The sequence below is a fragment of the Dictyobacter formicarum genome, from assembly GCF_016587435.1.
The window spans coordinates 1-115,343 of record NZ_BNJJ01000011.1 but is presented as its reverse complement, the minus strand read 5'-3'; the positions used below and the strand labels follow the sequence as shown (position 1 = coordinate 115,343).

94 protein-coding genes and 2 tRNA genes (1 of these 96 running past the window's edge) are annotated in these 115,343 nt (G+C 50.3%); 45 read left to right on the top strand and 51 right to left on the bottom strand.

Going from position 1 to position 115,343, the window contains the following annotated elements; translation table 11 throughout:
* Positions 1–773, top strand: partial view of an ArnT family glycosyltransferase gene (locus JMI88_RS20015; RefSeq protein WP_201363714.1) — the 3' end only. Its footprint begins 1,411 nt before the window's first position; 773 of the gene's 2,184 nt are visible here — the last part of the coding sequence; the start codon falls outside the window, past its left edge; its stop codon occupies positions 771–773.
* Positions 774–837: 64 nt separating this feature from the next.
* On the opposite strand, the gene JMI88_RS20010 is transcribed toward JMI88_RS20015, so the two are convergent.
* Complete coding sequence (locus tag JMI88_RS20010) at positions 838–1,188, bottom strand: hypothetical protein (RefSeq protein WP_201363713.1); 351 nt, start codon at positions 1,186–1,188, stop codon at positions 838–840.
* Between the two features lie 14 nt (positions 1,189–1,202).
* Positions 1,203–1,685, bottom strand: coding sequence for a hypothetical protein (locus JMI88_RS20005; RefSeq protein WP_201363712.1), 483 nt, complete (start codon positions 1,683–1,685; stop codon positions 1,203–1,205).
* Positions 1,686–2,040: 355 nt separating this feature from the next.
* On the opposite strand from JMI88_RS20005, the gene JMI88_RS20000 reads away from it, so the two are divergent.
* The 11 genes from JMI88_RS20000 (at position 2,041) to JMI88_RS19950 (ending at position 12,521) form a co-directional block, all read left to right on the top strand.
* Positions 2,041–3,126 (top strand): cobalamin-independent methionine synthase II family protein, encoded by a 1,086-nt coding sequence (locus tag JMI88_RS20000; protein WP_201363711.1) that lies wholly within the window; start codon positions 2,041–2,043, stop codon positions 3,124–3,126.
* 35 nt (positions 3,127–3,161) lie between these two features.
* Positions 3,162–3,557, top strand: a complete 396-nt coding sequence (gene pcaC / locus JMI88_RS19995; protein WP_201363710.1) for a 4-carboxymuconolactone decarboxylase — start codon at positions 3,162–3,164, stop codon at positions 3,555–3,557.
* Positions 3,554–4,294, top strand: coding sequence for a protocatechuate 3,4-dioxygenase subunit beta (pcaH, locus tag JMI88_RS19990; RefSeq protein ID WP_201363709.1), 741 nt, complete (start codon positions 3,554–3,556; stop codon positions 4,292–4,294). The genes pcaC and pcaH overlap by 4 nt, the downstream gene beginning before the upstream one ends.
* 2 nt (positions 4,295–4,296) lie before the next feature.
* Positions 4,297–4,872 (top strand): protocatechuate 3,4-dioxygenase subunit alpha, encoded by a 576-nt coding sequence (gene pcaG, locus JMI88_RS19985; protein ID WP_373323916.1) that lies wholly within the window; start codon positions 4,297–4,299, stop codon positions 4,870–4,872.
* 13 nt (positions 4,873–4,885) lie between these two features.
* A complete protein-coding gene (locus JMI88_RS19980) occupies positions 4,886–5,716 on the top strand; it encodes a CoA transferase subunit A (protein ID WP_201363707.1) in 831 nt (276 codons plus the stop codon).
* 17 nt (positions 5,717–5,733) lie between these two features.
* Positions 5,734–6,525 carry a CoA-transferase subunit beta gene (locus tag JMI88_RS19975; protein ID WP_201363706.1) on the top strand — a complete coding sequence of 264 codons (792 nt, stop codon included), beginning with the start codon at positions 5,734–5,736 and terminating at the stop codon, positions 6,523–6,525.
* Positions 6,509–7,867, top strand: coding sequence for a 3-carboxy-cis,cis-muconate cycloisomerase (gene pcaB / locus JMI88_RS19970; RefSeq protein ID WP_201363705.1), 1,359 nt, complete (start codon positions 6,509–6,511; stop codon positions 7,865–7,867). Before JMI88_RS19975 ends, pcaB begins: the two co-directional genes overlap by 17 nt.
* Before the next feature lie 74 nt (positions 7,868–7,941).
* Positions 7,942–9,126, top strand: coding sequence for a 4-hydroxybenzoate 3-monooxygenase (locus JMI88_RS19965; protein ID WP_373323915.1), 1,185 nt, complete (start codon positions 7,942–7,944; stop codon positions 9,124–9,126).
* 611 nt (positions 9,127–9,737) lie between these two features.
* Positions 9,738–10,256 (top strand): FMN-binding protein, encoded by a 519-nt coding sequence (locus JMI88_RS19960; protein WP_201363703.1) that lies wholly within the window; start codon positions 9,738–9,740, stop codon positions 10,254–10,256.
* A 4-nt stretch (positions 10,257–10,260) separates the two neighbouring features.
* Positions 10,261–11,004 (top strand): FAD:protein FMN transferase, encoded by a 744-nt coding sequence (locus JMI88_RS19955; protein WP_201363702.1) that lies wholly within the window; start codon positions 10,261–10,263, stop codon positions 11,002–11,004.
* Positions 11,001–12,521 (top strand): RnfABCDGE type electron transport complex subunit D, encoded by a 1,521-nt coding sequence (locus JMI88_RS19950; RefSeq protein ID WP_201363701.1) that lies wholly within the window; start codon positions 11,001–11,003, stop codon positions 12,519–12,521. The genes JMI88_RS19955 and JMI88_RS19950 overlap by 4 nt, the downstream gene beginning before the upstream one ends.
* An 837-nt stretch (positions 12,522–13,358) precedes the next feature.
* On the opposite strand, the gene JMI88_RS19945 is transcribed toward JMI88_RS19950, so the two are convergent.
* On the bottom strand, positions 13,359–14,426 hold the full coding sequence (locus JMI88_RS19945) for an ABC transporter substrate-binding protein (RefSeq protein ID WP_201363700.1): 1,068 nt from the start codon (positions 14,424–14,426) through the stop codon (positions 13,359–13,361).
* Positions 14,427–14,563: 137 nt separating this feature from the next.
* Positions 14,564–14,959, bottom strand: a complete 396-nt coding sequence (locus JMI88_RS19940; protein WP_201363699.1) for a PPOX class F420-dependent oxidoreductase — start codon at positions 14,957–14,959, stop codon at positions 14,564–14,566.
* Positions 14,960–15,283: 324 nt separating this feature from the next.
* Here JMI88_RS19940 and JMI88_RS19935 point away from each other — a divergent pair, with 324 nt between their 5' ends.
* From JMI88_RS19935 to JMI88_RS19925, 3 genes are all read left to right on the top strand, one after another.
* The gene (locus JMI88_RS19935) at positions 15,284–15,562 is read left to right on the top strand and encodes a zeta toxin family protein (RefSeq protein WP_201363698.1); all 279 of its coding nucleotides are present in this window, start codon (positions 15,284–15,286) and stop codon (positions 15,560–15,562) included.
* Positions 15,563–16,114: 552 nt separating this feature from the next.
* Complete coding sequence (gene nadE / locus JMI88_RS19930; RefSeq protein WP_201363697.1) at positions 16,115–16,957, top strand: NAD(+) synthase; 843 nt, start codon at positions 16,115–16,117, stop codon at positions 16,955–16,957.
* Positions 16,958–17,127: 170 nt separating this feature from the next.
* Entirely contained in the window at positions 17,128–17,565 is a 438-nt protein-coding gene (locus JMI88_RS19925) for a hypothetical protein (protein ID WP_201363696.1), read from the top strand.
* Positions 17,566–17,859: 294 nt separating this feature from the next.
* Here the strand turns inward: JMI88_RS19925 and JMI88_RS19920 are convergent, their stop codons facing one another.
* Positions 17,860–19,464 (bottom strand): beta-N-acetylhexosaminidase, encoded by a 1,605-nt coding sequence (locus JMI88_RS19920; protein ID WP_201363695.1) that lies wholly within the window; start codon positions 19,462–19,464, stop codon positions 17,860–17,862.
* A gap of 694 nt (positions 19,465–20,158) precedes the next feature.
* Between JMI88_RS19920 and JMI88_RS19915 the strand changes: the two genes are divergently transcribed.
* From JMI88_RS19915 to JMI88_RS19890, 6 genes are all read left to right on the top strand, one after another.
* A complete protein-coding gene (locus JMI88_RS19915) occupies positions 20,159–21,508 on the top strand; it encodes an extracellular solute-binding protein (protein WP_201363694.1) in 1,350 nt (449 codons plus the stop codon).
* Between the two features lie 79 nt (positions 21,509–21,587).
* Positions 21,588–22,568, top strand: coding sequence for a carbohydrate ABC transporter permease (locus JMI88_RS19910; protein WP_201363693.1), 981 nt, complete (start codon positions 21,588–21,590; stop codon positions 22,566–22,568).
* A complete protein-coding gene (locus JMI88_RS19905) occupies positions 22,568–23,437 on the top strand; it encodes a carbohydrate ABC transporter permease (protein WP_201363692.1) in 870 nt (289 codons plus the stop codon). Before JMI88_RS19910 ends, JMI88_RS19905 begins: the two co-directional genes overlap by 1 nt.
* A 334-nt stretch (positions 23,438–23,771) precedes the next feature.
* Positions 23,772–24,986, top strand: a complete 1,215-nt coding sequence (locus JMI88_RS19900; protein ID WP_201363691.1) for a tyrosine-type recombinase/integrase — start codon at positions 23,772–23,774, stop codon at positions 24,984–24,986.
* Positions 24,973–26,721: a tyrosine-type recombinase/integrase gene (locus tag JMI88_RS19895; protein WP_201363690.1), complete on the top strand. Its 1,749-nt coding sequence runs from the start codon at positions 24,973–24,975 to the stop codon at positions 26,719–26,721. The genes JMI88_RS19900 and JMI88_RS19895 overlap by 14 nt, the downstream gene beginning before the upstream one ends.
* Positions 26,684–27,187 (top strand): hypothetical protein, encoded by a 504-nt coding sequence (locus tag JMI88_RS19890; RefSeq protein WP_201363689.1) that lies wholly within the window; start codon positions 26,684–26,686, stop codon positions 27,185–27,187. The genes JMI88_RS19895 and JMI88_RS19890 overlap by 38 nt, the downstream gene beginning before the upstream one ends.
* Positions 27,188–27,393: 206 nt before the next feature.
* On the opposite strand, the gene JMI88_RS19885 is transcribed toward JMI88_RS19890, so the two are convergent.
* From JMI88_RS19885 to JMI88_RS19860, 6 genes are all read right to left on the bottom strand, one after another.
* Positions 27,394–27,552, bottom strand: coding sequence for a hypothetical protein (locus tag JMI88_RS19885; RefSeq protein WP_201363688.1), 159 nt, complete (start codon positions 27,550–27,552; stop codon positions 27,394–27,396).
* A 51-nt stretch (positions 27,553–27,603) separates the two neighbouring features.
* Complete coding sequence (locus tag JMI88_RS19880) at positions 27,604–28,374, bottom strand: 2-phosphosulfolactate phosphatase (protein WP_201363687.1); 771 nt, start codon at positions 28,372–28,374, stop codon at positions 27,604–27,606.
* Positions 28,375–28,479: 105 nt separating this feature from the next.
* Entirely contained in the window at positions 28,480–28,752 is a 273-nt protein-coding gene (locus JMI88_RS19875) for a hypothetical protein (RefSeq protein ID WP_201363686.1), read from the bottom strand.
* A gap of 285 nt (positions 28,753–29,037) precedes the next feature.
* Positions 29,038–29,139: transfer RNA gene (locus JMI88_RS19870), tRNA-Sec, on the bottom strand.
* Positions 29,140–29,192: 53 nt separating this feature from the next.
* Positions 29,193–29,564, bottom strand: coding sequence for an HAD family hydrolase (locus JMI88_RS40730; protein WP_373323914.1), 372 nt, complete (start codon positions 29,562–29,564; stop codon positions 29,193–29,195).
* A complete protein-coding gene (locus tag JMI88_RS19860; RefSeq protein WP_201363685.1) occupies positions 29,558–29,845 on the bottom strand; it encodes an HAD family hydrolase in 288 nt (95 codons plus the stop codon). The genes JMI88_RS40730 and JMI88_RS19860 overlap by 7 nt, the downstream gene beginning before the upstream one ends.
* Before the next feature lie 273 nt (positions 29,846–30,118).
* Here JMI88_RS19860 and JMI88_RS19855 point away from each other — a divergent pair, with 273 nt between their 5' ends.
* From JMI88_RS19855 to JMI88_RS19840, 4 genes are all read left to right on the top strand, one after another.
* Positions 30,119–31,468, top strand: a complete 1,350-nt coding sequence (locus JMI88_RS19855) for a phenylacetate--CoA ligase family protein (RefSeq protein ID WP_201363684.1) — start codon at positions 30,119–30,121, stop codon at positions 31,466–31,468.
* Between the two features lie 183 nt (positions 31,469–31,651).
* Positions 31,652–33,157 carry a MiaB/RimO family radical SAM methylthiotransferase gene (locus tag JMI88_RS19850; RefSeq protein ID WP_201363683.1) on the top strand — a complete coding sequence of 502 codons (1,506 nt, stop codon included), beginning with the start codon at positions 31,652–31,654 and terminating at the stop codon, positions 33,155–33,157.
* Positions 33,158–33,233: 76 nt separating this feature from the next.
* A complete protein-coding gene (locus tag JMI88_RS19845; protein ID WP_201363682.1) occupies positions 33,234–34,049 on the top strand; it encodes a tetratricopeptide repeat protein in 816 nt (271 codons plus the stop codon).
* A 254-nt stretch (positions 34,050–34,303) separates the two neighbouring features.
* Complete coding sequence (locus tag JMI88_RS19840; protein ID WP_268906004.1) at positions 34,304–35,851, top strand: PucR family transcriptional regulator; 1,548 nt, start codon at positions 34,304–34,306, stop codon at positions 35,849–35,851.
* Between the two features lie 4 nt (positions 35,852–35,855).
* Here the strand turns inward: JMI88_RS19840 and JMI88_RS19835 are convergent, their stop codons facing one another.
* Positions 35,856–36,932 carry an L-threonylcarbamoyladenylate synthase gene (locus JMI88_RS19835; protein ID WP_201363680.1) on the bottom strand — a complete coding sequence of 359 codons (1,077 nt, stop codon included), beginning with the start codon at positions 36,930–36,932 and terminating at the stop codon, positions 35,856–35,858.
* A 154-nt stretch (positions 36,933–37,086) separates the two neighbouring features.
* Positions 37,087–37,539: a GNAT family N-acetyltransferase gene (locus JMI88_RS19830; protein WP_201363679.1), complete on the bottom strand. Its 453-nt coding sequence runs from the start codon at positions 37,537–37,539 to the stop codon at positions 37,087–37,089.
* Between the two features lie 261 nt (positions 37,540–37,800).
* On the opposite strand from JMI88_RS19830, the gene JMI88_RS19825 reads away from it, so the two are divergent.
* A complete protein-coding gene (locus JMI88_RS19825) occupies positions 37,801–39,003 on the top strand; it encodes a cytochrome P450 (RefSeq protein WP_201363678.1) in 1,203 nt (400 codons plus the stop codon).
* 104 nt (positions 39,004–39,107) lie between these two features.
* Here the strand turns inward: JMI88_RS19825 and JMI88_RS19820 are convergent, their stop codons facing one another.
* Both JMI88_RS19820 and JMI88_RS19815 read right to left on the bottom strand, forming a co-directional pair.
* Positions 39,108–39,623 carry an NUDIX hydrolase gene (locus JMI88_RS19820; RefSeq protein WP_201363677.1) on the bottom strand — a complete coding sequence of 172 codons (516 nt, stop codon included), beginning with the start codon at positions 39,621–39,623 and terminating at the stop codon, positions 39,108–39,110.
* Positions 39,624–39,755: 132 nt separating this feature from the next.
* The gene (locus JMI88_RS19815) at positions 39,756–40,946 is read right to left on the bottom strand and encodes a general stress protein (RefSeq protein WP_201363676.1); all 1,191 of its coding nucleotides are present in this window, start codon (positions 40,944–40,946) and stop codon (positions 39,756–39,758) included.
* A 366-nt stretch (positions 40,947–41,312) separates the two neighbouring features.
* Here JMI88_RS19815 and JMI88_RS19810 point away from each other — a divergent pair, with 366 nt between their 5' ends.
* Entirely contained in the window at positions 41,313–42,674 is a 1,362-nt protein-coding gene (locus JMI88_RS19810; protein ID WP_201363675.1) for a glutamine synthetase family protein, read from the top strand.
* A 161-nt stretch (positions 42,675–42,835) separates the two neighbouring features.
* On the opposite strand, the gene JMI88_RS19805 is transcribed toward JMI88_RS19810, so the two are convergent.
* Positions 42,836–43,192: a YtxH domain-containing protein gene (locus JMI88_RS19805; protein ID WP_201363674.1), complete on the bottom strand. Its 357-nt coding sequence runs from the start codon at positions 43,190–43,192 to the stop codon at positions 42,836–42,838.
* Between the two features lie 170 nt (positions 43,193–43,362).
* Positions 43,363–44,487: a competence protein CoiA gene (locus JMI88_RS19800; RefSeq protein WP_201363673.1), complete on the bottom strand. Its 1,125-nt coding sequence runs from the start codon at positions 44,485–44,487 to the stop codon at positions 43,363–43,365.
* A gap of 252 nt (positions 44,488–44,739) precedes the next feature.
* On the opposite strand from JMI88_RS19800, the gene JMI88_RS19795 reads away from it, so the two are divergent.
* From JMI88_RS19795 to JMI88_RS19785, 3 genes are all read left to right on the top strand, one after another.
* Positions 44,740–45,873: an amidohydrolase family protein gene (locus JMI88_RS19795; protein ID WP_201363672.1), complete on the top strand. Its 1,134-nt coding sequence runs from the start codon at positions 44,740–44,742 to the stop codon at positions 45,871–45,873.
* Between the two features lie 57 nt (positions 45,874–45,930).
* Positions 45,931–46,383 (top strand): NUDIX domain-containing protein, encoded by a 453-nt coding sequence (locus JMI88_RS19790; RefSeq protein ID WP_201363671.1) that lies wholly within the window; start codon positions 45,931–45,933, stop codon positions 46,381–46,383.
* Positions 46,384–46,495: 112 nt separating this feature from the next.
* Positions 46,496–47,893: a mercuric reductase gene (locus JMI88_RS19785; RefSeq protein ID WP_201363670.1), complete on the top strand. Its 1,398-nt coding sequence runs from the start codon at positions 46,496–46,498 to the stop codon at positions 47,891–47,893.
* An 84-nt stretch (positions 47,894–47,977) separates the two neighbouring features.
* On the opposite strand, the gene JMI88_RS19780 is transcribed toward JMI88_RS19785, so the two are convergent.
* The 3 genes from JMI88_RS19780 to JMI88_RS19770 form a co-directional block, all read right to left on the bottom strand.
* On the bottom strand, positions 47,978–49,993 hold the full coding sequence (locus JMI88_RS19780) for a beta-galactosidase (protein WP_201363669.1): 2,016 nt from the start codon (positions 49,991–49,993) through the stop codon (positions 47,978–47,980).
* Between the two features lie 462 nt (positions 49,994–50,455).
* Entirely contained in the window at positions 50,456–51,124 is a 669-nt protein-coding gene (locus tag JMI88_RS19775; RefSeq protein WP_201363668.1) for a hypothetical protein, read from the bottom strand.
* An 18-nt stretch (positions 51,125–51,142) separates the two neighbouring features.
* Complete coding sequence (locus JMI88_RS19770; RefSeq protein WP_201363667.1) at positions 51,143–52,123, bottom strand: thiamine pyrophosphate-dependent dehydrogenase E1 component subunit alpha; 981 nt, start codon at positions 52,121–52,123, stop codon at positions 51,143–51,145.
* A 288-nt stretch (positions 52,124–52,411) separates the two neighbouring features.
* On the opposite strand from JMI88_RS19770, the gene JMI88_RS19765 reads away from it, so the two are divergent.
* The 7 genes from JMI88_RS19765 to JMI88_RS19735 all read left to right on the top strand — a co-directional run bounded on the left by JMI88_RS19765 (position 52,412) and on the right by JMI88_RS19735 (position 63,403).
* Positions 52,412–54,508, top strand: a complete 2,097-nt coding sequence (locus JMI88_RS19765) for an alpha-ketoacid dehydrogenase subunit alpha/beta (protein ID WP_201363666.1) — start codon at positions 52,412–52,414, stop codon at positions 54,506–54,508.
* A 393-nt stretch (positions 54,509–54,901) separates the two neighbouring features.
* The gene (locus tag JMI88_RS19760; RefSeq protein ID WP_201363665.1) at positions 54,902–55,777 is read left to right on the top strand and encodes a zinc ribbon domain-containing protein; all 876 of its coding nucleotides are present in this window, start codon (positions 54,902–54,904) and stop codon (positions 55,775–55,777) included.
* A gap of 318 nt (positions 55,778–56,095) precedes the next feature.
* Complete coding sequence (locus tag JMI88_RS19755; protein ID WP_201363664.1) at positions 56,096–57,364, top strand: M16 family metallopeptidase; 1,269 nt, start codon at positions 56,096–56,098, stop codon at positions 57,362–57,364.
* A gap of 23 nt (positions 57,365–57,387) precedes the next feature.
* Positions 57,388–60,990 carry a tetratricopeptide repeat protein gene (locus JMI88_RS19750; RefSeq protein WP_201363663.1) on the top strand — a complete coding sequence of 1,201 codons (3,603 nt, stop codon included), beginning with the start codon at positions 57,388–57,390 and terminating at the stop codon, positions 60,988–60,990.
* A gap of 48 nt (positions 60,991–61,038) precedes the next feature.
* A complete protein-coding gene (locus JMI88_RS19745) occupies positions 61,039–61,386 on the top strand; it encodes a roadblock/LC7 domain-containing protein (protein WP_201363662.1) in 348 nt (115 codons plus the stop codon).
* 26 nt (positions 61,387–61,412) lie between these two features.
* Entirely contained in the window at positions 61,413–61,874 is a 462-nt protein-coding gene (gene ndk / locus JMI88_RS19740; RefSeq protein WP_201363661.1) for a nucleoside-diphosphate kinase, read from the top strand.
* 758 nt (positions 61,875–62,632) lie between these two features.
* The gene (locus JMI88_RS19735) at positions 62,633–63,403 is read left to right on the top strand and encodes a CPBP family intramembrane glutamic endopeptidase (RefSeq protein WP_201363660.1); all 771 of its coding nucleotides are present in this window, start codon (positions 62,633–62,635) and stop codon (positions 63,401–63,403) included.
* Between the two features lie 25 nt (positions 63,404–63,428).
* Here the strand turns inward: JMI88_RS19735 and JMI88_RS19730 are convergent, their stop codons facing one another.
* Both JMI88_RS19730 and JMI88_RS19725 read right to left on the bottom strand, forming a co-directional pair.
* Positions 63,429–64,280, bottom strand: coding sequence for a hypothetical protein (locus tag JMI88_RS19730; RefSeq protein ID WP_201363659.1), 852 nt, complete (start codon positions 64,278–64,280; stop codon positions 63,429–63,431).
* Positions 64,281–64,460: 180 nt separating this feature from the next.
* Positions 64,461–65,876 carry a nicotinate phosphoribosyltransferase gene (locus tag JMI88_RS19725; protein ID WP_201363658.1) on the bottom strand — a complete coding sequence of 472 codons (1,416 nt, stop codon included), beginning with the start codon at positions 65,874–65,876 and terminating at the stop codon, positions 64,461–64,463.
* A 392-nt stretch (positions 65,877–66,268) separates the two neighbouring features.
* On the opposite strand from JMI88_RS19725, the gene JMI88_RS19720 reads away from it, so the two are divergent.
* From JMI88_RS19720 to JMI88_RS19710, 3 genes are all read left to right on the top strand, one after another.
* Positions 66,269–67,786: a phytoene desaturase gene (locus tag JMI88_RS19720; RefSeq protein WP_201363657.1), complete on the top strand. Its 1,518-nt coding sequence runs from the start codon at positions 66,269–66,271 to the stop codon at positions 67,784–67,786.
* Positions 67,787–67,978: 192 nt separating this feature from the next.
* Entirely contained in the window at positions 67,979–69,034 is a 1,056-nt protein-coding gene (locus tag JMI88_RS19715; RefSeq protein ID WP_201363656.1) for an alpha/beta hydrolase, read from the top strand.
* 315 nt (positions 69,035–69,349) lie between these two features.
* Positions 69,350–70,399 carry a coiled-coil domain-containing protein gene (locus JMI88_RS19710; RefSeq protein ID WP_201363655.1) on the top strand — a complete coding sequence of 350 codons (1,050 nt, stop codon included), beginning with the start codon at positions 69,350–69,352 and terminating at the stop codon, positions 70,397–70,399.
* A gap of 49 nt (positions 70,400–70,448) precedes the next feature.
* Here JMI88_RS19710 and JMI88_RS19705 read toward each other — a convergent pair whose 3' ends face one another.
* Positions 70,449–71,864, bottom strand: coding sequence for a dihydrolipoyl dehydrogenase family protein (locus JMI88_RS19705; RefSeq protein WP_201363654.1), 1,416 nt, complete (start codon positions 71,862–71,864; stop codon positions 70,449–70,451).
* 331 nt (positions 71,865–72,195) lie between these two features.
* Between JMI88_RS19705 and zwf the strand changes: the two genes are divergently transcribed.
* Positions 72,196–73,785 carry a glucose-6-phosphate dehydrogenase gene (zwf, locus tag JMI88_RS19700; RefSeq protein ID WP_201363653.1) on the top strand — a complete coding sequence of 530 codons (1,590 nt, stop codon included), beginning with the start codon at positions 72,196–72,198 and terminating at the stop codon, positions 73,783–73,785.
* Positions 73,786–73,894: 109 nt separating this feature from the next.
* On the opposite strand, the gene JMI88_RS19695 is transcribed toward zwf, so the two are convergent.
* The 5 genes from JMI88_RS19695 to JMI88_RS19675 form a co-directional block, all read right to left on the bottom strand.
* Entirely contained in the window at positions 73,895–74,125 is a 231-nt protein-coding gene (locus JMI88_RS19695; protein WP_201363652.1) for a CsbD family protein, read from the bottom strand.
* Between the two features lie 320 nt (positions 74,126–74,445).
* A complete protein-coding gene (pepF, locus tag JMI88_RS19690) occupies positions 74,446–76,242 on the bottom strand; it encodes an oligoendopeptidase F (RefSeq protein WP_201363651.1) in 1,797 nt (598 codons plus the stop codon).
* A gap of 420 nt (positions 76,243–76,662) precedes the next feature.
* A complete protein-coding gene (locus tag JMI88_RS19685; protein WP_201363650.1) occupies positions 76,663–77,649 on the bottom strand; it encodes a glycosyltransferase family 2 protein in 987 nt (328 codons plus the stop codon).
* Between the two features lie 818 nt (positions 77,650–78,467).
* Positions 78,468–79,532, bottom strand: coding sequence for a mannose-1-phosphate guanylyltransferase (locus tag JMI88_RS19680; RefSeq protein ID WP_201363649.1), 1,065 nt, complete (start codon positions 79,530–79,532; stop codon positions 78,468–78,470).
* Positions 79,533–79,835: 303 nt separating this feature from the next.
* The gene (locus JMI88_RS19675; protein WP_236022977.1) at positions 79,836–80,597 is read right to left on the bottom strand and encodes an acyl-CoA desaturase; all 762 of its coding nucleotides are present in this window, start codon (positions 80,595–80,597) and stop codon (positions 79,836–79,838) included.
* 458 nt (positions 80,598–81,055) lie between these two features.
* Here JMI88_RS19675 and murJ point away from each other — a divergent pair, with 458 nt between their 5' ends.
* A complete protein-coding gene (gene murJ / locus JMI88_RS19670; RefSeq protein ID WP_201363647.1) occupies positions 81,056–83,416 on the top strand; it encodes a murein biosynthesis integral membrane protein MurJ in 2,361 nt (786 codons plus the stop codon).
* A gap of 18 nt (positions 83,417–83,434) precedes the next feature.
* Positions 83,435–84,466, top strand: a complete 1,032-nt coding sequence (locus tag JMI88_RS19665; protein WP_236022983.1) for a homoserine dehydrogenase — start codon at positions 83,435–83,437, stop codon at positions 84,464–84,466.
* Positions 84,467–84,546: 80 nt separating this feature from the next.
* Here the strand turns inward: JMI88_RS19665 and JMI88_RS19660 are convergent, their stop codons facing one another.
* Positions 84,547–84,870 carry a ferritin family protein gene (locus JMI88_RS19660; protein ID WP_201363645.1) on the bottom strand — a complete coding sequence of 108 codons (324 nt, stop codon included), beginning with the start codon at positions 84,868–84,870 and terminating at the stop codon, positions 84,547–84,549.
* Between the two features lie 278 nt (positions 84,871–85,148).
* Here JMI88_RS19660 and JMI88_RS19655 point away from each other — a divergent pair, with 278 nt between their 5' ends.
* Positions 85,149–86,828: an isovaleryl-CoA dehydrogenase gene (locus JMI88_RS19655; RefSeq protein ID WP_201363644.1), complete on the top strand. Its 1,680-nt coding sequence runs from the start codon at positions 85,149–85,151 to the stop codon at positions 86,826–86,828.
* Positions 86,829–86,831: 3 nt separating this feature from the next.
* Here JMI88_RS19655 and JMI88_RS19650 read toward each other — a convergent pair whose 3' ends face one another.
* The 15 genes from JMI88_RS19650 to pgmB form a co-directional block, all read right to left on the bottom strand.
* The gene (locus tag JMI88_RS19650; protein ID WP_201363643.1) at positions 86,832–88,247 is read right to left on the bottom strand and encodes an FHA domain-containing serine/threonine-protein kinase; all 1,416 of its coding nucleotides are present in this window, start codon (positions 88,245–88,247) and stop codon (positions 86,832–86,834) included.
* A 222-nt stretch (positions 88,248–88,469) separates the two neighbouring features.
* The gene (locus JMI88_RS19645; RefSeq protein WP_201363642.1) at positions 88,470–89,825 is read right to left on the bottom strand and encodes an LCP family protein; all 1,356 of its coding nucleotides are present in this window, start codon (positions 89,823–89,825) and stop codon (positions 88,470–88,472) included.
* Between the two features lie 309 nt (positions 89,826–90,134).
* Positions 90,135–90,875, bottom strand: coding sequence for an XdhC family protein (locus JMI88_RS19640; protein ID WP_201363641.1), 741 nt, complete (start codon positions 90,873–90,875; stop codon positions 90,135–90,137).
* 83 nt (positions 90,876–90,958) lie between these two features.
* Positions 90,959–91,276 (bottom strand): XdhC family protein, encoded by a 318-nt coding sequence (locus JMI88_RS19635; RefSeq protein ID WP_201363640.1) that lies wholly within the window; start codon positions 91,274–91,276, stop codon positions 90,959–90,961.
* A gap of 58 nt (positions 91,277–91,334) precedes the next feature.
* Positions 91,335–92,690, bottom strand: a complete 1,356-nt coding sequence (locus JMI88_RS19630) for a vWA domain-containing protein (protein WP_201363639.1) — start codon at positions 92,688–92,690, stop codon at positions 91,335–91,337.
* Complete coding sequence (locus JMI88_RS19625) at positions 92,690–93,547, bottom strand: AAA family ATPase (RefSeq protein ID WP_373323913.1); 858 nt, start codon at positions 93,545–93,547, stop codon at positions 92,690–92,692. The genes JMI88_RS19630 and JMI88_RS19625 overlap by 1 nt, the downstream gene beginning before the upstream one ends.
* A 174-nt stretch (positions 93,548–93,721) precedes the next feature.
* On the bottom strand, positions 93,722–94,825 hold the full coding sequence (locus JMI88_RS19620; RefSeq protein WP_201363637.1) for an aminopeptidase: 1,104 nt from the start codon (positions 94,823–94,825) through the stop codon (positions 93,722–93,724).
* Positions 94,826–95,054: 229 nt separating this feature from the next.
* Positions 95,055–95,921 carry an FAD binding domain-containing protein gene (locus tag JMI88_RS19615; protein ID WP_201363636.1) on the bottom strand — a complete coding sequence of 289 codons (867 nt, stop codon included), beginning with the start codon at positions 95,919–95,921 and terminating at the stop codon, positions 95,055–95,057.
* 13 nt (positions 95,922–95,934) lie between these two features.
* Positions 95,935–98,271: a xanthine dehydrogenase family protein molybdopterin-binding subunit gene (locus JMI88_RS19610; RefSeq protein WP_201363635.1), complete on the bottom strand. Its 2,337-nt coding sequence runs from the start codon at positions 98,269–98,271 to the stop codon at positions 95,935–95,937.
* A gap of 92 nt (positions 98,272–98,363) precedes the next feature.
* Positions 98,364–98,870: a (2Fe-2S)-binding protein gene (locus tag JMI88_RS19605; protein ID WP_201363634.1), complete on the bottom strand. Its 507-nt coding sequence runs from the start codon at positions 98,868–98,870 to the stop codon at positions 98,364–98,366.
* Positions 98,871–99,331: 461 nt separating this feature from the next.
* Entirely contained in the window at positions 99,332–100,024 is a 693-nt protein-coding gene (locus JMI88_RS19600) for a hypothetical protein (RefSeq protein ID WP_201363633.1), read from the bottom strand.
* Between the two features lie 256 nt (positions 100,025–100,280).
* Positions 100,281–100,664, bottom strand: a complete 384-nt coding sequence (locus JMI88_RS19595) for a cupredoxin domain-containing protein (protein WP_201363632.1) — start codon at positions 100,662–100,664, stop codon at positions 100,281–100,283.
* Positions 100,665–101,096: 432 nt separating this feature from the next.
* A tRNA-Glu gene (locus JMI88_RS19590) sits at positions 101,097–101,173 on the bottom strand.
* 188 nt (positions 101,174–101,361) lie between these two features.
* Positions 101,362–103,578, bottom strand: coding sequence for a glycoside hydrolase family 65 protein (locus JMI88_RS19585; protein WP_201363631.1), 2,217 nt, complete (start codon positions 103,576–103,578; stop codon positions 101,362–101,364).
* Between the two features lie 66 nt (positions 103,579–103,644).
* Complete coding sequence (gene pgmB / locus JMI88_RS19580) at positions 103,645–104,295, bottom strand: beta-phosphoglucomutase (RefSeq protein ID WP_201363630.1); 651 nt, start codon at positions 104,293–104,295, stop codon at positions 103,645–103,647.
* Positions 104,296–104,843: 548 nt separating this feature from the next.
* On the opposite strand from pgmB, the gene JMI88_RS19575 reads away from it, so the two are divergent.
* Positions 104,844–105,563, top strand: a complete 720-nt coding sequence (locus tag JMI88_RS19575) for a hypothetical protein (RefSeq protein WP_201363629.1) — start codon at positions 104,844–104,846, stop codon at positions 105,561–105,563.
* 119 nt (positions 105,564–105,682) lie between these two features.
* On the opposite strand, the gene JMI88_RS19570 is transcribed toward JMI88_RS19575, so the two are convergent.
* From JMI88_RS19570 to JMI88_RS19540, 7 genes are all read right to left on the bottom strand, one after another.
* A complete protein-coding gene (locus JMI88_RS19570) occupies positions 105,683–106,993 on the bottom strand; it encodes a hypothetical protein (RefSeq protein ID WP_201363628.1) in 1,311 nt (436 codons plus the stop codon).
* Positions 106,994–107,191: 198 nt separating this feature from the next.
* The gene (locus JMI88_RS19565; protein WP_201363627.1) at positions 107,192–110,542 is read right to left on the bottom strand and encodes an ArnT family glycosyltransferase; all 3,351 of its coding nucleotides are present in this window, start codon (positions 110,540–110,542) and stop codon (positions 107,192–107,194) included.
* Positions 110,543–110,579: 37 nt separating this feature from the next.
* Positions 110,580–111,998 (bottom strand): tetratricopeptide repeat protein, encoded by a 1,419-nt coding sequence (locus tag JMI88_RS19560; RefSeq protein WP_201363626.1) that lies wholly within the window; start codon positions 111,996–111,998, stop codon positions 110,580–110,582.
* Positions 111,999–112,030: 32 nt separating this feature from the next.
* Positions 112,031–113,326, bottom strand: a complete 1,296-nt coding sequence (locus JMI88_RS19555) for an efflux RND transporter periplasmic adaptor subunit (protein ID WP_201363625.1) — start codon at positions 113,324–113,326, stop codon at positions 112,031–112,033.
* An 87-nt stretch (positions 113,327–113,413) separates the two neighbouring features.
* Positions 113,414–113,893, bottom strand: a complete 480-nt coding sequence (locus tag JMI88_RS40150; RefSeq protein ID WP_201363624.1) for a lysylphosphatidylglycerol synthase domain-containing protein — start codon at positions 113,891–113,893, stop codon at positions 113,414–113,416.
* Positions 113,874–114,518 (bottom strand): lysylphosphatidylglycerol synthase transmembrane domain-containing protein, encoded by a 645-nt coding sequence (locus tag JMI88_RS40145; RefSeq protein ID WP_201363623.1) that lies wholly within the window; start codon positions 114,516–114,518, stop codon positions 113,874–113,876. The genes JMI88_RS40150 and JMI88_RS40145 overlap by 20 nt, the downstream gene beginning before the upstream one ends.
* An 81-nt stretch (positions 114,519–114,599) precedes the next feature.
* Positions 114,600–115,343 (bottom strand): NAD-dependent epimerase/dehydratase family protein (locus JMI88_RS19540; RefSeq protein WP_201363622.1); only part of this gene is annotated, 744 nt, incomplete at its 5' end.

Below are 115,343 nucleotides of genomic sequence, written 5' to 3'. Positions count from 1 at the left end.
TCTATATTATTGCTACCGATCCCTCGTGGGGTAGCTGGCTAATGCCGATTATCGCTATTGCCTGTGCGCTAGCTGCAATTATTCTCTTTCTGGGACGTCTGCTGCCGCGCCAGACGATCAGCACGCGCTTGCTGTTGCCCGCGGTTGGACTGGGGCTGGTCGCGCTGCTATTAACTTCCGCCGTCTGGTCAGCCATCCCGGCCGTCGACAATATCGTGGCTGATCTGCCAACGGCGGGCCAGAGCCAGGGATTTGGTGGCGGTGGCGCACCTGGCACTGGTCGTCGCTTCACCTTTGATCGACAGAGTACTACCAGTAGTCAGCAAGCTCCGACAGGAGGCTCAGGTGGTCCGCCAGCCAATGCAGGTGGCAATGGCGGCAGAAACATTGATACTGCGCTAATTAAATACCTGGAAGCCAATCAGGGCAACACGAAGTACCTGCTCGCCGTTCCCAGTTCTCAAACGGCCGACTCGATTATCCTCTCTACCAACAAAGCTGTCATGGCTCTGGGAGGTTTCTCCGGTAGCGATCCTATCCTGACCAGCAGCCAGCTCAAGGCTCTGGTAGCTAACGGCACTGTTCGCTACTTCTTGCTCAACGGTTCAGGTGGATTTGGTGGGGGACCTGGAGGACAGAGCAGCAGCGCTACCTCCTGGGTGACGCAAAGCTGCAAAGCCGTCCCATCCAGCCAATGGCAATCCAGCTCATCTACCAACGCTGGCGGTTTCGGAGGTTCCTCCCAGCTATACGATTGCAAAGCCACTAGCTAGACAACAAGGACAAGAGGAAGTATGGCAATAACTGTCGTCATACTTCCTCTTGTCCTTGTTTTATTTATTCATTATTTTGCTGGCGATACTTGTGCACAATTAGTTGTAGAGGGACCAGATCAGTGATAAGAAAACGGAAAGTACCTAGCTGATCAAGGATCTGAGGACCATAGATAGCAAGTATCCAGCGCCAGTAGGTAGTGAGACCTTCCTGATCGCTATTAGACATTTCTGACCCCCGACGAATAAAGTCTTTGACCAGGACCTGCATTACCTGGTTGGTTTTGGGTTCGGCCGCTTCAATTTCCTGGTTTAGAGTCCCATAGAAGGTAGACCATACCTCATCATGCTGATATTGCCAGTCAGAAATTCGTTCTTCTGGTACTGCTATCTGCGCCTGTCGAGTGAAATTCACCGCGTAGCTGGCAGCTAAAATGGGGGCTTGCAGAGCACTTCTCTATAATTACCTGTTGGTGCTGGCTCTAACAAGCGCTCTAACAGAACTTTTTGTTGTTGTACACGTTGATCACGTGCCTGTGCGCTTTCTGTTATTTTAGCAGCCCACTCTTCTAAAAGCGCTCCAAAGACGTAAATAATCTCCGCTCGTAACTGCCCGCCAGTCAACTCCTTTTCTAGCTGTTGGCGCCAGAAAGTAAGGGTTTCCACTGATATTGCCTGGCCATTGTCTTGATCTAGCAATGGTTCCATATTGGCTACATCGGGATGTAGCTCCTGGTTGGCAAATTTAAGCTGGCGTAGGCCATTGTACAAGAGACGTAATTGCTCAGTTTCTGAAACGGCAGCAGCGACTTGTTGACGTAACTCAGTATAGGCTTGCATTGACCGGCTGTGTTGCTTACGTAACTCGCGCAATTTCATCTGTGTGATGAAAGAATTATTGGTTGTGACCATACACTGATACTCCACTTTGTTTCTGTTTTCATATAGCTACATGTGCTCTATATGTAATATCAGATTATTCTTTATTAAAGGCGCAATTATGGAAATTTCTGCTTCTGATTTTATGTGATAGGAGGTTAATGAAGAGAGGATTAAACACCTGGTTTCTTATAGCATTGAGCTTGCGCATTTTTCGACGTTTTCTTATGTTAAAATAGGAAAGAAACCTGTACAGATTGTGGTAAATGATACTCTGGTTCCTGACAAATGAAATAAGGTTTAAGGTTGTTATTATTGATTTAACAGGTAACATTGTTTGTTACTTTCCTTTGTTGAAACCTGTGTTTATTTTAGGAGGAACGTAAACATGACCTATCACAGTGAGGTGGTGGGAAGCCTGCTCAGGCCGACCTACCTGGTAGAAGCGAGGAAGCAGTTCGAAGCAAACCAGTTGAGTGCTAGGGACTTTAAGGCGATCGAGGATCGAGCGGTCAATGAGGTGATCTCGTTGCAAGAGGCTGCGGGCCTGGATGTGATTACGGATGGTGAATTGCGGCGTTATGCTTTTTATGGTCACCTGATTGATGCACTGTCGGGTTTTGATAAGTATGGTGGCTGGGCTATTCCTTTCAGGGATGAGACCGGTGAAGAACTGGTACTGAAGCGTCCGGTGGTGGTGGAGAAGCTCCAGTGGAAGCGCAGCATGTGCTCTGAGGAATGGGTTTATTTGCGCTCTCGCAAGTCTCGTCCTGGCAAAGTGACCATGATCAGCGCTCAACAAGCCGCGGCTTATTATGATCCCGAGAAATCGAAGGCTGCATATGCCACACGCGATGCCTACCTGGCCGATATCGTGGATTTCTCGCGCCGCGAGGTTGAGGAACTGGTCCGTCTGGGCTGTGATTATATCCAGATCGATGCTCCGCAATATGCCGCCTTGCTTGATCCTCAGATGCGCGAGGGCTATCGACAGCGTGGTAGCGATCCCGATAAGATCATCGATCAATGCATCGCCATGGATAATGCTATCATTGACGGCCATCCCGGTGTCACTTTCTCCATGCATATCTGTCGCGGCAACAACCAGAGTAAATTCTATGCCAGCGGTGACTATGAACCTATCTCTCGTATCTTTAGCCAGACCCACTTTCAGCGTTTCCTGCTTGAGTACGATGACGCGCGCTCCGGTGGCTTTGAGCCGTTGCGTCATGTACCCGAGGACCGGTTTGTGGTATTGGGACTGGTCACAACCAAGAAGACGCGCCTGGAGACCACAGACGAATTGCGCCGCCGCATCCAGGAAGCCACAAAATTTTTGCCACTAGAACGTCTGGCCCTCAGTCCGCAGTGCGGCTTTGCATCGACTATGGAAGGCAACCATATTTCCTTTGAGGATCAGCGCCACAAATTAGAGCTTGTTGCCAGTGTTGCGCGCGAGGTCTGGGGATCGTAGTCAGCCGTCTGTTTCAAGTAATCGGAGCTGTAATCATGACAGAGTCACGCTATGAGCTGGGAATGCGTGTCCGCAAGGAGGTGCTCGGGAGCGAGCACGTTGAGCGGGCGCAGGCGAATATAACAGCCCTGGATGCCGATTTCCAGCGTTTTATTACCGAGACCGCCTGGGGCTCCCTTTGGTCTCGTCCAGATCTAGATAGGCGTACGCGGAGCCTGGTGACGATTGCCATTCTGGCGGCGCTGGGTCGTGAAGAACTGGCCCTACACCTGCATGCCAGTCGCAATTGTGGCGTTGATCCGCACGAAATTGCCGAAGTGTTCTTACACGTGGGGGTCTATGCAGGTGTGCCGGCGGCCAACGCCGCTTTCGCAATGGCCAAAAAAGAGTTTCCTGCAACCGACACGCAAGACGAAGGGATGGATGCATGAGCCATACCACTATTGGCGATATCGTGCGGGGAGATCGAGAAATCTTTCCTCCCTATTTATATGAGGCCTATCAATCTACACGTCGCCGGGCCCCTCTTTTGCCACTTATCGAAGTGCCGCTGACTATTTCCGAGTTGAGCGGTCCCGGGCCGGCCATCAGCTCGGTCACGCCTGAGGATTCTGATCTGACGCGCAACGCCGGGACTGGAGGTGAGGCGATCGGTCAACGTATCATTGTAACTGGTCGCGTGCTGGATGATCGGGGCATACCCATTCCACATACGTTGCTAGAGATCTGGCAGGCCAATGCGGCCGGTCGTTACCTGCATAAACGTGACCAGTGGCCGGGTCCGCTCGATCCTAACTTTCTTGGCATGGGCCGTTGTTTAACCAATGTCGAGGGTGTCTATCGCTTCCTGACGATTCGGCCGGGAGCGTATCCCTGGAAAAATCACCCCAATGCCTGGCGGCCAGCCCACATCCATTTTTCCGTGTTTGGTTCGTCGATGCTGTCGCGCCTGGTTACCCAGATGTATTTTCCTGATGATCCACTGCATCAGCTTGACCCCGTTATGCAATCGGTACCTACCGAAGCAGCTCGGCAACGTCTGATTGCTACCTACGCACATGAGGTGACCGAGCCAGAGTGGGCGCTGGGATATCGCTGGGATATTGTCGTACGTGGACCACACGCCACACCTTTTGAGTCATCACAGTTAACCAGGGGAGAATCATGACTATGCTCACATTGACCGCAGCGCAGACAGTTGGCCCTTTTTTTGCTCCCACGCTTTTGCGTGAGGACTGTCGACGCAATATTTTGGCCGGGCCACAGACTTCTGGCGAGCGTATTCGCATTGAGGGCATAGTTTTAGATGGCGATAATCTGCCAGTGCCCGATGCGCTGATAGAGATCTGGCAGGCCAATGCACATGGCCGCTATAACCATCCAGCGGATCAAGGTCCGGCACCACTCGATCCATCTTTCAGTGGTTTTGGGCGCTCTGGTACCGCTGAAGATGGCAGTTACTGGTTTGAGACGGTGAAGCCTGGTCCGGTGACTTTTGATGAGTCGCGGTTGCAGGCGCCTCATATCTGCGTTACTGTGTTTGCCCGTGGACTGCTCAATCACCTGGTGACGCGTCTGTACTTTGAAGACGAAGCGGCTAATAGCAGCGATCCAATCCTGCTCTGCGTTCCTGAGCAGCGGCGGCCAACATTGCTGGCCAGGCGTGACATGAGTGGCGACCTGGTTCGCTATCGCTTTGATATTATCTTGCAGGGGACCAATGAAACCGCGTTTTTCACTGTCTGATGGAGCAAGGCCGATGACCTCTTTTATGTCGTTACAAGCCGCCATTGCGGAGTATGTCCAGGATGGCATGACCATTGCCCTGGAAGGTTTTACCCACTTGATCCCGTTTGCTGCCGGTCATGAGATCATCCGGCAGCAAAAACAGCAACTGTGCCTGATCCGGATGACGCCAGATCTGATCTATGACCAGATGATTGGCATGGGGTGTGCCCGTAGGCTGATCTTTTCCTGGGGAGGCAATCCAGGGGTGGGAACTCTCCACAGGTTGCGGGATGCCGTTGAGCATGGCTGGCCACACCCGCTGGAGCTTGAAGAGCATAGTCATGCCGCGTTGGCCAATGCCTACGCCGCTGGAGCGGCAGGACTGCCCTGTGCGATCTTTCGTGGCTATCTGGGTTCCGACCTGGTTGGCATTAATGCCAATATTCGCCACATTCAATGTCCTTTTACGGGCGAACAACTGGCGGCCGTTCCTGCGGTGCGCCCGGACCTGACAATCATTCACGCACAGCGGGCCGATCGTAGCGGTAATGTGTTTATCGAGGGGATTATTGGCGTGCAGAAGGAGGCTGCCCTGGCCGCGAAGCATGTAATCGTGACCGTTGAAGAAATCGTTGATGATTTGCGTGTGCCGGGTCCAAATGCCACTGTGCTCCCTTATTGGACCATCAATGCAGTTGTTCAGGTCCCAAATGGCGCCTATCCATCCTATACCCATGGCTACTATGGGCGCGACAATGCTTTCTATACCGCCTGGGATGCCATTGCAAGGAATCGCGAGACCTTTCTGGCCTGGATGTGTGAGCATGTACTGGCCGATCCGCCCGCGAGTCAGTCTGAATAAGAGTTGGAGAACATGTTATGGAATATTCAACATCGGAGATGATGGCTATTGCGGCGGCGCGTGCATTAAGCAATGAGGATGTCTGTTTTGTTGGCATTGGTGCTCCTTCGGAGGCCTGTAGTCTGGCACGGCTGACTCATGCGCCCGATATTACGCTGATCTATGAATCAGGGACTATTGCTACACGGCCCGCTGTCCTGCCGCTCTCGATTGGCGATCCAGAGCTAAGTGAAACGGCTCTTACCACGGTGTCTGTGCCAGAGATGTTCCAGTACTGGCTGCAAGGGGGTCGTATCTCGATTGGCTTCCTGGGTGGTGCCCAGCTTGACCGTTTCGGAAACATCAATTCCAGTGTGATTGGCAGCTACGAACGGCCCAAAGTGCGGCTCCCGGGTGGTGGTGGCGCGCCAGAAATTGCCAGCCAATGCGGTCAGACCTATATTGTCATGCGTCAGAACCGCCGCACGTTTGTTGAGCAGGTGGATTTTATTACCTCCTTTGGTTATGGTCGTGGTGGAGATCATCGGCAACGTCTTGGCATTACAACACTGGGTCCCACTCTGGTTGTGACTGATCTCTGCCTTTTGCGACCAGAGCCAGGCACCAATGAACTGCTAGTAACTTCGATGCATCAGAACGTCACGCGTGAAGATATTATGCAGAACACAGGCTGGCCGATCCGTTTTGCACAGACAGTGGAGCAAACCCCTGCACCTACCGATACAGAATTGGAGATATTGCGCGACTTGCATGCGCGTACAAAGCAGGCCCACGCTGGAAAGGGGCTATCTGATGCCAGAGCCAATTGATTTCCTATTTAGCACGCCAGAGATGGCGGCAGCCTTTTCGGCCGCAGCGCATATGCAGGGGATGTTGGCTTTTGAGGCGGCGCTGGCCCGTTCAGAAGCGCGCGCTGGTATTATTCCAACGGAGGCAGCCGCGACCATTGCCGCCCACTGCCGGATAGAAGCGTTCGATATCGAAACTCTCTATCGTGAAGCTGCCGTCGCAGGCACACCTGCTATTCCTCTGGTACGCATGTTGACGGCTCAGATCACTGGTGAAGCACAAAAATATGTTCACTGGGGTGCCACCAGCCAGGATGCGATCGATACTGCCATGATGTTACAGATACGCCATGGCCTGGATCTACTTGATGCGGGGCTAATGGATATCTGTTCAGCCAGCGCGCAGCTCGCCGAGCGGCACCGGCACACATTGATGGTTGGGCGTACGCTGTTACAGCCAGCCTTGCCAATTACTTTTGGGCTCAAAGCTGCGCGCTGGTTAAGCCTGGCCCTGCGTCAACTGCGCTCATTGCGTGCGTTACGCGCAGATACACTGGCGGTACAACTGGGTGGCGCCGCAGGTACACTGGCATCACTTGGTAAGCAGGGTCTGCAGGTAGTCGCACTCCTGGCTGAAGAGCTGGAATTGCCAAATCCCGATTTGCCCTGGCATACCGAACGTGATCGTGTAGCGCGCATTGCTACCACACTGGGCATTATTGCTGGCGCTATGGCGAAGATAGCAGAAGATCTGGTGCTGATGGCGCAAGGTGAAGTCGGAGAAGTTGCTGAAGGAAAAGCGCCCGGCAAGGGAGGATCATCGGCAATGCCCCACAAACATAATCCCGTCGATGCGACCGCCGCCCTGGCCGCGGCACGCCTGGCACTGGGAGAAGTTCCCGTGCTTCTCACGTTAATGGTACAGGAGCACGAGCGTGCCGTTGGTGGCTGGCAGGCCGAGTGGGTCGCCTTGCCCGATCTTTTTCGCTATGCCGCTGGCGCGGTCGCACGTGTAGGCGCCGCACTGGCTGGTCTGCAGGTAGATGCCGCACGTATGCAGGAAAATTTTGCGTCGACTGGCGGATTGATCATGTCCGAGTCGTTGACGATGGCGCTGGCTCCGCATGTGGGACGACCGGAAGCGCAACGAATTGTCAACGCTACCTGTGAACATGCCATCCGCTCAGGGATACCTTTACAGCAGGCGGCCCTGGCAGAGCCACGGGTGCGCACCGTGCTGACGGCTGCCGCGATCGAGCAGGCACTTGATCCAGCCGCCTATATCGGGAGTACAGAGGCATTGATCGATCGCTCACTCAATGCTTATCAAGAGGAATTGCAAGGATCGCGAGGCAACTCATGAGATTTTTTACTTCTGAGTTTAACCAGGCTATATTGTCCTTTCTACACGCAGCGAGGAGATGAATCACTATGCGTATGCATACCCGCGTTGGCATCATTGGTGCTGGTCCCGCTGGCTTATTTTTAGCGCTGCTCTTATCTTTAGAGGGCATCGATTCGATCGTTATTGAAAATCGCAGTCGTGCAGAGGTCGAGTCGACTATTCGCGCTGGCGTGCTCGAGCAGGGTACGGTGGACTTAATGCTGGAAATGGGCATTGGTCAGCGCATGCATCGTGAAGGTGTGGTACACCATGGTATTGAGCTACGTTTTGATGGTTGCGGGCATCGCATTAATTTGTATGAATTAACAAATGGACGAGCCATCATGATCTATCCACAGCATGAAGTCATCAAAGACTGTATTGCAGCCAGACTGCAGCAGGGTGGGCAGATCCTCTTCAATGTGCAGGATGTGCAGCTTTCCGCGGTCGCCAGCGATCAACCGATCATCCATTTCATGCACGAACAAGAGCAGGTAGAATTACATTGTGACTTTATTGCAGGTTGCGATGGTTTCCACGGCGTGTCGCGTTCATGCATACCCTTATCTGTCCAGCATGTGTATAGCCGAGCCTATCCCTTTGGCTGGCTTGGCATTTTATTGCAGGCACCTCCTTCTGCCAAAGAATTGATCTACGCCTACCATCAACGCGGCTTTGCCCTGGTCAGTACGCGCTCGCCAGAAATTCAGCGTATGTATATCCAATGCGATCCGCAAGATGATATCGCTAACTGGTCTGATGAAATGATTATTGAAGAGTTACAGGCACGCCTGGTCACTGACAATAACTGGCAGTTGCGTGTCGGACCCATTATCCAGAAAAATATCGTAGCTATGCGCAGTTTTGTGATTGAACCGATGCAATATGGTCGACTTTTTTTAGCCGGTGATGCAGCGCATATTGTACCTCCTACAGGAGCCAAAGGCCTTAACCTGGCCATTGCCGATGTGCGTCATCTGGCCCGGGCGCTGGCCTTATTCTACCAACAGCAGCGTGAGGATCTCTTAGCTGCCTATTCGGCTACCTGTCTACAACGCGTCTGGCGCACTGAGCATTTCTCCTGGTGGATGACCTCCATGCTTCATCGTTTCCCCGACGACGACCCTTTCCAGCAGCGGATGCAGCGCGCCCAACTTGACTACACCGTTAACTCTCACGCCGCCTCCATGAGCCTGGCCGAAAACTATGCTGGCCTGCCCTTTAGTGTGCAACCATAGTCTTGCTTGCCAGTCACCCCTTGAGACTCCTTTTCGCCTCTTCCATTATGCTCTCGAGTAACGGAAGAGGCATCGTAGCAAAGAAGGTTTTACAATTTTTTTACAGCTTTTAGCCTCTTTTTTGATGTTGTCGCGATACCATAGAATTAAATAATTATGGGATAATGTTGACCCCGAGGACATTGCTGGAATACTAATCAAGATTTTCCCGCACGTATAGAATTGGTTAAGATATTCATCCAGGCTTAATATCTCTGTGATAAATAAAAACGTATCATAAGCAACGCTTGTAGATGCCTGGTGTGAATAGTGTGCCAGCATCTAACTTTGGAGCGGAGGTATGATTTACCTTTTCACGTGTCTCATTGTTTGTGACGCTACACTTATGATTAGAAAGTAATCATAAGGCTCCAATGTAATTTAAATAAAAGCAATGTAAATTTGAGTATGCACATAAGTAATGAAAACAAGTGCAGCCTCTTTTTGATAATCATACGATTATCAACCTGTACAAATTGATAGAAAGAGCTTTGTCTGTATACATAGTCCTTGAGCCCTCAGGCTGCTATGCGCGGTGGTTCAGGCATTTCTTGAAGGGATGTCAACATTTTATGAAGAAATTAACTGTGGCGATCCTGATTCTGGGCGCCTTTATTCTCTATAGTTTACTATTCACGCATGCTAATCAGGTGACTGCTTTACCGACAACTCCGACGAGTACAAGCTCTTCATCGAGCTCCTCGAGTTCATCAGGCTCATCAGGCTCATCAGGCTCGTCTGGTAATTCTAACTCTACTGGCTCGACTCCCACGGCGGTACCTGGTTCTAATGGCTCCTCTAGCGGCCAGTATAAAGATGGTTCGTATACGGGAAGTGTGGCGGATGCGCACTGGGGCAATATTCAGGTCAAAGCTATCATCCAGAACGGTAAAATCACGGACGTGCAGTTCTTGCAATATCCCAATGATCGCAATCGTTCTGTTTCTATCAACAGCTATGCCGATCCACAGTTGACGCAAGAAGCGATTCAAGCCCAAAACAATAATGTTGATATTGTGACCGGTGCTACCGATTCGAGCGAGGCCTTTATTCAATCGCTCGGCGATGCGTTGTCCCAGGCGAAGGCGTAACACGATGAAGGACACACGTCTATTAATGGGCATGCCGATCACGGTTGAAGTGCTGGATGCGGCTGCGACAGAAGCTACTCTAGAGCAAGTGTTTGACTACTTGATCGCGGTTGAAGAGCGTTTTAGCACATATAAAGCTAACAGCGAAATTTCGCAAATCAATCGCGGTGAGCTGGCGGTCGAGCACTCTAGCGCCGATATGCAAACGATTATGGCGCTTAGTGAGCAAACCAGGAAGGAGACGCAGGGATACTTTGATATCTATCATAACGGCCACTGTGATCCTTCCGGCATTGTGAAGGGCTGGGCCATCCATAATGCAGCCAGCATGTTAAAAGAGCAAGGTTTTCAGAATTTCTATATCGATGCTGGTGGAGATGTACAGGTTGCCGGGAGCAAAGACGGCCGTCCCTGGCGTATTGGTATACGCAATCCTTTCAATCGTAACCAGAACGTCAAGATCCTGACCCTTACCGATCAAGGCATTGCCACCTCTGGTACGGCCATTCGGGGGCAGCACATTTATAATCCACATGATCCACAGAAACAGTTACAGGATGTCGTCAGTATCAGCGTGATTGGTTCAAATGTCTATGAAGCGGACCGCTTTGCGACGGCTGCCTTTGCGATGGGGGAGAAGGGCATACATTTTATTGAAAAATTAGCCGGTTTTGAAGGATATATGATTGACAGCCATGCTCGTGCGACATATACCAGTGGATTCGAAAGGTATGTATTAAAATCATGATAGCTAAAATAGATTACCTGTTAGATCGCGTCACTATGTACCGCCTGGTCCTTTATGTCTTGATCGCATTGATTGGCGTCGCAACGGTCCTGGCTTACTTCAAATTTTTGCCTTTCTCACCACTGGCGCTGCTGGCATCCACTGTTGTACTGGTCATTCTCTGCTGGGCAACGAACACCATCTTTGGCTACTTCTTTGAAGTTCCCACCAACATTGAATCAGCCACGATTACCGCCTTGATTCTGACACTGATCATTGATCCAGCGCAGACACATGCTAGCTTCCAATTTCTCGGCTGGGCCGCCATCCTGGCCATGGCTTCTAAATATATCCTGGCCCTCTACAAAAAGCACATTTTTAATCCAGCCGCCATCGCCGTTGTGATTACCTCCTTTGTGCTTGGCGAATCGGCTAGCTGGTGGATTGGAACTACCAGTATGCTGCCCCTCGTCCTGATTGGTGGTTTGCTGATTGCTCGTAAGCTGCGCCAGATTGATCTGGTCATCGTGTTTAGTGTGACCGCGCTGCTCTGTGATTGTGTCATCAATCTGGTACAGGGCAAATCGGCCCTCACAGAGATCAACCAGTTATTGTTGCTCTCGCCACTGTTCTTTTTCGCGACCGTGATGCTTACCGAGCCGTTGACCGCCCCTCCCACCAGAAGATTACGACAACTTTACGCAGTGATTACCGGAATATTGTTTATTCCCCAGCTTCATATCGGCAGCATCTACCTGACCCCCGAACTGGCTCTGGTACTTGGCAATGTCTTCTCCTACCTGGTGAGTCCAAAGCAAAGGGTTGTTCTCAGGCTCAGCCGAAAAATCAAAATGGGCCCTGGTATGCTGGATTTTGTCTTCAAGCCTTCGCAAAAGTTAGCGTTTGTCCCCGGACAGTATATGGAGTTCACTTTGGAGCATCCTCATGCTGATAGTCGGGGCAATCGTCGCTACTTCACCCTGGCCTCCTCGCCAACTGAGAACAATGTCCATGTGGGTGTGCGCTTCTATGAGCAGGGGAGTAGCTTTAAGAACGCCATGCAGCGCATGGATGGCAAGACAAAAATTGTGGCTGCCCAGATTGCTGGAGATTTCACGCTACCATCCGATCCTAAACAGAAGCTCGTGTTCATTGCGGGTGGTATCGGTATCACGCCGTTTAGGAGTATGCTGAAATACTTGCTCGATACGCGGCAGAGGCGCGACATCATTCTGCTCTATGCCAATAGATATGCCAACGAGATTGCGTACAAAGACATTTTAAACTCTGCCCATACACAACTGGGAATCAAGACATTCTGTACTCTGACCGATGCTACCGCGGTTCCCCGTGACTGGACCGGCTTTGTTGGCCGGCTCAACGAACAGATGATCCTCCAGACAATTCCCGATTATAGTGAGCGCACTTATTACATTTCAGGACCACCAGACATGGTTAGAGCCTATGAAGAAGTTTTGAAAAACATGAATATCAAGAACGATCAGATCAAAAAAGACTTCTTTCCCCGGCTGGTCTAGTCGCCCTGATACGATTACTTGTGAGATAGATACGGAGTTTTCCACTGATTGGAACAAGGGAAACCCTGTGTCTATTTTCAATTATCTTTGCGCCAAAAACGTGTTGTCTTTAACGTTCTTAGCGATAAAGTATAGCGCTTACCTCTTCATGAATTAGAATGTAAGCGCTATACTTTGCCTGTTGATCTTAAAATGTCTACAAATAAATAAATTATAGATATTATATTATTTATTTGTAAATAAGTGCATTTATGACTATGTGTTTATAAGTAATTATTTTTTATGAGATCGATCTTTGATAGCGCAAAGTACAGGGAAGTGTCACATTTTCTTTTGTTGAACGTGAGTACGTTATGATGGAACTACATGGCAACCTTTACTATGATAATAAATGTCAATAAGAAGGGAATATACTGGCAATTTATGGAGGAGAACGTCACATGATTTTGGTAGTGCAGTAAAGTTGGTAGCGTCTGATCCTTACATTCTCAATGGTTGAGAGGGGCAGAAAATGGCAAAACAACATCAAGGCTGGCGGTCAAAAAAAACAGCAGGTCGGAATAATCCACAAAAAAGTACTCCTATTACCACAGGAACATACAAGAAGCGAGGAACTTTTCACGCGCAGGCAATGGCGCACACAAATCCTGGAGCACATCCTCAGATAGAAAAAAAACCACCAAACCGAGATCCACGCATGGGACGAACCCACAAGGCCGATTCACATGAGTGTACTCAGGACCGAGAGTCACGGTCTGGTAGCGCTTCCAATGCTCATAAGCGTCGCAAAGGTTTCTAAGAATTATTAATCCTACTCGTCTGAACGAATGTGGAAGCCTATACTGTGAAAGGTACAAGTAACGGGCGCTCAGCATGCTCTGGCGGCCATACCACACGGCGCACTCCATCTTGCCATTGCACTGTAAGCACCTGGTGACCTGTTTGCAAACCACTTTGTGGATCAATGCGAAACGCTCCATACAGCGTACTGCAATCAAGCTTAGTTGCTGCCGTAAGTTGGTCTGCATCCTCACAACTTCCAGTATCGCGCAAACAGCGCGCACACAGTAGCCCGGCAGCGAATGCCTGGGCGGCTGGATAAGGAGGATCATCTCCTACGATCTTCTTATAGTTTGTGATAAACCAGTTCGAGTCGGGTCCCTCATCGGGGCTTATGAATGTAGTAGGCATCCATTGTGCCGGACCCAGCAAGCGTTCCCGCATTTTTCCTAGCGGCGCCAGCACTTCGGCCACCCCTGCTCCGACAAAGGCGGCTGCCCGCCATTGGCGTGCCAGCAAGCGAGGAGCTAATGCCAGCTCGTCAGCAAAGTTACCCACAACCAGTAGCACATCAGCATCTGGGACAGTGTGTATCATCGTCACAGCCTGCTGTGGCTTGAATGATATGGGTTGTAGCTTGAAATGAAGGTCAGCAGCAGCGTTTATCGCGCCATTCGCCACGTCGCGTCCGAAGCCAGTGCTTGAATGGCAGAGAGTGATAGTCGTTGCAGATGGATCGAACGCATGTACTGCTTGAAGCACTCTTACAAAATAGGTTGAAGCTGGTGAGAGGACATTGATAACCTGTGGAAAGGTAGGGCGAGACAGGCGAGAAGTAGCGCCGCCATGATTCCAGATCACACGCTGAGTAGCACGTGCCGCGGCGAGCATTGTGTTACTGCCGTAGGGTCCGAATAGCATATCAGGATGAGTATCTACAGCCGCCTTCATTGCTGCATCCATTGCAGGACCAGAATCGCGCACATCTAAATCTACACCAGTCCACGGTGCTGGCAGATAAGCAGCATGCTCAGCCCATAGGGCAAGACCAGTGGCGCAGGTCTGTCCGAATGGAGCCAGCGAACCAGTTAAGGGGGTAACAAGCGTCGCACGTAGTTTTGGCATCGTAAATATCTTTTATCTCTAAAGCCAAACTCATCAGTAGTACCCGTGTACTCGCCTGGCATAATCAGTGTTTCTGGTAATCCAGGAGCAGAGATAAACTATCGACCGCCTATCACGGCTCCTGGGCTATCCATTGACTAACCCTGATAGGTAGCATGCTCGGGTTGAACTACGATCACCACGCGCTCATCGCCGGGCTGATGCCAGGGATATTTGTCGAGATCAAGGTACTTTTTCGCCATAGAATTGATGAAATCCAGATTGGGATCCTCATCAATTCGCACAACATGACCACGAATCTCAAGGTAGCGCTCTAATAGCTTGGGATCAGTAATTGAGAGCGCGATCCGCGAATCGCGTTGAAGATTGCGATATTTCTGGCGACTCTTGGTCTGACTAAAAAGAAGATGCGTACCATCCCAGCCAAACCAGACCGGCGAACTCTGTGGTTCTCCTTTGGGTCCAATAGTTGCAACGTGTGCAGCAGCTTTTGTGTTCAAAATATCCTTATATTTGTCTGGTATTACTGCCATTGCTCACTCCTTTATGTTGTACTTATGCCAGCACGTCCACCTGAACCTCATCAAAAGGATCACCATACAGCAGACGTTGGTAACAATTGTTGTTGGCCTTTTTCGTACATATTTATTATGACTCGGACCACTCAATCTATACACGTTGTATTTATGCAAAAAAATTCGTCATGTTACCAATCTAACCGAGACGTGAGCGAGGCTAAAGAGGAGGCTGTATACTATGGGCATCAAGGTAATGAAAGTGGATTTCTGCGTTCTGTTGGATAGGCAAATACAAATTGTGTCCGCACTGTAGGGAGATCGACGAGGAAAGTTGTGACTATGCATAAACAGAGGCACCAACAAGAGAATATGAACATCGGCAAGTCGCGAGCTATGAGCCGTGACCAGCCATCTATTATTGTCGTGACCGGTATTATGGCCGCTGGAAAGTCAACGATCGCGCATCTGCTCGCACAGCGTTTTGCGCGGGGTGTGCATATCGAGGCCGATGTGTTGCAGCGGATGATTGTTTCTGGTGGCGCGTGGATCAGTCAACCAGGTGAACCTGCGGGGGAGGTGGCGCGGCAGCTTCGTTTGCGGCTCAAGCATAATCTGTAAGCTACTTGCAATAAAAAATGCTTTTCCAAAGCGCGGAAGCGGACGAGTAATTTGATAGAATAAATAAGTAGAAGCAGCATGTGCAATCAGGGATGTATAATATTATATTTTCCGTGATTAAAAATACTTGCGCTGGATAGAAGATGAGCATGATGCAGCAAAGCAACAATCAATTTCTGCGACCATTACGGTGGCCATCATTCCACGTGGAGACTACGCTAAGGCGATCTGCGTACTACGAAATGCACCCAAAGCTTGATAAGCGCGAGCACAAAACAGGAATAGCCATTATAAAGTGCTATTCCTGTTTATTGTATATATTAAATCCTTCATAGTTTAGATAAAATATCTGCAGGTGAGCACGCACTCTCTGCATGGAGGGGATAGCTAACAGTTGTTCAGTTTCATCAGGATAACGGCATCCATCTTTTGCATCCTTGAGTGGTTATCGTACACTATAACATGGAGACCACTATGTATTCCCTACGGTGTAACGCAGGGTTTATCCAGGACGGCCTGATGACCTCGTCTATTTGCTTGAGGAGTTTTTCTATGACAACAACCGGACAAAGACATATTATTGAAGCATTACATACAAAAGCAATAATAGATCCGGAAGAAGAAGTTGCATTGCGCGTAAATTTCCTAAAAGACTATGTAACGCATTCGTCTATGAACGGCCTTGTCCTCGGTATTTCGGGAGGCCAGGATTCCAGCCTGGCCGGACGTTTATGCCAGATCGCAGTCGAGGAACTCCGTGAACAGACAGGTAAAGACTATGTGTTTATCGCCCTTCGACTCCCTTATGGCGTACAGCAGGACGAAGAGGATGCGCAATGGGCGCTGCAATTCATTACACCTGATCGAACATATAGCGTGAATGTTCAGCCCGCGGTTGATAGTGCGGTGGCTTCATTTCAAGCCGCCACCGGCCTCAAGATGTCGGATTACAACAAAGGAAACCAGAAAGCGCAGGAGCGCATGACGGTTCATTACCGCTTTTCCCACCATTTTAATGCCCTGGTAGCAGGCACCGACCATGCATCGGAAGCAGTATCAGGCTTCTTTACCAAGTATGGAGATGGAGGAGTAGACCTGACGCCACTCTCAGGACTCACTAAACGGCAAGGAAGATTGTTACTGCAATATCTGGGTGCAGATGAGCGCATCTACACAAAAGCACCAACCGCTGATCTGCTTGATGCCAATCCAGGTCGACTCGATGAAGATGAACTCAATATCAGTTACGACGTGATCGATGATTACCTTGAAGGGAAAAAGGTTCCCGCCGAAGTGGCACAGCTCATCGAACAGCGGTATACCATCACCGAACATAAACGGCAGGGACCCGTCACGCCATTCGACACCTGGTGGAAAACACAGAACGACAGATAAACTTTTTCAATACTCAAGAAACCTTTGTTGTAAGATCGACATCATCAGGCGGCAGAGTAATAACATTCAACTTGGCTGAATGATGAACAGCACAAATTAGTGGCTGCAACTACCACAGAAAGAGCAGGGTTAGAACGCGTGTTTTTTTCTCACAGAAGAACGAGGTGATAATGGGAAAAAAAGATAAGAAGGCTATCCCAAGGTTTGGAAAGCAACCTCCACGCTATCGCTTTTTTCTCAATCCCTACCGGGACGTGCGCTTTAGCACGTGTCCGCAATGCTCAAGTAAGATGGGGCAGCGCAAACTGCCGCTGTTTATCCATATTGATCCAAGCCAGTTTCTGCTCTTGAATAAGACCTGCCGTTACTGCTCTCATTGTGATTTATTGATCGCTCACCGGGACGAGTTAGATCATCTCATTACGAGAGCCTTTCCCGTTCTCGATCCGGAAACAGTGAGCAATCAGTATCTGGTAATAGGAACAATTGATCGAACTGATTGGAAACGCATAGATCAAAATAAGCTCTCTGTCCAAGCGACTATCGAGGCGCTGCACGACTTCAAGGAGGTGGTCCTATTCAAGCCAATGGGTGGATGGGGAAGATAAAGACATTTCCTACCTGGCAAGCATAGCAGGTATTCAATGCATTTAGTTGTATCAATGTTTACTCTGGGCAGCGGGTCCTATCTGTCGCCGAGTTGCTTTGAGGCGACATTGCATAGAGAGGGATATGTCAGACATTGGACAAACCTATCACGCCTTCTGGATAGGCTTGCTTCCGCAATCGAATCGCCAGACGAGCTTCTCACTGCGAAGCCCAACCCGGCGCCCCTCTGTCGAGTTTTGCCGCGCCGGGTTTTGTTTTCACTCCCCCATAACAACCACCAGGAACTACCGAAACTACTTGCGCGCTGGGAACATCTGCTCCTGGTCCAACTTCTCCACTGGTCGGAAATTGACGTTCAGGGAGGCGAGTCGAGCTTCATGCACTGTCAGTCGCCTTCGGAAGTTGGAGAACTCAAGGTGCTCCTTTGGCGTCCAGACGACCTCGGAGAGTGCGATGGCACGCGGAAACAACATATACTCTAGATGCTTCGTCGTGGGAACATACTCGCTCCAGAGATTACATTGGGCACCGAGAATATGTTGCGCCTGCTCTGGGGTGAGTACGGTTGGGATGGGATCGAAGGCATACACCTTGTCCACAGGAAGGTAGCCGCCAATGGCCAGAGGTTCTACGGGATCGTTGGATTGGTAGTAATCGAGATAGGCAAACGAAGTGGGAGTCATGACCACATCATGGTGCGATTGTGCAGCTACGATCCCCCCATCAATCCCTCGCCACGACATCACTGTGGCTCCAGATGGCAGGCCACCTTCGAGAATCTCATCCCATCCCAGGAGTCGGCGATTATTGTGTGCGAGGAACGTCCCAATCTGTGAGAGGAACCAGCTCTGAAGCTCGTCCTCATCTTTCAATCCCAGATCTTTGATGATTGCCTGCACCTGCTGGCTCCCCTTCCATTGATCCTTGATGGCCTCATCGCCACCAATGTGAATGAACGTGCTAGGGAAAATAGCCATCACTTCGCTCAGGACATCCTTGAGAAATTGAAATACCTCCTCGGTCGGGTTGTACAGATAGGGGTGGATGCCCCAGGTTGTCGCCACTTCGACCGGTGCTTGTAAAACGCCCAACTCAGGATAGGCAGCAATAGCCGATTGGGCATGCCCAGGAATATCGATCTCAGGAACAACGGTGAGAAAACGAGCAGCCCCGTAAGCGACGATCTCGCGTAGATCCTCCTGGCTATAGAAGCCGTCATGTGGTGTGCCGTCATATCCCTGTGGCCTCCTTGCGTGTCCGATCACTGTTTCTTTGCGATACGCGCCTACCTCGGTCAGCCTGGGATATTTTTTGATCTCGATCCTCCACCCTTGATCATCTGTCAGGTGTAGGTGCAGCACATTTATTTTGTGCAAAGTTAGCACATCTATCAGCTTGATCACTTCCTGCTTTGGAATAAAGTGACGCGCGCTATCGAGCATACACCCGCGCCACGAGAAGCGGGGAAAATCCTCGACACTGACAGCTGGAATGTTCCAGGTCTGGTTGACTGGCGTTGAAGAGAAGATCTCGACGGGAAGCAATTGCCTGAGCGTTTGCGTGGCGTAGAACACTCCAGCGGGATGAGCCGCCCGTAGCGTGGCCTGGCCTGCTGTGACCTTGAGCATATACCCTTCCTGGCCCAGGTGTGCCAGTTGGGAATCAATGCCCAGAGAAATAGTGGGGAGATGAGGATGCTCATCTGTAAGCACACTGGGCAAGAAGCCGAGTGCAGGTGCCAGCACGTTGGCGAGCAGCATGCCGATGGCCTGTGTCTTCTGGTCTGTAACGATCACAGTGTCCTGGGTCAGCTGAAAATATCCTTCTTCGCGCACGATACTGGCAGGTTGGGGTAGAATAGACAGTTCGGGGTGATTGAGAGGAACGTGTACATGCATTCAACATTGCTCCTTCTAGGAAAAAGAGATTGCCCGCGTGTGCTCGTGCAGGCCGATGAGAGACCTGTGTGCCGCATGTGCGAGAGCTAGCGAGCACAATCATCAAGAGGATATCATCACAGAGTACTCGATGAGCACCACTGCCAATGATCAGGCTTGATCGTCAGGCGACTATTCACAGAGAGATCTTGAACCAGTGCATGCAAGCTTATTGCAGCATTTGTATGTATAATGGGCACTGATGAGATTGTAGAATATCTACTGCATCCTGTCAACAAGCCAGGGTCTGTGAATTATTGCTGGGGGGTGGCTCTGGCAAATAAAAGGTCGGAGGAAATGTTTACTCGACTACTTGGCGGTAATGCTTTGGAGTTCTCAATCCATGGTATTTTTTCTATGCATGCAAGGGACTATACAGTATAAAGCAAGCAGACTTTTTTAATCTAAAGTGCGCCTGTGTCATTTGCTTTGCTACGAAGGATTGCTTTTGGGCATAAATTTGAGTATGCTTGTTTTCAGATAAGATGATCTATAGCCCTATGGAGCCGCTTTCCTTATACCCTCCGTCCTTATGCTAGCTATGCTTTCGAGGTATTTATCGGAATGTATAAGGAGATTTTTTTTATCATATGACCTTGTATTGGTCAGAGTCTTTCAGTGCTGTATTTGTTATCCAATGGAGGAAACAAAATTGATGAAAGCAAGCAGCCGACTATTGAGCTTTTGCTCATGTTGGATTGTACTGCTGCCACTTGTGCTGTCAGCATGCGGTGGTTCCAGCGGGAGTGGGCCCACGAATAGCGGTGGTCAAACCCTCCACGTACTGGTGGGCGTGAACACACTCTTTGCTACACAACAGAAGCAATGGATGCAGCAGATTGGTAACGATTTCCATAAGGCGACTGGTAGCAATATTGTCTGGGACACATACTCTAGCAGCAGCGAGGAACAGACAAAGCTCCAGACCTCTATTGTCAGCGGGAGTGGCCCCGATATATTTAGCCTGGGCACCACCTTTGTGCCTACGGCGCAAGCAACGAAGGGCTTCACCACGCTCACCGCTGATGACTGGAACAAGGTGGGTGGAAAGAGCCGCTTCTTTCCGCAACAGATGACCATGTCCGGGTCATCGCCCGATCAGTTGATTGCTGTTCCCTGGGTGATGCGTCCTTTTGGTATGGTCTATAATACGGACCTGTTCAAAAAGGCCGGGATCAGTGTTCCTCCTACGACCTGGAGCGATTTTGTTGCTGACGCGAGGAAAATGACAGACCTTTCCGCCGGTGTCTATGGAGCGGAGATCGACCCCTCTGATTCATTTGATCCATGGAAGATCTGGTGGATGTTCAACGAACAGATGGGTGGCGGAAGTTTCCTCTCCCCGGATCTCAAGACCGCTGAAATGAATACATCAACGGCTGTCGATTCCGTCAAATTCTGGTTTGACTGGGCCACCACATACAAAATTACCGATCCTAACTCGATGACGTGGAAAGCGGCTGACGCCACGCGTGCCTTTGATAACGGTAAGGTGGGCATGTTGATTATGGTCACGCCGACGATCACACCGACGCTCCAGAAGTCGGCTGTAGCAGGCAAGTACGCCTTTGCTCCCATGCCAACGGTGCCTTATGGTATGCAGCAGCGGCCGGCTAACGGCGTATCTGCCTCGACGATTGTATCCGGTGACATGCTTGCCGTCGCTGATTATTCCAATGTAAAGGATCTGGCCTTTAAGTTTATTAACCTGGTTACGGATTACCAGCATCAGCTCGACTGGACCAAAACCTTCGGAGATTTGCCCACAAACGTGCAGGCCGCGAATTACCTGAGCAGCAAGGACTCCGCGACCGCTGCCTTTATCAAGGCAGAGCAAGGCGCCACACCGACCCCCTTCTCAGGTGCGTGGGGACCACTCGAGGTCGCATTGGCCGGCGTCAGTTCCAAGCTGGCCAACTCGGTTGCGACGAACCACTACAATCCCTCCCAGATCAAGCCACTTCTGGATCAGGCCAACAAAGAGATTCAAAGTCAGCTGCATTGAGGATCAGGATGTGCTCTGATATGAAGCTAAGAGAGACCCGCGTTCAGGCGCGGGTCTTGTAGCCTTGAAGGTAGGAAATATGTCAATACAACCCATTCCAGAAACCAGCACCGCAAGTCCTTCCTCTATTCCCGGAGCACGGATACCTGAGCATGCTCCCAGTAGCAGCGCCGGCGGACGGCCCCTCTGGCTTATGTGGCCGAGCATCATAATGCTCTTTGTGGTTGTTGGTATCCCTTTTCTGATCGCCGTATACATTAGCTTTTTGAATCTTGATCAATATACGCTAAGGAGCTGGATTCATGCCCCATGGGTCGGGTTTACGAACTATGTGAACTCGTTTATTGAGGGCAATATCGTTGGCGATTCAACATTGGTGTCGTTAGGGGTGAGTCTTGGGTTCGCGATCCTGACGACCGTGATCATTACTCCCATTGGCGTACTGGCCGCATTGACCGTCAATACCCCGTATCGTGGCCGTGGTGTTGTGCGCGCGTTATACTTGATTCCCTATGTGATACCGACGTTTGTGACCGCGCTCGTCTGGCGTATGATGTTCTTGAATAAAAGTGGGCTCGTTGATCGCTTCCTGGCCGGGATACATGTAGCGAGCATTAATACATACTGGCTGCTGGGGCCAAATAGTTTCTGGGCGATGATTATCGCGGATGTGTGGGCTTCATGGCCGTTCGTCTACATCATGGTCCTGGCCGGATTACAATCGATTCCAGCCGATATGTACGATGCTGCCTCGGTGGATGGAGCAAACTCCTGGCAACGGCTGACAAGGATCGTTTTACCGCAGCTACGTAGCATCCTGGGACTTGCTCTACTGCTCTCGACACTGAATCACTTCAACAACTTTACGCTGCCGTTCGTGATGTTTGGCACGCCTCCTCCGGCGCAGGTTGATGTCCTGCCTCTCAACATTTATGTCTCCTCATTCCAGCTATTTAATTTCGGACTCGGTGGGGCGATGTCCGTGATTACGCTGATTATTATGTTGATTCCCGGTATCCTTTATATTCGCACGCTACGCCTTGGGGAGGTGACCGTATAATGAAGAGACAGAGGAATTCGCAGGATATTTTACCGCCGCCTGCACGCATCATTGCGACCGTGTTCCTGATAAGCTTCGTGTTGATACCCGTCATCTATACAGTATTGCTCTCTGTCACTCCTGATAGTGAGATTAGTGGTGGTGAGCATCTTCTTCCGTCCCACTGGGCTTTTAACAATTATATCCAGATGTGGATAACGGTAAACCTGGCGCAAGGACTGTTCAATAGTCTGTTTATCTCGCTGATCGCGAGCGCCATCGCTGTGATCCTGGCCGTAGGCGCGGGATATGTCATTTCCCGCTTCAAGTTCCATGGACGTTTGCCATACCTTTACTCTCTCATTGGTTTGCAGACCGTTCCAGGCGTGATGCTGCTGCTGCCACTCTTTGTACTCTTTGCGTCTATCCAGGCTGTGCTCCACTTCAAACTTGTGGGGACATACCAGGCGGTGATCGTTACATACCTGACGTTCGCGCTTCCATTTGCGACCTGGCTTATGGTGTCGTACCTGGGCAGCATACCGATAGACCTGGAGGAAGCCGCACTTGTCGACGGCGCGACACGGTTGCAGGCGCTCTGGAGCGTAATCGTGCCGCTCGCGCTTCCAGGTGTGGTGGTTGCCCTGGTCTTTTCCTTCCTGACTGGTTGGAACGATGTGTTATTCGCCAGCGTTCTTACGGCTCCGGAAACGCGTACCATTGCAGTGCAATTGCAGGCTTTCAGCTCCGCGCAGGAAGGTGGCGCGTTGCCTTTGTATGGACAATTGATGGGCGCGTCAGTCGTGAGCGCTTTGCCTGTCGTAGTTTTGTATATGGTGTTCCAGCGCTATTTGGTCGGCGGCCTGACTGCGGGAGGCGTGAAGGGATAGCAAGCATAGGGCGCATGTATCAGGCTGGCTGTACGGCGAGCGATCCTAACAGCTCACGAAGCCGTAAGGCGTTGCGGATCGCGTATGCCTCCGCGTCGTTATGAAAATAACGTATACGTCGCGTCCCTTTTTTGCTTCGCTGCTCAGTCGTTGCGCTCAGTATGCGGGTTTTTATGGAAGCATAGTTTTGCAGAATCTTTCTTTTGATAAAAGATTCCATCGAGAACAACGATAACAACGTGCTTCTCACGAGGAATTTGGTATCGTCAGTATCATATTCTTTAGAAACAAAAACCTTGACGAAAAAACGAAAAGTGGAGGTGGAGGTAGGAACGTGGAAGGTACGAACGTAGCTCCCAGGATGATTGCTGCCGATGTTCCAGATCGGGGGCGGATGTATTACCTGGTCGATAGCAAATACGACTTCATTCCCTATGCCAAGGAGTTTTTGGATTGGAAAGCGGCTACGAAGCGTGCTCCGGCCACCGTGAAGGCATATTGCTCCCGCCTGTTGTGGTATTACCACTTTCTAACGCAACGAAATCTAAACGTGCACGAAGTGACTTCAGCAGACCTCACCGAATTTGTGATCTGGCTCTGTAACCCTTACCGAGATGTGGCTGCTGTTTCCGTCATTCATCAACCCAGTCCGCTTCAGGCAACCAGCGTCAATCTCATTCTCCAGGTGGTCGGGGCCTTCTACCACTTCCTGGTGCGTCGTGGCATGCTCACAGAATCACCAGTTCGCTATGTGGATGTGCCAAGGGGCAAATGGCTGGCGGAACGCGATCTGTTAGCTCATACCCAACGAGGACAGGCTGTGGTCCAACGCATGGAGTTGAAGCTCAAAGAGCCTGATCGTCTCCCACCTATCGTATCAGAGCAGGATTTCCAAATCTTCGTCAATAGCATTCATCTCGAAAAAGACCCGAACGGCGATCCTGCAGGCTTCCGTGATCGCCTCTTGTGCCTCATGCTCAAAGAGGGAGGCTTCCGCATTGGTGAGCTACTGGGTATGAGGATGGAAGACCTCGAATTTGGAAAACAGGGAGTTCATGTCCGCTTTCGCTCAAACAATGAAAACGGAGCACGGGCCAAGGCTGGCTATGGCAATGATCGTTTTGTTCACTTACCCACTGATGTCTTGGGCCTACTTGATGTCTATATTACCGAAGTCTGGATTGAGGCAAACCCTCGCACAGATCATCTCTGGATCGTACTCAAAAAAGAGGCCAAGAATCGAGAAGGACAATCCACCTATGGAACGGCACTCACAGTAGCTGCAGTTGAAAAAGTCTTCCAGCACTATTCTGAGAAATCAGGCGTATTCTTGCATCCCCATGTTTTGAGACATACGCACGTTACGGCCCTCGTCCGTTCTTACTTACAAGGTGGTGAACCCGTAGACTGGAAGTTTATCCAGGAGCGGTTGGGGCATGCAAGTGTCGTGACGACAATGCAAATCTACACGCATTTGACCAAGGAAGATCACAAATTAGCTTACGAAAGATATTCAGAAAAGAGGAAGAAGGGGCGTGCAAACCGCTAAAATTATCACTCTCACATCTGCATCCAGGTTATCTAAAGGCCAGCAACGATTTCTGACGGTACTCCAATGTGAGGAGAATCGGAACAAATCAGTCAGTGAGATTTGTAAGCTTGCTGGATACTCTGGAACAAAGAGTTGGTACTATGCTTTACGAGAAGAGCCGTTTGTCAGGGCTGTAGAAGAGTTGGGGATAGTCATCAAGCGACACTATCGGACCTCTCATCTTGAAACCCAACTTGCCACAAACATTGAGGAAGAGTTGGCAAAGGACGTCTGGGATATGCGTAGGTTCAAATCAGATTACCCCAAACATCGCCCACCGGCTGCCTACGAGGTGGATTTCACCTGGATTACGAATCATCAACTTCGTGAGCAGATCAAATGCTATTTTCGATGTCGGTTGCCTAAGTGGGAAGCCTACACATTCACCGTTATCATACGCGCGTTAAAGCCTGTGCTGATGTTGCTTCCGCCCGATGTTCATATGGGAACTGTAGAGAGATCCCATATCGAAGCTTTGCTTCCTGAGACGGCTCAATTGAGTGAGTATCAGGCCAGCAGAGGATTGTGGGACTTAAAGAGTATGGTCGAGTACATGGCAACATCTCCGAGTTGGACAGGCCCTCGACCTCCACGCTTTCTCATCTGGAAGGAAGATATTCCTGGTATGCCAGAAACGCTTCCTCGCCCCGTCCCTCCTGATGTCCTTGATCAACTTGACCTTCTTTTGGAACAAGCAGTTCAGGCCATCCAGCACAATCAAAGCTTTGCACGGCTTTCCCCTACTCTGTGGGATGCTATCCTCATTCTTCGCTACACTGGAATGCGGGCTGAAGATCTGTGTCATCTCAAAGCCCCAGACGAACATGGACGTAATGGTTGCCTTGATCAGGATTCGGATGGCTACTGGTGGATTCGTATTTATCACCAGTACAACAAGATGAAAAGAGATCATCGCATTCCCACAAAGTTGACAGATGGTGTTGTTGATGCGATTCATCGTCAGAGAGAACGGACTAACCATCTTCCAGATCATTTTGGGGAGCACTACCTTTTCCGTACAGAGACAGGTATTCTTTCTCGTGGAACTGTAGATACCGCATTGAAAAGACTTGCTCCACTTCTCAAACATGAAGATCAACCTTATGCGATTTCGCCCCACCAATTCAGGCACAGTGTAGCTACGGATATGATCGAAACCGGAGTAGATATCTACACTGTCAAAGAGTTTCTCGGCCACAAAAGTCTTGCCATGACTGAAAAGTACATCAAGGTGTATCTCAAGAGTCTCAAGGCAAAGTATGATGCCTATCGGGTGAAGAAGCAACACACCTATGCTTCTGAGATGATAGAGAACCAGGTGCAGGTGAAACAGCATGAAGGTGAGGTTGATGGTGGCTGGGTAGAGGGCAAAGTAGGCAAGCTCTATCTCTCACCCTTACCAGACGGAGCTGGCAATTGTGCCCATCTGCCGATGCACGATCCCTGTCCTGACGTTCCTCACTGCCCAACGTGTCCCAAACTCAGAGCCACCAAACGGCATTTACTCATGTGGGAAAACAAGGTCAAGAATTTGCGACTCACCGTGGAGGCACTCCGAGCCAATCTGCTCTATGACCGTGCTCGCAAGAAGCATGAACAGGAACTGGAGCATGCTGAGAAGGTTGTCGAGACAATTCAACGGGAAGGATTCTGGGATGGACGCATCCACAACAACCAAACGAACAAGAACTGAACAGTGCAAGCACAATGCGCAGGCAAAATCAGAGCAGAAGCGTCAGGCCACATTGGAAGCTCTTGCGTTGCTGAAACAAGAACACAAACCCGTCACGAAAGCAGCAGTTGCCAAACGTGCAGGTGTCTCTGTCGTGTTCCTGCGGAGCCACCCAGATCTGATGCAAGCCATCGAAGAGGCAGAACAGACGCGATTGCATACACCGACAGCACTATCTCCAGATAGGGCGAAGGAGCAGGTCATTGCAGCATTACGCCGACGACTCGATGAGATGAAACAGGCGCTCTTGAAGAAGGATGTTGAACTGCGTCAAAAACAACGGGAAATTGACCTGCTTTACGGGAAACTGGCCGCAGGAAGTCAGCTGACTGATCCAGAACTTCGTTCTGCGCTGGTCGAAGCTCTCACCAGACTTGCAGCACAGACCAAAAAGGAGTTGCAGGAAGAGGGCAACCGAATGCACTAAACTCCCCCCAACAGGTCTGGTCGTCATTGCTCGTGATACCACCTATTAGCGCCGATGGTATACTGAGCCGAGTTAAATTGACCGACCCCCAAGAAAGCTGTAAGCTGGAGATTATCCAAAACACATCTTCAGGAGACTGCTCATGCTTAGGAGTCAGACAGTACTAACCATTATGTGGAATGGAATTCAACCATCTTAGCAGGAAGTCAAGCAATCTGCTGCTGGCTGTCTAAAATGGGACAGCGGCATTGCCCTGACTGCGATACGATTGCGCGCCCTCGGTAAGCGGTGGAGCGACTGGTCTGGACCCCTGTACGGTGAGCGGCTTCTTGCCAGGACTGCCCTGCTTGCATCAGTTCCATCATCTGCTTTTTGGTGCCTCTTCGTTGCTCGTCATCCTTGCTTGGCCACCTTTCTCATCTCTCATCAGTGACAGTCGTAAGGTCAAAGGGTTCGAAATGGTGATCTCGCATGTGAGGAACCGTTTCATACGCGTTGAAGCGCGCAGCGTGCTGGACATCCATCCCGAAGCCTTTCTCACGGAGTTCTCGACCACTTCCGCACTCCCAGAGCATGGCATGCAAATCATCTCGAACCTGGACAAATGCTCCTTCACACGCGCGAGCTTCTGGTGATTTCTCTTGAGGGAGATAGGACAGAATGGCCCCTGCTCCCAAGGAATCTTCAAGAGCCACTCGCAGTTCGCCATCTTCCGATGGCGTCTTCCAGCGTTCTCCGCAGGCAATCACCGTAACAGAGAGGGTCGTTTGCTCAAGGAGAGACGAGACAGCTGCTGCCGCCGCTTGCGCATTGACCAGCGCTCCGACAAACAGGAAAGGAACCTGACCGGCATAGCGACTACAAGTTGCCCCATTGGGCGAATCCAGGACGACTCGCGTGCCAGGTTCGAGGTGAAGGAAGGTCGCGGGGGAGAGCGAAAAGCGCCCATGTTGGGGCACATCATAGCGTTTGACGGCTGCCTCCCCTCCGATGTGCTGGGCAAGAGCTGTTGCATCTTCTTCAAGGGAGCAGGGATAAATGAAGCCGCCGTAATGCACGGCGGTGATGGTTGCTGTGGAAAAGCTCAAGACATCTACAATGACGAGGATATCTCCTCTTTCTGCAGCTTGACGGACCCCGCGTCGCCCCCAATCGAACCGACAGCGGTAAGGATGTTGCGTGTACAATGACTTCTCCTATCTCTGTGTTGTTGTGGTCAAGAACTGCGTCATTGTACCAGAGGGACGCGTCTTCATCTAGATGGGCAATTTCGTATTTGCTTAACTCCCTGCTTAGGCTTCTTCTGATACTTCCAATTCTGCCAGCTTTGGCACTCGTTCGGGAGTTACCAGCTCGACCGTTTCTGCCAGAATAGGGAGAGGCTTTCGCTTGTTGGACTCAAGCTCGCGTGGAGTGGACCCTGTGGGGGTTGGCTCATCAGCCAGCCGAGAGAGCAAGGTTTGATTGAGGGCCATTCCCTGCTCGATCAATTTCCGCTCCTCCTCACCGAGGGTAACCAGTTCAAGCATCCTGGTCAGATTGCCGTTGGCCTCCAGCAGTTGCATTTTGGCCGAGTGTTTTTACTGAGCTGAGCCGCACTGAAGTCACGGAGTGCTAACCAGGCACGGAAAGGGGTCACCTGTTTCGCCACAGATCGGTCCTGACGTATCGTAGGAGATGGCGCTAGCTTTATCACCTTGGCTCAGCAGTTCCTTGATTTGCTAACGTTCTTTCCCCCTGAAAAATCGCTCTATGTCTACTGCTGGCGGCGAGAGCGATTTTCCCTCAAAAGAAAGAATCTGCAAAACTATGGGTAAAGTTACACAACACATAAAAAGTGTTTGAGGGTATGGTAACAGAGGCGTATGGGAGTCGAACCCACCGGGGAACGCGCCGAGCGCCCCCCCAGCCGTTTTGAAGACGGTGAGACCCACCGGGGCCCCTACACCTCCATGATGTTTGTAGTTGCGCTACCCTTTCATGATGCCACGCTTTGGGCCGCCTGTCAAGCGAGGTTACGGATAATTTCGACATTGACCTGCGTGAGGTCTTTGACCATCAGCTCTGCAACCTTGAGTCCAGGGAGGTCTCGTTCGCCGGCGACTGCAATGCAATATATACCTCCGCGATGAGCTGCCTCTACTCCGGCGACGGCGTCTTCGATGACGAGGCTGTGGGCTGGCTCTACCCCTAGTTCGGCGGCTGCTTTGAGGAAGACGTCGGGGGCTGGTTTGCCGTGGGGAACGGTCTCGCCCGAGACGAGCGCACCGAGATATTTCTTGAGTCCCAGGGCTTCGCTGATGACTTCTATGTTTTTGATGGGAGTTGAGGAGGCCAGGGCTTGCTTATAGCCATTGTCTCGTAGCTCGCCTAGCAGTTCAATAGCTCCTGGAAGGGGGCGGCAGTATCACGTACAAATTCACGGAAGTAGGCTTCTTTTTTATCGGCCAGCTCCTGTACGCGTTTTTTATCTGTTATTCCCCAGAGGATTGGAATAATGGCATCGTTGCGCATGCCGAAGGTGTCGTGAAATTGCTGGTCGCTGAAAGGTAGTCCTTCCTCATCTGCCAGGCGATACCAGGAGCGTTTATGCTCCTCGGCGCTATCAATAATTACACCATCTAGATCCCAGATAATAGCTCGAATCGTATCTGTCATACTTGAAAATACTCCTGCATACGTTATTGATACCCGCTCCTACTTTCCTGCCTTATAATAGACGGGATCAGGTGACCATGGTAGAATGGATGCCAGGCATAAGCCTTTCTTTAAAGCATACCCTATATTTTGATTATTGACGCCTCTTCCTGTAGGGAGGAGACGCCGAGATATTGCTATGTTGATACTATCATATCCCGCGAGGGGTAAAAATGCAGTAGTCTACTTGCTACTTGCCGGGAATGAAAGTGCGATGGATTTGGAGGATATTCTGTGGTAAGTCACCGCAAGTTTTTTAATGAGGAGATGGAGACGCTGCCAAAGCAGAAACTACAGGCTCTGCAACTGGAGCGCCTTCAGGCGATTGTTGAACGCGCTTATACGCACAATCAATTTTATCGAAATCTCTATGATGAAGCTGGTGTTAAGCCTTCTGATATCCGTACTTTAGATGATATTCGTAAGTTGCCTTTCCTGGAGAAAAAAACGGTGCGAGCTGCTTATCCGTTGGGTACAGCTATGCGTTCGATGGGTGATGAAGGTGGCGCTCTTCAACTGCATGCGACTAGTGGGACAACTGGTAAGAGCGTACCGGTCTTCGCGACCAGAAAAGATATTCAGAACTGGGCCGATTTGAATGCACGGGAACTGTGGATGGTGGGCCTGCGTCCGGGCGATGTACTGATGAACTGCTATGGTTATGGTTTGCCAACCGGTGGCTTTGGCTTTCATTATGGGGCTATGGCTATGGATGTGATGTCTATTCCCATGGGCTCTGATGCTCGCCAGTATGAGCGCATGTTTGATTTCATCAGAGACTTTGGGGTTAAAGCTTTTTGTATGACTCCTTCAGTTGGACTTTATGTTGGTAACAAAGCAGTCGAGCAGGGCCTGGACTTCAAGGATACGCAGTTGAAGGTTGGCCTGTTTGGGGCTGAGCCCTGGCCGTGGGAGACGCGTCAGAAGATTGAGAACCTCTTTGGCATTACTGCGTATGACGAGTTCGGGATGACCGAGTTCCTTGGACCTGGTATGACCTGTGAGTGTGAGGTTCGCGAGGGTATGCACGCCTGGGCCGATAGTTTCCTGGTCGAGTGTATCAACCCTGAGACCGGTGAACCGGTTGAGGAAGGCACAGACGGCGAGCTAGTCTGGACCTGGTTGACGGGAGATGGCACCGCCATGATCCGCTATCGCAGCCGGGACCTGTCCCGCCTCTGGTGGGAAGAGCGTTGCGCTTGTGGTCGCACCCATCCCAAAATTGCATCCATTAAAGGGCGCAGCGATGATGCCGTTTCGATTCGCGGCCTGATTGTCTTTCCTAGCCAGGTGGAAGCCGCGCTGGTACAGTTCCCTGAGACTGCCTCGAACTTCCGCATTATCGTCGATCGCAAAAACGATCTGGATACCTTTGGTCTTAAGGTCGAAGTCAACGATAGCTCGGTCCTTGAGGATGCAGAGCGTGTCACATCGCTACAGGGACGCATGGCGGCCGCTGTTAAATCGATTACTGGCAACACTCCCAAAGTGGAACTTGTGCCCCAGGATAGCCTGCCCCGTGCTACGGGCGGCGAATCCAAAACTGCCAGTGCTCGCGTCGAAGATCGGCGCCTTAAGAAATAAAATACCAATCGTGTATTGTGTCCTGGAAGCAGTACACGATTGGCCAAAAAATCGGTTCGCCAGAAGGGTGACAGGGGACCTTACATGGTGTATAATACCGTCCATCTTAGAATAAGGACGAGTAGGTAAAGATATCTCATATGCTACTACACAGGCTATTGATGCTCGAAGAGAGGCTCTGAAATGACCACAATTAGTATTCCACGGGGAAAATATCATATTTGGACGGTTGGCTGTCAAATGAATCAGGCTGACTCTCAGCGCATTCAGACTATGCTTGATGAATTAGGGTGGGAAGAAGCCAGCATGGAGCAAGCAAATCTGGTAGTTCTGAACACCTGTAGCGTGAGACAGGCTCCTGAGGAGAAGGCGCATAATTTGCTTGCTCAATTGAAACGAGCTAAAAACGAGCGTAGCGATCTTCTGGTAGCTTTGATGGGATGTATGATTGGCAATCAGAAGACGATTGATGCGCTGGGCAAGCGCTATCCGCACATCGATCTGTTTATGAAAGTTGAGCATGCGGATATTTTACCTCGCTTCCTGGAAGAGCGTTGGACTCCTATCTCTGGTGCGGGCTGTCTGGATATTGAGTTCATGCCCGATGCCAGCGATGATACAGTTGAGGAGATTCCTGTCTCTCCCATGGTGCCCACTTTTGCAACCTCTACCAATCGCGCGGGTAAGCGTACTGTACTTCCGATGGCTATTACTCCTAAGCCCGGGGAGCGTGTTGCCCATTATCCTACCAAAATTGAGCCCGCCAAGGCGAGTCCTGCCGCCTGGCTACCGATCGTGCTTGGTTGTAATAAGGTCTGTACCTATTGTATTGTGCCTTATCGCCGGGGTCGCGAGCGCAGCCGTCCGATGGATGAGCTAATGATCGAGGCTCGATCACTGGTGAATAAGGGAGCCAAAGAATTGACTCTTCTGGGGCAGACTGTAGAGGCTTATGGCCTGGATTTGCCCGATCAGCCTGATCTGGCTGACCTGATGACAAATTTAAGCGAGATCGAAGGGTTAGCGCGTATTCGCTTTATGACTTCTTATCCGCGCCACATGACGGATAGCATGATTGAGCGTATGGCGCATCTACCAAAGGTGTGTGAACATCTGAATATTCCGGTCCAGTCTGGCGATGATGTAATGCTCAAGCGTATGAAACGCGGGTATTCCCTGGATGAGTACATTGAGCGTATTGAACGCGTACGCGCACTCTGGCCGAATATTACCTTATCGACTGACATTATTGTAGGCTTCTGCGGTGAAACTGAAGAAGAGTTCCAGCATACGTTGGATTTGTTGGAGAAGATCCGTTTTGATGTAGTTCATGTTGCTGCTTACTCGGTTCGCCCTGGAACGGTTGCGGCCCGCTGGGAGGACGATGTTCCCCTGGCAGAAAAAAAGCGCCGTTTGCATGCAGTGGAAGAAGTTCAGGGTAAAATAGCGTTTGAACTGAATCAGTCTTATGTGGGGAAGGTAGAGGAAGTGATGGTTGAGGACACGAATACGACGCATGGGCGCAAGCAGCTGAAAGGGCGCAATCGCGCCAATAAGCTGGTGTTCTGCCCCGAGCCGGATAGTGCAACATCCGAGGGTCAGCGTGCCATTCAACCCGGCGACTTTGTACAGGTGCGCATCGAACGGGCCACAGCCTGGTCATTACAAGGTGAGGCAGTTGTACTATAAGTTGCGTTATGAAACGTGCGTTTTAAGTACGTAAGCTATAAAACACAACATATCCACGAAGTTGGAGGAGGCTTTGATGACACAAGCACTGTCAGCTGAAGAAAAGTTACGGCTGAAGAAGCAGTGGACAGACCTGGCGATCCGGCAGGCTCAAGAAGGCCAATGGGGAGAAGCGGTGTTGACGAATAAAAATATTCTCAATATGTTTTCTCAGGAACCAGATGCGTATAACCGTTTGGGTAAGGCATATAGTGAGTTGGGCCAATACTCAGAGGCTCGGCAGGCCTATTCACAAACCTTAAAGTATAGTCCAGCGAACACTATTGCGAAGAAGAACCTGGATCGTCTGCAGACGTTGCAGGATGCTTCCGCTCCTGGACCTGTCGGTGTGGATCGCATCGATCCGCGACTCTTCATTGAAGAGACCGGCAAGACCGGTATTACCGAGCTTATAAATCTGGGCTCTGCCCCTGTGCTCTCACGCCTGGGCGTTGGAGATCGCATTAATCTGGTTGTTGATGGCCACCGGTTGCTGGCGCGCAATGCTGCTCAGGAAACGATTGGACAGGTTGAGCCCCGCCTGGCGGGTCGTTTGATCAGTTACATCAAAGAAGGCAACCGTTATGCCGCAGGTATCCTGACCCTGGACCTTCATCTTGTTCGCATCATCATTCGCGAAGAGTATCAGCATCCAAATATGTTTGGTACAGTGAGTTTCCCCTCGCAGGGCAGTGGCGACACTGTCCGTGCTTATATCAAAGACTCCATTTTGCGTCATGACCGTGAGGAAGATGACGAGATGGGTACTGATGATGAGTATTACGATGGCGGTGATGAGTCTGAAGATTTGAACGATTTTGAATTTGAAGGCAATACCGATATTGAAGAGTAACATTTTTAGAGGAAAGGTTGTATAATACAATGAATAAGACGAAGAAAGTTGCCTGGCATAAGCATTTACAAAAAGCGAGAAAGCTGAAAGAAAAGCAGCGTGCTCAGAAAGCCGCTTCTGCTCCTGCAGCCGCTCGCCGTTAATTGTGCACTGCTAGTTTGCGTGTGAGTTATGAGCAGTTTATCCCCGTCGCAATCACAATCTTCGGCTTCAGTCCGAAACATTTTAACTCTGCTCGCCTCACGTGACGCACAATTAGTAGCTGGTGGAGGGGGCTAGAGCGTCGTGTAACGTGGGCGTGTCGTATGCGTTCTCGCTTGCCTGCATTCGAAAGTGTGCAAGGCGGTGAGCTCGCTTTACTGACACTTTCCCAATTGCGGCGCCTGGATGAGACCCTTCCCCATCTCCTGAAGAGTCTGCATCAGGCTGGCGTAGCAGTTGTTGCAGTTGCTGCGCCATCTGTGGAGGCTTTAGGTGCGGAAGCGCGAGATTTCGCGGATCAGATGCATCTGCCTCTGATTTTGCTTCCGCTCAATGCTCTGCTTGAAGAGATTGAGCGTGAAGTCATTACGTTTGTGGTGAGCTTTCGTGGCGAAACCGAGCGCAAAGCAACCGAGATTGCCAGTCAGTTAATGCAATTAAGTTTGCAGGGGGCTGGCATTCAGGGGGTCTGCGAGTATCTTGCGACCAACCGTGGCAAGTGGGTCGTGATACAGGATGCTGATCAGCATGTGCGTCTGCAAGCTGCTCCTGCCAATGTCTCTCCCCTGGCATTACCCAGTCCATTGACCGATGAACAGCTACGTCGACAAGGTCTGGTGCGTGTGGTGGAACCGATTCCCAGCAGCCGCCACGAGATCGCTGGCTACCTTTCCCTGGTCGGTAATGAAAGCGATTTTGATTATCTAGAGCGTATTATCCTGGGCCAGGCCACCCCTATTATCGCGATTGAGTTTGCGCGTGAGCGCGATCGCACTGAGGTCGAGAGCCGTTATCAGGTTGAAGCATTTACCGACGTGATTCAGGGCCATTATCAGCAGCCCGAAGAGATGATGGCACGTGCTCGCCTGCTTGGCTACGATTTAACTACTCCGCAAGCCATCGTCGTTTTTGAGATTTCACCTGGCGAGCATGATTTTTCTACCAGCAGTTCCTATGCCCAATGGAACAAGCGCGTCCGCGAAGAACTCTTGCGTGAATGGCCAGGGTGCTGGGTACAGAGTGAGGCCCGCCGCGTGATCGCGATCCTGCCTCTGCCGCCTTTTGATGACCAGAGCGAGACCGAGCGGGAGCATGAAAATTCGCTCTATTCGCGCCTGGAGCGCGTCGTCTTCCGCATTTCTTCCCAAAAAAGCAATGGCACCATGCGCCCCACCTATTCCTGTGGCATCGGACGTATCGCTAAGAACTTGCAGGGCCTGCCTCTCTCTTTCCGCGAAGCACAGCAGGCGCTGGAAATTGGTCGCCGCCTCTTTGGCGAAGGGAACCTGCATTCGTTTGCTCGCCTGGGTATCTATCGCCTGCTCTTTCACCTCAATGGACATAGTGAGTTGGATGATTTTTATTATGAGACGCTGGGCCCGCTGCTCAATAACGATAGCACCTACGTTGAGACGTTGGAAGGCTTCTTCCGCTGCAATGGCAATCTCAGCGAGATGGCACGTACCATGCATTTCCATCGCAATTCTCTGCTCTATCGCCTCAATCGCATTGAGGCCCTGCTAGGTCGTTCGCTAGAAGATCCCGAGCTCCGCCTGGCGCTGCAGATTGCTCTCAAGATTCACCATCTCAAAAAGCACTGAGCAACTAGACTTTTGTGACTTTGCTGCCAGCGGCCTTGAGCAGACGGTCGCGTATGGCCAATCCTAATCCTTGTTCGGTGAAGGTGCGGCAGAGAATGACATTGGCACTTGCTTCTTCAAGTGTGCGCAAGCCTGCAAAGAGGTGGGTAGCAATCTGCTCGGGAGTGCGCCCCAGACTATAAATGATCGCTCCGCTGTCCTGAAATGCGTTCAGGTCTTCGTCGGCGATCAAGACTCCTACCAGTTCTCCTCTGGCCTTGCGCGTTTGTAGCTCTGCCAGCATAGCCTGGCGCATGGCTGCTACTGAGCCCTCGAATAGATAAGCTGGCACGCTGGGGGAATAGTGGATGTGCATTTGTCCCGGTGCTGCCTGGGCATGCGTGAAATCCTCTTCATCCTGTGTTTGCCGTGGCTGTGGTGGTTGAACCTGCGGAAGTATACTGCGCAGCGCTTCCAGACTAATACCGCCGGGTCGCAGGATGGTTGGCACCTCGGCACAGAGATCCAGGATGGTAGACTCTACTCCCACCGTACAGGGACCACCATCCAGGATCAAAGGGACACGACCCTTAAGATCCACATAGACGTGTTGCGCGGTGGTAGGACTGACATGCATAAAGCGATTGGCACTGGGGGCGGCTATCGGTATACCTGCTGTACGAATCAAGGCCTGCGCGACTGGATGGCCGGGCATGCGCACCGCTACATTAGGCAGCCCTGAGGTAATCAGGGCTGGTACCCGTGGACCAGCAGGTAGGATCATCGTTAGCGGCCCAGGCCAGAAAGCTGCTGCCAGCTTTCTGGCTGTTGCTGGCACCACCGACACAATATTTTCCAACTCATGCTCATCAGCGATATGCACAATCAAGGGATCGCTAAGGGGTCGTCCCTTGGCGATGAAGATCTGCTCGGCCGCCTGTGCGTCTAACGCGTTCGCACCCAGACCATAGACGGTCTCGGTCGGAAAAACTACCAGCTCACCCGCACGTAATAATTGGGCTGCGTATGCAATATGTTGTGTATATTGCTCGTCCGGACGGTTAGGGTCTAACTTTATAATCTGTGTCTCTTGCTGTTGCATGGATGTGTCTATGTTCCTCTAAAAAGTTCTTAACCTGTTCACGCTATCTGGTTCGATTTTTGCTTGAGTATAGCACGTTTCCTGTTACCACGAAAGTCGCATGCCGGCTTTGAGGGTTTCGTTTTAGAGGCCCACCCTGGCAAAATTATCATGCCTACCGGGTGCTTGAGCGGATATAGATGTTGGGATCTTGTATTTCCATAAAGCGCTCGGGGTTGCGGAGTGGGACGAAGCCTGATTGTTTGTATAGGCCGTGAGCGTCTTTTGTGGCCAGTAGCCAGCGCCGCAACCCTTGAAGTTCAGGGTGTGTGGTGATCACTTCTAATAGCCATTTGCTGAGGCCTCGACCACGATAGGGTTCTAAGATAAAGACGTCTGCCAGATAGGCAAAGGTGGTGTAATCGGTGACCAGGCGGGCCAGGCCAATTTGTTCTTGACCTTTATAGAGGCCAAAAGAGAGCGAATGCTTCAGGGCTTGTTCTACCGTTTCCCGTGGAATGCCGATTGACCAGTATGCCTGGGTGAGGAAGCTGTGAATAACGGTAATATCCAAACGTTTCTTGTCAGTGCTGATAGTATAATCGCCGCGTTGCCATTCATAAGACATTGAAAAATACTCCTACCTGAAAATAGTTATTCTTTGCTCTTTTTTTATTAGAACGGATCAATGTACTGCTTAGTAATGCCTGCTTTGTGAGTACTATGGATGAGGCATTGTAACGTGGAGTTGCGCTGCTTTGTTTTTTGAGACGATTTGCATTACTATGATACATATTGGTAAGCCGTATACAATGCAAAAAAGCTAGTGGCAACAGAAAGGAGATGGTGTTTTTCGGCAGTTTGCTCCGTCAGAAGCACCGAACCTGCGATGAATCCACGCGATTTGTTAGACCAATTACTCAATCCTTATGAATGCTTCACAGCCTTGCGCACAGAGTCTGGTCCCGTTTCTTATAACGAACGGGGGAAGTTTTGGGAAGTGTTTGAGTATGATGATGTGCTGGCGCTGGCCTCAGACCATGAGACTTTTTCTTCGGATGGCTCGCAGTTTGTTGAACATCCTGATCAAATGGTGAAGGGTCAGAGTGTATTGACGACCGACCCGCCGCGCCATCGTCAGTTGCGCTCGCTGGTTTCTCAGGCATTTACGCCTCGAGCGATAGCCAGCATGGCGGCCCGAATTGCTGAGATTACCCATAATTTACTGGATCAAGTGGCCTGGCAAGGCGCGATGGATATTATTGCAGACCTTTCATATCCATTGCCCGTGATCGTCATTTCTGAAATGCTAGGCATACCATCGGAAGATCGCGCTCAATTTAAACACTGGTCCGATCAAATGGTGGTGAGTGAGTATGAGGATCTGAGCCGCGATAATATAGAGGAATATAACAAGCGTGTGCGCACGATCATGCGCCAGACTCTAGATGAGCTCTATGACTACTTTCGTCAGGTGCTGGCTGAGAGACGCTTGCAGCCGCGACATGATCTGGTGAGCGCTTTGCTTGCAGCCCAGATTGAGGGAGAGTCGTTGTCCGAGCCAGATATTCTGGCGTTCTGTGCCCTGTTGTTGATTGCAGGCAATATTACGACCACCAATCTCATTGGCAATGCACTGCTCTGCTTTGATGAGCATCCCGAGGCGATGGAGCAGCTGCATGCGCGTCCTGACCTGATACCGCAGGCGATCGAAGAGGTACTGCGCTATCGTTCTCCTGCCCTATTAGTCGGCCGTTATGCCACGCGACCAATCGAGATTCACGGTCAAACGATCCCTCGTGGACAATTGATTATTGGTTGGCTGGCCTGCGCTAATTTTGACCAGGTCCAGTTTCCCCAGCCAGAACGTTTTGATATCGAACGCACCCTCAATCGGCATCTGGCATTTGGGCATGGCATACATTTTTGTCTGGGAGCGCCCCTGGCGCGACTGGAGGCAAAAATCGCACTGGGTATCCTGTTAGAACGCTTCCAGCACATCCGCCGTGAGCGCACTCAATCAATCGAAACTATTCGTAGCGTCTTCATCATGGGACCCAAACATCTGCCAGTTACCTTTCGAGCTCGCTAGTAAATAGGATGGATATGTTTTCCAGAAATGCGAGAAGATCCCAAACACGGAATGGGACCCCGTAAGCGATCTGGCACTGCTGCGGTTTCTTGCGATGTGCATGTTTAGTTGGCTGTAGCGCCGTGTCGCCTACAGTTTTGCTGCTCTGTGTTCCGCAGGCTGTCAGTGGCCTGATAGCGCTTATACTGCTCTAGCATCGATTGGTAGTATGGGCTGAGCCTTTTTTGGAGTTCATCAGCAGATAGCCAGAGAGGCCGGCCCTCGGAACTAGGACGCAAGTCGCCACCAATAGCTTCCACCTGATAGATGAGGGTTAACGTACTCATTTGGTGGATGCCCTGACTGATGCCGGGCTGAAAGCCAACCAGATCGAGTGGCCGGAGCTCTAACCCTGTCTCCTCTTTACCCTCGCGTATCAATGCCTGTTCAGGTGACTCACGCCACTTCATAAAACCACCTGGAAACGCCAGTATACCGCCTGGTTGTTCTATGAGCAAAAATTGCTGATCTTTTTCAACAATCATACAGACACAGCCGAAGGGCGGTAAGTTACCCCCCAGAAGGAAATTAAGTATATTAAAGCAGATGCAGGCTAGACTTTTTGTGATGTAATAAAACATCGATCTTCTCCTTGGATTTGATGCTTATTAGCTCTGCTTCTATTACGTTTCGAATATGTTGAGAGGTGCAGAAAAATGGGCCGACTTATGTATTTAATAAGCCAGCCCATATCTATCCCTTGCCAGGGGTAATCAAATGTCTTCACGGTTGAGATTCTCGCGCTGCTCACGATCATAAAGCTCCCTGGCATCTTCCGGTTTATTTACCGCTCTTCCAAGGCCCTGGCTGTATGGGCCAGCAGGGCCTTGTGGATGTTCCGGGGGTGTTACTTGCTCACTATAATCGGGCACGCCTTTCCTTTGCTCAATATTTCCTGGTTGTCCAGGTTTGTTGCCACCCTGGCCATAAATGTCCTGTGGGCGCTCATAGCCGGGCGCAGCACTACTGCGTTGTTCCGAGGTTTCTGGCTGACCAGCAGTATAATTCGTAGCATCTTGCCTGTCACTCTTTGCAGGACGTACTGGAGCTGTATAATCTTGTGGTTGTTGCTGGCTGCTATCTTCTGCGACAGTTTGTCCGGCGCTATCCTGTGGACGACTGTAGTCTGGTGCATTATAGCCCTGCTGATTACTATAGTCGGACTGGCCTACATTTCGCTCATATGTACCGCCCCGGCGCATCGTGTCAGACTGTCCATAATTCTCCGTGGGATGTGAGGGTATATTACCGCCCTGTGCGCCTCCATAATCGGGCGCATTGATATTCTGATTAACGTCCTGGTTATAGGTCCTGCCTGTATCTGATACCTTGCTCTTATCGTCAGCAGGGGTTACACCGCCAGGTATACTGCTGCCTTGATCATAGCTGCTACCTGCCTCGGCAGCGCGGCGCTCACCAATAGTTTGATTGATATCGTAACCGGTCGTTTGCTCGTCTTTTCTTACCTGAGCATAACCAGGCACGTTATTCGTAACGTTGGTCTCTGTTCTGGGCTGAGCGGCGGGTCCTGTGCCTTCGGGGCTGTGAAAATGATAGCCGCCACTGTTCTGTAGAATCAACAGCACCTCCCGACTTTGTTCATCCGGGTGGACGGCTACGATTGTCCTTCCTGAAGCATACTCCTGGGCATAGTATTGTGCCTCATCTTCTGCCAGGCCCATGTGTGAAAGATCGTGCATAACATCGGTAGGAGTATGTGTATGAGTTCCGCCAAATAGGTTTTTAATGCTCTCTATAAAGCTCCCTCTGGCGGCACCTGTACCCTCACCTGAATAGCTAATGCGGTCGCTGGCTACACCGGCATTGTACAATTGCTTGATAGCACTCTCTGCACTATCTCGCTCGTTAAAGACTGCTACTATCAATCTTCTTTGTACTGCCATAGTCATTTCTCCTTATCTGGTCACATTATTTGGAGAGGCATATGTCAGGCTACTCCCGCTAGCTATAACGCTGATGGCCTCTTTTCCGATCTCTACCTTCTTCTCTGACTCTATATGTTTATTGGTTGAAGTACTCGGACTAATAAGCTACTCTTGGCACGAATAGAATGATCATTAATGATACAGTTAAAGCTCAGGCTTACTTCTGCTTGCATGGAACGAATAGTCGTATTTTTGAGCTTAATTTCATATATTAGTTTATATATATGGTTTTATTGTTTTGATAAACTTGCTCTGTTATACTACTTTCAATGGTTTGCATTGCTCTTTTCATTCGAGATAAAATGAAATAGGAGGACTAGGGTCATGAATACGCGAGATGTGATACAGCGTGTCCAGGCGGAAAAAATACGTCTTGTGCGCTTCTTGTATTGTGACAATGGCGGTATCATTCGCGGCAAGGCGACGCATGCGCAGAAACTGGCCAATCGTATGCAGGAAGGCATAGGTCAGACGCTGGCTATGCAGGCTTTTACCGGAGTTGAAACACTTGCAACTGTCGAGGGTATGGGGCCGGTCGGCGAATTTCGCTTGCTGCCCGATCCTGAAACATTTGTCGTTCTCCCATATGTTCCTAATACTGCCAGTATGCTGTGCGATATGATGCGTCTGGATGGTGAGCCCTGGGAGGCCTGTCCTCGTAGCTTCCTGAAACGTATGCTGGCTCGCCTGGCCGAGCATCATATGCGAGCAGAGATCGGTGTTGAGCATGAGTTTTATCTGGCCCGCGATGTTGAAGGCCAATATGTGCCTGCCGACTATAGCGCCTGCTATAGTAGCATAGGTATGGATGAGCAAGCGACGGTTACCGATGGTATTCTGGCTGCTCTGGAGGCTCAGGGCTTTGCGGTCGAATTATTCCATCCTGAACTGGGTCCATCCCAGCAAGAATTATCTTTGAGACATGCAGATGCGCTACGCGCGGCAGACCAGGTATTGCGCGTGCGCGAGACAGTGCGCGGCGTGGTCCGTTTATTTAAACTCTATGCCTCATTCGCGCCTAAACCTTTTTTGGACCAGGGTGGCAATGGTGCCCACATTCATCTCAGCCTGTGGGGAACGACGGGGCACGCGCGAGCCCAGCAAAATCTTTTTTATGATGCCCATCGGCCTGGGAGCCTGAGTCAGATGGGACTACATTTTATTGGTGGAGTGCTACGTCACCTGCAAGCCCTGGTTGCGATTACCTGTGCCAGCCCCAATTCTTATCGCCGTCTGCTTCCCCATTTCTGGAGTTCAGCTTATGAGGCCTATGGTTTTGATAATCGGGAAGGGGCCATCCGCGTTCCCTCACTGTTTAAAGGCCGCGAACAGGAGTCGAGCAATCTGGAGCTGAAGTGTGCCGACCATAGTGGCAATCCTTATTTATCGATTGGAGCATTGATTGCTGCTGGCCTGGATGGCATCATTAATAAAATTGAGCCAGGGGAGGCGCAGGCCATCGATCCGGGTAATTACAGCGATGAGGAGCGCGAGAGGCTTGGCATTCGTCGCCTGCCAACATCTCTAGATGCAGCCCTGGATGCCCTGGAGCAGGACCAGGTTTTGCTAGACGCGCTGGGACCCCTACTGGCTACATCCTATATCGCCGTTAAGCGTGAAGAAGCCTCTTTCTTCGTGGATAAATCGCCAGAAGAGGAAGCATTGCAACATTTCTATAAATATTAACCTCTAGATTACGATCTGTGCGTGTTAGTGCCTGTAATATAAAAAAAGATCCGCCTGCCGAGGAAAGGAAAGAAGTAGCGAGGCGGATCTTTTGGTCGCAGTGTGAATTTATATACTCTGGCCCATATAAACATGACCTGGAGTCATATCACTGCTGGCTCTTAAAAATTGGAGCTGTTTTTGGTTGAGTTGAGAGCATCCTTGGTAGTACTAGCTACGTCCTGGCCGCTGGATTTCAGCGTTGTACCAGCATTCTGAGCAATGTTGCTGAGATTACTGGCTGAACTCTTTACAGTTGAAGCAGCCTGCTGGGCATAATCCTTCAGTGTACCAGCGGTCTGGTTGACACGGTCAGTAATCTGGCTCTTATAGATGTCGAGTTGCTCATTCTCAGGAATGTAGCCGCGTAGTTCGCCAAGGCGCTCACTGACCAGCCTACGCATCTCATCGCCTTTCATAGGAGCGATGAGCAAACCAATACCAACCCCGAAGAGAATACCTTTCACAAAGCTGTTCATGCGTTTTATCCTTTCTCTATGCACACAGTCGTACTTCACTACGGCATTATTGTTGATTTTATACGTCTCACTGAATAGATTACGTGTAGCACAAGTGTTTGGTTTCAGATACCTATAGTATAGGCTCTACTCAAAAAAACGATGCAAGTACCTGGCAGAGGAAGACCTATCTAGCGTTGGGCGGCGAGGGCCAGCAATATTTCTGCGTACCCTGCAAACGCAGCGTAGGGTCCGGCAAAAGGGAATTCCCTGGTCAGTAGTTGAAGTTTTTCCAACGTATAGCCATGGCGGACCAGGCTGCGTAGCCAGATACAGGCTTTTTCAATGCGTTGCTGATCTCCGGGGCGCACAGGTTGTCCCGGTAGGCCACGACCGTAGTTATAGCGGCGCGCCAGTTCCGGGTCCAATTGATAGGCATGGAGCAGGGGTATGACAAATAGTCGGAGTGCGGTATTATTGATGGCTGGTTGAAGGTAGGTAACGAGCTGTTGCTCATCCAATGCTGTGGCTGCACTCATAGCTTGCAGTAGCGTACTGCGCTGCTCCAGTGCAACTCGTGTGGGATGGATTAGCCGAGCCTGCGTATCGAGCTGGATTTCAGCCAGCGTACCCAGGATGGTCATGCCATAGCCGCTGCGGCCTACCCAACCATCCATAGTAGCATTCTGAGATTGAGCTGCTCGTTCTGTAGCGGGTAGCTGCTGTCTCTCCATGGCCTGCTGGCGTGTAATGGGCCAGCGCAACCAGATGCGTGGAGGACTGACGAGTGGATCTAAAAATAGAAGCTCGCGGTTGGTGGCGAGCAAGGCCTCGATAAAGGCCTCCTGTTTTTCGCGCCGATTATTCCCGATAATCCAGCTATCGATGATGCCGGCTTTCCTATATGCATGGTGGCGCATCTTCCACTCCTCAATATCCAGGGGAGCGCATTGAAACTCGATGGCCCATTGTTGTCCATTGGCGTGCTCTAAAAAGACATCAGCGATGCGATTCGGCTCTGGTAAACGTTTTTCTAGCGAGATGGCGGCGTGAGGATATTGCTGGCGTAGCCATTGCGCCAGCACCAGTTTGCCTTGCGCATGGCGAATTGACTCTGCCTCTGTACTCCACTCGCATTCGCCCTTCTGATGTGCAAAATGCACCTGCGTGCGTTTTTCAGCTCCACCACGTATATGGACAACGCCGCGGCAATTGGGGCAATGCAATTGATGATTGCGTGACCACTGCTGGAGCTGTGAAAATGGTGTCTCGCCAGCGATCACCGTGTGCTGATCGGGACCATATGCGACAAGCATAAGCTGTTCCTATCATTGGTGCACGAGAAAATGTCTATATTAGACTTATTATAGCACCTGCCTGTGAGACTTTTACGATTGTTATGTCACAGCGACAAAAGCTTTCAATTAAGTACTTTTTGTTATGTCATACATAAATATGCAAAATACGCAAATTTTAAAGAGACTTGTTTTATAATATACATATTCAGGTGCGATCACCGGCTTTAGCAGTGCGCCTGACTATAGATTTAGAGCTCAAGGGTATGATGCATGCTAGACTTACAAAATATCGCAGTGGTCGATAATCACTGCCACCCGATTTTGCTTGAGCAGCAGATGGATGTGTTACGCTTTCGTAGCTATTTTACCGAGGCGACGCATCCCGACTTTGCGCAGAAGCATGTGCATCACACGGTCTATTACGTCTGGCTGCTGAGGCAACTGTCGACTATCTATGCCTGCCCGCCAGTTGAAGAAGAAGTGCTGGCTGCACGCAATCGTTTTCAGGGGACGGCATTATTGGCACACCTGGTGGGTGCGGCTAACATCGATACGCTGATCTTAGACATTGGTCATCCTCTTCCAGAGCAATGTTTCTCTCCCCAGGCGATTCAGCAAGCTGCAGGCTGTCGGACGGCTCACATGCTGCGTTTAGAGACATTGATGGAACGGCTGGTGATTGAGCATAGCGAATTTGATACAGTAGTGGAGTTGTTCAAACAGGCGCTACAGGATTTGCGTGGACAGGGTTATTGTGCTCTCAAAAGTATTGCTGCGTATCGTTGTGGGCTTGAGATTCGTGAATGGAGTAAGGATGAGGCGGTAGTAGCTTTCGGGGAGGCACGCCAGATTGTACAGCGTCAGGGGACGCTGCGCCTGGTACAGAAGCCGTTAATTGATTATCTTTTGCATTGTGCCTTTCGGCAGGCGGCGCAGCAACATATGCCTATACAATTCCACACCGGTTATGGAGATAGCGATACCGATATGCGGCTGGGTAATCCTTTGCATTTGCGCGCAGTTTTGGAAGTGAGCGACTATCAGACGATGCCGATCATCCTACTGCATGAAAGCTATCCCTATAGCCAGCTTGGTGCCTACCTGGCGGCGATCTATCCACACGTTTATTTTGATTTGTCGTACATGATTCCAATGGTGGAGAAGTTAGAGATGTGTGCATTTACGCGCCAGGCTCTCAGTGTTGCGCCCGCCAGTAAACTCATGTATAGTTCAGATGGCATCCATGTTCCTGAGATGTACTGGGCTGGCGCGGTTCGTGGACGCGCTATCATCGGACAGGTATTGCAAGAAATGATCGCAGCTGATGAAATTGATCAAGAGCAGGCATACCTGTTTGCGCGCCTCATTCTACGAGAGAACGCATGTGCGGTGTATAAATTCTAATGTACAGGCACGCTGTGGCGACGTACCACGCACATCTGCTAAGGGAGATATTCTGTCATGATTGATTCCTCACTAAGGAATTTTCGTATTGCTGTCTCTGCGCTTATCTTTAATGAGGGACAGATTTTATTGGCGTTACGCCGTGATATAGGGTGGTGGAATCTGCCAGGCGGAGGAATGGAGGTTGGCGAAACCGTTGAAGATGCGGTACATCGAGAGGTGCTCGAAGAAACCGGCCTGGAGATCGACATTGAGCAACTGGTCGGCGTATATTCAAAGCCACAGAAACAAGAGGTTGTTTTGACCTTTCGCTGCCATGTGATAGGAGGAACCCCGATGGCCACGGAAGAGTCCAGTGAGTGTCGCTACTTTGCACCTACCGATCTTCCGCATAATATGCTACCCAAGCACCGGCAGCGCGTTGAAGACGCTTTGTTGCACCAGGAAAAGGCTGTTTTGCGCAATCAATTAAGTCGTACTGAGGAAGATCAACGTTTATCGTTAGAATAGGTTACCTGGTTTTTCTTTGCTTGTCTCTTTTTGGTAGTGCGCAGGCGTGTAGAGGATGGGATGTGAATGACATTGCTATTGTGATATTTCTATGCTAGAGGAGTAAAATGGAATGTCAGCTGTAACACCATACGATGTGATTATTATTGGTTCGGGTCAGGCGGGCGGACCTCTGGCGACAGCGTTTGGGCAGGCGGGGAAGAAGACGGCGATTATTGAACGCGAGCATGTTGGCGGCACCTGTATTAATGAGGGGTGTACTCCCACAAAAACAATGGTGGCTAGCGCTCGGGTTGCTTATTTAACCAGGCGTGCTGCTGACTACGGTGTTGAGACGAGTGGATCGGTGACTGTGGATATGACGGTTGTGCGTAAGCGTAAACGTGATATTGTTGAGAGTTTTCGCAATGGTAGCCAGCGTCGCCTGGAACAACCTAAAAACGTAGATCTATTGATGGGCGAGGCTTATTTTATTGAACCCAGAGTCATTGAGGTCCGTTTGCGTAATGGTGAACTACGCCAACTGAGAGGTGAAATCATTTGCCTCAATACAGGTGATCGCCCGGCAACTCCTCGCATAGAAGGCATTGAGCAGGTTCCTTATCTGAACTCAACCACTATTATGGAATTGGATCAGGTGCCCGAGCATTTACTGGTCCTGGGCGGCGGTTATGTGGGATTGGAGTTTGCCCAGATGTTCCGGCGTTTTGGAAGCCAGGTGACCGTTATCCAGCGTGGCACACAGTTATTGTCGCGCGAGGACGCTGATATCGCGCAAGAAGTCCTTAAAATTTTGCGCGAGGATGGCATTGAAGTCTTATTAGAAAGCTCGGCAAACAGCGTCAAGAAGAGTGCGGATGGGCATATCCAGTTAACAGTACGCACTTCCGAAGGTGAGCGCACTCTTACCGGCTCACACCTGCTGGCCGCCGCCGGTCGCGTTCCCAATTCTGATACGCTGCATTTAGAAGCTGCTGGTATCGCAACCGACCAAAAAGGTTATATCCAGGTAAACGATCGCCTTGAAACCAATGTGCCTGATATCTATGCCCTGGGTGATGTGAAAGGTGGTCCCGCCTTCACCCATATCTCCTACGACGACTTCCGCATCCTGCGCACCAACCTGATCGAGCACGGCAACACCAGCATTGCCAATCGCCTCCTGCTCTATACGGTCTTTATTGATCCCCAGCTGGGTCGTGTTGGTATGGCTGAGACCGAGGCTCGTCAGCAGGGGCGGCATATCAAGGTTGCCAAAATGCCTATGAGCTATGTTGCTCGTGCCCTTGAAGTTGATGAGTCGCGTGGCATCATGAAAGCTATCGTCGATGCTGATAATAATCAGATACTGGGAGCCTGTATTCTGGGATTGGAAGGAGGAGAAATCATGGCGATGCTCGAAATCGCTATGCTTGGCAAACTTCCTTACACTACCCTGCGCGACGGCGTCTTTGCACATCCTACCCTTGCCGAATCCCTTAATAACCTCTTCAGTTCTTTTGAATCCTGAAGCAGATAAGAATTAAACAGGTAAGAAACGAAGCAGCTAGAGGGGAGCCTCTCTAGCTGCTTCGTTTCTTATAGTTTTAACAGCTTAGTGAGCTTGTAAGATTACCGCGTCCATTGCGGGAATCGTTAGCTGATCTTTGACCGTTGCGCCATCCAATAGCGAAGTGTAGGTTCCCTGGGGAAGAGTAACTTGCCGGGCCTGTTGTTGGTGGTTCAGCAGGAAGTAGACGCTTTCACCATTCGTGGTGATACGGCGTGTAACCTCGATGTCGCTATCAATGGACAGCAGCGGCTGGACGTTCGCCTGCTGACAGATCTCATGTGCTAGCTTACCGAGAAACTCTTGACTGCTCTGCGTGGCCAGGTAGTAAGCGTTGCCATTGCCGAACTTGTTGACGGTTAAAGCTGCCTGGTTAGCATAGTAATCCTCACCAAAGGTGCCCAGGGCCTGTGCCCCATCTGTATGCACCAGCTCTCCCCATACTTCTGCGGGATAGGTACCGGCCAACGTACCTTCTTTGATGATCACTTTATTGTTCATGGTTGGCGTCAAGGGATCAAACTCTTCGACGTGGATGCCCAGCAGTTTGCGTAGCTTGCCCGGATAGCCGCCCAGGGCAACATGATTATTCTCATCAACGATTCCACTAAAGAAGGAGGTCAGGAGATTTCCGCCTTGTTTTACAAAGTTCTCTAGATTGTCGGCGACGCTGGGACGCAGCATATAGAGCAATGGTGCCACCACTACTTTATATTTGCTCAAGTCGCTTTCAGGCTTGACAATATCGATGCTGATATTCTGCTGGTGGAAGGCATGATAGTAGCGGCCAACAATCTCCATATAGTGCAACCGATCGCTAGGCCCTGGCAGGTATTCGACCGCCCACCAATTCTCCCAATCCAGCAGGATTGCTACCTCTGCCTGTGTGCTGGCCCCGGCCACGGTCGATGAGAGTTTTGCCAGCTCCGCACCTACCTGAGCAGCCTGCCGAAAGATGCGATTATGCTCATTCCCCTCATGGGTGACGACGGCACTATGGAACATCTCGGCACCGGCTTTAGATTGCCGCCACTGGAAGAACAGGATACCATCCGCGCCATGGGCGACGCCTTGTAGTGAATGCAGGCGCATCTGACCGGGACGTTTGTGTGGATTCTGCGGTTGCCAGTTGACCTGGCTGGGACTCTGTTCCATCACTAGATGAGGACGACCAGCTTTGGCAGAGCGCATTAGATCGTGGTGCAGTGCATTCCAGGATGGTTCAGTGCCGGGCGCCGGATACATATCAAAAGAGACGATATCCATGTGTCTGGCCCAGTCATAGACGTCAACGGGCTTGAACGCCACCATCAGATTGGTGGTCAGAGGGATATTTGGAGTGATGGCGCGTAGAATATCTTCCTCGATGCGATAACAACCAAGTAGCGAATCATTCATGAAGCGCCAGTAATCGAGGGTCTGGCCGGGATTATTTTGTGCCGGGCTGATACGCGGAGGGAGGATATCTTCCCACTCATAGTAACGCTGACTCCAGAAGTTGGTTCCCCAAACCGTATTGACTGCCTCCAGTGACTTGTAGCGCTCCTGTAACCAGATGCGGAAAGCCTTGGCGCAATTATCACAATAGCATTGGCCTGTATGGCAACCATATTCATTGTTGAGATGCCACATCTTTAAAGCTGGATGTTTAGCATAACGTTCCGCTATGCGTTGTACCAGTGCTGCGCTTTTGCGGCGGAAATCGGGGCTATTGGGACAATAGTGCTGACGTGAGCCATGGGACATGCGTACTCCCTCGCGGGTCATCGGTAGCATCGATGGATAGAGGCGGCTCATCCAGGTGGGCGGCGAGGCAGTCGCGGTCGCCAGATCCGCGGCGATTCCATGCTCATGCAATAGATCCATAATACGATCCAATTGCTCAAAGTGATAGTGTTCTGGCTTTGGTTCAAGCAGGGCCCAGGAAAAAATATTTATCGAGACCATATTGACGTTCGCCAGTTTCATCAGACGCATATCTTCCAGCCAGACATCTTCTGACCATTGCTCTGGATTATAATCACCACCATACAAGATGTGACCTGGTAATGGATGTTGCATAACTCACTACTTCCTTAAAAATAGAAAAAGATTGACACCATTATCTTATGCTTATCTGAAGCAGGCAACTTGAATAATTGGTGTATGCCGCGTATATAGGACTGCCATCATTAGCCGAGAGAGTGGATGGACCGTTTCTCTTAGCACCAGATTCCTTCTGCTTGTCAACGAAGAGGCGGGAGATAACTGGTACGGCCACTTTAGCAGAAAGTGGTGCTTGTGGCAAGGTCACTTTTCCATGAGAATAATATCAACTTTTCCGAACGGTTCTTATCAGAAAGATTTCGCCGAGAATCATAGTCTCTTAATCGCAGTATCAAAGGCTCTTAGTTAATCTGGCTGGATAAGCAACACGAAAGATGACGCGCGTCATCTTTCGTGTTGCTTGCTTGTCAGGTTGTTTTATGCGCATCCCTACAACTTGCTGTTAGAGGTTAAATAGCCAGAGATGTGCTCCTGGGATTAGTATAATAAATCGGGATGTTTCTGTAGCAGAGATGCGGCCAGCGTAATAGATTCCCAGGTCGGAACCCAGAGCTGGCGCTGGCGTGGAAGCTCATGCTGCTCAATAATGGTGGCCCCTTGTTGCAGAATACTCTCTAACGTAGGTTGCTGCAGCAAGGCTGGCCAGAGGTCAGGGCTAATACATAACAGACCTTCGGTTGTCCCGGGATGAGTAACTGGTTGCAAAGTCCGGGCAAAGAATAAACAATAATACGTGTAAGGGCCTGTAGGCAATCCAGGGCGTAAAGGAGTATAGGGATATAAATTACTTTGGCACTCAAGTAGGAAGGGAGGAATGGCATCAGTCGATGTAACAGCATACTGCTCACCTGTATCTATTTCATGGAAATACGTAGAAGGTGGAGATAGCAACTGAAGCTCAACTTTAAGTTTTTCCTCAGCTTGCCGCAAGGCGCACTCCCAGATCGTTTCTCCTTGTCTCTGATCCCCACCCAGGCCCCTGATCCGGTATGCGGAGGTCTGATTATTTCCCTTTGGAGAGGGAAGGTAGTCAGTATTGAGCCTTACTATCAATTGACCCTGTTGTAGCAGAATGACGCCAGCGCAAAAAGGCTGATTGGTCGTAAGGTGTCGCAAATCAATACTTTCCAGGCGTGAAAATGTCATGTCCTCTGCTCGGCTTTCTCATTTTGACTGGAGTGTATCGCGTAGTGCATTTTGGAGTGCTCGCTCAACTTCGGTCATCATGCGTGTAGAAAGTTGGGCGGCCCATTCATCATCCCATATGCCTTGCTCTTGTAGGATGTGCTGACATCGCACCAGAGGATCAAAGAGCTTTCCTGCGTTGGATTGAGGAGGCGCATACTGTACTCTATTGGAGAGATCTTTTCCATAGGGAAGTAGTACAGCCGGTTGAGAGCGGGTAATCGCCATTTCTAGAAACGTCGGGCCATGTCCCTCGCGTGCATATTGCATTGCCTGACGCATCGCAGTGTAGACAGCGACAATGTCTGTGCCATCAATCCGTTGATAGGCGATTCCTGCGGGCAGTGCGTCTTTAGGTAGGCAAGAGGGGGGAAGGGAAGTGGCAAAGTTATCTGTATCCCAAATCTGAGTGCAATCTTGTTCACAGATAAAAACCACGGGTAGCGCATGTTGGGCGGCAAAGCGCATCCCTTCTGCAAAATCAGGTTCCTTTGTGGCATCATCGCCGCAATAAGCAATCGTAACTACCGCGGCCTTACGAAGTTTGCTGGCAAAAGCGATGCCAGCGGCATGTAACAACTGGGTAGCGACAGGCGCCGGACCGGTAATGGTATTGTGTTTCTGGTAGCCCCAATGCTGAAAGGACGGTTCTGCCCCCTTTTTGTTGTTTGTCTGTTGTTGACGTTGGAAATGCAAGCATGTCCGAAAAACCTCATAGGGAGTCATACCGATGGTTAGAACTACTCCCAGGTCTCGGTAATAGGGTAAAGTAAAATCTTGCCCGACCTCAATACAGACCGCGCTGCCAACCTGAACTGCTTCATGCCCACGACTGCTGGTAACAAAATCGATGTATCCCTGTGCGTATAACCTCCATGCGCAATCATCGACGATGCGAGTTAGGAGCATCTTGGTGTAGAGATCCCGTAAAACTGCTGAAGATGGAGCTATGCTCGTCATTTACTGATACATCTCTTTTAGATACCCATGATCTTCTCTGCCATCAACCAGTATTTCGCTGGTGAGACATGTTCCGATGAAAAAAAATAGTTAGACACATTATAGTGCTCAACCAGAGAGAATGTCTAGTATGTGCTTTCCTTTGCCTGTCGAATAGTGAAAAAAGGAGTGATTATTGCTTTTCAAAGCCATCAACTATTATAATGGTGTTGTGATTTATTATATTAGGAGTATCGATGAAGCCTACAGCGTCAACGCAGACAAATATGTGGAGGCATTAGTACAAAAATGACAACGAATCTTCGAGCTACAGAGACAGAGACGCCAGCAAGGCCGCTGGATGTCGTTACGCTCTATCGCACCATGGTCACCGCCAGGGTCATTAATGACTTACTGAAAACACGTAAAACGCAGGGACGATTCCCTTTTTACATTGGTTGTGCCGGGCATGAGGTGATGGCTGCCGTAGTTGCGGCTCTGAACGAAAATGATTGGCTTGCGCTATATTATCGCGATTTAGGTGCCTGGTTACAACGGACCGGTGATGTGTATGGGCCTTTGCGAGAGGCCTATTCGCGTGTAACCGGGCCAATGAATGGTGGCCGCAATATGCCAGCACATTATGCCAGTAAGCAGCATCGAATTCTTCCAGGTATGAGTGAAGTTGCTGGATTATGTCCATTTGCAGGTGGCGTTGGTTTTTCTTTAAAACAAGACAAGAGTGATTCTTTAATTTTGTGTTCCACTGGCGACGGTGGGGCAGCAACAAATGATTTTACTGTGTTGTTCCGACAGGCTGGTATTCATCGTCTTCCTATTTTGATGGTTGTTGAAGATAACGGTTGGGCCATCACCCAGCCTGGCGGAAATCAATGGTCGGGTTCATTGGCCGACTGGGCTAATGCGGGCAATGTGTACGCTGAAGAGGTCAATGGTACTGATGTGATTGCGACCTATGAGGCGACCTGTCGTTTGGTTCAGCATATTCGTTCGGGCAAGGGACCCGCTCTTATGCATTTACGCCTGGGTCTTCTTGATCCGCATTCAAGTAGTACCGATATTCGTTCGTATCGTACAAAAGAAGAGATTGAGCAGACAACAGCGACCAAAGATCCAGTGAAGAACTTTGGTCGTTGGCTTATTGAGAAGGGGCTATTGCAAGAGGCCGATATTGAGCGTACGCGGAAAGAGATCCGAGCTCAATTAGAGAGTGTCGAGCAGGAGATCCTGAAAGAGCCTGAGCCTGGCCCTGATCGCGTGCTTGATCACGTGATAAACATACCCGAGTGGCGTGAGAATACACCGCGTGGGAATCGGCGTACACTGACCATGCTGGGAGCGATCAATGAGGCGCTGGTTGAGTTGGCGCAACGCGATCCCGGTTTCTTCGTGTATGGGCAGGATGTTGGAAGCCCTAAAGGGGGCGTCTTTGGCGCGACAGCTTCGCTGGTCAAGCAACTTCCTGGCCGCGCGATTAGCAGTCCGTTGAATGAGCAAATGATTGTGGGTATTGCCGCCGGAGCAGGCTTGCGCGATGGGAAGGCTCGCTGCGCTGAAATCCAGTTTGTGGATTATCATCAATCCGCCACGCAGACGATTCGACTGGCTGCACGCATTCCTTACCAGACAAACGGCAACTGGAATTCCCCATTGCTGATTCGCACCAAGTCTGGTAGTGGTGGTGGCGGTCCGATCTCCAGTAGTACCGCTGGCGGTGGTGCCTATGGGCACTCCAACACAGGTGAACAATGGTTTACTAATATTCCAGGCATGATTACTGTCTGCCCCGCCTCGCCATTTGACGCTAAGGGTCTGCTTTTAGAGTCGGCGCGCGCGCAATCGCCGGTAGCTTTTCTGGAGCGTGGGCGTCTCTATCGCTCTGAGCCACCGAAAGATGCTGATGGTAAGATCATCCCTGAGATGGCCGAATACTGGAATGTACCCGAGGGCTATTATACATTGCCTATTGGCAAGGCTCGGCGTCTGCGTTTTGGTAAGGGACCTGTGAGCGTCGCGATTATCGCCTGGGGTACGATGGTCCTGGAGTCCTGCACAGCGGCTGTCAATATGGCCAGGCGTTCTGGCGTCAGCATTGAAGTTGTAGATTTGCGCACTTTGGAACCTTTTGATAAAGAGGCCGTAGCAGCGGCCGTCAAAGAGGCCAATCGCGTGATCGTCGTAACCGAAGAGATCGACCTGACCAGCTTTGGGCGCCATCTTCATTCCTGGATTGTACAGAATTGCTTCTATGATCTGGATGGCACACCTGCTTTCTTAGCAGCAGTTCCCGCTCCTCCGTCGCCCTATAGTGCGACTGAAGAAGAGAACTTCTATCCAACCGCTATGACCATTGAAGCAAAACTCAGCGAACTGTTAGCTGAATAGCTCCAGCAGATAGCTTCATGAGAGGCCATTGCTCGTTGCCTATCTGGCAACGAGCAATGGCCTCTCATGTTGTAGGCAATAATATGCCAGACAAAGCGCCCCGTACGGGCGAGCGCATGCGCATAGCATCATAGGTGCTGACGAGCATGCCGGGGGATGACGAGCATGCCGGGGGCATGATCTCCTCCTCCTCCTTGCCTCAGCTTGAAGGCACGAAAAGTATGGTTCTCAGGCACACGCTGAATTCTTTTTGGCTGGATTATCTATCAGGGAAAAGAAGAAAGATGAAGATTTGTCATATATGGCTCGACGAATTGAAGAAACTATGTTACACTGCGTTTACATATATAGGTAGCAAATACAACGTTCTACGTTGCGAAAGGCAGGCGCGGAATGGCAACGTGTACATTTTGTGGAACTAATGTAACTGGTAAGAAGTTTTGTCCTGAGTGTGGTAATGCTGTGCAGCCAGCAGCCGAGATGGCCGCCGCTGTTCGACACTGCCCTCAGTGTCAGGGTGAGGTGCGCGCAGATGCGTCTTTTTGCATGCATTGTGGTGCGTCATTGAAGGCTGCGGCAGCTTCCATGACTCCACCTCCACCAGCGACTCGCCTTTGTCCAGCGTGCCATACGCAAGTTGGGTTAGAAAGCGCGTTTTGTACGCAATGCGGTCATGATATGCATTTGCCGGCCCAATCCTCGGGTCTGCAATGCAGACAGTGCGGCCATATGAATGCAGCCAATATGAGATTTTGCGGTAGCTGTGGTACGCCGCTGGGTAATCAGTCAGGGCAATACGCTCCTCCTGTTCCTAATCCTACTTACCAGCAGCAGCCGTATGCGCAGCCATATCCACAACAGCCTCAGCCCTATGGGCAGGGTGGCTATCAGGCGCAGCCAATGCTTGGGCAGCAACCGCTTGTCCTGCATTGTCCAACCTGCATGGCGATGGCACCGGTCGGCTCAACAAACTGTGTCAGTTGTCGAACCAGCCTGGTAGGTGTTGTGCCAACGCCCGCTACAATGCCCATGCAGGGCCAACAAGGGGGAATTGGCGGTTTTATGCAAGGAAATGGCGGTAAATTCGCCATGGGGGCGTTGGGTGGGGCTGCCGCAGTTCTGGGTGGCGAAATGTTGATGCATGGCATCGAAAATCAAATTGAGGAGAACATTGGTCTGGGTGGTCATCATCATCATCATCGCCGTGATGATGATGATGGAATGTTGGGCGGCCTGGGTAGACTGGCTGACGATATCGGCCTGATTTAATCTTCCTTTTTTGGATGGAGTGTGCTCATTGTCACTCCATCCACACCGTTCGCACCGCTGCTCGCGCGCTCATTTGAACTGATTGACTCGCTGGTCAAGCTTGCGGCTTTTCTTCCTATTCCGTTTGTTTCCTGTTGCGGCAGCCTGCTAAACCGTCTATAATACTGCGAGTAATCTAAATTTGTATGCAGGAAATCGAAGAACAGCTAAACTATCGGAATTTGTATCAGTATTTTTTTTGATCAGGTACTACAAGGAGATCGGGGCACTCTTTTCACATATGAATGAGGCTCTGTGCCCAATTAGCGAATGAATTACGTGCGAACAACACTACATAATGGACTACGCCTACTTACCACTCATATGCCTGGTATGCGCTCCGCGAGTATCGCTTTCTTTTTTAATGTTGGTTCTCGCTATGAGCCAGAGGATATCTCTGGTGTTTCTCATTTCATTGAGCATATGCTTTTTAAGGGTTCGCAACAATATCCAAGTGCGAAAGCCATTTCCGATGCGATTGAAGGGGTGGGTGGTAGTTTTAATGGGAGTACTGGTAAAGAGCTTACCAACTATACTGCCCGTGTGCCCGGTGAATATTTATCGGTGGTGCTGCAGGCTATGGCCGATATGATTCGACGCCCACTTTTTGACCACGCGGAAGTGGAGAAAGAGCGCAGCGTCATTATTGAGGAACTGAGCGCCACCCAGGATGATCCACAAGAGTGGGTCAATCTTTTAGCTGACGAGGTAATGTGGCCTGGCCTGCCTTTAGGGCGGGATGACGCTGGTTCGATTGAGGTTGTTTCGCGTATACAACGCCAGCAAATGCTGGATTACCTGAGTACCTATTATCGGCCAAATTCCCTGGTGCTCAGTGTAGCGGGCAATATTGATCACGAGCAAGTTATTGAGCAGGTAAAACGGTTATTTGATGACTGGGAGCCTGCGGATCATCCCCTCTGGAGTGAAAGTTTTCCTCCCCGTGGTGTTCCCCCCGTACGCATGATTCAAAAAGATACGGAGCAGACAAATATTTGTTTAGCGACGCTTGGAACTGCGTATGCCTCCTCGGACTATTATCCTCTGTTGCTCATTAATGGTATCCTTGGTGATGGAATGAGCTCACGTCTTTTCCAGTCGATTCGTGAAGAGCAAGGCCTGGCCTACGATATTGGGAGTTATATTAATAGTTATTATGAAACTGGTAGCCTGGTTGTAAGTGCCGGGGTTGATCCCTCGCGGGCACCGGCGGCTGTTCGTGCGATCATTGCTGAACTTACCCGACTGCGCCAGGAGCCAGTACCTGCTGATGAGATGCAGCGAATAAAAGCGTATGTTCGAGGTGGCATTCTGCTCGGTTTAGAAGGAACTCAACAAATGGCTTCCTGGTTGGGAAGCCAGGAATGCCTCTATAACCGCGTGTGGAACGTGGACGAGGTAATTGCAAAGGTGGATGCTGTCACTGTTGAGGATATACAGCGTGTAGCGCGGAACTGCTTTGCCCCTGAATGGCGTCGTCTGGCGATTATTGGGCCAGATTCTCCCCATCGGACTGAGCAATTTAAAAAATTGCTCGCAGGTGCATAAGCGGGAAGAGGAGACCAAGTTTTATGGCACAAATAACGCTTCGTGATTATTTGCAAGAGATCGAGGAGGCAATTAGTTCGAAACGCGTCGATGAAGCTCTTGCCAGTTGTCAGTACGTTCTGGCTTTTTTCCCGGAATCGCTTGAGGCGCAGCGTCTTCTTGGTGAGGTATATCTGGCTCAAGGTAAATTGGAAGATGCGCAACAGGCCTTTGATTGGGTGTTGACCAATGATCCTGAAAATGTAATTGCTTATTGTAGTCGCGCGCTTGTGAGTGAGCGCATGTCTGATTATGATACAGCATTGGATTGTTACCAGCAGGCGTATGAACTAAGTCGGGGTAATGGGCAGATTCGCCAGGCATTTAATCAACTGAGTGAGAAGGTAGGGCAGCAGGGTTTTATGTTCTCGCGTGCAGGCCTTGCGCGTCTCTATATGAGAGGTGATTTGCTTACTCAGGCGTCCCAGGAATGGGATGTCGTGCTCTCGATGTCTCCCGATCGTCTGGATGCGCGCACTGGTTTGTTGGAAGTCTACTGGCGGCAGGGTTTTTATGATCGGGTCACCCAGGTTGCAGGACAGATTCTTCAGGATGTGCCGGGATGCATCAAGGCGTTATTGTTACTGGCCTATGTGACGGCGCCACAGGATATGCTGCGCTCACAAGAGTTAATCAAGCAGGTGGAAGCGCTGGATCCGGATCTGGTGCTCGCTCATGATTTATTTGCCGACCACCTGGCAAAACAGACTGGTGACCCTTTCCTTAAATTATTGAGCAAGTCTCCTGCAACGCTGGGCGCAGCCGATTCAGCAGCTAAATTAGCGTCATCTCAAACAGCGGATGCTTTTGCAGAATTAAATATTGCAGGCGCCTCGGTTTCCGCGGATGCTTTATCTTCCTGGGGCAGTAATGCGAGCTGGAACAATGATGAAACGCTGGTGAAGCCGCGCTCAAATCAAGGTCCGCCACAGGATGATATTTCATCAATACCTTCCTGGATGTCTGAAGATCTCACGCCCAATGGTTCTGGCGCTTCACATAGCGGAACCTCTTCCAGGGATAGTGATGTCTGGAGCGCGCCTGCTCAGCCGCAGCCATCAGCGGCCAATGTGCAGTCCGATCAAGCTGAGCCCTGGCAACTGTTGCAAAACGCTTTGAATAGTATTAGTCCCGACGTAGTCAAACAGGCCTCTGATCCTGGCCTGGAGAACTCCAATGCTGTATCCTGGCCGAGCATGAGTGGAGTTGGCTTTGTTCCGCAGCCTTCGGAGTCCACTGCTTCTGAGAGCCAGGATACAGACTTTCCTGCTGGTGACCAGTTTGGACAGGATGCTGGCCAATCATGGTCATTTGCTATTCCTGAAGAGGCAAAAAGCAGCACAGCGGTTCCCGCCTGGTTAAATATGCTGACTCAAGATGAGCATCAGCCATCGCAGCCAGATCAACCAGTGGCCGAGGAGCCTTCTGTAGAGAAACTAGCTGTAACTGAGGATGCTTTAAGTGCGGATCCTGTTGTGCAGGCGCCTGCTTCTTCAGTATTACCACCAACGGCACCTCCTGCTCCATCTCAAACTCCTGCCGAGGCCACAAAAGCCGCCGAGGCCACTCCTGAGCGGGCTCGTACGGCGCAGTCTGATGAAGAAGATGTAGAGGAAGAATCACTCTTTGGTCCAGATTGGCTGAAATCTCTCGGTGCGGCTTCCCTGGATGGTACTGGTGAGTATGACTTCTCTGAATTAGCACAGCAACAGTCCGGCGACATTTCACAGCAACAGGAGGCTGCGGCAGCCTCTACTGAAGCTCAAGCTCTTCGCTCTGAAAGTCCTGCTCCGACCCAGAAGAGCAGCGGTGCATCATGGGAACTGCCTTCGACCCAACAAAAGAGCAGCGGTGCATCATGGGAACTGCCTTCGACCCAACAAAAGAGCAGTGGTGCATCGTGGGAGCAGCCGAAACAACCAGTTGTGCAGCCAAAGGCGCAAGGTTTCCATGATCCTTCCTGGCTGTTGGAATCTCCATCCCAGGCTCAGAAGAAGCAGAGCAGTCCAACATGGGAGCAGGCGCCGGTTGAGGCACAGCCGGAGGCTCGTGCCGCGTCCAGGGAGCAGTCACAGGAGCAAGCGCCAGCGGCTGCTGCATCTGCGGAGTCTGCATTGAATCAGCTGGTTGAAGAGTCACAGAGCTCTCCCACTGAAAACGATCCCTGGGCTGCCTGGCAGGCGGCTTATGCTCCGTCTCAGCTACCACAACAACCAGCTGAGAGCCAGGATTATTGGTCTTCATCACAGGCTAATCGTGGGTCCGAAACATTTGAGCAGCCTTCCTGGATGCAGCAATTAAGCCAGAGCAGTGCCTCCTCATCCAGTCAGAATTCCGCTGCAACATATGAGGAGCCTACTCAGCAGTCCGAGCCTTCCTGGCACGATGTGCAATCTCAGGCACCTGCTTATGCAGAGCCTCTACAGTCAGAAGAAAGCTCGTCAGCCGCAGAGCCTGTTCAGCAGCCGGTGGAAGATCCCTGGGCCATACTAAATCGCCAGGCGCAGTCGCAGGCAATCGATTATAATTGGCTGGCGCAACTGGCTAGCGGCACGCAGCAGCATGCGACCACACCAGCAGCACAGGAGGAGCCAGTACGTGAACCTGTTGTCAAGCCAGAAGATAGCCAGCAAGCCAGTAATGAGCAAAATCTGGTCACTACTCTGGAGGAGTTAGAGCAGAAACTGCTCTCACGTGGTTTTACTCCACTCGAACCAAATTCGCTGGCCAGCATTGCTCAGACCCAGGAAAATGGGCAGGCAGTAGCAGAGCAACCGCAAGAGACGGCAGACAGTGCCAGCAATTCACCCTCTGCTGAACCTGATTCATCCCTCTCTTCTGTATTGGCGGAACTGGGACATTTCTTTCCTCGACCAGCCGAGCCGACTTTGGTTGAGTCGCAGGCTCCATCTGTCGAGCCATCCTGGCTAGCCGCTCTAGGTACGGTCCCGGCGGCGGATAGTACCTCTGTTTCAGAGGCTCAAGTTTCTAGCCAGCCAGCCGCTGAAGCTGCACAGCCGCCCGTGATGCCACTGCAGCCTGAATCCGTGCCGGCGCAGCCGCCTGTGACGCCACCGCAGCCTGCTGAAGCAGCAGCTTTCCAGCCATCGGATAGGGCAGCCATAGAACCTGCGGCACCTGTAGCGCGTGCGAATCCCTTGTTAGATAGCGAGCTAGAAACTACAATGAAGCGACCCGCTGTACGTTTACAGCCTATGCAGCGTACAACTACTCGTGAATTGGGCAACGCTGCCACAAACCGTAATCATGGCAGTGAGAGAACGGGACAGCGTGCTGCCGACAACGGTGGCAACATTAGTCATCGTGAGCGCTTGATTAGAGGTTACCAGGCTCAATTAGTTGGGGATTTTGACAATGCGATGCAAGAGTATCGCGTGATTATCAGGAATGCTCCTGAATTGCTTGGCGAGGTCGTTAGTAATGTTCGCGCTTTGCTGAAGCTGGCACCTAACTATTCTTCTGGATATCGCGTCCTGGGCGATGCATATATGCGCCAGGGAGAGTACTTACAGGCGATGGAAGCGTATAATAAGGCGCTGACAATGGCTAAGAAGGCAAAGGGCTAAGATCGGTGATGTGTGGACACATCATCCATAAAGAGAAGGAGTCTTTAAGTGGAAACCATCCTGCAACGTTTAACAGACCTCGAAGAGGTACATGACGCGATTCTTGTTGGGAAAGATGGCCTGATTGTCTCTGGTATACTACATAGCGAGGACGAGGAAGTTACTGGTGCAATGGCTGCCGCCGCTTTTGGCTCCATTGGGGATTTAACTGCCCAGGTACATAATGGTGAGGCAAGGCACGTGATTGTCGAGACGAAAGCTGGTACAATCCAAATGGAAGAAGCAGGTGACCTGATCCTCATTGTCACAACACAAGGTGCAGGAAATCTTGGGCGCGTACGCGTAGAGATGAAAAAAGCCTGCCGGCAGCTGGCCCAATTGGTTGCCAGTTATTAATATACACAAGGAGTTTCTGTAACGTTATGGAACGTACATTAATTTTGCTAAAACCCGATGCGGTACAAAGAGATCTTGTCGGTGAAATTATTTCTCGCCTGGAGCGCAAAGGCCTCAAGCTGGTTGGCTTGAAGCTGATGAGCCTTTCAAGCGAGCTGTTGAATGAGCACTATAGCCACCTGGTTAGCCGTCCATTCTTCCCAGAAGTGAAGTCCTTTATGCAGCGTACCCCTGTGGTCGCGATCTGTGTCGAGGGCTACAAATGTGTGGATGCCGTTCGCCTGTTAACTGGTGTCACCAATTCACGTGAGGCTGCCCCTGGCACTATTCGTGGCGAGTTTTCCATGAGCATGCAGGCCAACCTGATCCACTGCTCGGATTCCCTGGAGACAGCCCTGGTTGAGGTGCCCCGCTTCTTCAAACCTGAAGAGCTCTTTGAGTACGACGACATCCTGCAGGACTACGTCTACAACTCCACTGAACGCTAAATAAGTATAGTGTTTGCTACATAAAAGAGACCAGGGAACAACCTCCCGGCAGAAGGTTGTTCCCTGGTCTCCTCTTTCATGTTATCGTTCCTTGCAGCCGCATTGACAAACATATATTAACCTGACAAAGCAGGGCACTATATGGATGAAGGGATGAAGGCGATAGCGTGTATAATGAGGATGAGCGGGATCTTTATTCAGATACTCTCTGCGAGTGCTCAGATCCTGATAAATTGTTGTATGTTTATCGGGACGCATGCTCTGGGTGGACGTGGATCGTGGATTGATATCGGCGATCTAGTATACGCCTGATGCGCTTAATGTGAAGCCGCCCCGGCCGCTGTAACTGGTTCCTCGGCTGCAGTGTGCTGTGCCTGTTTTCTTTTTTTGCTGAGACGCCAGCAACAAGACTTGCTACGGAAACATTTTTCCTGTTCCTCAAGAGTCTCAGGTGGAGTGCCTTTGAGGCAGAACACCTGATACATTGGTTCTCCTGACACATCATTGCATGGAAACCAGCGTTCCCGATAAAACGGGCAAGCGTTTTTGTGCTTACGCCAGTTGGAATTTTCTGCTGGATTTGTTTCGATTGTCCCTGCCAACCAGGTATCCTTCCTAACTATATGTGACGTGCTATATGTGAAAACGATGGTTTGCACCTAGTATACCATATCTTTTCTGTAGTAATAGGGGTATGACTACAGACAGATTGAGGGGGGTAATGGTATAATTGATTATGAAAAAATCGGAGTAAGCTCTTGCTTAAACAGAAGTTTGACAGTGTCCCCTGGACTACCAACCAGACCTTTAAAGGCATTTTTTTTACATTGATCCCCTGGATTTCATTTACAGTCGTAAGCTCTCTTCTCAGCACCAGCACTACAAGCCAGGCTGCTAAGCCTCTCAATCCGCAGGTGGATGCCGCCAACGCCATTGTCTCGCTCATTTTTTCGCTGGTGATCTACAGCGCCTTTTTGATCGCGCCATTTTTTTATGCTCGGCGTTATAGCCAGACAGCCATCTCTAATCAGCGTTCAGTCTGGCAGTTGTTGGGTTTTCGCCATTTTAACGTGGGGCTAACAGTGTTGCTCGTACTTGGCTCGTTGGTCCTGATCATTTTACTTAATCAAATCTATACATATCTGATTACAACGTTCCATTTGCCCCTACAAACGAACGACCAGTTTGTATTGCAGCGTGCGAAGACCGCGCCCATCACGACCTATGCCTCATTGTTCACGGCGGTCTTTGTGGCGCCTTTTTGTGAGGAGATTTTTTTTCGTAGCTTCTCATTCATGGGACTCAAGAACGGCATGCAACCGGCGGTGGCGGTGATCTTGAGCGCTTTGATCTTTGGGGTTGCCCATGGCGATCCTGCCTCGCTACCGGTCCTTTTCTGCATTGGTATCGCCCTGGCTGGCTTACGTTTACTGATTGGTTCCTACTGGCCAGGATTCTTTTTGCACTTTTTAAACAATGCCCTGAGCGCACTTCTGATTATTCTGACTGTACATGGCATCCATATCTGATTTTATACTCATCATTGGAGTCCCATCAGAGGCTGTGTTGCCTCTTATTCTTGACTGCGAGGGGTTGGCTACTAGATCTCTGACGATGTATACGCCACTCTCCCTGGAAAACCCTGACAGCTCCGAGTAAGAGGCAGAGAAAGAATACTTGCAAGAAAAAAACATTCTGTTCTGTGTTTAAGGTGCTGGATCTATTGAGGAAGAAAAGCAGGATCGCAGCCAGACCTAGCAGAAAGGTAAGCCCTGGCTGGTCACGCCAGCAAGAAGGGCGTAGCCACCAGACCGCAACGCTAAGATAGAGTGCCCAGGATACAATTCTTCCCTCGATAAATAAGAGTGAGTTGCTTCCTGCGGGCACTTTGAGATAGCTATAGCCAAGGTAGGCACAGAGGGCCAACAACAATAGCCAGAGTAAGGCGGCATCCCATAGTTTCAGGCGGATGCGAGCTACTGAGATGCAGAGCGCACAGGCGAGCAAGGCGCTATTGGTAGCGGCTCGCATTTGGATCGTTAATGGGTCCTGTGAGCCTACGCCATGTTTGCTCAGCCAGAATTCTCCAAAGGTGCAGGCTGCCCAGATGAGTCCAAACAAGGCGCCACCACGCACCCACCAGGAGTGAGCGGTGAGGAGTACTATCAGCCAGGCAACTATGAGTACCACACTATAGATCATGGCGACACGCTCGATAGAGTAGAGGCCGCTATTGAGCCAGATGAATGTTATCAGGCTAGCAATACCCAATCCAAAACCGAGCAAGGAGGCGAAGAAGACAATAAATGGCGGCGTCCAGATGACGACCTGTGTGCTGGATGCATTTTCTTGCTGCTGGGAAATAATATCTGAATGTGTTGAATACTGCATATTCGTATCTGTCACAAGAATAGCCTTACCTTTATATTTTTTTGAGTCTATTTTTGTAACGAACCAGGCTCACTATCAGGCACATCAGTTGCCAGAGATCCTAGTGAAAGGAGGGATTTTTATTTGAGAGAGTGCACAAGAAGTGCGCCCAGGGCACTTCTTGTGCACTCTCTCAAATAAAGAGGGAAGGAGCGATTATCCTGAAATGTCAGAAGCGTTGTGCTCGTTTCCCCCAACCAGATCAAACGCCTGTTTGCGCAACGCCTGGATGCCTTCACTGAAGCGCACGGGATATGGTTCTGTAACTGTGAGCTGCCGGTAGCACTCTGGCAACTGACCGAGATTGTGCTGGGCCAGCTCACGGATTTCAGTGAGTGGCGGCAGGCTGCCTGGTACAACTTCTCCATTGCGGACAACGGGTTTGAGTAGTCGGTGATAATTATCCGGTCGCGGTTCATGGGCTAGCTGAATGACATCTTCTTTCCCTGCTGGATGGCGATAGATCTCCTTCTTACCCGGCCAGGTACTCTTATCTCCGGCGATTTTGATTTTGGGATATTCATTGCCTCTATCATCTACATACCAGGCTTCTTTATATACCGTGCCTAGCGAGCCGCCCTCTACTTTCTGTTCAATGGATCCCGCGCCACTTCCCAGCGCCGTACCTACTCCAAATGAATCGATGGCCGCTCCACCCTGAATCAGTGCTTGAATTTTCCATTCATCTAGATCCCCGCTGGCCAGAATGCGCACGCTATGCAGGCCGGCCTTATCTAATTGCTCTCGCACATAGATAGTATCCGCCACCAGATCTCCGCTATCCAGGCGCACCGCTGCCAGTGTGTGCCCCATCGTTTCTTGATAATGCAATCCCACCTCGATAGCGGTATGGATGGCGCGCTGTACATCATAGGTATCCAGAAGCAATGTATATCGATTATAGGCTTCAGCTATAGCTTCAAAGGCTTCTTTCTCAGTAGGATACATCTCGATCAGAGCATGAGGAACCGTGCCCGTAGCCGGTAGACGATATTCAAAGGCTGCATTTAACAGCGAGGTGCTGGAGCATCCTCCAATATACGAGGCACGTGCCACTGTCATTGGTTCTTGCGCGCGGCGAAACGAAAATTCAGATACACGTCGAACGTGCCCTTGTTCGGCTGCATAGACGATACGAGAAGCTTTAGTGGCAATCAAGGTGGAAAGCCCGATAGCCTGTAATAGACCAGCTTCTAGCAGTATGGCTTCACGAAATGGTGCGGTTACCCGTAAAATAGGTTCGTGAGGAAATGCAATGCTACCTTCAGGCATGGCCAGGATCTCTCCGGTAAAGCGGAGTTTCGCCAGTTCATCGAGGAATGCTGCATCGTAATCTCGAATATGGGCCAGAAACTTCAATTCATCATCTGTATAACGGAACGATTGAGCAAACTCTATCGCAGCCTCCAGTCCGGCCACAAGCAGATAGGCACCCCCGAAAGGAGCCTTGCGCGTATAAAGATCAAAGGTGGTCAATCCATTCTGACCAGTCCGCCAGGAGACATATGCTGAGTCTGGATGGTACATATCTGTCATCAATCCCGGATGTATACTAGGGGCACGACGATTCATAACTACTCCCTTTCTTCCGTTCGCGCGCTGTTACTTAGTGTACCTTTTACAATATCAGTCTAAGTGCTAACATTGTACCATACTGAGACAAGTACGGTTTTTTTGTTCATGCCGGGCACTCTCGTATACTATTCTTGTGTTTACTATATGTTGAGCCTTACCCTCTTCGCTAGCCTCTGACATCACTATAATGCTCTGGTCGATAGAATAGGACCCTTGCGTATGGCCAGCGCATTCACTCGTTACCAGCTACAGATAACCATGCATAGCGAGCGTCGGAAGAGAGGGGGTCAGTCTCATTCCTGTCTATGACTTCAGTGGCTTCTTACTCCTGCACGAAGCAAGTTATCTGAACAGATACATATCACCATCATTTATGATGAGGAGCAACTATGAATATTATTGTAATTGGTAGTGGTTTTGGTGGTTTAACCGCAGCGATTCGGCTGCAGGCTCAGGGCCATCAGGTAACCGTGCTTGAGAAGCGCGATAAACCTGGTGGGAGAGCATACGTCTATGAGCAGGATGGTTTTACTTTTGATGGAGGCCCGACTATTATTACTGCCCCCTGGCTCATTCATGATCTCTTTGAACTTTGTGGCAAAAAAATCGAAGACTATGTAAAAATTATACCTATAGATCCTTTTTATAATATTCGCTTTGAAGATGGCTCAATTTTTCGCTACAATGCCGATCGCGAACAGCTGCTGCGGCAGATTCGTGACTTTAATGCTGCAGATGAAGAGGGGTATTTACGCTTTGCGCGGGCGGGCGAGAAGATCTTCAAAGCTGGTTTTGAGTTGATCGACCAGCCTTTCACCACCTTTAGCTCAATGGCTAAAGTCTTACCCGACCTGGTGCGTTTACAATCCCAAAAATCGGTCGCCTCTTTTGTTAACCAGTATATCAAGGATGAGCGCCTGCGCCAGGTTTTTAGCTTCCATCCATTGCTAATTGGCGGCAATCCTTTCCAGAGCACGTCCATCTATGCTTTGATTCATACGCTTGAGCAGCGGTTTGGTGTCTGGTTTGCCATGGGAGGCACCGGAGCCCTGGTGCGCGCCCTGGTTAAGCTGTTTGAGGATCTAGGCGGTCAAATTCATCTGAGCCGAGAAGTAAGCGAGATCGTCATTAACGAGCAGCATAAGCGGGCCGAAGGTGTCCGTACCCGCGATGGCGAGTTTTTCCCGGCCCATATCGTTGTCAGCAATGCAGATGTGGCCTTTACCTATATGCAGTTGATCCCCGAGCGTTTTCGCCAGAAGAACAGCGATCGCAAGCTCAAAAATATGCAATATTCAATGTCGCTCTTTGTTCTCTACTTTGGCACAGATCGTAAATATGAAAATATGGCCCATCATGAGATTCTGATGGGGCCACGCTATAAAGGATTGCTGGACGACATCTTTAAACGTAAGGTACTGGCCAAAGACTTCTTGCTCTACTTGCATCGCCCAACAGCCACCGATTCATCTCTGGCGCCTGCGGGTCATGATGCCTGGTATGTATTATCACCTGTGCCCCATCTGGGAAGCGATACTGACTGGATCACGACTGCCAGACCTTATCGCGACTCGATTGTTCGGTATCTGGAAGAGCATTATATGCCCGAACTTTCCAAACATATTGTTACCGAGCACTACATCGATCCCCTCCACTTCCGCGATGAACTCAATAGCTATCTCGGCAGCGCCTTCTCCATCGAACCCATCCTGACGCAGTCGGCCTGGTTCCGACCTCACAACATCAGCGAGGATATTGCCAATCTTTATTTCACCGGAGCCGGAACTCATCCCGGCGCGGGTTTACCTGGAGTCATTAGTTCAGGTAAAATAGTAGTAGATATGATTGGAGGTACTACTTCTAATCAGAAGATGCAGTCGTTGACATCGGCGTCAAGGGGGAAGTAATGATATTGGCTTTATCCTGAGAGATAACTTCTATCAGAGCATGTTTTTGAGGATAGCGAATGTAGTATCTCGCCCTGCTATTTCGTGCGGTGAAGAACTGGAGATCCTCCACTTCTTCTCTTCACCTCCTTGTGTTCGGTTGACATGTGTATGTTAATCGGTGATCCAGTTTGGAAGTAAAGGAGTTTGTCTATGGCTGGGCAACATCGATGGGCTCGAGGACTTGCAACCAGTACTGCAAGCATTCTGGGGCTTACTGTCACCAGTGGGTTGGCACTTGTAGCGCATTTTTTTGTTCAAGAATTTTCTCGTCCGCATATTCCCTTGCCGGATTCTGCTATGGATTGGGGTATGCCTACCGCTTTGCTTGAAGAACCTCCGCAACTGGCGCAGCGTTCACTCCTTTTTAAAGCATCTGATGGAACACTCCTCTGTGGGGATTTCTGGGCTCAACCGGTGCCAGCGCCAACGGTTATTCTGTGTCACGGTTATCGCATTTCTCGCTCCCACCTGCGCCCGGTGGCGCAACTGGAATATTCGCGTGGTTACAATGTACTCTTCTTCGATTTTCGTGGGCATGGGGATAGCGAAAGTGTGATGACCACAGCCGGGAATGCCGAAGTACGCGATATGGAGGCAGCAATTTTTGTGGCCAGTCATCAGCCAGAGACACTCCCGGGTAAGATTATCATTCATGGTTTTTCAATGGGAGCGGCGGTCGCCCTGTTGACCCCACCGCATCATGATGTTGTTGCTATCATCGCGGATAGCCCCTACGCCCGCTCAGACGATATTCTGCGCCGCCTGGTCGCTTTTCGGCTGGTAGATGAATGGCTAAAGCGCTATCCCCAGCTACCCCTACCACAACTCCTTGTAACGCTACTCGCCTGGAGCATTGTTGGTATGAGCCGCATCGTGTTTCGGCTCCGCTATGGTTTTACTGTTGTTGCCCGACCCGACACCAGCTTCAAACGCTGGAAGCAACGCTCCAAAAAGATTTTAAAGTATCATCCTATACCCATACTCTTAATTCATTCATCTGGAGACAATCTGATACCAATAGAGCACGCCCATCAAATCATGGCCGAAGCCGCCGCCTGTGGGGCTCCTCTCGAGACTTACTTTGTCGATGCCCATGTTCATTGCGGCGCCTATGGTTGGAACCCTTTACAATATGACCTTGTAATTCAGACCTTTCTGGCCAAACATCTCGCTGATGCTTTACCTGAGCGCCATCGTCGACTCTAGACACTAATAGCAGAGCACTAAATGTAATTTTAAACATGTTATTCATATGAATCTCGGCCATAGATTATTGTCTATGGCCGAGATTCATATGTCACTATAATTTTATCACTAGTATTAGCTGATTTGAGACAAGAAAAATTCTATCTCTTGACATAGGCCAAAAGCCATTTTGTGATGCATCTTATAATTTATACCCTTGAATATTTGCGAACTTACGTGCATAATCTATTACAAGGAGCGCTCAATAATGTAGTTGCATTCTACGCACTATCATCTATGTATGTTTTTGCTGTACATAAAGGAGCAAATGTAAAAATGTTTTCAGCGGAAGAGGTTTCACAGACGACCGAAGCGCTCGAGCAGCTTCCACAGACGACTGAAGCACTCGAGAAGCTTCCGCGTACATTCGACCACCGTAGTGCTTTGAATGAACGTCGCCAACAGATTTTACAGCAGAAGCAGTCCGATAAAAACACGGATACTCTTCCTACTCTTGGAGCGGAAGCACCTGGAGCTAAACTAGCCTGGCGGCAGGTGGTGCAACTACGTGAAGAGAATCGGCGTCTGCGGGCTTCCCTGGAAGAATTGCAGGAAGGCTTAAAGCAACTAAGTGATGAGAAGGCGCAATTACAGAGTCGTTTTGATGCCGAGATAGCCGTTATCCATAGTGGACATCAGCAGGATATTGCTCACTATCAGACGCATCTCCTGGAGTTGATGGATGAGCGCAATCGCCTGCACGATGAATATGCCGCGTTGAAAGTGGTTCATCAAGATTTTGTACAGCGCTTTGAGCAGTCCGTAGATGAGGAGATCCAGCAGCGCCTGGATGCGCTTGCGCAGACGTTAGATGGTTTGAATGCTCAAACAAAGACACCAGAATCCCTGGTGCGCTTTGCCCAGACAGTAGGACTACGGGCGCGCAGCGACGGGGACCGCTATCTGGCCGAGGCGGTACATATAAAGCGTGAGATGGAGCGCATGACGGAAGCTCTGGCTGAGGAGCGTCAGTGTCTCAACGAGGAAAGGTGCCAGCTTGCTTTGTTACAACAGAGCGCGTCCCAGCAGGCACGGCTACGCCAGAAGCTGTTGGATGATCGTTTTCGTGCACGTTGGAAGGCGGTCTCGCTCTCAACGTCTGCCGGTTTACTGGTGTTGCTGGTTATCCTCCAATTCACCTGTCTGGCGCTCTTGCATGTCGCGCTGGCCGGAATGGTAACGCTGGCCCTCCTGTTGCCGATTCTCCTCTGTGCTCTACTGGCAGCGATTATGGCCAGCCCACCCGTGCGTTTCCTAAAATATGTACGCGAGAGTGTCCCTCAGCGCAAAAAAATTGCGTCTCCCGCTCCTCCCGACGTAGTCTGATTCCTATTGAAGGTACCTCCTTATTTGGAGGTACCTGTTTTTGTCGCGGCTATTTTTTCATGCGCAGAACAGTTTGAATCAGCTTGCGGTTGGTGATGGCAGTGCCGCCAAGCAAGTACGCCTGAAAGGTGGCCTGTTGGAGTCCCGTGCTATAAGTAGGGTAAGGATGAATCGTATTGTAGATATGGCCGATGGAGAGGTGATGTTTCATGGCCAACGCCAGTTCTCCCAGTAATTCGCCTGCCTGTGCGCCAATCAGGTGTGCCCCGACAATTTCCTCTTTGCGACCCTTGAGGATTAATTTAATAAAGCCCGCCTGTTCATTTTCTGTCTGAGCTCGGTCAATCTCACGCCAGGGAAATGTAACCACGCGTACATGTTTGTAGTGTCGCTCTGCCTCTGCCTGTGTCAGGCCAATATGAGCTACTTCGGGCCTGGTAAATGTACACCATGGGAGGACACGATAGTCGACTTTTTGTTTGCCGATTGGTAAGAGCGCATTGCGCACAGCGACTCCCGCCTGATAGGCAGCGATATGGGTAAAATCATAACCTCCAATTACATCACCTAGCGCAAAAATATTAGACATACTTGTTTGTAGGTAATCATTGACCAAAATGCCTCGTTCGGTATAAAGAACGCCAGCCGCTTCTAAATTCAAACCTGCAACATTAGGTTGGCGACCAGTGGCAACCAGCAACTCCTCGGCCTCCAGGTGCAGAACTTTATCCCCTTGTTGGACGCTGAGCATTTTTTTGTTGTCTTGCTGACTGATTTGCAGGGGTTGTGCCTGTGTATATATAGTGATGCCACCAGCTCGTAGCAAACTGGTAAGTGCCTCGGCAACCTCCGGCTCTTCGCGTGGCAACAATTGTCGAGCTCGTTGTACAATGGTCACCTGTGTTCCCAGGCGTGCCAGAGCCTGAGCCAATTCAACACCGACAGGTCCACCACCCAGCACGATCAGAGAAGAGGGGAGATGGGTCAGATCAAAAACTGTTTCGTTGGTCAAGAAATCGATGGTTTCCAGGCCGGCTAGAGCAGGTATCGCCGGCCGCGAACCAGTAGCGAGCAATGTATGGCGGCTAGTGATGTCTATATCATTGAGTCGAAGAGTGGTGGATGACTGAAAGACCACCTTGTCAAAAGCCACATCGACCCCTTCAGTATATGTCTGCTCATTGGCGGCAACACGCGCAATAACCTCCTGGATATACTGGCCGACCTTTCCCATATCGATCTGTCCCTGTCCACCTTGCAGGCCGAATTGCGCGGCCTGGCGCGTCTGTGTTACCACGTCAGCGACATGGATCAGGCTTTTGCTGGGGACACAACCATGATAAAGGCAATCACCTCCCAGGCGTTCTTTTTCGATTAAAAGCACCTTTGCTCCCAGCGAATGAGCTATCTGCGCAGCAGTCAGGCCTGCCGAGCCTCCTCCAATAATGGTTATATCATAGTCCATGGGGGCTTTATATTCTCCTCTAGTTTTGTAGCATAAAGATGCATATCTATCTGACGATCGGGTAAAAGTAAAAAGTGCGTGCGCCATTCCCCGTGCACCAGGAATAGCTTTGCTCCTTTGCTGACGGGCGCGCATGCTTTTCAATGCTCAGGTGCCTTAAGGCGCCCTCAGGGCATTTTTTGGCTCAACAAAGAATTAAATGTCAAAGTGTGATACGTGTGGTACGTATATATCATAGACGTGTACGTTTGCCCGGGTGCATCAATGTTATTCAGTAGGGGGACACGTACAGGTTGGGAAGATTGTTTCGTATTCTTAAGGAGATACCTTTATGACTCAGCAAGCTACTGCTCCGCAACTGAAGAAGCACACGATCTGGCAAAGCGGCCGCACACCAGATCCCTGTGCCATTGTGCTTTTCGGGGCTACTGGCGATCTGGCGCAACGTAAGATTCTACCAACCCTGGCCCACCTTATCCACGATCATCCCCAGCCAGAGACTATTTGTATTGTAGCTTTTGCCCGTCGACCCCTGGACGACGATAGATGGCGCTCCATGGTCCTCGACTCGCTCGACAAATATATGCCTGAAGGTGATAAACTGGACAATGAGGGTAAGCAAGCATTTGCCAAACGCCTCTTTTATTGCCAATCAAATTTTGACGAAGACGAGGGCTATCAACGCTTAAAGCAACTGCTTGAAAAGCTGGATAAAGAGCAGGGTACTGGCGGAAACCGCCTCTATTATCTGGCCACGCCACCCGATACAGATGTTGAGATTATTCAAGCGCTTGGCAAGGCCGGCCTGGCTCAGCCGGACTCGGCGTCCCAGAATGGCAATGGCACCGACCAGCAGACGAAAAAGCCCTGGGTGCGTATTATTACGGAAAAGCCCTTTGGACATGATCTGGCATCGGCCACAACCTTGAATAAAGTCATCGGTAGTGTTTTCCATGAAGATCAGATCTATCGTATTGATCACTACATGGGAAAAGAGACCGTGCAAAATATTGTGGCTTTGCGTTTCGCTAATAGTATTATGGAACCGCTCTGGAATCAAAAGTATATTGATCATATTCAAATCGTGGTTGCCGAGAGTCTGGGTATTGAAAATCGAGCCGAATATTATGAGCATGCAGGTGCCCTTAAAGATATTGTGCAGAATCATGTGATGCAGATTCTTTCTTTGACCTGCATGGAGGCTCCGGCAGCTTTTTCGGCGAATGACATTCGCGACGAGAAAGTCAAAGTGTTGCGGGCTATTGGTGAGCTGACACCTGAACAAGTAGCCGAGAGGACCGTACGTGGTCAGTATATCGCTGGAATACTGGATGGTAAGAGGGTTCCAGGTTATAAAGAAGAGAAAGGGGTCGATCCCAACTCCACCACGGATACCTTTGTGGCTCTTAAATTGTATATTGAGAACTGGCGCTGGGCTGATGTGCCGATATATATCCGTACGGGCAAGTGTCTTCCCAAACGTAGCACCGAGGTGATGGTTCAATTCAAGCGTGTGCCCCACCAGCTCTATTCAAAAGATGCAATTAGCGGTATGAAGCCGAATCGCTTGATCTTACGCATTCAGCCTGAAGAAGGAATCTCTCTATTGATTGGTGCAAAGAAGCCGGGAGCAGCCAATGAGCTCGCAACCATCGATCTGGATGCCTCTTATAAGACCGTCTTTGGTATTGAGTTGCCGGAGGCGTATGAGCGTCTGATCGCCGACTGTATTCTGGGCGACTCCACCCTGTTCATACGTCGTGATGAAATCGAGGAATCCTGGCGTATCATTGATAGTATCATCAACGCCTGGAAGCAGATGGGGCCCGAAACCGTTTATCCTTATCCTGCGGGAACATGGGGTCCTAAAGAGGCCGATGAATTAATTGAGAGAGATGGTCGCGAGTGGGTAAATCCCTGATCAGCTAAGCGAGGCTAAACACATTAAACGAGCAACCGACTGGTTGCTCGTTTATATTTCTGGTGTAGTAGCATACATTTTAACAGTGGGAGAAGTCGTTACTTACACCTTACTTGTTAGGATCGAGGGTATTGTCAATCTTGCGCTCGGTATGACCGACAGTTGACTGGGTTTTGCCTTCAAACTGTTTAGCATCGCCACGAGCCTCTTCCTTAGGGTTGTCTGTGGCTTTGCCAATCTTGCTTTGGACTTTACCAACAGTTTCTTTCAGCTTACCCTTTAACGTGTCTTCGCTACCCTGGGTACCTAAGTCTTTATCCTCTTTATTGTACTCGCTCATATGTTTTGTTTCCCTTGAATGAAGTTCTCTTACTTTTTGTTTTGTTAGGATGAAGTTAACATTCACCATTCTCTTATGGTACTCATTAGAGGGATCAAATGGATACAAGTAATCTCTACTGTACGATGAATTGTAGATTATAACGACATTATTGTATACATCATTTGTAGTGAAGTATAGATGCATATAAATGTTAGCAAGATCTTAGATAGAAAGAAAGGATAAAAAACGCATATTTGTGACAGAAGGCCAAAGAAAACTGGCGGCGCACCTTCATCAGTGGTGAAGGTGCGCCGCCAGTTTTCTTTGGTTGCTGTGGTTTAGCCCAGAAGTTCTTCCATCTGGGAGAGGTGAGTTTCGAAGAGTTGGAATGTCTGTCGAACTGGTTCTGGCGTGGCCATGTCGACACCGGCCTTTTTCAGCAATTCGATACTGTAGTCGGATGAGCCAGAGCTAAGGAATTTCAGATAGCGCTCAACAGCTGGTTGACCCTCTTTGAGAATCTGTTGCACCAACGCGGAGGCTGCCGAAATACCAGTCGCATACTGATAGACGTAGAAATTATAGTAGAAGTGGGGAATGCGTGCCCATTCAATGCCGATCAGGTCATCAATGACGGCCTCTCCACCATAGTATTTTTCATTGAGTCCAGCATACAGGGTGGTCAGGGTATCGGCGGTCAAAGCCTCGCCCTTTTCTGCCTGACTGTGAATTTGCTGCTCGAACTCAGCAAACATCGTTTGCCGGAAGAGGGTCGCTCGAATATCTTCTAACGAATGATTGAGAATGGCGATACGTACTGCTTTATCGCTGGTATTTTTTAGGAGATATTCGGTAAGCAAGCCCTCATTGAGGGTAGAAGCAACTTCAGCTACAAAGATGGTGTAGTCTCCGTATTGATAGGGCTGGTTGCTGCGGGTGAAATACGAGTGCATGGAGTGGCCCAACTCATGTGCCAGTGTAAACATGCTCTCGCGTTTCTCCTGGAAGTTAAGCAGGATAAACGGCTGGGTCCCATACGCACCACCGCTATAGGCGCCGCCACGTTTGCCCGGCGTTTCAAACACATCGATCCAACGTTTTGAAAAGCCATCTTTAAGCACCGAGATATAATTTTCACCCAGTGGTGCCAGGGCCTGAATAATCGTATCTCTGGCCTGCGGATATGTTATGGTATCAGTGGTCTCTTCAACAATGGGTGTATAGAGATCGTACATATGCAGTTCATCGAGCTGCAAAATGCGCTTGCGCAGCTTCATATAGCGATTGAGCAGTGGAATATGTTCGCTGACCGTAGAGATCAGATTATCATAGACGCTCTCCGGGATATTGTAGCGCGAGAGCGCACGTTCTCGGCTGGAGCTGTAGTTGCGCTGGCGGGTATAGAAGATGTCGGTCTTTACCTGCGCCGCCAGGGTCGCCGCGATAGTATTGCGCTGCTTCAAGAAGGTGCCATGCAAAGCCTCGAAAGCATCTTTGCGCACCCGGCGATCTTTGCTACGGATAAAGGTCAGATAATTGCCCTGAGTCAGCTCAATTTCTTCCCCTTCTTCATTGCGAATCGTGGGCAACTTCAGGTCAGCATTATCAATCATTGAGAAGATCGCATCTGGAGCCTCGCTAATTTCACCGGCGGCTGCTAGCACAGCCTCTACTTCAGCGGAACGCACGTGTGGACGCTTACGATTCAGATCCTGTAGCTGGACATTATAGAGTTCAAGGTCGGGTGTTTGCTGAATATATTGATTGAGCGTCTCCTGCGGAAGAGCGAGAATTTCTGGCTCAATAAACGCAGAAACAGTAGATGAACGCACAAATAATTGCATCGCCCGGTCGGCCATGGCCAGATATTTGCTGTTGGTTGTATCTTCGTCTTTGCGCATGGAGGCATAAACATAAAGCTTTTCCAGCGCTTCTGTAATTTCATCACGTGTTTGAAGCACTTTTAACAGGGCGCTTCCGCTTTGCGCCAATGTGCCCTTGAGCGCCTCCAATTCTGGCAGGCGCTGCTGGATATGTTGAAAATTGCTCTCCCAACTATCATCTTGCGCATAGATGCTCTCAAGGTTCCAGGTATACTCGGTTGGGATTTCTTCACGCTTCTTAAACGTTTGCAATGTTGGTACGACCTTTCATCAATGATAGGAAACGGGCCTGTTTATTTCTGGATGTACTCACATAATATCATATGTCCCCAGTCCCTAAACAAAGTGCAATCTCTAAGATAGAACAATGTTAGTGCGCGATATTTGCGAATCATCCCTGCTCACAGTGTGTATGCTATGCCAGGTAAGAGGTGAAGTACTGGAGAGCTGTCGCTGCTTCTACCCGTGTCGTTGCTGAACATTATTTATTCCGTTGAGGTCAATAGAAACCTCGAGCACATTTGACGGAATAACTTACCACAAATAGGAGGTAGGAATACCAGTTTTTGGGGACGCCCTATACAGGTATTGTTGCTTAAAACAATAAAAAAAGGAGTGAATAAATGTATATTCACTCCGTGCCGTGATTAACAAGATGCTGCAACGGAAAACTTATTCGTCTTCGTCTTCATCTTCTTCATACTCATCGTCAAATCCTTCGAGCAGGAGGTCTTCACGACCACCCCATTTGGAGAGGTAGCGATAGAAGTTGCGCTTCTTCAGGCGCATGCGCTCGGCCTCGGATAGAGCGCCATTCTGCGGTGCAGGATGAGACAACAGAGGTAGATCAGGTGTACGTACGATGCTCATATCGAGATCACGAATGGCAAAGCAAAAGTCGACATCCATATATTCTGGATAGCGATACCCCTCATCCAGCAAGCCAGCTTTTTTAAGGAGAGAGCGTTTGAAGGCCATACACCGGGCATCAATGACCTCTACCTCATTGTCCTCACTTTCCTCAAAATGACGCAGATCATCGGTGCGCAGTCCACGCAGACCGGTCAGGCCTACCTGAGGATCTTCGAGGGTCTGGGCCAGTGGCGTAAAGATATCGCCTGTGAGTACAACATTGCTATCTAGAAACAGGATATAGCGGCCACGACTCTGTTGGAGGCCGATGTTGCGTGCCTCTGCGACCCCCATTTTGCGTGTGGCTCGCAGGACATGCACTCGACTGTCCCGATGATGCAGCGCTTCTGCCCAGATATCGAGACCATCCTGTGAAGCATTATCCACCAGGATAATTTCAAGTGACGTATTGCCAGCATGAGTGAGCACACTATCGATGCAGCGGCGCGTCTGCTCACTATTATTTTGGGCTAGAACGTTCACCGAAAAGGTACAAAGGTCGGCTTCATCAAGCAATGAAGGCAATTGGCGGGTAGTGCGATACAAAGTGCCATCCACAAAAATGTGAGGTAGAATGACCAGGTGGGCTCCATGTGGATTATCTTTGACGACATAGCCAGCATCCTCAAGTTGTTGCTTGAGGATGTCAGCGCGGTCGTATTGTCCTTTACGCCGAAGGAGGTCACGCTCATGCGAAAGTGCGAGAATTTCTTCGGGAATACTTTGACGATATGGACGGGTAGTCATTTGTATTTTCCTTCCTTGCTACGCTAAACTCTATCCACGAAACATTCCTACCAGCCCGATAAGGTATACGGGTCGGCGGTCCCTCGAAAATACGTACATGGTCCCATTCCATCCTCCCTTAAATGTCGCGAACAGATTAACAATGAAGCGCCAGCGTATGAATACGTAATGGCGTTTGCTTGTAGTCATGTCTGGGGCGCTGTCTCCATCTGTTCGGCTGATGTGGAACTTGAGCTTCTTGCAGTTCCTTTTCGTGGGACATACCTGCTGTATTACCATTGGATCAACGTAACCAAGTGGACGTAGCGTCCAAAGTCTATCATAGTCGCAGGAAATTGTATATCTATGTCAACTATCTGCATGTATTTATGCCTCATCAGGAATGTCCTCTTTTGTTGAGAAGAAACATAGCTGTTATTGCCAGCCTAATGACCTATAGCTTTGCGCTGCGGCGGGTTAGAATACGCAGCTGCGAGAGGTTTATCATGGATAAGATTAGTGTATCTTCATTGGAGCATACATATCTGGAGAATAGCATGGGAACCCCCCTTTTTGACGAGGCATTACGAATCTCTGAACAATTATAACATATGTTTTGGTGGGTCTGTGCGCCAAAAGCTCTGGATATTTACTGATGGGTTAAAAGTGGCGTGTGTACGGACACTTTCGTGCCCACATCTTTCTTTAGAGTGAGTGAGAAGCGCACTCGGCCACTTCCCACTCATCTAGTATTTTTGAGCGCCGCAGGTACGACGCGCTGCTTTTCAAGACACGCTTTGCGGCCCATTTTCTACAACGCATATGAAAGAAAGAATAACTTATGCTTTTTTATGCTGCTGTTCAGCTAATTCTTTGACTCGATGTACATGAGTTTTATGGCAGATAACAGTGACATCATCCATCTCAACCACAATCATGTCTTCCAGGCCAATGGTATAAACGCGTCGCCTGGTGTTATTGTACACAATAACGTTCTGACTTCCCAGGCCGATATGGGAGCCAACCGCATGAATGCCCTGGTCATCACAAGGGAAAAGAGCACCATATTGCTGCCAGTTACCAACATCATTCCAACCCAGGTGAGCTGGTATGACGGCCAGGTTCTGTGTCTTTTCGAGGATGCCATAGTCAATGGAAATGGATTGAATTTCTGGCCATAAGCTCGCCAGAGTGGCCTGGGCATGTTCGGTTGGAACTGCATCAACAATCGTCTGGATTTGTTTGGCTACCTGTGGTAGGTGCGCCTCAAACTCAGCCAGAATTGCCTTGACGCTCCAGATAAAAATACCAGCATTCCAGACATAGTGGCCGTCATCCAGATAGTTCTGAGCGGTTTCCAGGTTTGGTTTCTCCACGAAGCGTTCCACCTGGAAAGCTCTGTAACCATTCCCTTGAGCCATTTCATCCGCAAAGCGAATGTAGCCATAACCAGTTTCTGGAGAGGTAGGTTGAATGCCAATGGTGACCAGTTTGCCCTGCTCAGCTAGCTCATAGGCCAGGCCCAGTGTCTGGCGCAGACTCTCTACCTGAGTAATTACCGCGTCTGCGCTAAAGATCGCCATAATCGCATCTGGATCTTGTCTGGCGATTGACGCAGCCGCCCAGGCGATAGCGGGAGCCGAGTTGCGCCCCATAGGTTCTCGTAAAATATGGCTAGCCGGTACCGTTGGCAAATGCTCCTGAACCAGATCTGCCATATTCTGACCTGTGACAACCCAGGACTGTTCGGGAGTCACGAGTGGAGCAACACGGTCCAGCGTCTCCTGTATCATGCTTTGACCACTTGGCAGTGGGAGAAATTGTTTGGGAAAGCTGGGTGTACTCAGGGGCCATAAACGTGTGCCGCTGCCACCCGCTAAAATGACGGCATTAAGATGTTTCATAGCGAGAATGTCCGCCTCCTCCTTGCGTATCCTGTGTAGTCATCTATGACTGGTTGCGGGATTTTCTTGTCGCGCATCTAGTCTATGGGGGGATTGTATCGGTGTTTTTCGCTAGTGTCAAACTGTAGAACTAAAATGCCAGATGTACCCATGACCAGTTGCTGTGGTTGCATCTTGTTGCCTGGCAAAAATGAGCAGCAGGATATGTCGATGGAGAAAAATGTAAATAGTGAAAAATACAATATGTCAGGAAGACAGGTTGTCTTCCTGACATATTGTATACATGTTTATTAATCACGTTGCTTATTTGCTCACGCTAGCCACTTTCTCAATAATAGGAGTTGAGGGTGCCAGTGCGGCTTTTGATTTCAGATTCTGATAGCGATTTTTGAGCATATCGGTAGGAATGCGATATACATCTTTTACCAGTCCAACTTTTTCCAGTATGCGGATCAAATAAGCGGAGAAATCGACCTGCCACCAGTGGAGCCCATGAAAAGCTGAGCGCGGGAAGGCGTGATGATTATTGTGCCAACCTTCACCAAAGGCCAGCAGTCCTACGATCCATTCGTTGCGACTCTTGTCGGTGGTTTCGAATTCGCGTTTGCCAAAGGTGTGACAGATTGAATTGACGCTCCATGTCACATGATGCACGATGAAGATACGTACCAGTCCTGCCCAGAGCAAGCCATGCCAGCCGCCAACGGCAAAAGGAATGAGTAGAGAAAGGACAACCCATAATAGGAAGGTGCGGCTGACAAAAACAACCATACGGTCATTGACCAGATTGCGGCAATAGACGTTAGGATCGGCCATGCGGTCCTTGAACAGCCAACCCAGGTGAGCATGGATAAACCCTTCGGTCGGGCTATGGGGATCACCCTCTTTATCTGACTGGGCGTGATGCTTGACATGAGTGGCGGCCCATTCTAAGGCCGGGCCCTCTAATGACATCGACCCGAAGACCAGCAAAAGGAATTTGATGACCGGATGAGCACGAAAACTGCGGTGCGTCAACATGCGGTGAAAGCCAGCGGTAACGCCAAAAGTAATGCAGATATACATAATAAGGAGCATTACAATGTCTGATAGGAAAACCGCTCTATTCCAGAGGGCCCACATAGCATAAATTGTGGCCAGAAAAGGGAGTATAACTACAAGAACGAGAACACCTTTATACAGGGGACTGGATTTCATCAAACCTCCGATTAGTATATTTTAGATTTAAGCTCTCTCTATGAGAGATGGATCTTGTTTTTGTCTTAACTTGACAAGCGCTATGTAAGTAAGAGCAGGTCCGTTTCTGATTTGTTTCACGAATTTTATGACCAGACCCAATTTCCCCTTGCTTGTTTTTAACGTTCTGCTGTAGCCTGCCGATAATGTACAAGTGAGGAAGTACCATCCTACTGATCCTCTAGTCAGGAGCAGTGCTAGTATGGTATGCTTGACGCACAATACTATATAAAAATGTAATTGGATTGAGTTATTATACTCATTGCGATTTATCGATAGAGAAGAACGTGGAAAACGAAGGACAACAAAGGCCTCTATCTGATCAGAGGCCATCAGAACAGCAAGGGTATTATGGATGGCAGTATGACCAGGATGCCACGGAAGTGAGGCCCCCCTCTCCTTCAGGTATTCCTCCTCGGTCATTTACCACCCCACCAGGGCGGCCATTACCACAACATCCTTCTCAGGCACATGATCCTCAACAGACGCATGTGCCTTCTCAATATCAACAACAGTATCAACAGCAATCTCAGCAACAATCTCAGCAACCCATGCATGATATGGGTATGACCCTGGGATTTGGCCAGGGTACTGAATATCAGTATTTTGATGTGCCCCAGCCATCGCAGCCAATGGCCCAGTTGCGCCAGGAGCGCCTGCAGCAGTTGCGCGAAGAGCGCATGCGTCGTCAGCAGCGCCGTATTCGTGGTGGGGATGTGACTACGATGTTTCCCTGGAAGGGTGGCAACAAGTCGGCGGGAACCGCCGATAGCCTGCCGCCTCCCAATGGCTCGTTGAGCGGCCGCCCTATCGCGCCGCGTACACCGGTGCCTCCATCTCAGTTTTCGCCACCAGAGTCATTGCCGAACTACAACAATGATGAGACGGTTGCGCCGGTGCGAACATCTACGCAACGCCCAGAGAATCTGAGGTTGCCCAGGCGCGAGCCTCCTACCGCTAGCGCTAATTTGCAGCCAGCGTCATCTTCGGCCCAGGATACTGGTATGCTCCAGAAGGTGCGTGTTGGCCGTGCGATGTCGATTCTAACAATTGCGTTTGTGGCCAGTCGTATTTTAGGCATTTTGCGCACGTCAATGTTCGCCTATGTCTTTGGCACCAGTCCTATTTCTGATGCTTATCTGCAGGCCTTTTTGATCCCCGACTTTATTTTTAATATCGTCTCTGGTGGTGCTTTGAGCTCGGCTTTTATTCCTGTATTTACCAATTATATGGTTGGTGTGCGCGATGAAAAGAAAGCCTGGCACGTAGCAAGCTCAGCTTTAAACCTGGCTGTGACCATAATGACCGGCCTGGCGTTGTTTGGAATCATTTTTGCGCGTCAGCTCGTCCCTATTTATAATATTGGGGCCTCTCCTGCTCAGCTGGATCTCATTGCTTCTTTGACTCGCATCATGTTGTTGCAATCTGTTATTCTGGGTGCTGGTGTTATTGTGACGTCGGTGCTGAATGCGCAACAAGATTTCAAGCTTTCTGCTATCGGTTCGGTTCTCTATAATGTCGGTTTGATCGGTGGCCTGGTTCCGGGCATTTTCTTTGCTTTTTCCGGCCATGGTGATGTTCATGTGGCTGTCTATGCAGCCACCTGGGGTGTTGTCGCCGGCGCCATGCTCCAGGTTGGGGTGCAGGTACCCGGGCTGATGAAGGTTGGCATGAAATATACACGCTCGTTCGATTGGAAAGATCCGGGTGTTATACAGATTGCTCGCTCAATGGTGCCGCGTATCGGCAACTCGGCCATGATCTATCTGTCGACGTTTGTCGACCGTAACCTGATCTTACTGGTTGTGGGTACTGCCGGTGGTGGGGTCACTCAGTACTATCAGGCCTTTCAGCTAGTGCTTTTACCTTTCGGCATTTTTGGACTCTCGCCAGCGACCGCCGTCTTCCCAACGCTGGCAGAAAACGTGGCCAAGGGTCGTTTCGATCGTGTGCGCAGCACAATTCTAGAAACGTTACGCAGTGTCCTTTTCACGACGATTCCATCCAGTATTGGATTAATGGTTCTGGGCCTGCCTGTGATCCAGGTACTTTTGCAGCATGGACACTATAATTTAAATAGCGCGCAGGCAACCTACTTTCCGCTGGCGGCGTTCTCACTGGGTCTGGCTGGCTTGTGTGGGGTCGAATTATTGACGCGCTCGTTTTATGCCATGCGCGATACCAAGACGCCGGTGATCGTTAGTATTGCCCAGTTTGTGTTTAAGATAGCGTTGAGTCTGGTGGTGGTTAATGCGGCTGTCTGGGGAACCAACTGGGGCCTGGCGGCACTTGCCTTCTCAACCTCGGCGGCGAACATCCTGGAGGCAACGGTCCTTTTCTGGCTATTAGACCACCGTCTTGGAGAGATGCAGGTCAAGGAACTGCTGAAGTTTATCGGGCGTGTATTGCTGGCATCGCTGGCAATGGCGGTTATCGTCTTTATCGCGCGCGAGTTGCTCGATCGTATTTTTGATACTACCAGCGGGCAGTCTACAGGCCTTATAGGTACCGTTGAGGCAGTTGTCAAACTGGGCATAGAAGTTTTCGTTGGCCTGTTTGTATATGTGCGCGTATCCCGCTTCCTGGGTATTCAAGAACTGGGTCCCATCAAACGTATGCTGGATCGTCTCAAATTATCGTGGATATAACTAGGCTGGTTGGTGAGTATGAAACGAGTACGCCTCTCTATTGTCGGCTTTGGCGTTGTGGGTCAGGGTCTGGCCGAACTTTTGCATACGAAGCGAGAGTTGCTGCAGCGTGAATATGACCTGGATGTTTCTCTGGTCAGCGTAGCCAATAGCCGCCATGGCTTCATCTATCGTGAAGAAGGATTGGATATAGCAGCCCTGCTTGAACTGGCTGCTCGACGTCAGCCGCTGACACAGCATTCTGGTGTACGCCACTGGACGAGCGTGCTAGAAGGTTTGCAGGCAACTCAAGCCGACATCATGGCGGAGGCGACCTGGACGAATCTGCAGGATGCCGAGCCAGGGCTAAGCTATGTGCGTGCAGCTTTGAAGAAAGGTATGCATGTGACCCTGGCCAACAAAGGTCCAGCCGCCCTGGCTGCCAGCGAGTTGCTGGCTCTGGCCCGGCAGCAAGGAGTCCAGTTGCGTATGGAGGCGACCGTGATGGCGGGGACACCTGTGCTAAGCACGGTACGCGAGGGTCTGGCTGGAGTCGATGTACACGCGGTGCGTGGTATCCTCAACGGCACCACAAATTATATTTTAAGCGCAATGGCCAGGGGACGTGACTATGCCGAGGTGCTGGCTGAGGCCCAGGCACAGGGCTATGCGGAAGCAGATCCTACCGCTGATGTTGAAGGGTATGACGTGGTGGCCAAAACTGTCATCCTGGCTGCCCTGGTCTTTGGCCAGTTTATCGAGCCCGCACAGGTGCAGCGCCAGGGTATTACCGGGGTCACACTGGAACAGATACAGCAGGCAACCCGTGATGGCAAGCGCATCAAATTGATTGCCTCGCTGACACACGATGCTGGCCAGTTACAGGCCCGCGTTGAGCCTGTCGCTTTGCCGCTGGAAGACGCCCTGGCCCATGTTGATGGTGCCATGAACGCTATTACATTCCATGGCGACTCCCTCTCTACAGTCACCATTAGCGGTCCTGGTGCTGGACGACTACAGACCGGTCAAGGACTGCTGGCCGACGTGATTGCTATCGCTAAAGCATTGTAAATGCAACATCAATGCACAGGAGCAGGCTGCCTCTATTGACCGATGACAGAGGCAGCCTGCTCCTGGCGTGTAAATGGGATTTAATCGGCGTTTTCTTCTTGCTCTTCGCCTTTTTCTGCATTGTCTACGATATGGCCATCATGAAACAATATATTCTGTGCAGCCACCCGCCACCTGGGCGTTCGTCGCAACAAAAATTCCAGATCCATCGAAAAGTGCAGGAACTCTTCTTCCTGTGCATGTTGCATGATCGCCTTCGCTTCCGGATCTGGCTCAACCGAAATACGCTGCTGATACCAATTGATGGCCTCGCACTCCTCTTGCAGTGAGGTTATGATACGTGCAAACGTTCGTGTCTCCTGTGAAAGCTCTGTAGCTGGCTCATGATATTGATTTGTACCCATGTCTTGTCCTTTTTCTTATAGTTTATACTCTGCTGATAAGCATGTGTTATTTATTAGATACCAGTGAACACCAATACCGGATCTGGCATCGGTACTGCGCAGGGCATGATGGAGCCTGCTGTTTATAACACGATAACCACTGTTCGTTGGATGTCGGAGGACATGAACCGGAAACTTATTGGGTCATCCCATAAAAAAAGATGCTGTAGCTTTCGTCTCAAATTGTAAGGTATCATACAATTTGAGATAGATATCCAGGTAGATCAAAGGAGATAAAGATGGATATTGCTGAACACGCTACGGCGTTGCACGCGACACATAAGGTCTTGAATCAGCCGCCACCATTGGTGAACTATAATGTGTTCACACAAGATGTGACGCTGGCTGAGTGTGTACGACGCGAGGGGGCGGACTGGGCCGAGACGCGACTGACCGATTTGGGAGCTGTAGTGGGCAGTGAGGAGGTAATTGGTTGGGGCCAAGAGGCAAATGCATTTGGACCAGTTTTACGCACGCATGATCGTTACGGCCAGCGGATCGATGAGGTGACGTTTCACCCGAGCTGGCACGCACTGTTACAGATGGCGGTGCAGCATGGAGCGCACGCGCTCTCCTGGCAACATGAGCAACCACAGGGCAACCACGTTGCGCGAGCCGCCACCTTTTATTTGTGTACCCAGGCTGAAGCTGGTCATGGCTGTCCGATATCCATGACGCATGCCGCTTATCCAGTCTTGCGCGTCTACCCCGAAACAACCGCTCCCTGGTTACCACTATTGACGACAAACACGTACGATCCAGGCTTGCGCCCGCCACAGGAGAAGCAAGGGCTATTATGTGGAATGGGAATGACGGAGAAGCAGGGCGGTTCGGATGTACGGGCCAATACGACCCGGGCCCGGCCAGTTGCGGGCTATCACGGTGAGCCTGCCTACGTGCTGACGGGGCACAAATGGTTCTGCTCGGCACCGATGTGCGATCTTTTTCTGGTACTGGCCCAGGCTCCCGGCGGGCTAACTTGCTTCTTGATGCCACGTATTTTGCCCGATGGGACACGCAACAATTTTTTTCTGCAACGCTTAAAAGATAAGCTGGGCAATCGCTCCAATGCATCCAGCGAGGTAGAATTTGTGGATGCCTGGGCAGTGCGACTTGGAAAAGAGGGACGTGGAGTACGGACGATTATCGAGATGGTGAACTGCACGCGCCTGGATTGTGTGCTGGGGACAGCTGCCCTGATGCGGCAAGGTGTGGCCCAGGCTATTCACCATGCCGCGTATCGAGAGGCATTTGGCCGTCGCTTACTTGAGCAGCCTTTGATGCGCAATGTCCTGGCCGACCTGGCTATCGAGTCTGACGCTGCTACCATCCTGGCTTTTCGTCTGGCCCGCGCTTGTGATCGGTCCCATTCGGATGGACATGAGAGCTTTATCCAGCGTCTGGGAACGGCTATCGCTAAATACTGGGTGACCAAGCGTGGTCCGCAACTGGCCGCGGAGGCGCTGGAGTGTCTGGGGGGTAATGGATACGTGGAGGAGAGTGGTATGCCGCGTATTTATCGCGAGATGCCCGTTAATTCGGTCTGGGAAGGTTCAGGTAATGTCATCTGTCTGGACGTATTGCGCTCGATGGGAAAAGATCCGCAGACGTTGGATACGTTCCTGGCCGAAATAGCACGGGGCCATGGGGCTGACCAACGCCTGGATAGGGCCAGCGCACGTTTTCAGCAGGATATCGTCCGCATGGCGGCTGAGGAGCGTGAATGGCAGGCTCGCCGCCTGGTTGAACGTATGGCGCTACTCTGGCAGGGAACATTGTTGGTCCAGCATGCCCATCCAGCGGTCGCTGATGCCTTCTGTGCATCGCGGCTGGCAGAAGAAAGTGGCCACGCCTTTGGTACTTTGCCGACTGGTATTGACGTAGATCCCATCCTGGCTCGTGCTCGGCCAACCATCTAACGGTTAAGAGGGCTTTCGAGGCTGATGGCTCTCCATGCCGGGGACCTCGAAGCGTAGACGCACACTGCCCAGGGAGAGTTGTGTTCCGTGGTTGAGTAGCTCTGGTTTCAGCGGGGTCAACACCTGATCACCCAGCCGGGTCTTATTGCGACTCTTGAGATCTTCGATGGTAAAAAACGTACCTTCAAAGCGAATGCGTGCATGCTGTCGCGAAATACTCATCCTGGGATCAATATGGCTGAGGTCCAGATCGGGGCTCAGCCCCCGCTTGGGGTCCAGACGGCCAACAATTATATTGGGTTGAGTAATCGCGATGCGTTGTGGATATTCACCCTTCTCATGACACAGATATGCATAAACACCTTGCCTGGTGGGAATAGCGGTCGGAATAGGTTGTGGGCGTTTATGCATATTTTCAACATTTGAGGCCCTGATAGTTTTTTCCTGCGCTTCTGATGCCCTCATGGTGGCTTCCATTTCAGCCTGAGACATTTCTGCGGTATAGCTAGCTCCCTTATCTGGTTCGGTCACGTTCTCTTTGAGGGCAGAGAAAGGAACTGATCTCTGCATGTGGGTCTGTTGTTGGGCTCTTTGCAGGGCGTTGAGCAGGTCGTCCGCATTGCTGAAGCGCCGGGCTGGATCTTTGGCCATGGCTTGCTCGACCAGTTGCTGTACCTCATCTGGTGTGAGATGTTTAAAGGTGTGCATTTTGGGCACAGGGCTACTGGTTTGTAAAATGCCTGTCTCAGCTGCCGTGCGCCCCACAAAAGGCAAGCGACCTGTCACCAGCGTGAATAGCAATAGACCAGCCTGATAGATATCGCTCTGGGGACCAGATGGTCGGTGATTAATATACTCAGGTGGAGCATAACGTGGGTCCAGGTAGCCAATGTCAGAGGTACTTTGCTGGGGAATATAGTGCAACGCCTGTAGTAATGAGCGTAATCCAATATCGTCGATCTGCACCCTATCCTGAATGCCCAGCGTATCCACCGTGATCAGTTGTGGGCGTAAATCCAGACCCGCAATACCCTCTGCATGTAATGCCTTCAGGCCTATGGCTAGCTGACGGCAAAAATCCAGCGCCCGCGCCAGGTCAACATTTTCTGTATCCAGCACATGCTGCAGTGTAATACCTCGTGGTGGGTCGGTTGCAATATAAAGACGCATACCATCTACCCCCCAATCCAGCACGCGCAATGTATGCGGGGAATTGATCTGGCGGCGCTTCTCATACGGTCGCAATAGTTCAGGAAGGGTATCCAACGACTCTGTGGAAGGAATATCCAGCACATACAGTCCCACCACGTCGTTCGTATTGTGGTTATAGGCTGTAGATGTGGTCAACATGCCGCCAGTTGTGATGGTTTGCCCGATGCGGTAAATTCCGCCAATGAGACGCGTGTCGCGTTGTGGCATATCTATTCCTTTCAATTGAGAGGAACGCACCTTCCTGATGCGCCGTATTGCTGTTGGCATTGTAGCATAAACCAGAATATAGTGAGAAATAGCATAGCGCCTGTGTTTTTTTGCCTTGCATATGTAGTTGCTGCCGCTGCTATCCAGTTAGAAGTAGCGGGCAAAAGAAAAGCCCGAAGATCTCCTTCGGCGAGAAGATTTTCAGGCTTTCTGATCGGGCTGCTAATTGTAAAGATTTTGTTTAATGTAGTCGGGGATGAGCGACCAATTATTGCCGCGAGGGACAACAATCGATTCACCATCGCTGGCGGTGTCAATCGCCATCACGTTGCTGGTGCTGAGACCGATATGCGCGGTATGTGGATCACTCAGGTCCATCTTTTGTGAGAAGAGACCCAGATCTGCCAGCGACATATTGGTATGAATGGTTTTCTCCAGCGAATCCATCGCGCTGAAAAAGCGTGGCCAGGTGGTAATATCACGCATCTTGGCCAGGGCCGCTTTGATGATTATCTGCTGGCGTGCGGAACGTCCAAAGTCAGATAATTCGGCCTGATTCTTAGATGGTTTATCGCTACACTGGCTCATTGGTTCGCGGGCGCGCGCATAGCTAATCGCGGTCGCTCCATCCATATGCTGATTGCCTTTTTCGAAATCCACCACCCTCCAACTGGCGTCTTTCGCGGCATCATCATTATTCGGATAACAGGCATTGAATGAATCTGGCACATAGACATCGACACCACCAATAGAGTCAATAAACGCCTTAAAGCCAGTGAAGTCGATCATCATCCAATATTTGACATCCATACCCGTAACAAGCGAAACCTTCTTGGCCATCGCATCGGCGCCTACCTGGCGGTTTTGGCCATTATTGGACGCCGTCTGGTAGACAGCATTGATTTTGGTAAAGTTGCCAGAGTCCGGTGGATTCTGCACCCATAGATCACGTGGTATCGAAACGAGAGAGGTATGTTGGGTGGAGGGAATCATACTGATCACTACCAGTGAGTCGGTCAGGTTCGCTCCATCATGGTTACCTCCGCCATAACCCATTACCAGCAGATTAGTACGGTCACCTGTGGTCATATAACCGGTTTGTGTACTGAGCGGCGATTGCGTTGAGATGGCTGAACCGAAGGCCAGGGCGCGTGATGAGGTAATCACCCCCAAAATAAGGAGCACAACGAGGACAACCAGGACACTCAAACAGCCAATGCGCCGCTTACTTCTTTTCTTGAGCGGTTTATTGGATGGTAGCGGGGTATTTCCAAACTGGCCGCCCTGTCCTGGCTGAGGTCCTTGCCCTGGCTGATGTTGAGGATAAGCATTGGGCGCGGGCCGCGGCGGTGCATAGTCGCGTTGCTGGTGATGTGCTGGCGTATGTTGTGGCTGGCCAAAGTGTTGTGGACCAGGCTGTTGTGGCGGAAAAGGTTGCGCTGGTCTTTGATTTTGTTGCTGTTGATGAAAATTGCCAAGAATCAATTTTCCCTGAGACCCTTGACCCTGACCCGGTTGTGGTGGATGAGGGGAGAATGCCTCTGTGTCATCGTCCGGTCGATAGCGATTATCTGACATTGTATATCCTTTACTTTAGAGATTATTCCGCGATAGGATGATAAAACATAATGCATGTCGCGGGTCGTCTGCTAGACCACATGAGCATAAAGAATCGAGAAACATAGACTCTTACATAAAGACGAGCGAAGCTCAAAGAAGTTTCATATCAACTTTTTAGGCCTCATCTATCCCAGCAAAGTACTAATGAAATTGCATGTATAGTGTATAAAACAGCTTATTTGGTTATAAATTGATGAACAGTAAAAAATGCGTAATATAAAAGAAAAAGGACACTTTTTATAGTGTCCTTATGCAATTATGATTACTTTATAGCTGCTTATTATGACGATAGGCGACGATCTGAGCTATGATGGCCAGTGCAATCTCTTCAGGAGAGGTGGCACCAATGTTGAGGCCGATCGGCCCATGAATGCGCGTGAGCTGTTCGGTGCTGAGCCCTTGCTGTTTCAAGCGTTCGGCGCGTTCGGCGCTGGTTTTGCGGCTGCCAATCGCTCCTACATAGCCTGTATGCCGCTCAAGTACGATTTTGAGGGTCGGTTCATCAAATTTGGGATCATGAGTCAGGACGGCGATCGACGTTGACGGGTAGAGTGGCCTCTGGGCTAAAATTTCGTCCGGCCAGGCAACGATTAATTCGTCGGCATGGGGAAAGCGTTCCCTGGTCGCAAAGGCGGCGCGGGCGTCGATCACAACCACGCGATAATTGAGGGTTTTAGCAAAAGTAGTGAGCGGAATGGCGATGTGTCCGGCTCCGATGATGATCAGTTCTGGAGGTGGCGGAAAGCCCTCTATAAAGACCTCAATCGGCTGAGCGTCCGTTTCAGAAGCATACTTATGAACCGAGGCGGCCCCGCTCCAAATGGCCTGCGTGGCATCCCCAACTACTTGCTGATCAATCTGAGAGGAACCCAGCGTCCCCCGATTGTTACCATCAGGATAGATAAGCATCTTTGCTCCAACGTGTGTCGGGCCGCGCACCACAGTCGCGATTGCTACACCTTGCTCCTGTTCAAATCTATCTCTGAATTCTTCATAGAGTCCGCCCATGGGATCTCCTCCTAAGAAAAAAAAGCCAACGTAGGTGCGGGCGAGCATGCTGAGAGCATGGTCTTGCCCCGCTTTTTCAGGCTCTACCAGTCTAGCCGCTCCACAAAGACCTGGATTGTGCCACCACAGGCCAGACCGATCTTTTCAATGTTGTCGGCTTCGCTGATGCCGAATTCGAGCAACTGCGGTTGTCCGTTTTTGATGACTTCAAGGGCGGCCTGCACCACAGCTGGTTCAACGCAGCCACCACTGACAGAGCCAGTTAATTCGCCTTTTTCGCTGACAGCCAGCTTGGCACCAGGAAGCCGGGGTGCCGAGCCAACCATACTGATGACCGTTGCTATAGCGACCTTTTCGCCCTGTGAACGCCATTTCTCGATATCAGGTAGTACATCGCGCATATGTGTTTCCTCCGCGCTTGACTAAGGATATTGCTTCTTGCGTATAAAGAATAGAACATCAATACCGTTTCTTGGGCTTGCTCCATGTTTCGACTGCTTTGCGCCGGGCGGCTTCGCTGCGATCCGGTCGGCTATCGTCAATGTTGGAGAGGAGATTGCCCAGACTGATCAGGCTATCTAAATTGTTTGAGGGCAGGAAATCATCGATAAATGGTAGCGATGTTTTCATGCCGATTGTTAGCGGCCGATAGTCTGGCGAGCCAAGCAAAGGATTAAGCCAGATCAGGCGATGGCAACTCCGTTGCAGTCGAGCCATTTCAACGTGGAGCGTTTCGGCTTCTCCTCGGTCCCAACCATCGCTAATGATCAGTACCACGGCTCCATGGCCCAGCACACGTTTCGACCAATGATAGTTAAAATAGTGCAATGCATCCCCGATACGTGTCCCTCCCGACCAATCTTGCACTGATTTTGAGACATCGCGAACCGCATCATCTACATCGCGCCTCTTCAATTGACGTGTGATACGTGTCAGACGCGTGCCAAAGACAAAGGCCTCCACGTTCATCAAGCCATTTGAGACGGTATGAATAAAATGGAGCAGCAGGCGCGAATAGAGGCTCATTGAGCCACTGATATCACAGATAATGACCAGTGGACGTGGTTTCTGCTTGATCTCACGCCACGTCAGTTCGATCATTTCCGCCCCATATTTTAGATTGCGCCTGACCATGCGTCGCATATCGGGATATGAACCCGTGCGGGCCGGAGCCTTACGCCGGGTGGAACGGTGCCCCAGATTCCAATGCATCTCGGACATCAAGCGCTTGGCCTCTTGCACTTCTTCCCAGGTGAAATTCTCAAAGTCCTTCTTGCGCAATTGTTCAATTGCACTGTAGGCGGTCCCCTGTGGCTCACCCAGATCATTTTTGCTCTCTTCGCCGTCCTCCTCTGCAGTGCGTTTGCGTTCAGTAGGGCGCATCTCGCCACGCAATTCTTTGCGCGTCTCACTGGTTTTCAAATGCTCAGCCAGACGCTTACGTTCCGAGGGGGGCAGACGCATCTGGCGCTCTTCACGCTTAATCCCGCTATTTGTGTTATTCTCAAGCTTCTTATTCAGGTTTGTCCGCATCGACCAGAAATAATAAAACATCTGATCGAAAATCGGTGCCTGCTCATGGCGCGTGAGCAGACTGCACTTGAGGGTGGTGTAGAAATCCTCGGCATTAGTGATGTCGATAAAATTCAGCGTCTCCGCCAGGTCCAGTAGCTGATGAGGTCCAACGTTGATGCCGGACTCCCAGAGCAGACGACCAAACTCAGTCAGGCGATAGAGCAACCGTTCTCCATGCTCAATTTTCCTGCTAGTGAGTGCCTGAGTAACTTGACCTTCTGGTGGTTGTAGATTCGTCATCAGGAAACTCCCCGTAGTTTCTGTAGAATTTTGCCAATGTCGAGCCCCCCCACTTTCAGCAAGTCATCCTGATATTTGAGCAGGGCGCCTAGAGAATCACGGATCGCGCCTTCTGTCAGTTCCTGCTGATCCAGGGCCAGCAACGAACTCATCCAATCCAGCGTCTCCGCAATACCCGGTGCTTTGTATAAGTCTAAATTGCGCAACTCATGGACGAAATGGGTGACCTGTTTCGCCAGGTGTTCCGGAGCCTCAGGCATGCGGGCCAGGATAATCTGATATTCTTTTTCCAGCGTAGGGAAATCGATCCAATAATAGAGGCAGCGGCGGCGTAACGCATCATGGATCTCGCGCGTACGATTGGAAGTGATGATAACGAAGGGTGGCTCTTTGGCTTGAATGGTACCAATTTCTGGAATCGTAATCTGGAAGTCTGATAACAACTCGAGCAAATACGCCTCAAACTCTTCATCACTACGATCCAGTTCATCGATGAGCAATACCGGAGGAGTGGTGTTATTGGGATCAATGGCCTGCAGGAGTGGGCGCTGCATCAAGAAATCGGGGCCAAAGATCTCTTTCATTTCTGCTGGCTGATTGACTGCGCTGGCCTCTAACAGGCGAATGTGCAGCATCTGTCGCGTATAGTTCCACTCGTAGACTGCCGTATTGATATCGATGCCTTCATAGCACTGCAACCGGATCAAGCGAGTTCCCAGGAGTGTCGCGAGCACCTTGGCGATTTCCGTTTTGCCTACTCCTGGTTCGCCTTCCAGCAAGAGTGGCTTACGTCGTTTGAGTGATAGAAAGATCGTAGTTGCCAGACTGCGATCTGTGATGTAGTGTTGCTCGGACATTGCACGTTGTACATCTTCAATCGTTGCAAAGTTGTTAAGTGCCTGCTCCAACGTAAGCCTCCAATAAATAATGATATTTTTATGATTTTTTGAGCGGGAATTGAGGAAGCGGCCGTGAGGGCCACACCTACGCATGCGATACAAATCCAGGTATCGAAAGACGTATATACGGATTTAAATTAATACTTTGCCGTTTTTAAGGAAAATGGTGTCATCGATCCATACCTCACCGGATGTACGCAGGTCACAAACCATGTCCCAGTGAAGGGCGGAGCGGTTGAGGCCACCGGTTTCGGGATAGCTGGCTCCCAGGGCCATATGGATGGTTCCCCCTATTTTCTCGTCAAATAAAATTTGTTTGGTGGCATGAGTGACGCGCATATTGTTGCCGAAGGCGAACTCACCCAGGTAGCGGGCGCCTTCATCCAGGTTGAGCATCTGCTGGAGATAGTCATTGCCCTGGCGTGCGCTGGCTTCGACGACTTTACCTTCACGAAATACCAGGCGTACCCCCTCAACGGATCGACCATCATAGGTAGCTGGAATGTCGAATTGTATCACACCGTTGGCGCTGTTCTCAATTGGACCTGTGAAGAATTCGCCACTGGGAAAGTTGCGTTTGCCATCGCTATTGATAAAAACACGGTCGGCGATCGATAGCTTGAGGTCTGTGCCCTCTCCCAGGACATGGACCTGTTTTTTGCCTACCAGCCAATCAACATAATGCTGCTGCTGGCTAGCCAGTTCTTTCCACCTGGCGATAGGATCGGGATCGTTCAAAAAGCAGACGTCAAAGACGAATTCTTCAAATTCTTTTAAGGACATATTGGCTTCTTGAGCATAGCCTGCAGTTGGATAGAGGGTGCCACACCAGCGGAAATCACCGGCCTGTTCGCGTTGGCGAAAAGTGGACATGAGTGAGCGACTGGCCTGACGGCGTTTGGCACTACGCTCTGGTGGAACCGTGCTCAATGCTTTGGGATTACTGCTGGATTGAATATTCAAGCGGGCAGTTGCCTTTTCTGCCATGGCCAGGGCAACCGGCGAGGGGGTCGTGAGCTGGCTATCATTACCTTCACGCAGCAGGATCTCCGCCAATCCTTCGAGTTCTATAAGGGGAACAGGCTGGGCTCCAACGCGCAGCGCTTCACGATAGACAGCCTCAATTAAAGGTGCTGCCAGTGGTGTCGCTTGAATAGAGAGGATGTCTACAGGTTTTAGATAGAGACAATAGTGGACCAGTGTATGTGCCCAACGTTCTATACGGATATCGTTCATACTCTAGCGGATCTTTCTAGCAATTAATGAGATTCTCTATTTGTATCCTCATTATACTAACTTTTTGACTATGTTTGCTCACCTGTAGATGCGAGGCAAGCCCCGCTTCAGCCCTACCTGTAAAAAATAAGGAAACGCCGTACGTCAACACGTACGGCGAGGCTTGAAGCGGGGGCAAGATCATGCTCTCAACATGCTCGCCCTCACCTACGAGCGGGAATGTGACATGTTAAATACGCCCGATAGCTTTAAGGATGGCTCGACGAGCGACAACCGCGGCCATTTTGCGGCGATACTCTTCGGATCCGTGGATGTCCGAAATCATATCCTCACCGTCGGTCGCCTGGTTGACGGCTGCGTTGATCGTTGACTCATCTAGCTTGCTACCCACGAGAGCGTTCTCAACTGCCGTGGCACGAACGGTACGCACTGTCGCGCCGGTAATGGCGATGCTGGCCGCTGAACAGGTTCCATCGTTGCCACGGGTAATGACAGCAGCACAGCCAGCGATGGCATAATGTGAAGCTCTGTTGGCCAACTTCTCATAGGCTGAACCTGTCTGGGCGGGTGGAAGAGGCAAGCGCAGTTCGACCAGAATCTCGGTGGGTTCCAATGCGGTCGTAAAGGTATCCACGAAGAAATCGTCGGCCGCGATAGTGCGCTGTCCCTGCGGGCCCCGAACCACAATCTCAGCCTTCAATGCCAGTACAATGCCAGGCATATCGGCCGCTGGATCAGAGTGAGCAATGCAGCCCCCAATGGTTCCACGATTGCGCACCTGTTGATCGCCAATCATCGCCGTTCCCTCGGTCAGCAAAGGAAAATGTTTGCGCAACAGATCGGATTGTTCGATCTGATGATAAGTAGTCAGGGCGCCCACGGCAATGCAGCCCTCCTCCTCACGGATGTAGGAGAGACTACTGATTTTTCCGATATCGATCAGATGTTCCGGCTGGGACAGGCGCAGTTTCATGGCCGGAATCAGGCTATGACCGCCGGCCAGCACTTTTGCTTCGTCTCCATACTGTTGCAAAAGTGCGATAGCTTCGTCCACGGATGTGGCGGGATGGTAATCGAATGCTGCTGGTACAGACATACACTTTTCCTCTCTATTGCTTATGGATGATCCGCCACAATTTTTCAGCTTTGAGTGGCATATCGACATGATTGACACCCAGCGCATCGGCTACGGCGGCCGCGACTGCTGGTGTCGAACCAATCGTGCCAGCTTCTCCAACGCCCTTGACGCCCAATGGATTGACGGTCGTTGGCGTGACGGTATGATCTAGCTCGAAGGATGGCAACTCTGGCGCGATAGGCATAGCATAGTCCATGAAGGTCGACGTCAGCAGTTGTCCGTCTTCATTATAAACCACTTCTTCGTACATTGCTTGCCCAACGCCTTGCGCAATACCACCATGGACCTGTCCAGCGACGAGGAGAGGATTGAGTTGTTTGCCACAATCATCGACCGCCACATAGCGCGTGATCTCTGGTTCGCCTGTCTCTTGATCAATCTCAACGACGCAGATGTGGGTACCAAATGGGAAGGTACAGGCAGCAGGCTCAAAAAAGACGGTAGTCTCCAATCCAGGCTCAATACCTGGGGCCAGGGTGTTGGATGTATTGGCGGTCGCGGCTACATCCTCGAAGGAGACCGATTTTTGTGGCGAGCCGACGACGGTAAACTTGCCATCTTCCAGTTCGATATCGGATGCACTGGCTTCCAGTATGGCAGCGGCAATGGTCTTCATCTTCTCTTTCAGGCGCACCGAAGCCTGATAGATGGCTGTACCTCCCACAGCGGTTGTGCGGCTGCCGTAGGTGCCACGTCCCTCGGGTGTGGAGTCTGTATCCCCGTGCAGGATCAGGACCTTCTCCTGCGGGATGCCAAACTCACTGGCAACGATCTGCGCGAAGGTTGTTTCTTCGCCCTGCCCATGGGGTGACGAGCCTGTATAAACCATTACCGTACCGGTCTGCTCAATTCGCACACGGGCACTTTCATACAGGCCGAAAGGCGCAGTCCCTTTGGGCCCAATGCCACAGATCTCAACATATGATGAGATGCCGATGCCCATCAGTTTGCCCTGGGCGCGAGCACGCTTCTGGTCTTCGCGCAACACATCGTAGTGGATAATATCCATGGCCTTTTCAAGGGCTGCAGAATAGTTACCGCTATCATAGAGAGCGCCAGTCGCCATCGTGTGTGGAAACTGTTCTGGACGTACAAAATTCAGCAAGCGGATCTCGGCTGGATCGCGTTTCAGCTCGTGGGCCACCAGGTCCATCGCCCGTTCAACCATATAGGTGGCTTCGGGACGGCCGGCACCGCGATAGGCGTCCGTTGGCGCTTTATTCGTAAAGACGGTATCGCAGCTACTATAGATATTTGGAATATCATAACAGCCACTTAGCATTGGCAGAGTAAAGGCGATCGCAATCACATCGGTAAAGAATTGCAGATAAGCCCCCAGGTCAGAGATAACATGGAATTTCAGGCCTACCACCTTACCATCTTTGGTCGTTGCAGCTTCCATATAATTGACCTGGTCCCGACCATGAATAGTAGCCGCTAGATTCTCATCTCGATCCTCGATCCATTTCACCGGACGTCCTGTTTTCATGGCCGCAAAAGCTGCCAGTGCCTCTTCCGGATAAATGTTGAGTTTACAGCCGAAGCCGCCTCCGACCTCAGGGACGATCACACGTACCTGGTGCTGGGCAAGCCCAAGTTGTTCCGCCAGATAGTTGCGTAGCAAGTGGGGAATCTGGGATGAGCTCCACAAATTAAGCGACTTATCAGATTTTCTAAATTCTGCAACGACTCCGCGTGTCTCCATCGGAGAGGGGGCCAGGCGCTGATTGACAAAGCGCTCTTTAACAATGACGCCACCGTTGGCCACGGTCTCGGCAAATATCTTGTCGATAGCTTCAGATGAAGGATGCATCGAGACGGCGACATTGGTATTAAATTCTTCATAGAGAATCGGGGCGTCGGGCTGCATAGCTTTTTCGATATCGATAGCCGCCGGGAGCGGCTCATAGTCAACCTCGATGAGATCCAGGGCATCGCGGGCCACGTAGCGGTTTTCCGCGATTACAATCGCCACAGGATCTCCATAGAATCGAACCTTATTTTCGGCCAGCGGCAGGCGCCGTCCCATACCATTGGTGATATGTGGAGGAAGAGGCGCGGCCACAGGAATATTGCCGACAGTACCTTTAATATCTTGCGCAGTATAGACAGCGACCACGCCAGGGAGTTGGCGGGCAGCGTCTGTATTGATGCTGTTGATCCGAGCATGGCCATAAGTGCTACGGAGCACTGCCATGTGGAGCATACCAAGGAGCTTGATGTCATCGACATAGGTTGCTTGACCAGTAATCAAGCGTGGGTCCTCACGCCGTTTGATCGGCGTACCAAGCATAGCTGCAATGCCCATGAGTGTACATATCCTTTCTCATACGTTGAGAAATGAAACCTACTCCATACACAACACTGGTTAGAGAGCATCCTTGCGCAACCATAAGGTTGTTAGTCGCCTGCTGGAACCGGAGTTTCCGCGCTGGTGCTCATACGCTCGGCGGCATCTTGAACGGCTCGGACAATATTCTGATAGCCAGTACAGCGACAGATATTGCCTTCCAGTCCGCGACGAATTTCTGCCTCGGTTGGATGAGGATTGTTCTTGAGCAGTTGATAAGAGGCCATAATCATGCCAGGTGTACAGAAGCCACATTGGAGGCCGTGTTTCTCCCAGAAGCCTTCCTGGATGGGATGCAGTTTGTCCTCGGGAGCTAAACCTTCGATTGTTGTCACCTCGCCACCGTCGACCTGAACGGCCAGTACGGTACAGGATTTGACAGCCTCACCATTGACCAGAACAACACAGGCTCCACATTGTGAAGTATTACAGCCGATGTGGGTTCCAGTGAGATCTAACGTTTCACGTAAATAATGGACCAGCAATGTACGCGGCTCAACCTCGCTCTGATGCTTTTGTCCATTGACGGTGACGGTGATTGAACGCTTCGTAGTCATTGATACTACCTTTACCTCTGCTAGTCGCGCTCCCCTTCGACAGCCGCGAAAGGCCAGAGCACGATACTTCTTTGCAACCGATAATACGAAATAGTTTGCTGTTCTTGTGTCGTGAGGAATGAGTTGGATCATTCTTTAACTTCAGTGTACGCTACTTTGAGAAATCGGCCTGGCTCCTTTCGTTCCATACAAAGGAAGGAAGCAGAAAGATGGAAAAAAGCGATAGCGATACAAAGTGTAGAATCAGATAGCAACCCAATGTTGAACTTCATTGATATGTGGTCCGTTGGCTGAAGGGCAACGTGGGTAGGTTTCCATCCATCGCCTTAACCCTACCTTAGGACATCCAGAAAAGGAATTCTATAACGTGAAGAGCGTAGCACACGTGAGGTTAGCTTGTCAACGTGAAAAGGCGAGACCGTTCTAAACGCGTTCTCGCCTTTTAGCTCAAATAATTATTGTTAAGGGCCACCGCCGATAATAGGGCCGATAATAGGATTGCCCTGAGTGCCGCCTTGAGTGCCGCCCTGAGTACCGGGTCCATGGTTTCTTTTTCCGCCTCCGCCTCCGTCCGGCTTGGCAGTAGCTGTGGCTGTGGGCTTAGTCCCGCTCATAATCACAAACGACTGTGGTCGTGTGCCATCTACCTGACAGGTCACGTTACCGGCTGAAAAGGTGGCTGTAATTAAGGAGAGCCGGTTGATAGCGGCGACATGGCCTGCCATGGGCAGGTTGACAGTTGCCAGTCCATCGTTGGTGGTGACCGCATTCATTGGCGTAGTAGACATATCGCCCCAGGCAACATTGAAGGTAACGCCAGCGCCACCGATCCCAACAGGATTGCCATTGGCATCCATCTTGGTAAACTTACCGTAAATAGTGATAACGCCTCTTGCATCGAAGTGAGGAGAAGCATTGACCATCCAGACACCACACGCCTGAGGGGGAAGTGTTGGCGTAGGGGTCAGCGATGTCCCATTGAGATTAATGGTCGTTGTCGATTGTGGCTGAGCGGCCGCCGTGGTAGTATCGGCATTTGCTCCGCACGCGACTACTACAACACTGAGTACAAAAAGCAGCAGTATTGCCCCATATTTGAGAGCAAGCGAGCTTGATTTTACTTTTATTTCCGGATTGGTTGTTTTCTGTTGCATAAATCGACTATAACCCTCGTATATTTTCAATACTGCTGCGTAGTATAGCACACCTTCCGTGCGGGCACCTAAATTTGTGCAACACCTGCCATGAAAGTACTATATTTTTCTGTATTTGGGGTCTATGCAAACAGACGAAGCGTAGATAGCAAGCAGGAGAAAGGGAAATGACAGAGAAGAAGCACCGCCAGCGTCCAGATTCGCGCGCCAGTTCTGGATACCAGTTGTGCTTCTCAAGATAGATAAAGATGTGTGATTATTTCACAATTACTGAAAGTTTCATGCCGCCGTGGATAGTGCAGAAAAGCTTAAACGTACCAGCGGTATTGAAAGGCCCAACCGTCATTTTATCGCCACCAGTGAAATTCAAACTGACATCTGGGGCACCGGGCTCCTTGGTTGGATCTGGTGTGGAACCGTTCCAGGTACCGTTTTTAATGACGTGGGGAGCGGAAACGTTATCAATGAGATCCAGTTTCTGTCCCTTGGGAACGGTCACTTCTGTTTCAATGAACTGGGATGCACCCATATGGGCGGCCACATTCTTTGGAATAGAGTTGGCATCAATAACTCTACAGGCAGAGAATAAAACGGTGATAAGAGAAAGGGCTAAAAGTCCAATTAGGATCTTTTTATTCATAGTGTTCCTCGGAGTCCTCCTTGAGAATGCTGTTCGTCTCCATCGATTGAATAATGACAAGGATATCCTGTCTGGGGACACTCCTACTATAGCAAAATGTCGTCAATATGGCAAAGATACTGGCCAGGAATTTGCGGCAATTTTTCATTTCCATTCTTCCCTTACCTGGCTGAACGAGATCCTGATGTATCTATGTCTTATTGTATGCCGTTCATTTTCCAGTATAAGTAAAGATTGTGCTCCATATTACCTTGCCAGATTACCTATTTGACCCTTTATAATCAATAGCAAAAAAATGCCAATTTGACAAGGAGTGGGGATATTCCCTGCTTCAGTAGATGTTCCCTGAGGAGTATTGCCTCTGTATTCTCACTTGAGAAAGCAGAAGTATCAAAAGAGGCACAGATGTAATTACACCTGTGCCTCTTTTATTGGTAGCGCATACGGGATTCGAACCCGTGATCTCCGCCTTGAGAGGGCGATGTCCTAAACCGCTAGACGAATGCGCCTTGTGGGTGTTGTGTATTGATCACGCGTTATATAATAACCCGACTCTGGCTTTTTGTCAAGCTTTTTTACTTTGCAAGCGTCCCTGTTCCCAACTTCCATGGATATTGCTGTTGCTCTCTTGCGGACGGGCGCAAGAGAGCAACAATTAAATAGCCCTTCTCTGAGTGCCGAAGGCGCGAATACGCTGCTAGCGTTTCAGGTCGATGCTAATGAGTTCTCCTTTGCATTTAAATTTGAAACTGAGGCGCTGCCAATTGTTGGGCCAGTGTGGCTGGGTAGTATATCCATCGTCGGTAATGCTCAGGCCAGCAAAGCCAAAAACGGCAGCCTGCCAGACGGCGCCAGCGCAAGCAGCATGGATACCGTCAGGTGTATTGCCGCGTAAGTTTTCCAGATCGACCAGGGCACCTTTCATAAACATCTGGTAAGCTTCATCGATATGACCCAGTTCGCAGCCCAGAATAGCGTGCAATGCAGGCGTCAGCGAGGAACCATAGTCATGATCGGTAATCGGGAAGTAGTAGTCCCAGTTAACTTTTTTGGTGTTATAATCGAATTCCTGACGCAGCATCGTAAGCAACATCAAAACATCTGCCTGCTTGATAAGTTGATACTTTTGTATCTCTTGCACACCAAGGATACCCTGGTAGGAATCTTTACGCCCTCTGTACTTTTCCTGATCGAATTTGGCTAACTTGAAAAAGCCATCGAATTGTTCGATCAGACCCGTAACTGGATCTTGAGGGAAGCGCAGATGTTCCATGACATCGCGCATATATGTCAGATGCTCTTCTGTCAGATCAAGCTGTTCAATTAAGGCATTGGCTTTAGATGGGGCGGTCTGCTGCAGCCATTTAAGAACACTCAAAGCGATGCGAATATTGTATCTGGCCATGTAATTGGTATGGGCATTGTTGTTAACATGCTCGTGCCATTCATCGGGTCCAATCACGTTCGATATGGTATATTCATCCTGCTGCCCCTTTTTCTCTGCCCGGCTATCCCAGAACAGAGCGGTACTCAGCAAGAGCTCTGCGCCGTAGTCGCGCATAAACTCATCATCACCTGTGACGCGCCAGTATTCCCAGGTGGCATGCGCTATACTGGAAGTGATATGTAGCTCGATAAAGCCGTTGAGCACAGGAATGACTTCACCAGTCTCGGGGTGTACGATCGAGGGTGGTGTTGTTTCTTCGCCATTAAGTGTACTTTCCCAGGGATACTGAGCACCGGCGTAGCCATTGCTGGCGGCCTTTTTGCGCGCCGCAGGAAGAAGATGATAGCGATAGAGCAGGAGATTGCGCGCAATATGTGGTAGCTCGTAAGTGAAGAAAGGTAACATAAAGACTTCGGTATCATGAAAGATATGTCCGCGATAGCCAAAGCCAGTCAGGCCTTTAGCGGCAATGCTATAGCGGCTGTCGTCGTCGGAGGCATTGATCCGCAACTGATAGATGTTATAGCGCAACGCTACTTGCGCCTTCTCATCACCTTCGAGCACAATATCAGCCTGCTCCCAGAAGTGAGCCCAGGCTTCATCCTGTTTTTGTATTTGATAATCAAAGACAAGAACATTATGAGGATTACTGTTCGTCTCTTCAGCGACCGTATTCAGCATTTTTTGATGGTGGGTAAGTGTAGCCTTGTGAGGATCTTCGCTATCACGCGACGTATACATCACGACCACTTTTTCAGTGACGATGCTCTCCTGAGGACTCAGAGCGCCGGTGAGACGAATACTCGGCTCGATATCCCCATCCACAAATTCCTTCTGAAACGCGGTCGTATCGGCATTAAAGCTCATACTTTGAACCAACGTCACATGGGTACCCCGTGTCTCACTTTGCAGCCAGAGTAGATCTGCGCTATGGCCCTGGTCCGTTGTTTCCCAGTGCATAACATTGTAATTGCCCTGGGCAGCATTAAAGTTAGCGCGCAACGAAATTGCTACAGGTAGATCTTTAGGTGATTCATCAATGGTGACACTATAACGAATCAAGCCCAGGTGCTTATCAGCCAGACTGGCAAAGCGCTCACTATTAACGCGTATCCGCACGCCCGATGGACTTTCCCAATGAACTGTGCGCGTCAGCAACCCGTTTTGTAGATTCAGTGAGCGCGTATATGCCAGTAACTTGCCCTTATCCAGGCGGAACCGTTCGCTATTGACAAACAAGTGAATCCCGACCCAATCAGGAGCGTTTGCCAACTCTTCCTTGGCAACCGGAACGCTATCAAAGACGCCAAAGAGGAGCGTCGCCGCCGTTTCGTGCGGATAGCCTTCTTCAAAAGTGCCGCGTGTACAAAAATAGCCATTACCAATGGTAAACACTGTCTCCTGGCTGTGTATCTGCTTGAGATTGGGACTAAACGATTCCTCGTTTACCTGCCAGAGATTTCCCACGTCGCATCCTCCATGCATAGCTCTGCTTTTGTGGTCAGAAGCTCAAAAGAGCGCCCATCGTGGTGCTCATTCATCTGCCAATATATCTTTTAAACGTATATTTTCCATTGTTGGTACAACTTTATCGGCACGCTTGAAGCGCTCCTTGGGACCAACCCCCAAAGCGTACATACCGGCTGTCTTGATGGCTTCGATACCCGCATCGGCATCTTCGACCCCAATACAGTCAACTACGGGCGTCTGTACCACGCCAGCAGCAAAGACAAAAATATCGGGAGCAGGTTTACCATTGATCACGCTATAGCCATCAGCAATGCCATCGAAGAGATCAATTATTTGTAACCGCTCCAAAACGAGACGACAATTTTTGCTAGCTGAGGCCACCGCGCTTTTCATGCCTGCCTGATGGATCTCCTGCAACAACTCACGACCGCCGGCAACAACCTCGTCCGGGCCCATCTGCGAAATGAGTTGGTTGTAATAATTGTTTTTGCGCTCCATCATCTCCTGAATCTGTTCTTCGCTGTAGTGGCGATCACGAATAATATACATCAGCGAATCGCGTCGACCAACACCACGTAGATGCGCGTCATTTTCCTCGCGGGTCAAAGGAATTCCTTCTTCATCCGCCAATTGTTTCCAAGCGCGATAATGATATTCTGAAGTGTCAGTCAGAACACCATCTAAATCAAATAGGATTGCTTTCGCCTTTGGCATCTGTCGTTCCTCACATTCTTCATTTCCTGGTCTATTGGCTTGGCATATTGGCTGTATTGCAGGCATGTTTCATCATGATTGCTGGATTCATTGCTTAGCGACTGAATCTGCTTGAGATACCGTTGGATCTCACCTGGCTAATATGCCATACCCCTCTAGATTGTAAACGTTGATCACAGGAAAATGTTGACAATGACACACTTAAAAGGGGCATAACTCTTATATCTGCTAAAATACTATTATAAGACGAATAGGTTAAATTACATGGAAATATGGGAATTATGGTTTGACTAGCTGCCGAAAGAAGTGTTTCTGAACATAATTAGAACTTTGCTTTAAGATTACGTTTAATTATACAACAAAGAATATATAGAGTTGCATAGAGGCTACCAGTGACAGGAAGGATTGTTAGCCTTCAGGAATTAGCATTTTTTTCTTATTGCGGCATTTTGAACTGAAAGAAATGCTCTACTCGTATAGTATTAAGAAGATGTATATTTGAGCTCATTGGAACTTATAGAGAATATCATCCGAAAGGCTGAATTGATATGAATACACCTGTACAGATTGGCTTGCCGCAAGTGGTCCTGTTTCTGATCGCGGTACTCGGCATCGGTCTGCTTATCTCGTCGCTCATGGGCCTGTTTAGTAGTCGGCGTGAGCTCGAAGTATTTGAAGATGAAGATGGGCGGCGCTATCGCCGCTGGCGCAAACGCCGCCGTGAGCTTCGCTGGAAACGCGGTACCAGTGGCATCATCATGCTGATTCTGGCCGTGTCGCTGCTCTGGCTCACCTTTGCCGTCCAAAGCTATCTGGGTCTTACCAACGACATCAAAGTGGCCCGCGTCCATGCTAACACCTTTACAAACGATCCACACAACATGGACCTACAACTGACAATGCTGGATAAAAATGGTAATCCGACCTCCGATGAACGCTATAGCATTAACGGAGATCTGTGGCGCCTGGAATGTGTGATGATCAAATTCCCCACCTGGATGAACATTCTGGGCATTCACTCCAGCTATAAATTGACTCGATTGGAGGGCTCTTATAACGATTCTAAACTAGAGAGTTCTTCTCCTCACGTTGTTGTTGAGCTCAATGGCGGAGTAGGAGATTTCTTTAATCAGACCTATGGCAATTCCCTGACCAAACCTTTTGTTGATGCCACGTATGGCAATGGTGTCTTTGAACCCGCTGACGGCAAAACCTATGACATTTATGTCTCGCAAACCGGCCTCTACGCTAAACAAGCGAGCAATTGACGATCTCATCTAAGTATTAGAAGCCATAATAGAAATCGAGGCCACCTTGCTTGCCGAATGCAAGGTGGCCTCGATTTCTATTATGCTTAAATTTATGCTTAAATTCAGTTCATGTAATGCTATGGGGTGGCGCGGCGCATGAATAGGTCAATGATGCCGAGGGCCGCCGGGATTTGGGCACAGGTGGCCATCAAGAAGCTCATCAGGGCTTGCAGACGCGGTTTCTCTATGATGTCGTAGATGTAGTTGCCGAGCCGGGCTCCTAAGAGTATCGTTGCGCCTGCCGGGATAGCCAGCAGAAGCATCCAAGAACTGGTATGCCAGATGAAGTAGGTACAGATGGCAAAGATGATGCCACACAGCGCTAGGATGCGATTTTCTTTAAAGCTTGTCTGGTGCAACATGGTATAGGCGACGGCTGCTACAAACAGTGGGATCGGCACCCACAGCGAAGGCTCCTTCGGAATCACATGGAAGATACCTGCGATCGTGCGTGTGCCTTCATAGTGTAGGAAGTAAATGGTATACCAGTCGCGACCCATCAAGAGCATGGACCAGAGAAACGGAGCCAGCAGAAAGACACGTTTGCGAGCATCCAGGCGGCGCAACAGGATCAGGGCGGCTCCAGCAAAGCCAGTCACAATTGGAATAAACAAAGGATTTGTTTGTCTTGTCAGACCAAATTGTTCATAGATGCGATACATATGTTGGGCCGAAGGTTCTGTACGGACGATTGGAATATTTTTTAACGCATTTACCAGGTGGGGCGAATACATCAAGTAGAAAGGCCCCAGCACCGCGGGGCAGAGAAATTCAAGAATCAAGAGAGCCATGACCAGATTGGTGAGGCAATTAATTGGTCTATACTTACGGAAGGCCATACGAGCCGCCACAAAGCCCAGGATAATGGTAAGCCACGACCAGCCCAGCATGCAGTGAGGAACCGACCACTGTGTCTCGTCCAGGCCATAGGTTGAATGCCAGAAGTTATCAAACATAATCGTGATACTTAATGCTGTCAGACCACCCCCCAGCACTACCAGGGAACCTGCGATCTCAAATGGCAAAAAGGGTACGCGTACGCAAGGTCCATACCAGATACGCAACTTAGGCGTAAAGGCAATAGTGGCGACCAGGGCAGCCGTCACCGATGTCATCACAAACACAAAAAAGTGTGGCGGTGACCAGAAATTATCAAAGCGGACCGTGGCGTGCCAGACGCGATCCCACAGTTTGCCCGCTCCAGTGGAAGCAAAAAAAATGAAAAAGGTCACCCATAAGAGTCGATAAGCCCAGGCCTGGCCGGCAGGCTGTGTTTTCTGATCAGAAGTTGAAACTGGTGGTATCAGCTTCTGATCTTCACGTATCAGATTATCAGTGGACGAAAAACCGGCAGCGGGCAACTCTGCCATGGAAGGAGTTTGCTGCATGATTACCTACTTTCTCTTCCGTTCTCCACGGGGTCCAGAGGGATAGCTCTCTGGCGAAGATTGCGGGCACGCACGCTGGGACAGGCACGTCCCCGGCATTCTATGTGTTCACTCAACTCCAGCCGTCCGAAGATAGCTGGAGTTGAAGAATGTGCGAGCCTTTCTGGTTATTATTATCGGCATGAGTGTGCAATAGACTTAGTTATCAATGCCACGGAAGTAGACCGCCGATCCGTAGCCTTCATAAACCATGCGGAAATCGCGAGGAGGGAAGGTGAAGCGGCCATTTTTAGTGACGCCACCCTGATAGCCACCATTGTCTGTGATGAGCCAGATGCGGCTATGGGCAGCCAGCACATTCTGGAAGTCTTGCTGGTTGAGCAGCGGATGACTGCCGGAAGTGGTTTCGATAACTTTGCCGTTCTGCTCAATCAGGAAGAGGGCCCGGTCAATCGAAAAGTAGTAATCAACCTGTCCTACATAGTAGAGCACTGAGACTGCGGGCGCGACCGAGACAACTACATCGCCTTTCTTCAAATGGTTTTTCATATACTGACCAACATGATCGTAATCAGCAAAGTGATGGCGATAGCTCAGTCCCAATGTACGGCTAATAAACAAATTGTAGTTACTTAACGGCAACGCCGGAAAGATGAGCACACTGAAGCAGAGTATCCCTACCATCACGGATAGCACTATCCGCACTGGTAGAGAGACAACTAGACGAGGCTGACCATCGATGCTCCGCCTGATCTGTATCAAATGAGGCCGCGCAAAGCGCCAGATCTGCTGTAAGACGCTCCAGAATGCGTATGAGCCCAGGATGTAGTAGATGGGCAAGAGCGGGTAGTAATAGCGATCCGCCTCCATCGTAAAGATCATAATCAGGGTAATGCTTGATAGGATCAAGAAGAGCGCGAGGAAGCGCACCCGCCGATCTTTGCGCATAAAGGCCAGTACACAGCCCAGGACCATAAGCGATGAGTTGAGCAGCAACCAGGGTTGGGTTAAAAGCCATGGAGCCGCCGTGTCTTTAATGGCGATCGGCTTGAAGAGCAGCGAGACATAGTAGGGGAGATTATCCAGGCTGGGTTGTATCTGTGGACGCCGGCTCTGATCGGTGGCAAAGGTAGGAGGATGTGTCCAATACACGGTTAGTAACTGGGTAATAATAATGGCACAGGCGATCAGGGCTGGCACCCACCAGTGCTTTTTGCGCAGGATATAAGGTATGCCATAGGGTGCCTCACGCGTTGCCAATAAAGAACAAGCCAGGGCTGCCGGTAAGGTGATAAAATTCTCCTCATGGCTCAAGTAAGCGATAACCATACAGGTGAGAGCAATGTAGACAGGCCGTTTGCGCGTGCGCTGCTGGATCGCCTGGTAGAGTGTATAGACGACCAGAATCAGCGCGAACTGGGCCTGCTCGTACATACGTGTCTGACGTGACCAGGTCATGGCGTAGGGGGAGAAGGCCAGCATAGCCGCCGCCAGCCAGGCAATCCTACGGTTAAACATACGCTGGGTGAGTATATACAGCATAGGAATGCTGACCAGGTATTCAACCAGGCTGATCAGGCGGGGAACCACACTGCCCCCCGTGCCCAGGATAAACATCAATACCGCCAGCAGGTATGAGAAGAGCTCACCTTTCGGATAGGTAAAACCAGACGGGAAGGCTGGAAAGCCCTGCACCATAATATTGCGGGCCGCATTATAGCTGGACAGCTCATCCTGCCAGAACGGTTCGTAGCCTATGTTATAGCAGGCCATGGGGATGATCAACAGCATAACCGGAAGTATTCCCCAGTTCAAGCGTAGCCATGCCAGCAGGCGCTGTTTCCACAAATGGGTTTGTTGGGAATCTGCCGGAACCGACGTTTTAACCAGCGTTAAAAAATCGCTGTTCAGCGCTTCTGGCTCATTGACCGTATCAAGATGTGTGCGTTGCCGATTGCGGGCATGTAGCCAGAGTCCAATAGTGCTGCAAGCGACCAGAAAGATCAGGAAGAGGCCCCACTGACCTGTATATGGAAACGGCTGTGTGAGCATTGGGTCGCGGCCCAGCACAATTACGAGCGCTTCCACGGCCAGTGCTGGCAGGAAGATCAGGCTAGCAGCCTCAAGGGCAGCGCTACGCGAAGGATAATAGCGACGCAGAAAGACCAGGGCCATCAGAAGCCAGAGTGCCAGTACAGCAACGCAGCAATACACAATGAGTTCAGCGACCAGCATGGGAGGGAGCGTCACCACATTGCGTAGTGTAGTAGTGTCGGGCAGGTAGTAAGACAGGCTGGCTCCAGGCCGGCCAATAGGAGTGGGAGGCGACCACTGCGCGGTGGCACTACCATCCTGGGTCCAATTGTCAACGGCCTGCGTCGAAGCACGCCATTTATCATCAGGAGCAGCCAGATTGGTTACAGTATTGCCATTGCTGGCCAGTACATCAACGGATAGAGCATTCTTCAGTGTATCCAGACCTACCTTTGCCGTGCTGGTACCCGGTGCCTGAACATGAATCGCCAGCGTATTGCTGCCTTTATGCACGTAAGGGGTAATATCATAGACACCCGTAATCAATCCATTGCGATAGACCACTGGCTTCCCCAGATCATCCAGGATCGTTGTCAGATTCTGCCGCGGCACAGTAGCCTGACCATTCCACTGCATGTACTGGTGATTGTTGATAAACACATCTGTCTGTCCGGCAGCGATCAGGCGCAGCAGAATACTATCGCTGTGCTCAGGCACCTCGATCTGATGTACAAAGTAGCCATCTTGTCCACCTTCAGCACTGAGCCAGTGAGAAGACATGGGCTGCGTATAGATGACTGGATTGACAGTGAGCAAAGAATCGGCAGCTACTGGCGACGAAACCAGGTTAGCAAGCTGCCAGAGGTTATCATTAAAGGCAGGCAGTGCCCATTTAAATGTTTTAATGGCCCCCCGTGGATGGGCCAGCGTCGTCTGTCCAGTGGCGTGCCAGGAGGCGTCAGTCCCAATATAGTGTATGTGGCCACCCCAACCAATACCAATCGAGGCGCGCAATTGTGGATTTTTTTGATCGGCGTCCACAACGCGAGCGCTAAAAGCGTTGATACCCTTATGCAGTGCTACATCCACATCAAACATATAAGTTCTGGGAGTTTCTCCATAGTCGAAGTCTTGCGTATTAGTGCCAATAAAGATGCCATTGACATATAGTTGGAAGACCTGATTGGCAGTGATCATGACAAAAGCATTATCGGGAGTTGCAATTAAATTGGTTGTATAGCGATAATAGGCTACAGGCGCATTCGTATCTACCGCCGAGATCCAGTGGGCACTTCTCCACTGAGGCGTATAGGTTTTGATCTGAGGAATCAAAGTATACTGGAATGCGAACCAGCTGGTTCCCGCACACGCCAGGAGCAGACAGAACCACAAGGTGAAGTGCGTCAAGCGGCGCCTGGCCCGTTGCACGACCAGCGCCTGTATTTTTCCCTGTGAAGATAGGGTCCTTTTAGTATTTTCTGGAATTTCTGGAATTTTTGAGGAAATTACGCTCATTACCTTTCTCCGTGTCTAGTAGACATTCCGTCATCCATTAACGCATCCCCGACATATGTTGACGAGCGGTATTATTTCGATATGCAGGATCTAGATCCTGAGCTTTATACAAGTACTCGCGTGCATTGTTGATATCTCCTAAGTCAAACCTGCTCAGGGCGATATAGGTGTATGCGGCTGACCGCATTTCAGCGCTGGAGCTAATATTTAAGACCATACGCATATGTGCTTCACATCCCGCATAATCATGTAAATCATAGAGAATGCGTCCAACGGTGAACTGAGCATAAAAATTGTTATTATTGATCTGCAATAATTCATCCAGCCAGGGCAAGGCGGGCTCATCATGGGCCAGATGGGTATTGGGCATTCCTTTAAGAGGAGCACTCACTTCGGCCATTTGCGCCAGCGATAGACTGACCTCATCCTGTAACCAGGGGGTGTGCTGATAGCTATGCCAGGTAGTGAGCATGGTCTGATAGGAAGTATAGAAGTCCTTCTGGGTACGGTAATAGTGACCCAGATAAGCCTGACTTTCGGCATTGGGCTGTTCTGGATGCAAGTAATACCAGGCTTCACCACGCGCAAGATGATATGTAACCAGTTGATCCAGTTCAGGATTAAGGAAGCGAGCTGAATCTAGCCAGTTCATGGCAGCATTGTAATTGCCTACGCTCAGGAGATGTTCGGCCTGAGCTTCACTGACCATGGCAGCAGGCGCCCGACCAAAAATGATCAAACCCAGTAATATTCCCATCGCGAGCATTCCGGAGCGCCCAAGGCATGGTGGGCGACGATCAGCGATAGCCGTCTCTACAAAACGCAGGCGTAGAGGCAGAAATGCACGCGCCATTAGTAACATTCCAGCACTGAAGAGTGGAATAAACCAACCACCATCTAATTGATCAGTTAAGATGGCGAAGCGATCAGCCAGGTGGCTACTATCTAGAAGAAAAGGTAGGATCGGTGTATACTCTGGCGTTGCCGCATAGCCTAGATGTGAGCGTGCCAGTTCCAACTGAATCTGTTGCCGTGTCACCTCAGCAATTGTCGACATATCCGAGCATAGAAATTGAAAGAGAAACAACGCAGGTGGCACCAGACAAAGCAAAGCTGCCCACACATAATTGCTGGCCAGAACTAATTTTGGAGCGGTCAACATCTGTACCGGGTCAGCACTACTTTCGGCGCGCGCTACTCGCCATGATTGATACGTCACGAAAAAGATGTAGATGGCACAGCCTGCGCAGAGCGCCCCATAGTTGAACACGCCCGTGCGTAACTGCCAGCCCAGGTCGACCGGCAGCTGCCATGCCATCAGGCGTGTTCCCGAGGGGTTATTAAACCAGGAACACAGGCTGGCAATCAGCATTACAATGCCTGCAGCTCCTGGTATGATGACCCGATATGGCCTCCAGCTATGCTGAGCGGACCAGGGTCGGTTCGAGCTAACCATGTTCTTATCCCCTGAGTTTACATTTTCCAGCCTTATTGTTCAACCGAGTTGATAGTCACAACCTGCCCCTGATGTAGGCGATTAAGTGGCAGGACCACAATCTGGTCATTGGTGGACAGGCCGCTATCGACGTAGAAGACATCGGGTGCGCTACCAGCTACGTGTACCTGTTTCAGGTAAGCGTGACCATGCTGAACTACATAGACACTGGATTCGTGGTCTGGATTGAGCACTGCGATACGTGGAACAACAAAGGCATTCTGCTGACCTTGCAGGCGTACATAGGCACTCATGCCCGGGATAAGTAATTGTTGCGTATTGGTGACCGTGATATCCACCTGGAACGTATCGGTTTGCGCATTGGCCTTAGGGATAATGGCGGTAACCGTTCCATTCAATGTTACGTTGGGCAAGGCTGATGGCGTGATCTGTGCCGGCGCGTTCAGATGTACCTGCTGCAGATTGGCCAGCGGAATCTGTGTATGTACTATCAGGGAAGACTGGTCAGTCAGGGTCATCAGGATCGTATTGGCGGTAAAGACCTCTCCCGGGTTAATGGTGACCGTGATGACCATGCCATCTACAGGCGAGATCAGGTTGCCGTTGTGCAGGGTCGGGCTATTTGTCTGGGCCAGCAAAGCGTGGTAGTGGTTATTCGCGACTTCATAAGCCTGCTGAGCGGCAGCTATCGTAATGGGATTTACCGCGCTGGCTGTGACCGAGTTGAGATAGGCCTGGGCGGCTGCCACGTCATTGGAAGCCTGTTGAACCTGGGCATTAAGCTGCGACGGGTCCAGGCGTATCAGTGCCTGGTTGCGTTTGATGTGGTCACCTGGTTTGACCATTACTGCCATCACACGCTCGGCCAGCGGAAATTGTAAATTAAAGTTTTGTTTGGCATCGATGAGGCCACCACCGCCAACATTCTGGGTTACTAATTGTTGTTTGCCAACCCGAAACACTGTCACTGGTTGCGTGGCCATCAAGGCATACCATAGAGTATAGATGGCGAAGCCAAGCAGAGCCAGGCCAGCTACGATGGCTGTAATATTCATCGCCCGTGGGCGTCTGTAGCGTTTCTTAAAAGACTTTGTTGAATGCTGAATGCTCGCCTTTGAACTATGGAGCAACGAGGAGAGAGAACGCGCCACCGTGCCTCCTTTCCCATTTTTTGCGTCAGCATTCAGCTCATTGGACACAATGACCTTTTGCTCATTTTTGCTGGCGGAAGTCTGTTTTTTACCATGTTGTGGCAGTGTCTCTGTAACTGAATCATCGGAAGATGGTTTAGTGTATTCTGGTAAAACTTGAGATCGTCTTTCATCCATTGTTTAATCTCCCCATAGTTGAAAGTTCCCATGAATAAAGGGTGCGTTTGGTGATCACTGGCAGCTCAGGATGAGAAAAAAGGAACTTCACTTGCCGTTTTCATCAGCCGTCAAACGACGTAGATGAGTTTTCTCAGTGTTGAGTCCTTTTTTGTCATTCATAAAAAGGTAGATGGCACCTCCGATGAGAGCAAAGAAGATGCCCTGAGCATCTGTCAAAAGGACTAGCGCTGCTGCAGTTGACGTGTCAACATGTAGTGTCGCGAATATGGCGATGAATGCACTTTCACGTAAGCCATAGCCATTGATTGTAGTAGGTAGAACAACGACCAGAGAAACTAACGGAATAATAACCATATAGAAATGAAACGGAACCTGGATATGCAAAATCATGGCAAAAGCATAATAGTTGAGCGCAGCACTGAGATGGAAAAGCACCCCATAAACGGTTGCACTGCACAACGCCTGTGGATGCCTGAGACTTTCCCGTAGCGTCATACCAATGTTGAACACCGAGGTTACAATGCGATAGTTGGCCCATTTTCCTTTAATTAATGTGGGCAGCAAGGTAACGGCAAAAAAACACTATTGCCAGCCCACTACACATACCAAGGCTGGCCAGCACAAAAGTTTCAACTACCCAGGGAGCGAAGGCCTGATGGCAGATGATCAGCATCGGAATAGAGACAATGAGCATACCAGCAAAACCGGTGACGCGACTCATAATCACCGCACTGACCGAGCCGGCGGTATTGTGTCCTTCCTTGCCTACATAGTAGGCCTTGACTACATCACCTCCCATTCCAGTAGGTAAGAAATGATTAAACGAGATCCCAATCATATAGAGATTGATCAAGCGTCTGAGATCGATGTGAATGCCCTCGCCATCCAATAGGCTTTGCCATTGATAGGAGCTAAGAATGACACCGATCAAACCAACGATCAGTCCTATTACTACTTCTCCATCGTCAAGGTGTTGCAACTTCTGTAGCACAATAGGCCAGGAAACGGATTTGAAGAGAAAGGCGAGTAGAATCAATGCGCAACTGAGGCGGAGTCCAAATTTAAGCCATTTGAAGCGTTGTCTTTGTGGACGATTGGGTGCTGGACCCTCAACTGCTATTTCCAGGGGAGAAGTCGAATTGTTGTTCTCCTCGGGAGGCATGCTTGTCTCTGGCAGTGGAATGCTCATGATACCTCCTTTGCGACAGACAAGAGGAGCAGGATGACCAACTACATTGGCAGTCAACTGCTCCTCTTATATGATTGTCAATCAGGCAGTTTGGACGAGACGATAGATGGAGCGGGCGTAATCGAATTCTTCTGCCAGTCCCTGTTGAAGTGAGACAAGTGGACTGTAATTCAGATATTGCTGAGCCCGTTGCGTGTCAGCAAATGTGTGACGTACATCTCCATATTGCTTTTCTTCAAAAGTCACTTTGATGGCGCTACAACTTATTTCTTCCAGAATGTCGATGACGCTGCGCAGCGTGACCCTGGAACCGCCGGCAATATTCATAACCTGTCCCACTGCAGCCTCGCAGGTGGCGGCGCGAATATTGGCTTCTACTACATCCGAGATGTAAGTGAAATCTCGTGTCTGATAGCCATCGTCATAGATACGAATGGGTTCATGGTTCAATATAGCTTTACAGAACTTATGAAAGGCCATATCTGGTCGTTGGCGTGGCCCATAGACCGTGAAGTAGCGTAGCGAGACGGTTGGCACCTGGAAGTTATGATAGTAGAGCGTACAGAGATTTTCTGCAGCCAGTTTGGTGACACCATAGGGTGAGAACGGGCGCAACTGACTTTCCTCCAGAATGGGAAAGGACCTGGCGTCGCCATAAACGGAGGACGATGATGCGTAGACCAGACGTTTAATGCCGCCCACGCGTAGAGCCGTCTCCAATAAGCGTTGGGTTGCCAATACATTGCACTCGGTATAGCGCGCAAACTCCTCACCCCAGCTGGCACGAACGCCCGCCTGTGCCGCTTGATGGAAGACCCAATCGAC

Coding starts and splice junctions, on each gene's coding strand:
- pcaB (WP_201363705.1), top strand. CDS start 6,509: ATGCCAGAGCCAATTGATTTCCTATTTAGCACGCCAGAGATGGCGGCA.
- JMI88_RS19750 (WP_201363663.1), top strand. CDS start 57,388: ATGGCACAAATAACGCTTCGTGATTATTTGCAAGAGATCGAGGAGGCA.
- JMI88_RS19605 (WP_201363634.1), bottom strand. CDS start 98,870: ATGACTACGAAGCGTTCAATCACCGTCACCGTCAATGGACAAAAGCAT.
- JMI88_RS19810 (WP_201363675.1), top strand. CDS start 41,313: ATGAATACGCGAGATGTGATACAGCGTGTCCAGGCGGAAAAAATACGT.
- JMI88_RS19800 (WP_201363673.1), bottom strand. CDS start 44,487: ATGCTTGTCGCATATGGTCCCGATCAGCACACGGTGATCGCTGGCGAG.
- JMI88_RS19685 (WP_201363650.1), bottom strand. CDS start 77,649: ATGACTACCCGTCCATATCGTCAAAGTATTCCCGAAGAAATTCTCGCA.
- JMI88_RS19570 (WP_201363628.1), bottom strand. CDS start 106,993: ATGCAGCAAACTCCTTCCATGGCAGAGTTGCCCGCTGCCGGTTTTTCG.
- JMI88_RS19860 (WP_201363685.1), bottom strand. CDS start 29,845: ATGACAGATACGATTCGAGCTATTATCTGGGATCTAGATGGTGTAATT.
- JMI88_RS19780 (WP_201363669.1), bottom strand. CDS start 49,993: ATGCAACATCCATTACCAGGTCACATCTTGTATGGTGGTGATTATAAT.
- JMI88_RS19815 (WP_201363676.1), bottom strand. CDS start 40,946: ATGGCAGTACAAAGAAGATTGATAGTAGCAGTCTTTAACGAGCGAGAT.
- zwf (WP_201363653.1), top strand. CDS start 72,196: ATGACTCAGCAAGCTACTGCTCCGCAACTGAAGAAGCACACGATCTGG.
- JMI88_RS19920 (WP_201363695.1), bottom strand. CDS start 19,464: ATGCATGTACACGTTCCTCTCAATCACCCCGAACTGTCTATTCTACCC.
- JMI88_RS19795 (WP_201363672.1), top strand. CDS start 44,740: ATGCTAGACTTACAAAATATCGCAGTGGTCGATAATCACTGCCACCCG.
- JMI88_RS19715 (WP_201363656.1), top strand. CDS start 67,979: ATGGCTGGGCAACATCGATGGGCTCGAGGACTTGCAACCAGTACTGCA.
- JMI88_RS19905 (WP_201363692.1), top strand. CDS start 22,568: ATGAAGAGACAGAGGAATTCGCAGGATATTTTACCGCCGCCTGCACGC.
- JMI88_RS19680 (WP_201363649.1), bottom strand. CDS start 79,532: ATGAAACATCTTAATGCCGTCATTTTAGCGGGTGGCAGCGGCACACGT.
- JMI88_RS19555 (WP_201363625.1), bottom strand. CDS start 113,326: ATGGATGAAAGACGATCTCAAGTTTTACCAGAATACACTAAACCATCT.
- JMI88_RS19615 (WP_201363636.1), bottom strand. CDS start 95,921: ATGTCTGTACCAGCAGCATTCGATTACCATCCCGCCACATCCGTGGAC.
- JMI88_RS19915 (WP_201363694.1), top strand. CDS start 20,159: ATGAAAGCAAGCAGCCGACTATTGAGCTTTTGCTCATGTTGGATTGTA.
- JMI88_RS19775 (WP_201363668.1), bottom strand. CDS start 51,124: ATGACATTTTCACGCCTGGAAAGTATTGATTTGCGACACCTTACGACC.
- JMI88_RS19645 (WP_201363642.1), bottom strand. CDS start 89,825: ATGTCAGATAATCGCTATCGACCGGACGATGACACAGAGGCATTCTCC.
- JMI88_RS19650 (WP_201363643.1), bottom strand. CDS start 88,247: ATGCCACAACGCGACACGCGTCTCATTGGCGGAATTTACCGCATCGGG.
- JMI88_RS19675 (WP_236022977.1), bottom strand. CDS start 80,597: ATGTATATCTGCATTACTTTTGGCGTTACCGCTGGCTTTCACCGCATG.
- JMI88_RS19640 (WP_201363641.1), bottom strand. CDS start 90,875: ATGGGCGGACTCTATGAAGAATTCAGAGATAGATTTGAACAGGAGCAA.
- JMI88_RS19600 (WP_201363633.1), bottom strand. CDS start 100,024: ATGCAACAGAAAACAACCAATCCGGAAATAAAAGTAAAATCAAGCTCG.
- JMI88_RS19695 (WP_201363652.1), bottom strand. CDS start 74,125: ATGAGCGAGTACAATAAAGAGGATAAAGACTTAGGTACCCAGGGTAGC.
- JMI88_RS19940 (WP_201363699.1), bottom strand. CDS start 14,959: ATGGCAGTAATACCAGACAAATATAAGGATATTTTGAACACAAAAGCT.
- JMI88_RS19620 (WP_201363637.1), bottom strand. CDS start 94,825: ATGAACGATATCCGTATAGAACGTTGGGCACATACACTGGTCCACTAT.
- JMI88_RS19655 (WP_201363644.1), top strand. CDS start 85,149: ATGGATATTGCTGAACACGCTACGGCGTTGCACGCGACACATAAGGTC.
- JMI88_RS19975 (WP_201363706.1), top strand. CDS start 5,734: ATGGAATATTCAACATCGGAGATGATGGCTATTGCGGCGGCGCGTGCA.
- JMI88_RS19710 (WP_201363655.1), top strand. CDS start 69,350: ATGTTTTCAGCGGAAGAGGTTTCACAGACGACCGAAGCGCTCGAGCAG.
- JMI88_RS19850 (WP_201363683.1), top strand. CDS start 31,652: ATGACCACAATTAGTATTCCACGGGGAAAATATCATATTTGGACGGTT.
- JMI88_RS19950 (WP_201363701.1), top strand. CDS start 11,001: ATGATAGCTAAAATAGATTACCTGTTAGATCGCGTCACTATGTACCGC.
- JMI88_RS19625 (WP_373323913.1), bottom strand. CDS start 93,547: ATGTCCGAGCAACACTACATCACAGATCGCAGTCTGGCAACTACGATC.
- JMI88_RS19560 (WP_201363626.1), bottom strand. CDS start 111,998: ATGGTTAGCTCGAACCGACCCTGGTCCGCTCAGCATAGCTGGAGGCCA.
- JMI88_RS19790 (WP_201363671.1), top strand. CDS start 45,931: ATGATTGATTCCTCACTAAGGAATTTTCGTATTGCTGTCTCTGCGCTT.
- JMI88_RS19760 (WP_201363665.1), top strand. CDS start 54,902: ATGGCAACGTGTACATTTTGTGGAACTAATGTAACTGGTAAGAAGTTT.
- JMI88_RS19785 (WP_201363670.1), top strand. CDS start 46,496: ATGTCAGCTGTAACACCATACGATGTGATTATTATTGGTTCGGGTCAG.
- JMI88_RS19890 (WP_201363689.1), top strand. CDS start 26,684: ATGGACGCATCCACAACAACCAAACGAACAAGAACTGAACAGTGCAAG.
- JMI88_RS19945 (WP_201363700.1), bottom strand. CDS start 14,426: ATGCCAAAACTACGTGCGACGCTTGTTACCCCCTTAACTGGTTCGCTG.
- JMI88_RS19575 (WP_201363629.1), top strand. CDS start 104,844: ATGAATACACCTGTACAGATTGGCTTGCCGCAAGTGGTCCTGTTTCTG.
- JMI88_RS19805 (WP_201363674.1), bottom strand. CDS start 43,192: ATGAACAGCTTTGTGAAAGGTATTCTCTTCGGGGTTGGTATTGGTTTG.
- JMI88_RS19835 (WP_201363680.1), bottom strand. CDS start 36,932: ATGCAACAGCAAGAGACACAGATTATAAAGTTAGACCCTAACCGTCCG.
- JMI88_RS19925 (WP_201363696.1), top strand. CDS start 17,128: ATGGGAAAAAAAGATAAGAAGGCTATCCCAAGGTTTGGAAAGCAACCT.
- JMI88_RS19875 (WP_201363686.1), bottom strand. CDS start 28,752: ATGCAACTGCTGGAGGCCAACGGCAATCTGACCAGGATGCTTGAACTG.
- JMI88_RS19635 (WP_201363640.1), bottom strand. CDS start 91,276: ATGCGCGATGTACTACCTGATATCGAGAAATGGCGTTCACAGGGCGAA.
- JMI88_RS20005 (WP_201363712.1), bottom strand. CDS start 1,685: ATGGTCACAACCAATAATTCTTTCATCACACAGATGAAATTGCGCGAG.
- JMI88_RS19960 (WP_201363703.1), top strand. CDS start 9,738: ATGAAGAAATTAACTGTGGCGATCCTGATTCTGGGCGCCTTTATTCTC.
- JMI88_RS19825 (WP_201363678.1), top strand. CDS start 37,801: ATGAATCCACGCGATTTGTTAGACCAATTACTCAATCCTTATGAATGC.
- JMI88_RS40145 (WP_201363623.1), bottom strand. CDS start 114,518: ATGAGCATTCCACTGCCAGAGACAAGCATGCCTCCCGAGGAGAACAAC.
- JMI88_RS19630 (WP_201363639.1), bottom strand. CDS start 92,690: ATGACGAATCTACAACCACCAGAAGGTCAAGTTACTCAGGCACTCACT.
- JMI88_RS19595 (WP_201363632.1), bottom strand. CDS start 100,664: ATGAATAAAAAGATCCTAATTGGACTTTTAGCCCTTTCTCTTATCACC.
- JMI88_RS19665 (WP_236022983.1), top strand. CDS start 83,435: ATGAAACGAGTACGCCTCTCTATTGTCGGCTTTGGCGTTGTGGGTCAG.
- JMI88_RS19935 (WP_201363698.1), top strand. CDS start 15,284: ATGCATAAACAGAGGCACCAACAAGAGAATATGAACATCGGCAAGTCG.
- pcaC (WP_201363710.1), top strand. CDS start 3,162: ATGACAGAGTCACGCTATGAGCTGGGAATGCGTGTCCGCAAGGAGGTG.
- pcaH (WP_201363709.1), top strand. CDS start 3,554: ATGAGCCATACCACTATTGGCGATATCGTGCGGGGAGATCGAGAAATC.
- JMI88_RS19660 (WP_201363645.1), bottom strand. CDS start 84,870: ATGGGTACAAATCAATATCATGAGCCAGCTACAGAGCTTTCACAGGAG.
- JMI88_RS19910 (WP_201363693.1), top strand. CDS start 21,588: ATGTCAATACAACCCATTCCAGAAACCAGCACCGCAAGTCCTTCCTCT.
- JMI88_RS19765 (WP_201363666.1), top strand. CDS start 52,412: ATGACAACGAATCTTCGAGCTACAGAGACAGAGACGCCAGCAAGGCCG.
- JMI88_RS19725 (WP_201363658.1), bottom strand. CDS start 65,876: ATGAATCGTCGTGCCCCTAGTATACATCCGGGATTGATGACAGATATG.
- pcaG (WP_373323916.1), top strand. CDS start 4,297: ATGCTCACATTGACCGCAGCGCAGACAGTTGGCCCTTTTTTTGCTCCC.
- ndk (WP_201363661.1), top strand. CDS start 61,413: ATGGAACGTACATTAATTTTGCTAAAACCCGATGCGGTACAAAGAGAT.
- JMI88_RS19965 (WP_373323915.1), top strand. CDS start 7,942: ATGCATACCCGCGTTGGCATCATTGGTGCTGGTCCCGCTGGCTTATTT.
- JMI88_RS19610 (WP_201363635.1), bottom strand. CDS start 98,271: ATGGGCATTGCAGCTATGCTTGGTACGCCGATCAAACGGCGTGAGGAC.
- JMI88_RS19955 (WP_201363702.1), top strand. CDS start 10,261: ATGAAGGACACACGTCTATTAATGGGCATGCCGATCACGGTTGAAGTG.
- nadE (WP_201363697.1), top strand. CDS start 16,115: ATGACAACAACCGGACAAAGACATATTATTGAAGCATTACATACAAAA.
- JMI88_RS19820 (WP_201363677.1), bottom strand. CDS start 39,623: ATGTTTTATTACATCACAAAAAGTCTAGCCTGCATCTGCTTTAATATA.
- JMI88_RS19705 (WP_201363654.1), bottom strand. CDS start 71,864: ATGGACTATGATATAACCATTATTGGAGGAGGCTCGGCAGGCCTGACT.
- JMI88_RS19830 (WP_201363679.1), bottom strand. CDS start 37,539: ATGTCTTATGAATGGCAACGCGGCGATTATACTATCAGCACTGACAAG.
- JMI88_RS19885 (WP_201363688.1), bottom strand. CDS start 27,552: ATGATGGAACTGATGCAAGCAGGGCAGTCCTGGCAAGAAGCCGCTCAC.
- JMI88_RS19770 (WP_201363667.1), bottom strand. CDS start 52,123: ATGACGAGCATAGCTCCATCTTCAGCAGTTTTACGGGATCTCTACACC.
- pgmB (WP_201363630.1), bottom strand. CDS start 104,295: ATGCCAAAGGCGAAAGCAATCCTATTTGATTTAGATGGTGTTCTGACT.
- JMI88_RS19720 (WP_201363657.1), top strand. CDS start 66,269: ATGAATATTATTGTAATTGGTAGTGGTTTTGGTGGTTTAACCGCAGCG.
- JMI88_RS19565 (WP_201363627.1), bottom strand. CDS start 110,542: ATGAGCGTAATTTCCTCAAAAATTCCAGAAATTCCAGAAAATACTAAA.
- JMI88_RS19845 (WP_201363682.1), top strand. CDS start 33,234: ATGACACAAGCACTGTCAGCTGAAGAAAAGTTACGGCTGAAGAAGCAG.
- JMI88_RS19980 (WP_201363707.1), top strand. CDS start 4,886: ATGACCTCTTTTATGTCGTTACAAGCCGCCATTGCGGAGTATGTCCAG.
- JMI88_RS20000 (WP_201363711.1), top strand. CDS start 2,041: ATGACCTATCACAGTGAGGTGGTGGGAAGCCTGCTCAGGCCGACCTAC.